The following is a 112,055-nucleotide window of genomic DNA, read 5'->3' on the forward strand; positions in this document are numbered from 1 at the left end:
GGCGTCAGCGTCCGCGCGATCCGGCACTACGACGATCTCGGGCTGCTCGCTTCGCTGCGGGCCGCGAACGGCTACCGGAAGTTCCGGGCCGGCGCCGCGATCCAGGTCCGCCAGATCCAGCGCTTCCTCGCGAGCGGTTTCAATCTCGAGGAGATCCGGCGCTTCCCCGGCTGCATGCTGGTCATCGAGGGCGCCCTGCCCTGCGCGCAGACCTCACCCGCGCAGCGCGAGCGCCTCGCGGCGATCGAAGCCCAGATCGCCGATCTGGAGCGTCGACGCGCACAGTTGCTGCAGATGCTCAGCCATCACGACGGCGACGCGGCCGACGCCGATGCCGCCCACGGCACCCTCCCGTCCACCGCATACGCCCCACCGCCGCGCACGACGACGTAGGCCGCCAGCGCCGCCATCAGCACCGGGTACTCGATGCCGCGGTCGATCCACGGCCAGGTCGGGCCGAGCGCGACGCAGATGCCGATCATCTCCAGCGTGAACGCGAGCGCGACCCAGCGCGTGCAGAAGCCCGCCGCCAGCGCCACCGCGCCCACTGTCTCCAGCAGCATGACGAGGACAGCCAGCTGCGGCGCGAAGGGCAAGCCCATCACCTGATCGATGAGCCGGATCGAGCCCGCCATCGGATCCGCCATCGATCCGTGCGAGGTCCCCAGCGCCTTTGGCAGGCCATGCGTGAACAGGATGGCGCCGAAGGCGACGCGCAGCAGCGCATATGCCGCCGGCTCGAGGCGGGCGGCCGCGGCACGGAGCGGCGACGCTCGCCGTGAGACCTGGGAGGAAACGGGGGCCATCGCAGGGACTTTCGAGTGGGTGGTCGACCGCATTCTTCGGATCCCGGCCCTGGCCGTCGAGGCGTGCCCGCGAGCATGTGAATTCAACGCGCCCCAACAATGCGCGACGGCCCGACCCGCGGTGGATCCGCAGTGGACCCATCGCAGACCCGTCACCAGGGCAACACCTGGATACCGCGTCGCCAGCCCCCTTGCCATCGGACAACCGCTTGTTTCCAACGAAGCGAAGTTTCCAGGGTTTTCCCGCAAGACACGGTGAAAGCGCTTTCAGATAGTCATGCCGGAGAGGCGGCGGCGCGTCGACGAGCGATCGGCGACGGGCCAGCGGCCCCATTGGCTTACTTGATCTCGGGCGTCGACACCCGGTCCCTGGGACCGGGCCCCCTGGAGACGCCGCCCTGTCCTTCGCGCGCGTCTCCTCCATCACCACTGGTTCCGAGGAGATCCCATGACACGCTGGATTCGATCGCTCGCCGCGGTCGCGCTCGCCCTGACGGGTGTCGCGGCGCAGGCACAAAACTGGCAACTCGTCTGGCAGGACGAATTCACCAACGGCATCGGCCCGCAATGGCGGTTCGAGACCGGCACCGGCTCGGGCGGCTGGGGCAACAACGAGCTGCAGTACTACCGGCGCGAGAACGCGACCATCGAGAACGGCCAGCTCGTCATCACCGCCAAGCGCGAGGACTTCGGCGGCATGCGCTACACGTCGGCGCGCATGACCACGCAAGGCCTGGCGCAGTTCAAGTACGGCCGCATCGAGGCGCGCATCAAGGCGCCGTCGAGCTCCGGCATGTGGCCCGCGTTCTGGATGCTGGGCAGCAACATCAACTCGGTCGGCTGGCCCGCGTCGGGCGAGATCGACATCATGGAACACGTGAATGCCGAATCGGACATTTACGGCACCATCCACTGGCAGGGTCCGGACGGCGGCCACGCCTCCTACGGCGGCCACACGGGCAACAACGTCGCGGACTATCACATCTACGCCGTGGAATGGGACGAGAAGGCGATCCGCTGGTTCGTCGACGGCCGTCAGTTCCACGTCGCCGACATCACCAACAGCGTGAACAGCACCGAGGAATTCCATCGCGACTTCTTCCTGCTGCTGAACCTGGCGGTGGGCGGCAACTGGCCGCAATGGAACATCGACGAGAGCAAGCTGCCCGCGAAGATGTACGTGGACTACGTGCGCGTCTACAAGAAGGATGCCGGCACGGCGTTCTCGACGACGCTGCAGGCGGCCAACTTCGCGCTGCAGTCGGGCATGCAGCTGGAGGCATCCACCGAAGGCGGCCAGAACCTCGGCTGGATCGACACCGGCGACTGGGCGGTGTGGAACCTCAACCTGCCGCAGGGCGGCACCTACACGGTCGAGTACCGCGTCGCCAGCCAGAACGGCGGCGGCAGCCTGCAGCTGGAGATGGCCGGCGGCACGCCGGTATACGGCTCGCTCGGCGTGCCCTCGACGGGCGGCTGGCAGAACTGGACGACCATCTCGCACCGCGTGACGCTGCCGGCCGGCCAGCAGCAGATCGCGGTCAAGGCCAACGGTCCGGGCTGGAACCTGCGCTCGGTGAAGATCACGAAGTCGTGATGCCGTGATCTCGTGATCCCCTCTCGGGGCGGATGACGCGAGGCTCCGGGGTCTGGTCCAATCGGCCGGCTCCGGAGCCTTTTCCATTGCTGCCCCCATTCATGTCTCGTTGGTCCTCACTGTCGCCTCGTCGGCGTTTCCAGATCCGGTCGCTGGTCTGGAGCCTGCCGCTGCTTCTCGCCATCTACGGCGCGAGCACCGGATTCGGTCCGTCCAGCGAGATGGTGGGAAAGGCGGTCTATATCGCCGCGCCGCTCGGCCTGCTGCTCGCCATCACGATGCCCCGCGCGGCGGATCGTCCGCCCCTGCGATTCGGACAGATCGTGTTTCTGGTGCTTGTGGGCCCGCCCCTGGCCTATGGGCTGGCGTTCTTCACGGTGGCGTTCGGCGCTGGCCACCTCATCAACGAGGCCACCGGCCGGCCTGAGACGCAACACTTCGTGGTGGTCGACAAGACCGACAGGCGTTGGAAGTTGCTCCCAGGCTGTGGGCTGAAGATCCGCCTCGAGCATCGAGACAGCGGCGAGCGCGTCACGCCTTGCATCTCCGAGGAACTCTGGAATCGCCTGGCGCTGAAACAGGAGGTCCTGCTGCTGGTGCATGCCTCCTGGGCGGGGACTCGCGCGCTGCGCGACGCCTCGCCCGCCGAGGCCGCCTCGTCCGCGGCTCGCTAAGATCGCCGCTCCTCCACGGCCCGGTCGCTTCCCGATGTCCATCGTCCGCCGCGTCTCGCCGCCGCGCGAGAGTCAGCTCGCATCGACCTACGCCGGCGCGAACCTCGCCGACGCCTTCGCCGTCACGCTCGCGGACGACGCGCCCGACGACGCAATGGCGCTGGCCCGCGCGACGCTGGCCGATCCGCCGTGGTGGTTCCGCGCGCTGCTCGCGATCCGCGACGCAGCCGTGAAACCACTCGGTCTGAAGACCTCGGCGGCGATGCGCCACCACCTCGATGACATCGGCGTCGAGCACGTCGACATCTTCCGCGTGCTCTCCGCCACGCGCGAGGAAGCGATCTTCGGCGAGCAGGACCAGCACCTCGACTTCAAGCTGTCGATCCTGATCCGTCGCGTCGAGGGATCACCGCATCGCGAAGCGGTCGCGACGACCGTCGTGAACTGCCACAACCGGCTCGGTCGCTTCTACCTCGCGCTCATCCTGCCCGGACACGTGCTGGTCGTGCGCTCGCATCTGAAGGCGGCGGCACGGCGCTTCGGCGCCTCTCCTCCGAAGCCCTCAGCGCCGCACCGCGGCTGATGGGGTGAGAATCTCCAGTCACTGGACCAGCGGAAGCGGGGACACGATGGACTGGCGATTGAAGGTGGGCCGACAAGCCATCCTCACGCGGCTGCCGTTCGGTCGGCTGCTGCGGGTCACGAAGCGCAGGCTCTTCGGCTACCGGCCCGATCCGGACAACCTCAGCGACACGCTGAAGAACTGGTCGCAGATGCGGGCGGCGCTGTCGCACACGGGCGGTGTGATCGAAGGCGCCACGGTGCTGGAGATCGGCACCGGCTGGTTCCCGACCATCCCCATCCTGCAGTGCCTGCAAGGCGCCGGGCACGTCTACATGTCCGACCTCAACGCCCACCTGGACGATGTCAGCTTCGCCGCGACGCTGGACTTCCTGCGGCGGGTGGATCCCGCGGACCAGCGGCTGCGCGAGATCCGGTCGCGCAAGGACCTGCCGCTCACCTACCTCGCGCCGTTCGACGTGAACGACCTCGCCGACGGAGCGATCGATCTCGTCACCTCGCGGACCGTGCTGGAGCACATCCCGCCGGACGTGCTGGTGCAACTGCTCAAGTCCCTGCGTCCCAAGCTCTCCGCGCGCGGGCGCATGGTGCATCTGGTGGACCACTCCGACCACCTGGAGCACGCGGACAAGTCCATCAGCAAGATCAACTTCCTGACCTGGCCGGAGCGCAAGCACGCGTGGATCAACCGGCTGACGCGTGAAGGCGAGAACCGGCTGCGGCATCACGAATATCCGCCGCTGTTCGCGCTGGCCGGCTACCGCCTGCTCCTCGAGCAGGACAAGATCCATGAACCGACGCGGCAACTGGCGAAGTCGCTGCCGCTGCAGTGGCGCTTCGCGGCGATGACGCCGGAACAGCTGGCGACGATGTCGTCGCTGTATGTGCTGGCGCCTTGAGGGTCAGCGCAGCTCGTGCAGCACGTCGGGGCAACGCTCCTCATTCCCGGCACCGTCCGAGAAGTCGATCGCCTTGAAGCCATGCCGTTCGTAGAAGGCGCGCGCGCCTTCGTTGGCCTGGAAGGTGTAGAGCCGGATGGGACGAGGCAAGCTCGCCAGCGCGTGCGCGAGCAGCCGCTCGCCGATGCCTTGGCCGGTCCATCCCGGCAGGAGGTAGAGCTGCTCGATCCACGCGGCGTCCTCTTCGCGCGAGGTCGCGAGCACGCCGACGATCCGTGCGCCTTCGCAAGCCACGGTCACCTGGCCCGAGGGCACCAACACATCGCGCACCCAGCCTCGAACCTCGGGGGCCGTGTGGGCCATCGGCGCGTACGGCAGGAACGCCTCACGCGAAGCGATCAGGACGTCCGCCACATCGAGTGCGTCCTCGTCGATCGCCGGTCGCAGTTCGACGGTCATGGCGTCATGCCTCCTCAGTTCAGGCGGCAGGCGCCGCCTTCTCCTGATCGCGCCTGCCGGCGGTGAGCCACAGGATCACCGCGAACACCGCGCCGCCGACGCTGGCGAGTCCGAAGAACAGCATCATCGGCTCATAGCCGGCGGGGTTCTGCGCGCTCGCGCCGGCGCGGTCGTTGAGCCAGCCGGCGACGAGGTTGGCGCCGGCGATGCCGGCGTTCTGCGCGACCCACATCAGCCCGAGGGCCGTGCCGAAGCGCGACGGCGACACGAGCTTGCTGGCCAGCGGCCACATCACCGCGGGCACCAGCGAGAAGCTCACGCCGATCAGCGCGGTCGAGATCCACAGGCTGGCCGAGGTCAGCGCCATCATCGCCATCGCGATGGGCAGCAGCACCGCGCCGAAGGCCAGGAACGGCGCGTAGCGGCCGAAGCGGTCGCACAGCCAGCCGAAGGCCGGTGTCGCGAAAACGGCGGCCAGGAACACGTAGCTGTTCATCGCGCCGGCCGAGGCCAGGTCCAGGCCGTGCGCGTGCTGGAAGTACTTGATCGAGAAGGTGCTGCGGAACGCGAGGATCACCGAGTACCAGAGCACGCACAGCGTGAGCAGGTACCAGTAGGCCTTGCCGAAGTGCAGCAGGTCGCGCCACACGAAGGGCTGCGCCTGCTTCTCGATCTCGCCCTTGGCGGAGGCGGCGATGCGGCGGTCCATCGCCCAGTAGGCCAGCCCCGCGGCGAAGGAGGCGGCGGCCATGGCGGCGGCGATCATCAGCGGCGGTTGCCAGCCTTGCGCGTAAGCGGCGGGGAACCAGGTCGGCGACATGTCCGAGGAGAACGACCCGAGACGACCGATCGACAGTGCCAGGCCCATGGAGAGCGCGACCTTGCCGCCGACGAAGTACTGGGCCAGGGCGGCCAGCGTGGCGATGCCGAAGGTCTCGGCGCCGATGCCGAACAGCAGCCGTCCCGCGGCCATGCCGGCGAAGTTGGGGCTGAGGGCCGTGAGCAGCGCGCCGAGGAAACAGACGGCGGCCGTCCAGAGCGTCATGCGCGCGGCGCCGAAGCGGTCCACGAGCACGCCGCCGACGAGGATCAGCACGACGTTGGGCAAGCTGTAGATCGCGTTGAGCAGGCCGATCTGCTGGTCGCTGAAGCCGCGCTGGCTCTGCAGCGCATCGGCGACGGGTCCGATGGAATCGTAGACGTAGTAGTTGCCGTACAGCGACGCGGCGATCAGGGCGCACACCAGCCACGCGGTGGCGCGGCTCGGGGACTTGTCGTTCATGAGGAGGGCCTGGGGAATCCTGGGCGGTCGTGGAGGACCGAAGGGGCGGATTCTGGAGCAAGTCGGGCGGCGGGAGGACCCGCGGCGACTCGTCGTTTCCCCGGATCGCCCTGGGCATGGGCCCTGGAACGTGAAGCCGGCGTTAGGCGCCGATCGGGTACCGTTGTGGTCAGGTGAGAATCATCGCTCGACCGGAACAGCCACGACCACGACGACGGGCCATTGGATGCTGAACGAACTTGAACTCACAGGACGCGCTCGGACCCATGTGACCCAGCACGACGCCCCACGTTTCGCCGCGCAGCCCGAGGCGGTGGAGGCGTTCCTGGCCCTTCGCGAGGCCGCGCATCGCGACGGCATCGACCTGGTGCCCTACAGCAGCTTCCGGGACTCCCGGACGCAACTCCGGATCTGGAATGGCAAGTTCAGCGGCAGCAAGCCGCTGTACGACGAGCAGGGCCGGGCGCGCGACTTCAGCAGGCTCACGCCGCCCGAGATCGTGCGCCACATCTTGAACTGGTCGGCGCTTCCAGGCGCGAGTCGGCATCAATGGGGCACCGAAATCGACGTCTTCGATGGCGCCGCGGTGCCAGCGGACTATGTGCCCAAGCTGCTGCCCGAGGAAGTGACGCCGGGCGGCGTGTTCTTCGAACTGCACCGTTGGCTCGACACGCACATGGGGACGTACGGCTTCGTGCGCCCCTATCGGCGCTTCAACGGCGGCATGTTCCCGGAACCCTGGCACCTGAGCTACCGGCCGCTATCGACGCTGGCGCTGGAGCAGGTCTCCGTGGACCTGCTCACGCGAGTCATCGCGGAGGCAGACATCCTCGGCAAGGACCTGGTGCTGGAGATGCTGCCGGAGATCTATCGGGATCACATCTGCAACGTCGATGTGAGCTGACGCCCTTCGTCGGAACTTCGATCGGGGCGTCCCGGTAACCACCCGTAAGCACCGCTGTCACGACGCGACATTCCGCGACGCAGCCACCCATCGGTGGGGGCTGGGTTCACCCGCATTTGGGATAAGGTCCGGGCCGTTCCTCAGGAGATCCTCATGGCATTCGCGCGTTCCTTCGCCTCCATCGGCCCTTCCCTGCCCCGCGTGGGCGGCGTGATCGCCGCTTGCGTCGCCGTGGCGATGCTCGCCGGCTGCGGCAAGCAGGGCGCGACGCTGGGCGACGGCAGCTCGGAGATCACCGGCTCCGCCGGTCCGGCCGGCGCCAACAAGGCCAACCGCGAGCTGATGAAGTGCGACGCGCCGGTCGCGACGCTGTCGCTGATGGAGAACCCCAACGGCTACACGATCAGCGCGCCCAACGGTCTGCCGAATTCGCCGCTGCCGCTGGTGCGCCTGCTCGCGCAGCAGAGCGGCTGCTTCCGCGTCGTCGATCGCAACTCGGGCCTGAAAGCCACGATCCGGGAACAGGAGTTGAAGGACTCCGGCATCCTGCGCAAGGAAGGCAGCACCGTGCAGAAGGGCAAGGGCTATGAAGCCCAGTACACGCTGATCCCGAGCCTGACCTTCAGCGAGCAGGACGCGGGCCGTCAGGTCGGCGGCATCCTCGGGATGATCCCGGTGCTCAACAAGTTCGTGGGGGCGGCCGAGCACATCAAGCTCAAGGAAGCGCAGGTCGCGCTGCTGCTGACCGACAACGAGACGACCGAGCAGGTGGCAGCTGCGACGGGCTCGGTGCGCGTCACCGACCTCGGCATGGGCGGTCTGGTGCTGGGCAAGCTCGGCGGCGCCGCCGGCGCGGGCTGGGCCAACAGCAATGAAGGCAAGGTCATCGCCGCGGCGTTCCTCGACGCGCACAACCAACTCGTCGTCCAGGCCCGCATGCTGCAGGCCAAGGACCTGCCAGATCCGGTGCCGATGAAGAAGGCCGGGGACGCGAAGAAGGCAGCCGCGGGCGCGTGAGTCGATCGCTGCGGGGGTAAGAAGGCTTCAGTACTTCCACCGCCGCTGGCCCTCACCCCTGCCCTCTCCCGCTTGCTGTATGGACCGAGGACATGGGTGACAGGTGTGCCAGGACATGGGTAACAGGTCAGGTCCAGGTTAGTCAGCCTGGCACAGGTCAATCATGCGTACTTTTTGATGGCAGAAGAAGACATCGAAGCTGCCATCAAGATCCAGGTGAGGTCGTAGGGCTACAGGCTGGCCGATGAGGCCTCTGCCGACGCGGTAGGTGTTGCCTTTGAAGGCGATCCGTCCACCGTATCCGACCCGGCGCACGATGGCGCCATCGCCATATTCGACGGGCCGCAAAGAGCTTGGCATCGAGCGCGGGCTGGCCGCGTAGCGGCTGGCTGGCGTGTCCATGCCCAGCGCTTGATGCGGGCGCTTGGCGTTGTACAGATGCCGCCACTGGATGAAGTGGTGCTGGGCATCGTCCAGGTCCTTGAAGTGCCGACTGGCCAGCAACTCGGCTTTCAGGGTGCGATGGAATCGCTCGTCCTTGCCGTTGGTCTGAGGATGCATCGGTCGGCTGTGGCTCAACCGCACTCCCAAGCGAATCAGCCAGACGCCCAGCTCGGTGAGTGCTCCGCGCGTCGGCGAGCCCCAGGGCGGACCGTTGTCGGCGTTGATGCGCTCAGGCAGCCCATAGCGCTCAAAGGCGCGCTGCAGACCGGCTGCACGGACTCTAGCCGCTCGTTACTCAGCGCTTGCAGCACGATGTTGAAGCGCGAGTGATCGTCCAGCACGGTCAGCGGATGGCAGCGCTCAGTGTCGGTGGCGAAGTGGCCCTTGAAGTCCATCTGCCACAGTGCATTGGGCGTCTCGTGCTCGAAGCGCTGCCATGCCGTCGCGGCCTGGCTTGCTGCCGGGTCGATCAGGCCGTTTCGGCGCAGCACCCAGTTGGCTGTGCTGGCTGCTACGTGCACACCCAGATCGCGCGCCAGCACCTTCGCGATCTTGCGACCGCCCCAAGCAGAACATTCGGCCCGCACTGCAAGCACCTGCGCCTGCAGCTGTTCGGGCGTACGAGTCGGCGAGGTGTGTGGTCGCCGAGATCGATCCTCGAGATCGTCTCGGCTGAGCCACTTGTAGCCTGTCTTGCGGCTGATCCCGCTGCGTCGACATAGCTCGCTGATATTGGCGCCAGGCTGTCGGGCCAGTCGAACAAATTCCTCTCGTTGATCCTTCACGGTGTCTTGGCTCCAGGGCAACTTCGTCCTCCCGCTGACTAGGCGGGAAAAGTGTCACCCATGTCCTGGCACGCCTGTTACCTATGTCCTCGGTCCCATACAGCAAGCGGGAGAGGGAGTAAGAAAGGTGGCGCCATCAGAAGGTCAGCTCGGTGCACTCTCGCTCCCTCTCCCGCTTGCGGGAGAGGGTGGGGGTGAGGGCCAACCCCTGTCGGCAAGTCACCCTACGCTTCAAGTCGGAGCTGCCCAAATGCAGCCGGGACATGGAAGTTCGCCTTCTCGCTGCCCGTCGGATTCCAGGCGCTGAACTGCCGCGACTCCTTGTTCCCCTCGACGCGGAACAGGTTGATCCGCCAGCCGTCGAGCGACTGCGCCCCGCGCGGCATCGGCACGACGAGTTCCGCCGTCCACACGCGGTGGTACTCGTCCACCGACGTGCGCGCCCGGCTCTCGCCGATGAAGCGCTTGCGGCCCTGACCTCTCACCTCCAGGTCCATCGTCAAGCCGTTCGGCGAGACCTCGACCTCGCGGTAGCGGTCCGTGCCCGCGTCCTGCGGCGCCTGCAGGAACACCTCGACGACGTCGCGCTCCCACAGCGGCCAGATGTCCGTCGCGGAGACCTCGCGCTCATACGTCGTCAGCGCGTTGTAGCGGCTGCTGAAGCGCAGGTGCAGCGCGCCGTCCGCATGCAGCAGCTGCACGCGCGTCGACTGCGTCCCGGTCAACGGCCGGCCGCGCCAGTCGTGCGCGAAGAACAGCGCAGGCGCGTCCTCCCACGCCGATGCGAGAGCGAAACCATCGCGCCCGATCAACCGTGACGGCAGCCGCGCGGCCCGCGCCAGCGGACGCTCGATCGCCGACGTCAGCACCGCTTCGATCAGCAGGTTCTCCTTGAAGCTCACCTTCAGCGTCGGCTTCGCCGCGTCGACCGAACCCAGGTCCACGCCGTTCACGTAATCGCGGATCTTCCACACGCCGGGGCCGAGCCCGCGCAGCGTCACCGTGCCGTCGAAGGTCGGCGCGTAGAACGCGTAGTGCATCACCCCGTTCTTCTCCACGACGTGCGTCTCCGGCTTGTCGAACGCGATGTCGTAGAGCTCGCCGCGATAAGCGCCGTCGGACAGGCCCTTCGCGTTGTGCGCGGTGATCCACTTGCGCCAATGCGTCTCGCGCTCCGGCGTCAGCAGGAAGGAGTCCTTCGGCTTCGGATCTTCCGGCCACGTGAACTTCGTCGACACCACCGCGCCGACGCCCACCGAAGACGCGAAGTCCATGCCGCCGGTCGACAGCTCGACATGGTCGCCGGCATACGCCGACCAGCGCCCCATCTGCGCCTTCAGCGCCTTGCCCTTGTGCCGCACCTGCCAGCTCGACAGCGGGTCCGAGGCCGGTGCCTGGTCGATCCACGGCATGTTGTGGAACGCGTAGCTCGTGCCGCAGGGGCAGACCTCGACGACCGCTTCCGGATTCACCGAATGGCAGGCCTCGAACATCACGCGGTAGAAGTCCGCCATGTGCTCGTACGAGTCCTCCGGCTTCTTGTGCTGGTGCCTGGGGTTGAAGCACGGCGCGACGCCGTTCAGATGCTGGCCGTCGACCTTGACGCCGTCGAAGCCCCAGTCCTTGATGATCTTGCGGAACATCGCCGCCGTGCGCTCCTGCGTCCCCTTCGCGCCCGGGCACAGGTAGAGGCAGTTCCACCACGTGATCATCTGCGGCGCGCCGTTCTGGTCGAGCAGCAGCAGATCCGCGTGTTCATGCAGCTCGTCGCTGCCCGGCGCCACCGCCAGCGGCGCGATCCACAGCCGCGCCTTCATGCCGCGCGCATGGATGTCGGCAACCAGCGCCTTCATGTCCTCTTCGCCGCGCGGGAACTTCTTGAGGTCGATGTCGAACCAGTCGCCCGTCTGGCGCTGCCAGCCGTCGTCGAGCACCGCCCACTTCAGACCGAGCTCCTGCGCCTTCGGCAGCGTGGCGCGCACGCGCTCCAGCGAGAAGTCGCGCTCGTAGCCCCACGCGCACCAGACCGCGTCGTGCGCGCTGCGCGGCGGCTCCGGCGCGATCAGGCCTTGCGTGTTCATCAGCCGCCGATAGCGGTCCAGCGGCACGAAGCAATCGCCCTCGTGCACCGCGACGAAGGCCAGTGGCAGCGTCAGCGTCTCACCCGGTGCGAGCGTGCGCGGCTCGTCGCCGCGCAGCGCGATGTCGACCTGCTCGCCAACGGCTTTCACCGGCAGCGAGACCAGGCGCGGCAGCTTGTCCAGATGGCCGACCGCGACACCCAGGTCGCGCCGCCACACGTCCACGAGCGGCGTGCCGCCGCCGTAGTCGGACGAATCCATGCCGAGGAAGTTGCGCTGCTCGAAGCCGCGCTTGACCGGCTGCATCCAGTCGCGCCGGTCCGTGTGCGTGGAGCCCGAATAGGTCCACCACCCGCCCGCATGCCGCGGCGCCGCCAGCAGGCGGTGCGAGGCGACGGTCCAGCCCTGGACCAGCAACGGCTTGTCCGAGCGGTTGATGAAGGCGACCTCGATCAGCGCGACGCCGGGGTGCTCGTCGAGCAGCGTGACCGTCATCGTCTTCTCGACGGCGGCACCTTCGGCCTTGCCGGTGAGGGTCAGGCGTTGTCCCGCGCCGAACGGCGTGGCGCCGCTGCTCGGGACCGCGCTCGTCAGCGCGAAGCGTTCGAGCGTCCGCGACGTGGTCGGCGGCGGTGCGCCAGCCGCTTCCGCGCCGAGCGCCGCGGCCGCAGCACCAGCCGCCACGGGTTTCAGTTCAGCGATGACGATCTGCTCACCCGCGTCGAAGCCGGTCAGCGCCAGCGGACGCGCGCCGCCCAGCCGGACGATCCGGCTGCGCATGCGCTCGTCGAATTGCAGCGAGAGCCGCTCGTCCTGCAGCCGCACGTGGCCACGGCCCAGGTCCGCCGCGCGCGCCGCCGCGGCCGCACCGGGCGATGCGACGGTGGCGGCCAGCGCCAGCTTCGGCGTGATCGTGGCGACCGGAGCCGCCCCCAGCCATTGGAGGAACGCGCGGCGCCCGGTCATTGAGCCGCCTTCCAGGCGGTGGGGTAGCTCCGCTCGGCGTTGAGGTGGTACAGCTTGTCGACGACGTCCTTGGGCAGGCCCAGGCCCTTCACCGGTTTCTTGAGATCAGACACCTTGAACGACTCCTCCGTGTTGAAGTAGCGCCAGTGCATGCGCCACACCGGCTCGACTTCCTTCAGCAGCTCGGCCCCCGATTGTTGCGGCGGTTGCGAGATGTCGGTGCCGTACATCAGACGGTCCTGATACTTGATCATGAAGGCGCGCACCTTCGCGCGGTCCAGCTGGCTCTGGTACTGCAGCTGCCCGATGCGCGCGGCCAGGTCGACCTTGGCCAGCGGGAAGCGGTCCAGGAACGCGGCCAGCTCGTCGACGTTGCGCTCCAGCGAGGCCATGTGCATGCCGACGAACTTCAGCTTCGGATGCGCCGCCACCATGCGGTCGCGCGCGGCCATCTGGTCTTCCCAGCTCGGCATCTCCGGGTGCAGCGCCATGTGGTACTGCGGGTGGTGCGCGAAGTACTCGCGGTCGTTGATGACCGTCATCTTGTCCAGCGGCAGCCAGCAGTTGTGCGGCTCGCCCTGGTGGCCCAGCATCGTGATGCCCTTGTCCTCGAAGTAGGTGAACAGCGGCGTGAAGCGCGCGTCGTCGATCATGACGAGCTGGCCCTGCTTGTCGCGCAGGCTCATGCCGATGTTCTTCCACACCTTCACGCCGACCGCGCCGGCGCGCAGGCCGGCGTCGACGCGCTGTTTCGTCGCGTCGAGCCAGCCCGGTTGATCCGACGTGTCCGACGAGAAACTCACCGCCCAGGCCACGTCCGCCGGACGCGCCTTGCGCAGCTCGATCGCCGCCTGCTGCTGCTCGTCCAGCGGCGGGAAGTCCGGGTAGTCGACGTTGATCGTCAGCACCTTGAAGCCGAGCTTGCGCGCGGCGTCGATGAACGCCGGATCGGCGTTGTGCAGATGCACGTGCGAATCGATCTTGGTGACCTTCGCGAAGTCCGCCATCGTGTAGCGGGCTCCATCGTTGTCCTTGGACTTCGGCGCCGCCAGGACGCCTTGAGAGGCGGCCATCGCGACGGCCGTCAGTGCAGCGCTCAGCAGGGCCGGCAGCGCGGCGCGGACGGGAGTTCTCGTCATGTGGGTCATCGGTTCAACATCAGTGGAAACAGTGGAACCATCAGCAATGGGACCACTGAAAACAGGGGAGGAAGGTCAGTTGCAGCTGTAGCGGTAGGCGTCGTCCAGGTCCAGCGGCAGCACCAGCGTGCGGATCTTCGCGGCGGTCATCTTCGTGCAGAGCTTGTCGCGCGCGCCATTGGTGTTCTTCTTGTACTTGGAGGCGTACTCGGCGTTGAACACGGGCTTGTTCTTGCTCGTGAACACCGAGTAGCCGCCGCACTCGTCGTACTGGTTGCACTGCTCGTTGACGGCCATGTCGAAATACGGCTCCAGCTGCGCCAGCTGGTCGACGTCGTTCTTCAGCGCGATGGCCAGGCCGCGGCCGTGGGCGGCGTTGGCGAGGTACTTGTTGTAGTCGAGCTGCGTCGCGGCCGTCAGCGGGAAGCCCGTCGAGTTGGTGTAGCCGTCGACGTTGTCCGGCTCGACGCCGTCACAGCCCTTGGACACCGCCAGGTCCAGCCGGCTGAGCATCACCGCGCGCACGTTGGCCGAGCGGGTGTCCAGCCACTTCTCGCCGGCCCAGCCGTCCAGCGCCTTGCCCATGTCGGCGGCGTTGAAGCTGCCGAAGTCGGCGCGCCAGTTCTCCGAGCTGCCGGCGGAGAAGTAGCAGACGACCTTGCGGCCCTGCGCCTTCAGCCCGGCGATGGTCTGCGCGGTGGTGTCGAACAGGTCGATGTCGTACACGGCCACGTTGTAGCCGGTGTTGAGCGTGCCCGTCAGCTGCCACTGCCAGGTCGTGTTCACGCCGGGCTTCCACCACGACTGCGCTTGCGCGCCGGTCGCGGCGGTGAGGCCCAGCGTGAGCGCGGCGGCGGTGGCGAGGCCGGTGGCCATCGAACGGATCAGCGATCGTTTCATGAGTTCTCCTGGGATGCGGCCGGCAATGCGGCCTGCTTGTTGTGGAACGCCCAACGTCCTCTCAAGAACATCCCGACTCGAATGCGGCGACCGGATGACGCCGGCTGGATGGCCCAGTCCGGCGTCTCCCGTCTGTCCTGCTTGCTTGTCTTGCCCGTCTGTTTTTCTTCTTCGATCAGCGCAGCGTCAGAACTTGATGCTCGCCCCGAGCGTGAAGGCCCGGCCCCAGCGGTTGTAGCCCTGCGGCAAGGTGATGTTCCCGTCGCCCAGCGTGTACTCCTGCTTGGCGTCGGTCAGGTTGCGGCCCTCGATGGAGACACGCAGCCACTTGTTGACGTCGTACGCGGCCTGCGCGGTCAGCCAGGTGATGGCCTTGGCGCGCTCGTTGAAGCCTGGGCCGATCACGTTGATCGCGGACACGAACTCGTCCGTGTGGTCTGCCGTGGCGCTGATGCTCCACGGGCCCTTCTCGTACAGCAGGCCCAGCGAGGAGGTCGCCGGCGCGATGCCTTCCAGCGGGCGCTTCTCGCCGCCCACCCAGCTGTCGGAACGGTTGCGCGTGTACTGCGCGCGCACGCCGAAGCCGTTGTCCCACAGGTGCTGGAAGCCGATCTCCATGCCGCGGACCTTGGCCTTGTCGCCGTTGATGGGCTTCATCACGTTGAACAGGTGGCCCGGCACGCCGATGTCGACGCCGGTGGTCCAGCTCGTGGTGATCTGGTTCTTGATGTCCTTCTGGAACACCGCGAAGGTCAGCGCCGAGTTGCGCGCGTAGTACCACTCCAGCGAGGCGTCGTACTGCTTGGCGCTGTAGGGCTTCAGATCGGCGTTGCCGCCGAAGACCTGCGTGAAGTCGCCCCAGGCGACGCTGGCCGTCGTGCTGGTAGGCGCGAGCTGCTCGACCGACGGACGGGCCATCGTCTTGGCGGCGCCCAGGCGCAGCTGCAGCTTGTCGGTGAAGTGCCAGACGAAGTTGGCCGAGGGCAGGCCGTAGGTGTACTCGGCGTCCTGGCTGATCTCGGTCGGGTCCGCGTAGTGGGCCGTGTAGTTGAACGGGCCGTTCTCGGTCAGGCCGTCGATCTTGGCGTCCCAGGCCTTGGCCGTGGTCTTGGTCTTCACGAGGCGCACGCCGACGTCCGCGTTCCACTGCTCGCCGGAGAGGTCCGCCTCGACGAAGAAGGAGGTCGTCTTCTCCCGCACGCGGTAGCTCTGCAGCGGGTTCCAGACCGGACCGGCCTTGCTGAAGTCGTAGGTGCCGCCGTCCGGACGCGGCTTGCCGTTGTAGGCCTGCAGCGCCGCCAGGTAGTTGGGCACGTCGAAGCCCAGGAAGGAGCGCGGGAAGCTGCCGCTGACGCCGTTCATGAAGTTGGGCGGTGTCAGGTGCTCGTTGAGCACGTTGCCGCCGAGCTGGCCGACGTTGATCGCGTTGGTGCCGGAGTAGTAGTTCTCGCCCGCGTTGATCGCGTTGTCGACCAGGTCGCGGTTCTTGTCGCGCCGCGTGGCCTGCACGCCGAACTGGATCTGGTCGACGTTGAAGCGGTCCACCGACAGCGTGCCGTTCAGCGTCAGGCCGCGGATCTTGTCGTCGATGTTGTCGCCGCTCAGGCCCAGGTAGTGGGTGTTGAAGTCGCTCGGGCCGAAGGCGCCGCTGGCCAGGCCGGAGATCAGGTCGCGACCGTCGGAGAAGGTCGTCTTGATGTCGGGCACCTGCGAGCCGGTCAGGTTCACTTGCGTCACGTTGGGCTGGTTCATGCGCAGCACCGTGTAGGTGTCCTGCCCGCCCGAGTGGCGCTTGGAGGTCGACTGGTAGATGTCGCCGTTGAACTTCAGCGACTCGGTGGCCTTCCACTCGGTGTTGATGCCGTAGACGGCGCTGTCGACGACGCGGTGCGTGGTCAGGTTGAGCAGCTCCGGATTCAGCATCAGCTCCGGATCCGTGCTGTCCATCGTGAAGCCGGTGACGACGCCGTTCTGGGTCTTGATGTTGGACCAGCGGCCCGGCGAGAACAGCGTGTAGAAGGACTGCTGATAACCGACCTGCGGCGAGTTCAGCCGCGTCTTGATGCCGTCGACGGTGACCTTCAGCGAATCGCTCGGCCGCCATTCGACCTTGCCGGACAGGGCGGTGCGCTTCTTCTGTTCCTGGATGGTGCCGACGCGGAACTGGCCCGGACCGATCAGGCCTTCCTCGTCCTTGTCCAGCACGCCGTTGCCGTTCGGGTCGATGTTGCCGCCCCAGGCGTTGCCGGTCCAGTTGGCGGCCGGATCGGAGATCGGGTTGCGCGTCCAGCCGCCGTCGTTGCCGGCCGTGTCGGTGCGGACCTTGCGGTCGGCGTAGACCACGCCGAACAGCACGCCCAGCTCCTTGCCGAAGGTGTTGCTGTAGGTGGCCGAGATCTTGCCGCCGTTCAGCTTGGACATCGTGTTGCGGTCGCCTTCGACGCGCAGGATGCCGTGCTGGCCGGGCTGGTCGAAGGGGCTGGCCGAACGCAGGTTCACCAGGCCGCCGATCGCGCCTTCCATCACCGAGGCCTGCGCGGACTTCACGACGTCGGCGCCGCTGATGATGTCCGAGGGCAGCACGTCGAAGGCGAAGTCGCGGCCTTCGCCGTCGGTCGCGAGGATGCGGTTGTTGAAGGTCGTGAGCGTGTATTCGGGACCCAGGCCGCGGACGCTGACCTTCTGGCCTTCGCCGCCGGCGGTGCGCGAGATCGACACGCCGGTGATGTGGCTCAGCGAGTCGGCCACGTTGTCGTCGGGGAAGCGGCCCAACTCGGTCGCGCTGATGCTGTCCTGCACGCCCGACGCGCTGCGCTTCAGATTCAACGAGCGTTGCAGGCTGGCGCGGGTGCCGGTGATCTCGACGCGGTCCAGCGTCGTGTCGGCTTCCTTGGCCTTCGCGTCGGCCTTCGATTCAGCGGGCTGGGTGTTGGCAGGCGCCGAGGCGGCCGCGGCCGGCGGCTGGACCTGCGCCTGGGCCAGGCCCACGGCGGTCAAGGCGGCGATCGCGGCGGCAGCGGCAATGGGCCGCGGCGCAAATCCGGCATTCAAGAGGGAGGACAGGGGAGCTCGCATCTCAGGTTCCTTTTGTTGGCTTGTCCGCTGCCAGTCCTGGACCTCGACCGGCTTGGCGCAAGTCTAAGCAGTCTTTCGAATAATTTCGCATATCGTTTTTACCGACGTTTATTCTTTCGAATTGATGACTATCGAAAGAATTCGAGCTACACATTCTGACGAATGCACCGCGACGGCGCCCGTCGTGTCCGGGTTTTCCCGCAAAATGCGCCTGTTCGGGGCCGCGCGCCGTTTCTTCCGTTGTGTTTCCGGTTTGCTTGCCCTATTCTTTCGTTCGAAAGCTTCCGACGATCTCCGACACCGCCGGACCGTCGAGACCCCTCCAAGAAAGAAAGCGATCCATGCAACGACATTGGCTGACCTACGCGCTTGTCACGACCCTGTTCTGGGGTGCGTGGGGCGCGCTGACGGGCTTGTCTTCCGAACGCGGCTTCCCCGACACGCTGGTCTACGTCGTGTGGGCGCTGACCATGATCCCGCCGGCCGTGTTCGTGCTGGCCCGCGCGGGCTGGAAGCTGCAGCGCGACCGGCGCGCCGTGATCCAGGGCCTGACGGTCGGGCTGCTGGGCGCGGGCGGGCAGATGCTGCTGTTCCGCGCGGTCGAGTCCGGCCCCGCCTACCTGATCTTCCCGATCGTGTCGCTGTCGCCAGGCGTGACGATCGCGCTGTCCTTCGGACTGCTGCGCGAGCGTACCGGCAAGCTCGGCGTCGCCGGCATCGTGCTGGCGCTCTTCGCACTGCCGCTGTTCGACTACCAGCCCGGCCAGCAGAGCCAGGCGCTGGGACTGTGGTTCGCGCTGGCCGTCATCGTGATGGCCGCGTGGGGGCTCCAGGCCTTCTTCCTGAAGACGGCCAACAACGCCGCCAGCGCGGAGAGCATCTTCTTCTACATGACCCTCAGCGCGCTGCTGTGCATCCCCGCCGCGCTGTGGATGACGGACTTCTCCAAGCCGATTCCCTGGGGCTGGAACGGCCCCGGCCTGGCCGCCGTGATCCAGGTGCTCAACGCGATAGGCGCGCTCACGCTGGTCTACGCCTTCCGCTACGGCAAGGCGCTGGTCGTCTCGCCGCTGGTCAACGCCGGCGCCCCGCTGCTGACGGCGCTCGCGTCGATGGCGATGAGCGGCGCCGCGCCCGGCGGCTTCAAGCTGGCCGGGGTCGCGCTGGCGCTGCTCGCCGCGCTGCTGCTGGCCCTGCAACCCGAAGGCGACGCCAACAAGACCTGACCCCAAGGTCCGCGCCCGCCCCACCCTCATTCGACAGGAAGGATTCCCCTTGAAGCTCATGCTCGATCTCGTGCGGCGCCACAAGCAGTCGTCGACCTCGTTTTTGAACGGTCCGGGCGTCGGCACGGCCGTTCCGGCCATCGGCATCCCCTCGATGTGCTCGGCCCATCCCGTCGTCATCGCCGCGACGCTGCGCGAGTGCGGTGCGCTCGGCCGCCCCGCGCTGATCGAGGCGACCTCCAACCAGGTCAACCAGGACGGCGGCTACACCGGCATGACGCCGGTCGACTTCCGTCGCTTCGTCGAAGCGATCGCGAAGGCCGAGGGCGTGGACCCCGGCCTGCTGATCCTCGGCGGCGACCACCTCGGCCCGAACGCGTGGCGCAAGCAGCCCGCGGCGCAGGCGATGGCCAAGGCGGAGGTGATGGTGGCGCAGTACGTCGCGGCCGGCTTCCGCAAGATCCACCTCGACTGCTCGATGTCCTGCGCGGACGATCCGGTGCCCTTGTCCGAGGCCGAGATCGCCGCCCGCGCCGTGCGCCTGTGCCTGGCGGCCGAAGCCGCCTGGCGCGACACGCCGGACCGCGGCGAGCCGCCGGTCTACGTCATCGGCACCGAGGTGCCGGTGCCCGGCGGCGCGCACGAGGACCTGGAAGACCTCGCGGTGACGTCGCCGGAAGCCGCGGGCGCGACGCTGTCGTTGCATCGCGACGCCTTCGCGAAGTCCGGTCTCGATGCGGCCTGGGAACGCGTGATCGCGATGGTCGTGCAGCCGGGTGTCGAGTTCGACCACCACAAGGTCATCGACTACCAGCCGGAGAAGGCGCGCGCGCTGAGCGCGTTCATCGAATCGCAGCCCGGCCTGGTCTTCGAAGCCCACTCGACCGATTACCAGACGCCCGAGCGCCTGGCGCAACTCGCGCGTGACCACTTCGCGATCCTGAAGGTCGGCCCCGGCGCGACCTTCGCGCTGCGCGAGACGCTGTGGGCGCTGGCCGCCGTCGAGCGCGAATGGCTGGGCCCGCAGGCCGGCCAGGAGAACCTGGTCGACACGGTGCTCGGCGTGATGCGCGCGGAGCCCGGCCACTGGGCGCCCTACTACCAGGACCCCTCGCGCGTGCAGGTCGACCTGGCCTACAGCCTGAGCGACCGCATCCGCTACTACTGGGCGCATCCCAAGGTGCAGACCGCCTGCGCGGCGCTGCTGGACCGGCTGGAGCATTCGCCGCCGCCGCTGACGCTGCTGAGCCAGTTCCTGCCGCGCCAGTACGACGCGATCCGCGAGGGCCGCCTGCGCAACCGTCCCGCGGAGCTGCTCCGCGACGGCGCCGCGCAGTCGCTGCGCCCCTACCTCGCGGCCTGCGCCGCTTGAACGACAGAACGCCTGAACGTCCGGACGCCTGAACGCGTGATCCCCTGACCGCTTCGACATCCGGCCCTTTCCCATAAAACAAGACCTGTCACGATGAGCCTGCTCAACTTCGAATCCGCCGAACTCGACCGCCGCGGCGCGCCGCACACCGCGCGCGAGATCGCCCAGCAACCCCAGGTCTGGCGCACGGTGCATGCGCTGGTGCAGTCGCAGCGCGCGGCGATCGATGCCTTCCTGCAGCCGCTGCTGGCGCTGCCGGACCTGCGCATCGTGCTGACGGGCGCGGGCAGCTCGGCCTTCATCGGGCAATGCCTGACCCCCGCACTGCTGCAGCAGCTGGGCGCCAGGCCCGGGATCCGCGTCGAGGCCATCGCCACCACCGACATCGTCTCCAACCCCGCGCAGTGCCTGCAGCCGGGCGTGCCGACGCTGCTGGTCTCCTTCGCCCGCTCGGGCAACAGCCCGGAGAGCCTGGCGGCGGTGGAGCTGGCCGACGCGACCGTCGGCGAGTGCCATCACCTCGCGGTCACCTGCGCGGCCGAAGGCACGCTGGCGCGCCGGCTCGGCGATCGCGAGCGCGCCCACGTGCTGCTGCTGCCCGACGAGACCCACGACCGCGCGTTCGCGATGACCTCCAGCTTCACCGGCATGCTGCTGGCCGCGGCCTGGGCCTTCGGCATGGCGCTGCCGTCGGTCGACACGCTCGGCGACGCGGCGCGCCAGCTGCTCGCGACCGAGGCCGCGCGCCTGGACGCGCTGAACGCCCAACCCTTCGAGCGCGTCGTCGTGCTCGGCAGCAACGGCCTGCAGGGCCTGGCGAAGGAAGCCGCGCTGAAGGTGCTGGAGCTGAGCGACGGCCGCCTGGTGGCGCTGGCCGATTCGCCGCTGGGCTTCCGCCACGGTCCGAAGACCATCCTGAACGACCGCACGCTGGTGCTGATCGTGCTGTCCAACGACAGCTACACCCGGCGCTACGACCTGGACCTGCTGCGCGAGCTGCGCCGCCAGGGCCGCGGCCGCATCGTCGCGCTCAGCACCTCGGCGCTGAACGCCGAGGACGCGCTGGCCGCCGACGACGTGCTGCTGGACCTGCCGGTCAACGCGCCCGACCTGGCGCTGGCGCCGGTGGCGCTGGTCTTCGCGCAGTGCCTGGCGCTGCTGGCCTCGCTGAAGCTGGGCATCACGCCGGACAATCCCAGCGCCTCGGGCACCGTGACGCGCGTCGTCAGCGGCGTCATCATCCATCCGCTCGCCACCCCGGCGCCATGAATCGCTCCGTCCTCCGATCTGTCCACTGACCCGCTCATGACTCCTGGCACCCACGACACCGCCGAGCGCCCGATCTTCCTCGGCATCGACGGCGGCGGCACCAAGACCTCCTTCCTGCTGCTGGACGGCGGCGGCCGGCAGTTGGCCCGCCACACGACGACGACCAGCTACTACCTGGAGATCGGCTTCGGCGCGCTGCGCGTGCTACTGCGCGACGGCGTCACCGAGACGCTGAAGCTCGCCGGCGTGGCGCCGGAACAGGTCACGTCCGCCTTCGCCGGGCTCCCGGCCCACGGCGAGGACAGCGCGCTGTCGGCCGACTTCGACAGCCTGCTGGCCGGCGCCCTGCCGCGCGCGGTCATCGGCAACGACATGGTCTGCAGCTGGGCCGGCTCGCTAGGCGGCGACGACGGCATCAGCGTGGTCGCGGGCACCGGCTCGATCGCCTACGGCGAATGGCTGGGCCGCGGCGCGCGCGCCGGCGGCTGGGGCGAGGTCTTCGGCGACGAGGGCTCGGCCTACTGGCTCGCGCGTGAAGGGCTCGCGCTGTTCTCGCGCATGGCCGACGGCCGCGCCGCGCCGGGACCGCTGCTCGGGCTGGTGCGCGAGCACTTCCAGCTGGCGCACGACCTGGACCTCTGCGCGGCGATCAACGGCGACGCGGCGCGCAGCCGCCTCGCGCAGTTCGCGCGGCTCGTGTCCGCGGCGGCCGTCGACGGCGACGCGCAGGCGATCGCTCTGCTGGGCCGCGCCGGCGATGAGCTCGCGGCGCTGGCCGGTGCCATCGCCCGGCAACTGGCGCTGCCCGCGGAGGCGCAGGTCCTGGTCTCCTACACCGGCGGCGTCTTCGAAGCCGGCGCCACGGTGACCGATGCCCTGCGCCGCGCGCTGGCCCGGGACGTGCCGGGCGCGACGCTGATCGCGCCGCGTTTCGGTCCCGAACTCGGCGCGGCGATGTACGCGGCGCGGCTGGCGGGTTTTCGCCTACGGCCGCAAGGCTGATTCAGTCCCTTCCGAACGCAGCCGCCTCGATATCATTCGAAAGTTTTCGACTTCCGGATCGTCATGACCACCTCTCCCTCCTCCATCGCCGAGAAGCCTGACGCCGCGCTGCTGATCGACGAGCGTCGGCGGCTGATCCGCGAGCAGGTGCAGGCGCAGGGCAAGGTCACGGTGGAGGAACTGGCCGAACGCTTCGGCATCTCCGTCGTCACGATCCGCAGCGACCTGAACGCCCTGGCCTCGACCGGCGCGCTGCTGCGCACGCACGGCGGCGCGCTGGCGCATCGCGACACCGAGGAGGTGCCGATCAGCGTCAAGCAGAAGCTGCATCACGAGCAGAAGGTGCGCATCGCCATCGAGGCCGCCAAGCTGATCCGCGACGGCGACACCATCCTGCTCGACTCCGGTTCCACGACGGAAGAGATCGCCAAGCAGATCCGCGGCCTGCGGCTGCAGTCGCTGAACGTCATCACCAACGCGCTGAACATCGCGGTGCTGCTGGCGACGGTGCCGGGCGTCAACGTGATCATGCCGGGCGGGCTGCTGCGGCAGAACTCGTATTCGCTGTCCGGCCCGCAGGCGGTGACGGCGCTGCAGAGCCTCTACGCGGACCGGTTGTTCCTCGGCGTCGACAGCCTTGATCCGGAGATCGGCCTGATGACGCCGCATCTGCTGGAGGCGCAGCTGAACGCGCAGATGATGAAGATCGCGCGTCAGATCGTCGCGGTCGCGGACGCCTCCAAGCTGATGAAGCGCAACCTTTCGGTGATCGCGCCGGTCGAGCAGATCGACATGCTGATCACCGACAAGGAGGCCGACGAGGGGATCGTCGGCGAACTGCGACGCCGGGGCGTCGAGGTGGTGCTGGCTTGATCGGATCAGACCTAGAGGATCTTGTCGGACCCAGAGACGGTAACCTGCACTGTATTCGACTCCCTGAGCATGATCGACATATCGCGCTCTGAGGAGTCCTGGTCAACCTCCTGCCGTTTGACCTCCAGTCGCGGATACCTCTCGGCCAGCATTTCAAGCTGCTGCTGAAGTTGTTCCTGCAACGATCCGAGATCGCTCCATCCGACTGAACAGGCTAACTCCGCGGCCATCATCACGCCCCGGGTCGACGCCACGATGTCTTTCGCCGCATCATTCCCCACGGCCTCGAAATCCAGCACAAACGATTTATCAGCGATGCTCAACGTCCATTCGCGGGGCGGTTGCCAGTCGTCAGGCACCGGCCTCGGGGCGAGCAGATCAAAGTTTTCGATAAACATAAATTCTCCTTCGGAAAGTTGGCATGCGATGCGCCGTCGATATGCCGATCATCAGCACGCGCGACGCACCGGATGGCCTAGTCGGTTTGCGAAGGCATCGGGATCCATCGAGGTGACGGATCGACAGGATGATCAGCGCTTGAGCTGCACGTACGGAGCCTCACGCGACGGCGCATCGCATTGCGCGAGCGGATCGACCGACCAGACGGCCTCGCCTGACGACGCTCAGAGCAGGCTGAACGGCAGCGTCCCCAGATGGTTCAACTGGAACTGGCTGCCGTCGTCCAGCATGAAGCGCTCGATCGCGAATTGGCGCTGCGTGCCGTTCCTGATGGTGACCCGGGTGTCGTACAGGCCGTCCTCTTGCAGGAGCTGGATCACCAGATCGGGCCCTTCCGTCCGCTTGAGCAGCAGATCCGTCCGGATCCCGGGCCCGAAGCGGAGCGTGTCGACATTGCCCTCCGTGTCGTCCCAGTCGTCGATCTGATCCTTCCCGCCGCCGAAGGTCACGACGTACTCGTCGTCGCCCTTGCGGCCGGTCATGACGTTGTCCTTCCGGTCTCCCTCGAACCGGTCGGCGGCGTCGGTGCCGACGACGTTCTCCACGTTGATCAGCCGGTCGATGCCGCGCGTTCCCCAACGGACCTCCCGCTTCGCCAGCGATGCCTGGATGCCGGTCCCTGCCTCGACGAAGGCCGAGTGGTAGTCCACGGTGTCGACGCCGCCGCCGCCGCGGATGTGCTTGTTGTCCGGGCAAGGGTCGCCGGAGCCTCCATGCGCCACCGTGATCATGTCGTCGCCGGCGCCCGCGGAGACCCGATCGCGACCGGTGCCGGTGTAGATCCTGTCGTCCTCGCCGGTGCCTTTTGTGATGTCGTCGCCCGGCGTCCCGACAATGACGCGCGACGATCGCGGCGCGCCGGTCTGGCGTTCATCTCGAGTCGTCACCGCGCTTGCGGCGAGCCCGCCGCTCGCATCTTGCGGGGGCAGCTCGAGGCGATCCCTGCTCACGAGTTCAGACAGGCGGCGCCAGGGCGCCAGGTCGTTCACGACGTCGACGAAGGCGCCGTTGCGGTACTGGATCTTGTCGAGGCGCCATGCCCCTTGGCGGTCCCCGTACCAGTCTTTCAGTCGCAGGTGGTGAGCGTGCTCCGGCACCCGGATCAGGAGATCGTCGCACGCGCGGTCGAACCGCAGTTGATCGACGGTGTAGACCTTGCCGGCCGTCTCCTGGTAGATCCTCAGCGTGCGCAGGTCGGGATGGGGGTAGAAGACCCAATCCCCGAGCCGCGGGTCCCAGAGGTATCCCCGTGTCCGATTCGCCTCGCCGGCAGGCGTGTTGCGGACCTTGCTCATTGACTGTTCCTTTGCGATCGGAACCGCGGCGCGAGCACGCCACGGCGCGCATGCCGACGCCACCCGCAGCGCATCCGCGAGCGGTCGTCCCATGCAACCGCTTGGTCAACGCCGGCGGGGTTGGCGCTCGCCAGATCAGCGCTTGAACTGCGCGCAGGGATCCTCGCGCGACGGCGCGGGCGTGCGCTCGACGCGGTCGTAGCCGCCGGCGGCCGTCGCGCTGCCCGGCTCCAGATAGGCGATGGCGTCGATGTCCGACGCCGGCACGCCGGCCGCCTGCAGATAGACCGGCACGGCGACATCGCGGCGCACGTGGCCGTTCCCCGCGATCAGCACGACGCGCTTCGCGCCGGACGCCCGCGCGTCGAGCATGGCCTGCGCCATCGCGGCGTCGCGCGCGCGTTGCGCCTGGACCATGCCCGGCAGCATGGCCTCCGGCATCGCGCCGCAGTGGCCGTCCTGGATGTCCTGGCGCAGCGTGTCCTGTTGCGCCGCGTTCCACACGGCGCGTTCGCGCAACGCGAGCAGGTCGGCGGGCCAGGCGGCGTCGCCTTCGCGGACGATCCTGCGGATCCGGTCGCGGTCGATGTTGCCGCCGCGGACTTCTGCCCCCGACTGCAGCGCGGCCTCGAACAGCGGCTGATGCAGCGGCCAGCGCCAGCCCTTGCGGTCGAACTTCGCGGCGTCGACGACGGCGTTCACGTCGCCCGGCGCGGCCTTGCGCGCCGTCGCGACGGCGGCATCCTCGCTGCGCGAGAACTGCTCGAAGACGACCACCGTCTTCGGTTCCTGCGCGATCAGCCGACGCAGTTGCTCCGCGCGGGCGCGGTGGTGTTCGGGGTTGTCGTGCAGCTCGCCGAGCAGGACGAATTCGGGCTCGGCATTGGTGGACGCCGCCATAGTCGGCGTCGTGTCCGTCGTGTCCGTCGTGGGCGCCGTGGGCGTCGCGCAGGCGGCGAGCAGGAGCGGAAGAAGCGCCAGGGCGGCGCCGCGGGAGGCGATGTTCATGGAAGCGGTCCTGGAGGCAGGGGGATGCGAACAGGCCTGGCGACGGCGCCGCGAACCGCTGGAAACGGCGGTGGCGGCGCTGGCTGGGTCGGACATGCATTGTCGGGCATCCGCCCCGCCATCCGCCCGGAGCCGGGCAGGATCAGAGGGGCGCTTGCACCTGCACCTGCATGCTCGAATAGAGGGCCATGGCAGCCATCGCCAACTGCGCGGCGACGTTCGATGCCGTCTCGCGGATCTCGTCGTTGGGCGCCTCATACTCTGTCACAAGCGCCGCGATGAGCTGCGCGATCTGCTCGGCAGACATCGTTGCCTTCAGCGCGGCGTTGTCGAATTCGACCAGACCTTCATCGGTCTCGAAGACCGAGGTCCGCTGTGCCAGAAGGTCATTCGCGTATTTCAATCCGGACTGCAGCGATGCGCCTGCAGCAGTGGACGTCGTGTTCTCCAGCGTCGTCTGCGATGCAATCGTCATGACAAGTTCTCCTTCAGAAGTGAGGCACGTCGCGCGTGCCGAGTACGGAACGCATCGGCCACGCGCCGCGGCGCGACGCGCGGTACCGATGCCGCGCCGTAGTCCTCTTCCGAAGGAGATCGGATCGCCGGTCCGGCGAGCGCCGGTCAGCGGATGGACGTCATCGATCGCATCGCCTTGACCGCGCCCTCGCCCATGGACGCGCCGAAGCGTTTGGCGATGCGTTCGGCCACGTTGTCGCGCGGCGTGTAGTCGACGACGTCCTCGGCCTTCACCACCTCGCGGGCGACGTAGTCCAGCGTGCCCGTGCCGTCGGCCAGGCCGAGCTGGATGGCCTGCTCGCCGTTCCAGAACAGGCCGGAGAACATCTCCGGCGTTTCCTTGAGCCGCGTGCCGCGACCCTCGCGCACCACCGCGATGAACTGCTGGTGGATCTGGTCCAGCATCGCCTGCGCGTACGCCTGCTGCTTCGGGGTCACCGGCGAGAACGGATCCAGCATCCCCTTGTTCTCGCCCGCCGTCATCAGGCGGCGCTCGACGCCGACCTTCTTCATCACCTCGGTGAAGCCGAAGCCGTCCATCAGCACGCCGATCGAGCCCACCACCGACGCCTTGTCGACGTAGATCTCGTCCGCGCCCGCGGCGATGTAGTACGCGCCGGAGGCGCAGATCTCCTCGACGACCGCGTAGACCTTCTTCTTGTGCAGCGCCTTCAGGCGCTTGAGCTCGTCGTTGACGATGCCCGACTGCACCGGGCTGCCGCCCGGCGAGTTGATGCGCAGCACCACCGCCTGCGAACCCGGATCCTCGAACGCGGCCTTCAGCGCGGCGTTGATGAGCTCGGCGCTGGCCTCGGTGTCGGGCGCGATCTCGCCGCGCACCTCGACGAGCGCCGTGTGCGGCCCGGTCGTCGCGCCGCCGTGGTGCCTGGTCGCGAACATCGACCAGATGAACAGCAGCAGCACCGACACCCAGATCAGCCGGAAGAAGGTCTTCCAGCGCCGGTCGCTGCGGCGGTCGCGCAGGTAGTCGTGGGCGAACTGCTCGATCACGTGTTCGTAGCGGCCGGGCACGGCTGCGGCGGGCGTGGCCGATGCGGGCTGCGCCGCCGCAGCGGGCGCCGCGGCCTTCAGGATGTCCTCGGGCCGCGCCGTCGCGTCGGGGATCGGGCGGGGCAGATCACTGCCGCCGCTGGAGTCGTCGTTGGGGTTCATTCAATCCTCGAAAACGGGTCGCGTGTCGCGCGATGGATACCAATAGACCTGGCCGTCGCGTTCGCGCACGTCGAGCTTGGTCAGGCCGAAACGGCCACACATGCCGGTCACGCAGCGCCCGTCCCGCGGGTGGTACACGGCGCCGTGGATGCTGCAGATGATGTATTCCTTCTTGCTGTCCAGGAACTCGCCTTCCTGCCAGTCCATCTCGGTCGGCACATGGGCGCAGCGGTTCAGGTAGCCGACGACCTCGCCGTCGAAGCGCAGCGCGAAGGCCGAGGCCGGCTGGCGGAACTGCAGCACGTCGAAGGTGTGCGCGCGACCGCGTTCCTCCAGCTCGGAGGAGGCGCACAGCGGCACCGGGGGCAGGTCTTGCTCGGGCGTCATTCGGAAGGAGTCCGGGAAGCAGGAAGGAGAGGAAGGCGATCGGGAAGTGATCGGGAGGCGGTCGTCGCGCGGTCAGGCGTTGGCCAGCAGCCACTCGTGCAGCGTCGGCACGTCGTGCGCGACCAGCAGCGGCTCGAAGCCGCGCAGCGATTCGTGTTCATGCGCGCCGTAGGTCACCGCCACCGCCGGGCAGCCGGCATTGCGCGCCAGCTGCAGGTCGTGCGTCGTGTCGCCGATCATCAGCGTGCGCTCCGGCTCGGCGCCGAACTCGCGCATCAACTCCAGCAGCATCTGCGGATCGGGCTTGCCGGCGGTCTCGTCCGCGGTGCGGGTGCCGTCGAACAGCGTCTTCATGTCCACCGCGGCCAGCGCCTCGTCCAGGCCGCGGCGGCTCTTGCCGGTCGCGACCGCCAGCCAGTGGTGACGCGCCTTCAGGTCGCGCAGCAGTTCCGGCACGCCGTCGAACAGGGTCACCTCGTGCGCCGACGCAAAGTAGTGATGGCGGTAGCGCTGGCCGAGCTCCGGATACCGCGACGGGTCCAGGCCCGGCAGCGCGTACTGCAGCGCCTCGATCAGGCCCATGCCGATGACATAGGCGGCGAGCTCGCGCGACGGCGGCTCCAGGCCGAGGTCCGCGGCCGCCGACTGCATGCAACGCACGATCAGCGCGGTGGAGTCGAACAGGGTGCCGTCCCAGTCGAACACGATGAGGTCGAAGCGTTGAGGCATGGTGATCCGGAGGAGGTCGTCGGGGCGGGTCGTCAGGGCGAGGGGCGACGCAGCGCGGCCAGGAGTTTCTCGCACTCGGGGGGCAACGGCGCCTCCAGGGTCAAGGTCTCGCCCGTGGCCGGGTGCACCACGCGCAACAGGCGCGCGTGCAGGAACATGCGGTCGAAGCGCAAGGCCCCGCGCGCGATCTGGCGGTTGGCCTCGAAGTCGCCGTACTTGGGATCCCCGACGATCGCGTGGCCCTCATGAGCCAGGTGGACCCGGATCTGGTGCGTCCGGCCGGTCTTGATGGTGACGTCGAGCAGGCTGTAGCCCGCACAGACTTCGACGACCTTCACCAGACTGATCGACCGCTTGGCCTGGTCCGCCTGCGGATCCTTGGGATCGGGCACCGCCCTCACCCAGCGCTCGCCGTCGCTGCCGACGAACTTCAGCAGCGGAACGTCGACGACCTTCTTGCTCTTCGTCCAGGTGCCGCTCACCAGCGCCGCGTAGGTCTTGCCGGTCTCGCGGTCCCGCAACTGGTCCTGCAGATGCGTCAGCGCGCTGCGCTTCTTGGCGATCATCAGGAGGCCGGAGGTTTCCTTGTCCAGCCGGTGCACCAGCTCCAGGAACTTCGCCTGCGGGCGTGCGCGGCGCAACTGCTCGATCACGCCGAAGCTCACGCCCGAGCCGCCGTGCACCGCCACGCCGGCGGGCTTGTCGACGACGATCAGGTGCTCGTCCTCGAAGACGATGGGGAACTCGCGCGCGGGAATGGCGGCGGTCTGTTCGGCGGGTTTCTCCGCCAGACGCACCGGCGGCACGCGCACCACGTCGCCCACGGCCAGCCGGGAGTCGGCGCTGCAGCGGCCCTTGTTGATGCGCACCTCGCCGGACCGGATGATCCGGTAGACCAGCGTCTTGGGCGCGCCCTTGAGTTCGCGGATCAGGAAGTTGTCCAGCCGTTGTCCGGCGGAGCCCTCGTCGACGGTCAGTTGACGGACCTGCGCCGGCATGACCGGTGCGGCCGGCGCTGCGGGCGGCGCGACGGGTGAAGATGTGGCCGGCTTGACCGGTGCCGTCCCGGGTGTCGACCGGGCTTTGGGGGGCGCGGGGGCCCTCGTGGCACTGCGGGCAGTCCCTGGGGCGGCCTTGCGGGCTTTAGCCCCTATAATGCTGCTTGCCACGTTTCCGTTCTAAGTATTTGATTTTTCTCATTTTACTCGGACGTGCGCGTTCGAGGTCGACGAGAACGTGGCAGTGAGCAGCGATTGTGAGTAGGCTGCTCATCACTTTTGGTGATGCAACGTCAGGTCATCGTTGTCGGGCCCGCTTCCCAAAGCGAGCGGGCAGGTACCGAGGCCGGACGGCAGAGCAACATCGTCAGAACCATGCCCACGCGGCCGGTCGCATTCCAGGATGTCGGCAGACGGCGCGGGCAGTACAACAAGGTTTCACGACGACAGAAGACGGGCCGCAAGGCCCAGGCGCTGACGTCAGCACCCAGGCTCCGATTCCGGATGTTTTCTTCGGTCCATTCCACCCCCCGCCGCCTGCGAGCGCGTGTTGGCTTCGTCCACACGCCAGGCTCCGGCCGTGGTCGGGTCGCGCCTCAGTCGGCGCGTTTGAGGACCAAGACAGCCGACCCGGGGCCCGCGGCGCACGCGCCAACGCTGCATCGCTGAACGGTCGAACGAGCCGTTCAATTTGCAGTCCAGGGCGATCCTTTCATTGGTTCTTTCGCGTTACTCGTGCATCGGTCGAATCGCCCGCCGGTGAACCTCCGGCGGCGGTTCTGAAGTACGCGCGTCAGCGGCAATGCCCTGGCGTGGAGGAGAACTGATGAAACGCATGCTGATCAACGCGACGCAGCAGGAAGAGCGTCGCCTGGCCATCGTCGATGGACAGAAGCTGTTGGACTTCGAGACCGAGATCGAAGGCCGCGAACAGCGCAAGGGCAACATCTACAAGGCGGTCGTGACGCGCGTCGAGCCGTCGCTGGAGGCCTGCTTCGTCGACTACGGCGAGGACCGCCACGGCTTCCTGCCGTTCAAGGAAATCTCGCGCACCTACTTCCGCGAAGGCGCCGACGTGCGCTCCGCCAAGATCCAGGACGTGATCAAGGAAGGCCAGGAGCTGCTGGTCCAGGTCGAGAAGGAAGAGCGCGGCAACAAGGGCGCCGCCCTGACGACCTTCGTGTCGCTGGCCGGCCGCTACCTGGTGCTGATGCCCAACAACCCGCGCGGCGGCGGCGTTTCGCGCCGCATCGAGGGAGAGGACCGGGAAGAGCTGAAGGACGCGCTCGACCAGCTCGAGTACCCCAAGGGCATGTCGCTGATCGCCCGCACCGCCGGCATCGGCCGTTCCGCCGCCGAGCTGCAGTGGGACCTGAACTACATGCTCAAGCTCTGGACCGCCATCGACGAAGCGTCGGGCGGCAAGGGCGCCTTCCTGATCTATCAGGAGTCGTCGCTGGTGATCCGCGCGATCCGCGACTACTTCACCGCCGACATCGGCGAGATCCTGATCGACACGGACGACATCTTCGAACAGGCCCACCAGTTCATGTCGCACGTGATGCCGGAGACGGCACACAAGGTCAAGCGCTACCGCGACGACGCGCCGCTGTTCAGCCGCTTCCAGATCGAGCACCAGATCGAGACGGCCTTCAGCCGCACGGTGAACCTGCCCTCGGGCGGCGCCATCGTGATCGACCACACCGAGGCGCTGGTCTCGGTGGACGTGAACTCGGCGCGCGCCACCCGCGGCGGCGACATCGAGGAAACCGCCACCCGCACCAACCTGGAAGCCGCCGACGAGATCGCGCGCCAGATGCGTCTGCGGGACCTGGGCGGCCTGATCGTCGTGGACTTCATCGACATGGAGGAGTCCAAGAACCGCCGCGAGGTCGAACAGCGCCTGCGCGACGCGCTGCGCCAGGACCGGGCCCGCGTGCAGTTCAGCTCGATCAGCAAGTTCGGCCTGCTGGAACTGAGCCGCCAGCGCCTGCGCCCGGCGCTGAGCGAAGGCAGCCACATCACCTGCCCGCGCTGCAACGGCACCGGCCACATCCGCGACACGGAGTCCTCCGCGCTGCAGATCCTGCGCATGGTCCAGGAAGAGTCCATGAAGGACAACACCGCCGCCGTGCACGTGCAGGTGCCGGTGGAAGTGACCTCGTTCCTGCTGAACGAGAAGCGCACCGAGATCACCAAGATCGAGCTCAAGCAGCGCGTGACCGTGCTGCTGGTGCCCAACCGTCACCTGGACACGCCGAACTACAAGCTCGAGCGCCTGCGCCACGACGATCCCCGCCTGGAGAACCTGCAGGCGAGCTACACGATGATCGAGGAGCAGCAGGAAGAGGAAAGCATCACCCGCCGCGGCGCCGAGAAGAAGAACAAGCAGGAGCCGCTGATCAAGGGCATCCTGCCGGAGCAGCCGGCCCCGATGCCGGTCGCTGCCGCGCCCAAGGCCGTCGAGCCGGTGGCCGCCGCCCCCGTGGCGGCACCGCCCGCGCCGGCTGCGCCCGTGGCCGCCGGTGGTGGCTTCTTCGGCTGGATCAAGAGCCTGTTCGGCGGCGAGCCTGCGCCCGCACCGGCACCGGCCCCCGCGGCCAAGTCGGCCGAGCCCGCGAAGAAGGAACGTGGCGAGCGCGGTGAACGCAGCGACCGTGGCGAACGCGGTGGTGATCGCGGCCGTGGCGGCGATCGCAACCGCCGTGGCGAACGCGGCGAGCGTGGTGAACGCGCCGGCGGTGAACGCGGCGAGCGCGGTGAACAGAAGGCCCGCGACGGCAAGCCGCGCGGTGAAGGCAAGCCGCAGCAGGAAGGTCGCGCCGAGCGTCCGGAACGCGGCGACCGCGCGGAGCGCGGTGAGCGTGCCGAACGCGGTGGCGAGCGCGCCGAACGTGGCGAGCGCGGTGATCGCGGCGGTGAACGTGGCGAGCGTGGCGGTGACCGTCCGCGCCGCAACGAGCGCGCCGACAAGCCGGAACAGGCCGTCGAAGGCGCACCGCGTCAGGAACGCACCGACCGCGGTGATCGTCCTGAACGGGGTGAGCGCGGTGATCGGGGCGAGCGCGGCGAAGGCCGCCGCCGCCGCGAGGAACGCCCGGCCGATGGTTCGCAGGAGCAACTGGCCGCGCTGGCCGGCACCGAAGCCGCGAACGTCGAATCGCCGATCGCCTTCGCCGACACGCAACCGCTGGAGAACCCGCTGGGTGAAGCCGGCGACGAGCGTCAAGGCCGTCGTCGTCGTCGTCGCGGCAACCGCGACCGCGGTGAAGGCGTCGAGGGGGGTGAGCAGGTCGAAGGCACGCTGGTCGAAGGCCAGGCCCAGTCCGGCGACACCTCGTTCACTGAAGGTGCCGGATCCGCTGCCGCTGCGGTGGTCGACGGTGACGCCCCGGCTGGTGAAGAAGGCGCGGAAGGCAACGCGGATGGCCAAGGCCGCCGTCGTGGCCGTGGTCGCGACCGTCATCGCCGTGAGCGCCGCGAAGGCGAAGGCGCACCGGCTGACGGCGTGACTGCCGAAGGCGACGTTGCCGCCACGCCGGCCGTCGCCGCGCTGGACGGCATCGTGCTGGATGCCGGCGCTGCCCCGCGTCAGCTGGAACTGGGCGACGAGCCGAAGCAGGCCCCGGTGCAAGCGCCGGTGGCGGCTGCCGCTCCGACGCCGGCTCCGGTCCAGGCGCCGGCCCCTGTGGCTGCTGCTCCGGTGCAGGCTCCGGCTCCCGTTGCTGCTCCGGCCGCACCGGTGGCCCCGGTCGCCCGCTTCGAACTGCCGATGACCGAGCTCAGCGCTGTCGCCGAAGGCGCCGGTCTGGTCTGGGTCAACAGCGATGCCGACAAGATTGCCGCCGCCAAGGCCGCGATCGCTGCCGAGCCGGCCGCTGCGCCGCTGGGCCGCGAACCCGCGCCGGTGGTGGTGGTCGAAGAGGGCCCGCTGGTCCTGGTCGAGACCCGCAAGGACCTCAACCAGATCAAGCTGCCGTTCGAAGCCTGATTCGAAGCTTGATGACGGCATGAACTCCCTCTCCCGCTTGCGGGAGAGGGCAGGGGTGAGGGCCAGCGACCGCTGAAGTACGCCACCCCATGAAGGCCACCCGAGCCCGAACACCACAGCCGCCGAGACACCCCTCGGCGGCTTTCCTTTTGGGGCGTCACGAGCGCCCCGAGACATGACGGAGACAGACCCGTGAACACGTCCACCATCGCTGCCCAGCCGGGCGACGCGGCCGGCGCCAAGGCCGCGCCCAAGATGCCGCCGCAGATCCCGTACATCATCGCCAACGAGGGCTGCGAGCGCTTCAGCTTCTACGGGATGCGCAACATCCTGACGGTGTTCCTGATGACCAGCCTGCTGCTGGCGATCCCGGAGCCGTTGCGCAAGGGCGAGGCCAAGGAGGTGTTCCACACCTTCGTCATCGGCGTCTACTTCTTCCCGCTGCTGGGCGGGTGGCTGTCGGACCGTTTCTTCGGCAAGTACAACACCATCTTCTGGCTGAGCCTGGTGTACTGCGCCGGCCATGCCTGCCTGGCGATCTTCGAGAACAACCTGCGCGGGTTCTACTTCGGCCTGTTCCTGATCGCGCTGGGCTCGGGCGGCATCAAGCCGCTGGTGAGTTCCTTCATCGGCGACCAGTTCGACAAGAGCAACCGCACGCTGGCGCAGAAGGTCTTCGACGCCTTCTACTGGATCATCAACTTCGGCTCGTTCTTCGCGTCGCTGCTGATGCCGATCTTCCTGGACAAGCTGGGCGCGAGCATCGCCTTCGGCATCCCGGGCGCGCTGATGTTCCTCGCGACGGTGATCTTCTGGAGCGGCCGCCGCAAGTACACGCACGTGCCGGCCGGCGAGTCGCACCGCGACCCGCACGGCTTCCTGAAGGTCGTGCGCACGGCGCTGCTGTCGCAGGCGCCCGGCCAGGGCCGCGGTGGCTTGATCGTCGCCGGCCTGGGCGTGGTGCTCGCGATCGGCGCGCTGGTGCTGACGCCCAACCTCGGCTTCGTGATCGCGTTCTGCTCGGCGCTGGTGCTGGTGATGGGCTTCGGTGGCGTCGGCGCCTGGATGCAGCTGGAACGCGCCCGCGCGGTGCATCCGGCCGAAGCCGTCGAAGGCGTGCGCACAGTGCTGCGCCTGCTGGTGCTCTTCGCGCTGGTCACGCCGTTCTGGTCCCTGTTCGACCAGAAGGCGTCGACCTGGGTGCTGCAGGCCGACCAGATGGCCAAGCCCGAGTGGTTCAAGTCCTCGATGATGCAGGCGCTGAACCCGGCGCTGGTCATGATCCTGATCCCGTTCAACAACCTGGTGCTGTACCCGCTGCTGTCGAAGCTGGGCCTGAAGGTCACCGCGCTGCGCCGCATGGGCGCGGGCATCGCGTTCGCGGGCCTGGCGTGGATCGTGGTCGGCGGCCTGCAGCTGTGGATCGACGGCGGCCACGCGGTCGACATCACCTGGCAGGTGCTGCCCTACGCGCTGCTGACGCTGGGCGAGGTGCTGGTGTCGGCGACCGGCCTGGAGTTCGCCTACAGTCAGGCGCCGCTGGCGATGAAGGGCGTGATCACGAGCTTCTGGAACCTGTCGGTGACGATCGGCAACCTGTGGGTGCTGCTGGCCAACTCCAGCGTCAAGGGCGCGGCGGTGACGGCCTACATCCAGTCCACGGGGACCAGCGTCACGGCCTTCCAGATGTTCTTCTTCGCCGGCTTCGCGCTGCTCGCGGCGCTGCTCTTCGCGCTCTATGCGCGCGGGTACCGGATGCAGGACAACTACCGGGGCTGAGGCCCCTCGTCTCAAACAGACTCAAGCAGATTCAGGGAGACACACGCATGGCACGAATCCTTTCACTGGTCGCCGCGCTGGCGGTGCAGGCCGCGGTGGCGGTGCCCGCCGCGATGGCGCAGGACAGCGTCAAGCTCAACATGGTGCCGCTGCCGTCGACGCGGCAGCAGGTCGACATCGCCATGGACATGAAGATGAACATGTCCATGCAGCTGCCGCCCAACGCGACCGAGCAGCAGCAGGCGCAGATGGCGCAGATGAAGGCCACGATGCCCATCACCATGAAGATGGGCATGCGCCAGGACCTGTCGACGACGGCGAAGGCCGCCGACGGCGCCTACACGCTCAACGCCGAGATCACGCCGCTCAAGAGCGAGATGCGCGACGGCACGGGCCAGACGCGGCCGGTGCCGCCGCAGGGGACGATGCGTTTCAGCGCGCAGCTGAAGGACGACCAGTTCGAGAAGATCGATCTGCAGTTGTCCAACGCCGGGCAGGCGCAGGCGCTGAGCAAGGAAGTGCAGGAGAAGATCTTCAACCAGAGCTTCGACTGGATGCGCAAGTTCAACGGCAAGTCGCTGAAGGTGGGCGAGACGATCGAGATGCCGATCGACATGAACCTGCCGATGACCGGGGCCAAGACCGGCAAGCTGCTGGGCCGATACACGCTGACCTCGGTGAACAAGGGCATCGCGTCGTTCGACGTGGACGTTCGGATGGACATGAGCTTCGCCGCGCCGGCGCAGCCGGCCTCGGGCGCGTCGGCGCCGGCGGGCCCGGTCGAGGGCGTGATGAGCGGCTCGGGCCGCGGCAAGATGGACCTGCGGCTCGCGGATCGCCTGATGGTGCGCAGCACGATGGCGATGACGATGGGCGTGGACATGGCCGGCCCGCAGGGCAACAAGATGCGCATGGACATGGAGATGGCCATGACCAGCACCGGCAAGGCGCTGCCTCCCGGAGCGAAGAAGCCGGCCGCGCCGGCGAAGGCCGCGACGAAGGGCTGATCACCCGCTTGCGCCGTCGGATCGGACGATCCGTCGGCACCATGAAGAAGACCGCCCGAGGGCGGTCTTCTTTCTTGTCGAGTCAGTGCGCAAAGAGTCTGACCAGAGAAATCGAGCAGAACCCAAGGCTGACGATGGCCATGAACAGGACGAAGTAGTCCTTCCAGCGCTCGTCCGTCCGTCGCCACCTTTCTTCGGAAATTGCGGTCTGGATCTCGACGGCAATCGCGCCGGCTTCAATCTCGCTCAAACCGGCACGGACCAGTCGTTTGGATATTCCTTCAACCATGAATCAGCTCCTTGGGAGTACTTGGATCACCGGACAAATCTATGTCCAACCCGAACGGTGATCACTGACCCATCGATGCGTTCTTGTCCTCGACTTTGCGACAGCGAGACACGCGGAATAGAGGGGCTCAACGCCTGCGGGTTTCGCGCATGCCACGCATCGTCGGAATGACGTCGCGCATCACTTGCAGGAACGCGCGCAGTCGCGCGGGCTGAAGACGCCGCGAGGGGTAGACGAGTGAGATCGGCAGCGGACTCGCGCACCACTCGGGCAGGACACGGACCAGACGTCCCTCGGCCATGTCATCGAAGACGGCCCATTGCGACACCAGGGCGAAGCCCAATCCCCGACGGGCCGACTCGATGAGCGCGAAGAGGCTGTCCGTGCCCAGGCGCGGGCGGAACGCGATGTGCATCCGTTCCTCGCCGTCCGCGGCGCGCAGGTCCACGCCGTCGCGATAGAACGCCAGCAGCGCCAGCCACGGCTGCGCGCCGAGCACCGCGGCGATCTCCTCCGGCGGCTTCTTGCCCAGGCCCTTCGGCAGCTTCTTCGCGAGCTGCGGCGTGGCGACCAGCACGCGGGGGATCTCGGCCAGCTGCGTCGCGATCAGGTTGGGCTGGCTGATCTCGCCGACCAGCAGCGAGCAGTCGACGTTCTCGCGGCTGAAGTCCGGCAACTGGTCCTGCAGCATCCACTCCACCGACACACGCGGGTGCTTGCAGAGGAAGGCCGCGAGCGGCTCGATCAGTTGGCTCTGCCCGAAGGCATGGGGAACGCGCAGGCGCAGCGTGCCGGAGAGGTCCTCGCCGCCTTCGAGCTCCTCCGCCAGGGACTGCCAGCCATCGATCAGGTCCTGCGCCTGCGCGGCGCAGCGCTCCCCCTCCTCGGTCAGGCGCAGCCCGCGCGTGGAGCGCTCGACCAGTCGCGCGCCCAGCAGCGATTCCAGCATCTGCACGCGGCGGCTGACTGTCGGTTGCGTGGTCGCGAGCTGGAGCGCGGCGGCGGAGAAGCTGCCGGCCTCCGCCACGCGGAGGAAGGTCTGCAGCAGCGCGAGGCGGTCCTGGCCGCTGTCCCGGTTGGCGTCGTTCATGACCCGCTTTATACGCCGTGCGTATGGGCGCTGTGCAAGCCGGACCGGTTCCCGCGACAGCCCTGGACAAGAAGAATGCGGGTCATTCGGCGCTCAAGCGCCCCCTGCTCCACCCTCTTCTCCTTCACGCCATCTTGAACCATCCTCCGGGAGCCGCGATGTCCAGCCTTCCCATGCCATCCAACGCCGCCACCGCCGCGCCGCGCGATGCCACCACACCGTCCGCACCGTTGATCGTGCTGCTGGCGGCGTCGGCGGGTCTCGGCGCCGCGTCGCTGTATTACAGCCAACCGATCCTGGCCCCGCTGGCCGAGGACCTGCACGCCTCGACGGCCGGCATCGGCGCGGTGCCGATGCTGACGCAGCTCGGCTACGCGGCCGGCATCCTGCTGCTGACGCCGCTGGGCGACCGCTTCGACCGCCGCAAGGTGATCCTCACCAAGTTCGTGCTGCTGATCGCCACGCTGCTGCTGTGTGCGTTCGCGCCGGGCTTCGCGCCCTTCCTCGTGGCCAGCGCCGTGCTGGGCCTGACGGCCACGCTGGCGCAGGACGTCGTGCCGATGGCCGCGACCTTGAGCCCCGCCGAGCACCGCGGCCGAATCGTCGGCCAGGTGATGACCGGGCTGCTGCTCGGCATCCTGCTGTCGCGCGTGATGAGCGGCGTGATCGCGCAGGCGTTCGGATGGCGCTGGGTCTACGGCCTGGCGGCGACGGCGCTGACGATCACGGGGCTGGCCAGCTGGCGCTGGCTGCCGTCGTCACCGCCGGCAATGCGCACGACGTATGGCGCGCTGCTGCGCTCGCTTGGCGGGCTGTGGAAGACGCTGCCGACGCTGCGTCGCGCCGCGATCGCGCAGGCGCTGCTGGCGGTGGCGTTCAGCGCCTTCTGGTCGACCCTCGCAGTGATGCTGCACGAGCGCTTCGGGCTTGGCAGCGCGGTATCGGGCGCATTCGGCCTGGCGGGTGCTGCGGGCGCGCTCGCCGCGCCGCTGGCAGGTCGTTTCGCTGACAGGCGCGGCCCCGGTGTGGTGACCAAGCTCGGCTCGCTCCTCGTGGCGCTGTCCTTCGCGGTGATGTCGGTAACGGCATGGCTGGACCGCGGTGCGGCCATCGTCGTGCTGGTGGTGCTCGCCATCGTCTTCGACTTCGGCGTGCAGGCCGCGCTGGTCGCGCACCAGACGATCGTCTACAGCCTGGACCCCGCGGCGCGCAGCCGCCTCAACGCGCTGCTGTTCACGGGCATGTTCATCGGCATGGCGACCGGCGCCGCGTTGGGCAGCGTGCTGCTGACCCACTGGGGCTGGATCGGCGTGACGGGACTGGCGACGGTGGCGAGCGCCGCGGCGCTGGTGGTGCGGCTCGGCGCCGACGAGTGACGCGGGAAGACTCGGGCGAGTCAGGTAAGTTCAGTCGCCCCGCCTCTGGAAGCTCATGGTGGGAAGGACAGTCGGCGGGGACGCGCAGTATCGCGAGCTTCCCGCTTCAGACGCCGTGCCGCTTGAAAAGGCCGGGGTAGTCGAGCACGAGCAGGTCGTCATCCACCGGCAGATCGGCGGTGAAGCCGGAGCCGTCCAGCGACTCGAAGCGATAGCGCCGATCGTCGAGTCGCGTATAGGCCTGCGCCTGCGCGCGCACGGTCAGCGTGGTGCCGTCGACCCAGGCCATGCGGAACTCGCGTCGTTCACCGATGGCCAACGAGACGCGTCGGATCGGAAAGCTGTTGGTGAACGGCGTGGGCCAGATGTCGATGTCCAGGCATCCGTCGAGATCAGCAAGTGCCCGGCCCTCGCCGTCCTGCCAGTGGCCACCGCCATCGGTCTTCAGCTGCATCGAGCGAATCGAGGCGCCCTCGCCATCGATGAGCGATAACGCCGCTTCGCGCAATCGCCAACGCTCATCCCAGTCGAGACGATAGGCGAGTCGAAACGACCCAGCTTCCTCGTCGATGGCGATCACGACGCCGTCGGCGTGTCCGTCGGAGAGCCGCATGTGCTCGATGCCCACGCCGGGTTGCGCGGCATTCCACAGCGGGATCCAGCAGACGGTGCGAGGCAGAGGCATGACGGGCTCCTTGATTGCTACTTCGCCCACGCCGGCTTGCGCGTCGTCGCGCAGAAGCGCTTCGCCTCGTCCTTGCCCATGGGCTCCACCTGCGGGTCCAGTGGCTGAAGCACTGCCATCACGGCGGGATCGCCGCGGTACTTCTTCTTCAACGCGGCCAGGCGCGCATCAGTGCCGGGACAGCTCTGGCACATGCCCCACTCGATGTCCCGTTGGCGCTCCGCATCGCCTTCCCCCGGCTCGCCGAGCCAGTGCGTGCAGGCCCCGTGTCGTTCGACGAGCGCCGTCACCTCCACCGGGAACGCCGAGGGGGCGGCCGAAGCGGTCAGCGACAACAACGCGACGAGGCACGCCATCGCGCCGCGTCCGACGAGCCGCTGGAACGAAGAATCGCCGGAGACTTTCAAGCGCCCTCCGACGGCGACGGCTCCGCCTCATGACACACCACGCACAGCTTGTTCCCATCCGGATCGCGGAAGTAGGCGCCGTAGTAGTTCGGATGGTATTGGGGCCGCAGGCCGGGCGCGCCTTCGCAGGTCCCGCCGTGGGCGATTGCCGCGGCATGGACCTCGTCGACCATCGCACGCGAGGCCGCCATGAACGCGGTCATCTGGCCGTTGCCGAAACAGGCCTCGCCTTCGAGCGGGCGTCCGATCAGGAACAGCGGTCGCACGGTCTGCGCGGACTGCCAGCCCGCCCGCGGATAAGCCGGATCGACGAAGCGCTGCGGCTGCTTCAGCGCCGCCATCACCGGCGTGTAGAACGCCAGCGCCCGGTCGAAGTCGGTGATGCCGACGAAGAGGTGAGAGAACATCGCTGCGCCTCCTTCACTGCGTCCGGCCGCGCCAGCCGATCAGGCTGACGCCCAGCGCGACGAAGCACGCGCCGAAGGTCCGGTTCATGATCTTCACGCGCGACGGCGCCGCGAGGCCGCGCCGCAGCGCCCGCGCGAGCAGCACATAGAACGCGTGCGCCAGCACCGCGCAGGAGGAGAAGGTCACCGTCAGCACGACGAAGTCGCGCAGCGCCGACTCCGGGTGGTTCATGAACTGCGGGAACAGGGCGGTGAAGAACAGGATCGCTTTCGGATTCGTCAGCGCGACCATGATGCCGCGCAGGAACAGCGCCCGGCGCGACAGGCCGGCCACCTCCGCGGCGGCCGCATCGCCCGTGGCCATGGCCATCCGCGCGCCTTGACGCCATTGCTTGATGCCCAGCCAGATCAGGTAGCAGGCGCCGAGCAGCTTCACGACCAGGAAGGCCTGCGCCGAGGTGCTCAGCAGCACGCCCAGTCCCGCCGTCGTCGCCGCGGACACGGCCAGCAGCCCGATCGCATTGCCCAGCGAGCCGACCATCGCACGTCGGGGCCCGACGCTGAGCGAGTTCGAGATCGCCATCAGCACCGCCGGCCCCGGCGTGAACGTGACGAACAGCGCCACACTGACAAAGCCCAACCAGCTGGTCACATCCACACCGATCTCCCTAGCGCACGACACAGAAGGGACCGATGTTAGCGGTCGCGGCTTCAGGGCTAGGATCGTCCGATCGATCACCCCTGCCCGGGAGTCCCCATGCGATCCGTCTTCCACCTGGCCTACCACGTGCGCGACCTCGACGACGCCCGCGCCTTCTACGGCGGCGTGCTCGGCTGCGAGGAGGGCCGCAGCACCGACACCTGGGTCGACTTCGACTTCTTCGGCCACCAGATCTCGCTGCACCTCGGCGAGCCGTTCAGGACGGGCAACACCGGGAAGGTCGGCGACCACATGGTCCCGATGCCGCACCTCGGCGTGATCCTCGCGATGCCGGACTGGCGCGCGCTCGCGGACCGGCTGGAGACGCACGGCATCGAGTTCGTGCTCAAGCCCAGCATCCGCTTCGCCGGCCAGCCCGGCGAGCAGGCGACGATGTTCTTCCTCGACCCCTCGGGCAATCCGATCGAGGTCAAGGGCTTCGCATCCACGGACGGGATTTTCGCGACCTGAACGGTTCCGATGACTGACCGCTCGAGAACGCGCGCACCGGACGACCCTCGATGAACGAGGCCGTCGCCATCGGACCCCTGGTGCTGCCTTGGGCGTTCCTGCACCTGTGCGTGGCGGTGGCCGCGTCGCTGGTGATCGCCACCTTCCTCGCGCGCAGGCGCGGGCAGGACGCGGGACCGCTGCTGTGGCGCAGCCTCTGGGTCGCCATCGTGTTCGCGCGGCTCGGTTTCCTCTACCAGTACAAGGAGCTGTACGTCGAGCACCCGCTCAGCATCCTCAACCTGCGCGACGGTGGCTGGTCGCCCGAGATCGGCATCATCGCGATGTGGATGTATGCGACCTTCCAGCTGCGGAACGTGCCGGCGATGCGGCTCTCGGCGAGCGTACCGCTGGCGCTGGGCACGGCGATCGTGATCGCGGGGCAGATCCAGCTCGCCATGCGGCCTGCGACCGAACCGCTGCCGACACTGAGCTTCCAGCAATTGAACGGCGACGCCATCGATCTCGCCGCGCTGCGCGGGAGGCCCGTGCTGATCAACCTGTGGGCGACCTGGTGCGGACCCTGCATCCGCGAGATGCCGATGCTCGCGCAGGCGCAGCGCGACCGACCCGACGTGCGCTTCGTCTTCATCAACCAGGGCGAGGACGCGGCCCACGTCGCGAAGTGGCTGGGCCAGCAACGCCTGACCCTGAGCAACGTCGCCATCGACGAACGTCGTCAGGCCAGCGCGGTGTTCAAGCAGGTGGGATATCCCACCACCCTGCTCTTCGACGCATCGGGGAAGCTCGTCGGCAAGCGCACCGGAGAACTGTCGCAGCCGGCGTTGGAAGCGATGTTGAGGCAGCTGCGATGACGCCGACCGGCACAGATCGATCCGACGCGCGTGTCGTTCTCACAGACGCAAGCCGAGCCAGATGACCGTCTTCGTCGATGCGGCCACGACCGGCGTCAGCAACTTGACCCACAACGAGCCTTCTCCGAGTTCATCGGCGAAGGCATCGCAATGCTCCCGCTCCTCGGCCACGATCGCGCCGATGGCACTGACAGCCGCTTCATCGTTGCCTTGCAGACACGCGACCTGGGCGTCGAGATGCGTCAGCACGACCCGCTCGACGGCGACCGTCGTCGCCGCGATCGCCCGGCGGCCGAGCAGACCGGTCACGAGACCTAGGACGACGCCGCCGAGAGCACACGGCCAGTAGCTGCGGCAGCGCGGTCGTCCTCGTCGCTGCAGCTCGCCCCAGAAGATCGCCCGGTGACCCTCTTCATGCGCCTTGAAATCGCGCAACGCGGGGAGCATCGAGCGTGCCGTGACACGCGCCATCAGGATCTGCCCCGCGTAGATGTGCACGGCGCCGTGCTCCCCCGCATGGTTGACCTTCAGGAAGCGATCGCCGAGCGTTTCGCCGTCGCGCAAGGAGACAACAGTGAGATCCATCCGGCGAGTGTCGCGCACGCCCGGTGACGCCGTCATGCGCGGTTTCTCCAGGGTCTGGTGGATTCGACCCGCCGCGTAACATCCGGCGAGTCCCTGCCCGCTCACGCCCCATGACCGCCTTCACCACCGCCGCCTTCGACGATCCCAAGCCGGGTCTGGCCGCCCTGGTCGACGCCGGTCTCGACCAGCACAACGAGGCCTTCGGCGATCACGGCGCCTTCGACGGTCAGCATGGCCTGTCGAGCGCCGCCTACGACGCCGGCGGCCGCGTGATCGGCGGCGCGGTCGGGCGCACGCTGGGGCGCTGCTGCGAGCTCAAGCAGCTCTGGGTCGATGCGGCGCATCGCGGTGCCGGCGTCGGTGGCGCCGTCGTCCGCGCCTTCGAGCAGCGCGCGATCGGGCGCGGCTGCGACACCTTCTACCTCAGCACCTTCAGCTTCCAGGCCCGCCCGTTCTATGAGCGCCTCGGCTACGCGGTGCAACTGGAGATCCCAGGCCACGGCGTGGCGGGCTCCAAGTTCTTCATGGTGAAGAAGCTGCCCGGCTGATCGCGGCTGCGCGGCGCCACATCAGCAGGGACGGGCACGCGGGCCGGCGGGCACGCACCTTGCCGCCATCCCGGCATGAACACCCCTACCCGCACCGTCCATCTCTACCTCTTCGAAGGCTTCGCCGACTGGGAGGCCGCCTATGCGGTCGCGGGCATCAACACGCCCGAATTCCAGAAGACGCCCGGCGACTGGCAGGTGAAGACCGTCGCCGCCGCCGGCGCCAATTTGACGCGCTCGATGGGCGGCCTGTCGGTGATGCCCGACATCCGCCTGTCGACGCTGTTCCCCGACGACAGCGAGCTGCTGATCCTCCCCGGCGGCGCCGGCTGGGACAAGGGCGAGCACATGGAAGCCGCGAAGAAGGCCCAGGAGTTCCTCGACGCCGGCAAGCGGGTCGCCGCGATCTGCGGCGCGACGGCGGGCCTCGCGCGGCTCGGCGTGCTCGACGACCGGCAGCACACGAGCAATGCCTTGTCCTATCTGAAGGGCGTCGAGGAATACGCCGGCAGCGACCGCTACGTCGACGAGCCCGTCGTGTCGGACCGCGGCCTGCTCACCGCGGGCGGCATGTCGGCGCTGGACTTCGCGCGCGCGATCTTCGAGACGCTCGACATCTACGAGCCCGACACGCTCGAGGCCTGGTACCAGCTCAACAAGACCGGCAAGTCGGCGTACTTCGCGAAGATGGCGCAGGCGGCCGAAGGGCGCTGAGGCGGCTCAGGCGGCTCAAGCGCCTCAAGCGCCTTTGGCCGCCGTCACGATGCCCTGCCCCGCCGCCCACGCACCGATGTCATCGCGGCGGATCGCCGCGGCCATCAGGCCCGGGAAGGCGTCCGGCGTGCACGCGAAGGACGGCACGCCCAGTGCCGCCAGCTTGGCCGCGAGCGGGCGGTCGTAGGCCGGCGCGCCCTCGTCGCTGAGCGCGAGCAAGGCCACGCATTGCACGCCGCTCTCGACCAGGGACGCCGCGCGGCGCAGCAGCTGCGGCTCGACGCCGCCCTCGTACAGATCGGAGATCAGCACGAAGATCGTGTTGCGCGGCTCGCGGATCAGCGATTGGCAATACGCCACCGCGCCGTTGATGTCAGTCCCGCCGCCCAGCTGGACGCCGAACAGCAGATCGACCGGATCGTCGAGCTGCTCGGTCATGTCGACGACCGCCGTGTCGAAGACGACCAGCTTCGTGCTCACCGCCGGCAGCGATGCGAGCACCGCGCCGAAGATGCTCGAGTAGACGACCGAGTTCGCCATCGACCCGCTCTGGTCGATGCACAGCACCACCTCGCGCTGCGGACGCCGCGCCTTGCGACCGTAGCCGTGCAGCGTCTCCGGGATCACCGTGCGCAGTTCCGGCTGCCAGTGCCGCAGGTTGGCGCGTATCGTCCGGTGCCAGTCGATCTCCGACAGCCGAGGCCGGCGGTTTCGCTGGCTGCGGTCGAGCGCGCCGGTCACCGCCGCGCGCATCGGTTCCTCGAGCCGCTTCATCAACTCGTCGACGACCTGACGCACGACGCGGCGCGCGGTGTCCTTCGTTCCCGCCGGGATCACCCGCGACAGGGCCATGAGGTTCGCGACCAGGTGCACGTCCGGCTGCACGCCTTGCAGCATCTCGGGCTGCAGCAGCATGTCGCGCAGATTCAACCGTTCCAGCGCGTCCTTCTGCATCACCTGCACGACGGAACTCGGGAAGTACTTCCGGATGTCGCCCAGCCAGCGCGCCACGCGCGGCGCCGAGTTGCCGCGACCGCCGCGGCGGTCGTCGCCCAGGCCGCCGCCGTCGCCGTACAGCGCGCTCAGCGCCTGGTCCATCTCCATCGCATCGCCGCCCAAGGCGCCGCAGCTCTCCTCGGCTTCGCCGCCTAGCACCAGGCGCCAGCGGCGCAGGCGATCCGCATCGCTCGTACTCATGCGTCCACTCCCAGCATCAGTCGCAGCAACGGCAGCGGGAGCGCCGCGCGCGCTTCGTCCCATTCCGCCGAGGCCGTCACGGCGCCCGCACCGCCGCCCTTGCGCGCCGCGCGCTGACCGAGGTCGCGCCGCTCGCCCGCGTCGAAGTGCGCGAAGGTGCGCCGCACCAGCGGCAGCACGCGGATGAAGTGCTCGTCGTCGAGGCCGCTCAGCCACGCGTCGACCAGCGGCCAGACGCCGTCGTGATGCAGCAGCACGACGGCATTGCGGTTGAGGAAGCCGTCCAGCCACGCCGCCGCCCTGGCCGGCTCCGCCGCGCGCGACAGCTGCAGCGAGATCGCCGTGCCCGCGTCGTCCGCCGTGATCAGGCCGTCGTCCAGCAGCAGCCGCGTGCACAGGCCGCGCAGCAGCGCGTGCGCGCCCTCGCGGCCGGCCAGTTGCGCGACGGCGGCGCGCCATTGCGTCGAGGGCTCGGACTGGCGGCCCGGATCGCGCAGCCGCACCGCCGCCTGCGCGCCGAGGAGCCGGTCGCGGACCTGCTCCGACGCGGCCTCGTCCAGCGAATCGCCCATCAGCGGCAGGCTGATCGCCGCGCGCGTCACGAGGCCGTCGAAGACATCGCCCACCATCGCCGCGTCGGTCTGCCTCACGTTGCCGTAGCGGAAGACGTTGGCCAGCGGCGGCAACGCGCCCAGCAGCTGGTCGGCGTCGCCCGTGATCGCGGCGTGGTCCTGCAGCGCGCGCGAGGCGATCGTCACCGCGTCCGGCAGGTCGGCGAGCAGCACGCGATCGACGAGTTCCGCCAGCGCGGCCAAGGTCGCCGATTGTCCGCAGCGCTCGGCCACGGCGGTCGTCGCGGCGTGCGCGACCGACTGGCCCCAGCGGCTCGCCTCGATCAGGCGCAGCGCGAACTCCGGCTGCCATTGCAGCGTCCAGATCTCATGGAAAGTCCCGCGCGAGGACTTGCCCGTGCGCGCGATCTCGCCCCACGGCAGGTCGATCAGTCGCAGTCGATGCAGCAGATGGCTGCGCGCCAGATCGTTGGGCTGGCGCAGGTCGAGGTCCAGCGTCTTCTGCGTCGCCTCGGGCTTCATGCGCAGCGACTTCTGCAGCTGTTCCAGATCGCGCTGCAGCGGCACCGTGGGCACGTCGGCCGGCACGCTCCCCAGTTGATCGCCGATGACCAGTTCATCGCGGATGAAGCCGAGCACGGCGTCGTCGCCCAGCGTCATGACCGTGCGCGTCGCCTCGTGCAGTTCGTCCAGGCCCGGCGCAGGCCGCTGCCGCAGCGCGGCCAGCGTGTCGGCGAGCCGGGCCGCCTCGATCAGATGGGCGGAGGAGCAGTCGAGGTCGCGTTCGCGCATCAGCCGCGCGACGCGGGCGAGCCAGCCGATCGCGCGAGGACGGCGCTCACCGTCCGGGCCTTCCTGGCCGCTCAGCCACAGGTGCTCGTACCAGCCGGGCGAGTGGATGCCGGCGCCATAGCCGCTCGCGCGCGCGAGGTGCCGGTAGGTCCACGGCACCCAGGTGCTCGTGACCTTGAGCTTGGGGAGGCCCTTGAGCAGCGCCTGGTCGGCCTTCGCGGTGACTTCGGCCCGCAGGCCTCCCAGGTGCCAGGCGCCGCAGACGACGGCGATGCGCTCGAAGCCCTCCTTGCGCGCCGCGCGGATGCACTGGCGCATGTGGGCCTCGCGCATCGCCTCGCGGCGGGCGCGCGGCGTCCGGGGATCGAGGGTCTCGTCGTCGCCGGACTCGGCGCGCAGCGTCGTCATCGCCTCCGAGATCGCGGCGAACAGGTCTTCGCCGTCGCCCCGCTCCTCGACCATGTGGTTCCACCAGGTCTCGCCATCGGCGTAGCCGGCCGCGCGCGCGAGCCAGTCCAGCGGATCGCCGCGACGCGCCGAGCGCCCGGCCGACTCATCCGTGGAATCAGGCTCCGTCGATTCCGGTGTGGATTCCGGCGTCGGTTCCGGCGTCGGTTCCGCGGTCGGCTGCGTAGCCTCTTCTTCCCTCGCCTTCTCCAACGCAAGCGAGATACCGACCGGCAGATCGATGAAGCGGACCGGCACGCCGGCGAGTCCTGCCCAACGCAAGGCCTGCCACTCCGGCGAGAAGCTCGCGAACGGGTGGTAGACCGCGCGGCCCGATTCCTCCACGCCGTGCGTCAGCAGCGCGACCGGCGGCGCCATCGCGGGATCGAGCACGGCGGCGACGAGGCCATCCGCCTCGGGCGGACCCTCGATCAGCACGCAGTCGGGCTTCAGCGCCTCGAACGCGGCCAGCAGGCTGCGCGCGCAGCCCGGGCCGTGGTGCCGCACGCCGAAGTAATGGACCGGATCGCTCATGGCCGCTCGTGAAGAGTCAGGGGCTCGGGATTGAGGAAGGGAAGCGATGGCTCAGGACTGCTCGCGGCAGGCGCGGTAGAGGTCCTTCCACTCGGTGCGTTCCTTGACGACCGTCTCGAGGTATTCGTTCCAGACGACCTGGTCCTGCACGGGGTCCTTGACGATCGCGCCGAGCAGGCCGGACGCCACGTCGCGCGGGCGCAGCACGCCGTCGCCGAAGTGCCCGGCCAGCGCCATGCCGCTGTTGATCACGGAGATCGCCTCCGCCGTCGACAGCGTGCCGCTGGGCGACTTCAGCTGCGTCTTGCCGTCCTCGGTCTTGCCGTTGCGCAGCTCGCGGAAGATCTGGACGATGCGGCGCACTTCCTTGAGCGCCGGCGGTTCGGCGGGCAGCTGCAGCGCGACGCCCAGTTCGGCCACGCGCTTGACGACGATGGACACCTCGGCGTCCTCGCTCGCCGGCACGGGCAGCACGACCGTGTTGAAGCGGCGCTTGAGCGCGGCGGACAACTCGTTGACGCCCTTGTCGCGGTTGTTGGCCGTGGCGATCACGCTGAAGCCGCGCGTGGCCTGCACCTCCGCGCCGAGCTCGGGCACGGGCAGGGTCTTCTCCGACAGCACGGTGATCAGGCAGTCCTGCACGTCGGCGGGGATGCGCGTCAGTTCCTCGATGCGCGCGATCTTGCCGTCGCGCATCGCCTTCATCATCGGACTGGGCACCAGCGCCGCCTCGCTCGGACCGTTGGCCAGCAGCTGCGCGTAGTTCCAGCCGTAGCGCAGCTGCTCCTCGCCGGTCCCGGCGGTGCCCTGGATCAGCAGGGTCGAATCACCGCTGACCGCCGCCGACAGGTGTTCCGACACCCACGACTTCGCGGTGCCCGGCACGCCGTAGAGCAGCAGCGCGCGATCGGTCGCGAGCGTGGCGACCGCGATCTCCATCAGCCGCTCGTCGCCGATGTACTTGGCGCTGACCTCGAAGCCGTTCTCCAGCGTCCCGCCCATCAGGTAGCGCAGGACGGCCCACGGCGACATCGCCCAGTTCTCCGGACGCGTGCGCGTGTCCTGGCGCTTCAGCTCGGCGAGCTCCTCGGCGAACTGGTGCTCGGCGTGGCGGCGCAGCAGCTGCGAGGCTGCGGAGGTCTCGGTGGAGGTCGTCATGAGGTCCTCGGGATCGGATCGGGTGAAAGGGCGAGCAGGACGCGGCGCAGCGCGGCCGTCTGCGCGACGGCCTGCAGTTGCTCCGCGTGGGCGGCGGTCTCGTCGGCGGCACGGATGTCGGCCAGCGACGCATAGGCGGGAAGGCTGTCGGCATGCACGACCGCGCCGAAGTCGACCAGCATCGCGCGGACGGCGTAGTCGTCCTTCAGCGTGCCGGCACGGGCGCGCGTCAGCAGTTGCCCGGTCAGCGCCTGCGAGAGATCGGTGCCGAGCGTCTCACCGCCGCTCGCCGCCGCGATGAGCGCCGACAGCGGCAAGGAACCCTTCTGCAGATGTCGAAGCCAGTGACGTTCGCGACGGGCTTGCGGCAGCCAGTTGAGCGCCTGCGCGGCCTGATGCATCTGCTGCGGCACGTTCGCCTGCGCCGGGCTGGTGCCGGACGCCTGCAAGGCGCCGAGGAAGGCTTCGCACCATTCGATCTCTCGCGTGGCGGCCAGCGCATCGAACCAGCCGCGCATCAGCGCCTCGGCCCAGTCCGTCCTGGCGGCCCAGCCGAGCAGCTCGGCGGGCGTCATCGAGGTCGTCGTGGTCCACCAGCCCAGCGGGACCTGGCGCACCAGTTGATAGAGCCACCAGGCGCGCTCACCGAGCTTCTCGGAGGGCGGTCGGGCGACGACGATCTGATCGGACGACCAGTCGGCGGCCGCGGCCTCCGGCGCATCGATCACCCAGTGCTGACGCAGCAGCGCGCGCTCGCGGCGCAGCAGCGGCGAGAGCCGCTCGATAGCGCGGCGCGGATGCGCGGCGTCGGGTAGACGCAGCAGCAGGTCGAGCGCCACGTCGCGCACCTCGCGGCTGCGGTCGGCGCGCAATCGATCGAGCAGCGCCTCGTCGTCCATGCCGAGGCTGATCGCCAGTTGCGCCACCAGGTCGGCGCGCTCCTTGGCGGAGAGTTCCGTCAGCGCGGCCTCGAGGCGGCGGCGGCCCGCGGCGGCATCGGCACTTCGCTCGCGCGCCAGGAAGGCGCGTCGCTGCTCCAGCGTGCCGTCGGTCCACTGAGCCTCGCCGGGGGCGTCACCGCCGGCACCGGCGGCGTAATGCCAATCCTCGCGCTGCCGCGCCAGCCACAGCCCGCGCTCGCCGAGCACCGGCAGCAAAGGGGCACGCAGCGCGACCGACCGTCGTCCGACGTCGAGCGCCAGCGGCAGCAGCATCTCGGGCAGGCGCAGGCCAGCCGCGGCCAGGTCCACGAACGCCTGCTGCTGAAGGCGCCCCGGCGCTTCGGTGAGGGTCCAGCGCAGCAGCCTGTGCAGTGAGCCGGCAGCGCCGTCGATCCCTTCGATACCGTCGATGCGTTCGGGCACGACGGTCAGACGATCGTCTGCGGCGGCCTCCGGCAGCGGCGCATTCCATGCGCGGTCCTGAGTGCCGGCCGCCTCACACGGTGCGATCACGGCCATCGTGCGCAAGACCTGACCCGCCGCGCCGCCAGTTGCGCCCGTTGCACCCGTCGCACCCGTTGCACCTGCAGTCTGCGCGACCTGCGCGACGAGCTTGCCGATCTCGCCCGGCCATTCGGGCAACGGTCCCGGCTGTCGATCCGTGCCCACCATCGCGACGGGCAGCAGCGGTGTCCAGGCGCTCATGCGGCACTCCTCGACCAGACGGGGTTGGCGGTTCCCGACCGCCACGCGGTCAGCGGACGCAGGCCGCGGCCGTCCCACTCGCCCATCACCGCCAGCGGACGACCACCGGCCACGGCCATGAGCGACCACCAGTCCGCATCACCGACCTGCAGCGGCACGGCGCGGCCGTCGGCAGTGAGATGCGGGCCGGCCTCGGAAGCGACCGGTGTCGCGTTCGAGAGCACGACGGGATGCAGCAGCGCAAAGGGATTGGCGGCCACGCGCTGGGCGACGCGCTGCCATTCGTCCTCCCAGGGAGCCTGCCAGGGGTCAGAGCCCCCGAGCTGCACGTTGCTGACCGTGCCTTCAGGTTCGGGCGGCGGAGAGGATTCGGCGATCAACGCTCGCAACGGCGCGTTGCCAGGATGGAAGGCGAGCGTCAGATCGGCGGCGATGCCGGGCACCCACATGCCCTCGAAACCGCGACCGCCGTGCGTGTGATCGAGCAGCCACGCGCGCCGGCCCGAGCGGGCGCCGTGCAGCCAGACGCGGCGCTCGTTCAGGCGCGCGTCGCGCTCTTCGACGATCACGCCGAGCACGGTCCAGCGATCGGTCAGGCGTTCGCCGGTGGCGAGTACCTCCGCCTGGTCGAGCGGCCAGCCGCAGACGGTGCGCAGGTCGGCCTGGACGGGCTCGGGCAGCACCTCGCGACGGGCGATGCCTTCGCAGGCGAGCTGCAGCAATCCGAGGCGCGACAGCGTCCGTTCAGGCCAGTCGGCGCCGACGCGCCAGCCTTCCGCGGCGGCGACGATGCGCTGGCCGAGACCGGGCGCTTGCGCGTCCACCATGCGCGCCGCCATCGTGCGCCAGCCGCGGATCGCCGCATCGTCGAGCCCGCCGAGGCCGCGACCGATCTGATCGCCCAGCCAGCGCTGCAATTCGGAAGACGCGTCCTCGATGCGACGCCAGCGTTGCGACTCGCGCTTGAGCGCGGTGTCGGGATCGGCAAGCGCCGATGCGGCCTGCGCGGGATCGACGCCGTCGGCGATCTGGGCGGCGCGTTCAGCGGCGCGCTCGACGGCCTGCTGGTCGCGCTCCTCCTTCTTCTGCGCCCGCTCGCCGCGGGAGGCGATCCATTCGGCGACCCAGGCGGGCGCCTCGGCGGCGGTGAAGCGGGAGGCATCCTGCGCCCGCAGCATCAGCAGCGCGAGACCATGCTTGCAGGGGAACTTGCGACTGGGGCAGGAGCAGCGGAATGCGGGGCCGTTGAGATCGACCTGCGTCTGATACGGCTTGGAGCCGCTGCCCTGGCACTCGCCCCAGACGGCGACCTCATCGGCGCCGAGCAACGGCCATTTGGCCGGCGAGGTCAGTCCCCGCGCGGCCTTCGCCGATGCCTCGTCCGGCGCCAGCGCCAGCACGCCCTCCATGGTCAGCGACATGCTGGCCCGCTCCCTGTCGAATCGTTGTGGGTGAGTTTGGAGGCGAGTCTATCTGGAGCTGATGACTGCCTCAGTCGTCGAAACAAGGAGACGCAATGCGGCGCACTGCGGCATGGCCGCCTTGGCTCAAGGCTGCGTCTTGAACGCCTCAAGCTGCTTGATTCGCAATTGCGCGTGATCGCGCATGCAGCCGAGGTACTGGAGATTGCGGATCGAGCCCTCGGACCACAGGTCGAGCACCGCCTTGCAATCGGCCTCGCGGAACTTCACCCAGAGGCGCTGCGCGGCGACGAGGCTGTCCTTCGGCTTCGCGGGCTTGGCGCCGCCGACCTTCGCCGGCGTCGCCGCCAGCACGCGGCGATAGACCTCGTTGAGCTGCTTCTCGACCTGCTGCTGCTCCTGCGCGGCGCAGTCGTTCATGTCGACGGTGCTGACGGCGTTGGCGCAGTCCAGCGCATGCGCAGACGACGCGGCGCTCATCACCAGCGCTGCGAAGGCAAGTCGGCGCACGATGGCGCGATCGAAACGGGAAACGTTGCTCGTCATGGATGTTCCTCATCGTCAGAGAGAAGCGCGGCCCGGAGGGCGGCGTGCATTCGACCAGAATGCCACGTCGCCGCGCCCCTCGGATCAGGGGGCGCTCCTATCGGCCTTAGGGATGTCGCTCGCATGGCTCGTGGCTAGGCTCTCAGTCTTTCCCGAGGCGGCCGTCCGGCCGGATGCATCGCGATCGGGAACACTCCGGAGGAGCCCGCCATGGCCAAGACCGACAAGCCCGCAAAGCCCGACAAGGCAACCAAGACCGTCAAAGTGAAGAAGACCGACAAGGCCCCCGACACGACCAACATCAGCGTCGTCCCCATCGCGCCTCAAGGGAAGGTCTGCAAGCCCTTCCTGCTGGAGGTGATGGTCTTCAGCCCCGAGTCGGGCTTCAAGTTCAAGGTCATCGTCGAGCGCTCCTGCACGCCCACCGCCGACCCGATCTGGAAGCTGGTCTTCGACCTGTACAAGATCGTCGACGACAAGGAAGTGCAGATCGTCCACGTGTCCTACACCGCCGGCACGCCCGTGGAGAGCCAGGCCGTGGCCGTCATGGCGCGCGAGGGCGTCAAGCCGGACCAGGCCACCGTCCTCGTCCAGGAAGTGCATCCCGCCGCCCGCGCCGTCGCCGGCAAGACCACGCCCCCGACGGACGAGCAGAAGGCCGCCCTGCACGGCGCCATGGCCGACGTGCTCAAGATCGAGTTCTGAGCACCGTCATGCGACGGCGGCTCTTCCGGCCAGCGTGTCGGCCAGCGTGTCGGCCGGCGTGTGGTCCGCGATGCCGGCCGCGATGTCGGCCACGGCGTGCGCTGCTGGACGGCGTGCTCGCGCTGGTCGCGTCGGCGGGCGTGGCGCCGCTCGCCTGGGGCGCCGACCCGCCGCCCGTGTCGATCGAGTTCGACGGGCCGCCAGGCGCGTCGAGTCGTCTCGCCGCGCAGGGCGCGATGCCGCGGCAGGCGGTGCCGGATCTGCGCGTCCGCTACGTGCGCATCAAGAGCCGCTGGGCCGACGCGGCGACCCTGCCGATCGCCGCTTGCGATGTGCTGACGAACGACAGGATCTCGGCGGCGATGAACGCGCTCCGGCAGCAGATCGGCGAGAGCCCCGCCGCGACCGGCGTGCTCGGCCGCCAGGGCCGCGCGGAGGTGCTTTTCATCGGCGTCGAATACGACCTGTCTACCGGCCGCGGCGATGAATGCCCGGGTGGAGGCGCGACTGCCGGCGTCACGCTGGAGCCGTACCACGTGCGGGTCGACCTCGCGCGCCTGGGCGACAACGTGCTGCCGATCCCGCGCGCCGGCACGGCCTCGCTGTACGACCACGTGCCCGCCGTCTTGCGCCGCTTCGATCCTCAGGTCGGCGCCGGCTATGACGAGGCCTTCGGCCCCACCGTCACCGCCGCGGTGCGGATGCCGCTGCCGTTGTCGGACGCGGCCGACTCGCCGATGGGCCTGAGCCTGCGTCACGAGCAGTCGACCCGCAGCGCCTTCCATCGCAGCGAGGGCCGCCTGGAATATCGTCATCAGCCCGTCCGACGCGATGGCCAGGACGTCCTTCAGGAACTCCGCGTCTTCGCCAACGCGATCGACCGGCGCGAGCCGGTGCTTGGCGGCGAGCTGCAACGCAGCGCGGGAGAAGCGGGACTGGGCGCCACGATGAAACCGGCGATCGGCGTGCGGGTGGCCCTCGATGGCTCCTGGCAGGCGGGACGGGATGAAACCACGCTCGCGAACGGCGTCGACCACCGCGCCGACACGCGCCGCCTGACCGCGCGCGTGCTCACCGAGTGGATGGTCCCGCGCGCCGAGGGCGTGCTCCGCGCCGGCGTCTGGGCCGAACGCGTGCGGCCCGACGGCGTCGCCCCGCTCGCGCGCTGGTCGGCGCGGCTCGGGTATGCGCGCGAGTTCTCGCTGGGCAGCGGACCGACCTGGGGGCTGGAGGTGATGGCGGGCGCCGGCCGCGTGTCCGATCGCGCCCCGGCCGCCGAGCGTTTCTACGGCGGTGGCGCGAAGGGGCAGTTCCTGTACGACGGGCTCGGCAGCGCCGCGCTGAGCCGGGCACCGGACGGGCCGCTGCTGCGTAGCGCGGGGCAAGGACAGGCGGGCCTGCCCGGTCAGCGCGGCGGCACGCGGTACTGGCACCTCAACGCGCAGCTGGCCTTCCCGATCAAGGCGTGGTCCTCACCCTTGATCCCGGACGAACGCGTGGACCTGGGCGACACGGACAGCAGCGGCCAGCCCATGCCGCCCATCCCGCTGAAGACCTTGCTCGGCAATCAGCTCGACGTGAGCGGTCCCTCGATGCTGGTCGCGACACTGGTCGCGCAAGGCAAGTCGAACGAGGAGGCGACACGCGAAGCGGACGCGGCCTTCGACGAGGTCCGCCCCGCAGCGCACTTCATCATCGACAAGGCCAGCCTCCATGCCGTGCGTCCGTTGCTGCTGATGGACGTCGCCGGTCTGTCCGACGGGGCGGGCCAGTTCAGCGCGCGATGGGTTGCCGTCGGCGTGGGCGTCGGCGTGACCGTCGTGACGGCGCGGCTGGAAGGCGGCGTGATGCACACGGTCAGCGGCCCGGCCATCCAGGGCGGCCGCAACGCGGCCTTCCTCCGGATGGTGTTCCAGAACCTGTTCTGAGCGGCCGCTTCAGGGCAGGCGCGCCAGCGCTTCCAGATAGCGTGGCGCCAGCATCAGCTCGTCCCAGGTCAGCGGCGCCGATTGCGGCACCAGCGCGGCGCGGCGGGCCTCGCTGTCGATGGCGGGCGTCCACGTCCCCTTCGCCTGCGCGTCGGCCAACCCGTCGAGCAGTTCGTCGATCGCGCGACCGCCCTCCTCCAGGCTCTGGTTGCACAGCAGCACCAGGTCGCAGCCGGCGCCCAGCGCAGCCAGCGCCGCTTCGGTGTAGCCCACCGGACGGCCTTCGATCACGCGCGCTGCGGCCATGCCGAGATCGTCGCTGAACACCGCGCCGGCGAAGCCGAGGCGGTCGCGCAGGATGTCCTGCAGCCAGCGCTGGCTGAAGCCCGCCGGCCGGCTGTCCACCTTGCGGTAGATCACGTGCGCCGGCATCACCGCCGACAGGCTCAGGCTCAGCCATTCGAACGGACGGACGTCCTCCGCCAGGATGGCCTTCAGCGAGCGCGTGTCCACCGGCACGCCCACGTGCGAATCGACGCTCACGGCACCGTGTCCCGGGAAGTGCTTGCCGCAGCTCCCCATGCCCGCCAGTGCCAGGCCTTGCATCAGGCTCTGCGCCAGCAGGCTGACCACGCGCGGGTCGCTGTGGAAGCTGCGCGATCCGATCACCGGGCTGATCGACTGCCGGCCCTCGTCCTGGTGGTCCAGGTCCAGCACCGGCGCGAAGCTCATGTCGACGCCGCAGGCCCGCAGTTCCAGCGCGAGCACCAGGCCCGTCGCCGTCGCCGCCTGGATCGCCCGCATCGCGTCGTCCATCCACAGCTCGCCGAGCGCGCGCATCGCCGGCAGCGCCGTGAAGCCGTCCGTGCGGAAGCGCTGCACGCGGCCGCCTTCCTGATCGACCGCGATCAGCAGATCGGGCCGGATGGACTTGGCCTCGGCGCACAGCGAGGTCAGCTGCGCGCGGTTCTCGAAGTGGCGCGCGAACAGGATCATCCCGCCCGTCAGCGGATGCGCCAGCCGGCGGCGGTCGTCCGCCGTCAGCGTCGTGCCGGCGATGTCCAGGATCACGGGCGAATGCAGGTGCTCGGTCATTGAGGGTGTCTCTTTCATTTTCAATCGCGGGTCTCGACGACGACGAACGCCGTCGCATAGTCGGTCTCGTCGCTCACGCTGACATGCGCGCTCAAGCCCTTGGCCTCGAACCACTCGGCCAGCGCGCCGTGCAGCTGGATGCCCGGCTTGCCGCTGCGCGCCTTGACGATCTCGCACGCGCGCCACGTCATCGGCATCCGCATGCCCATGCCGATCGCCTTCGAGAAGGCCTCCTTGGCCGAGAAGCGCGTCGCCAGGTAGGCGATGCCGCGGGCCTCGACCTTGGCGTAGCGCTCGTGGAAGACCGCGATCTCGTGCGGACCCAGCACCTTCTCGGCGAAGCGCACGCCGCGCCGTTGGAAGGTCTCCCGGATGCGCCGGATGTCGCAGACGTCCGTGCCGATGCCGTAGATCATCGCGACCCTTTCATGCGCAGCGCGTGCGCGCTTCGTGCCCGGTCTGTGGGCGTAAGGTGCGGAAGTGCAATCAGACGTATGCGCGCTGGATGCAGCGCTGGTAGTCGCGCACCGCCTCGGCGTAGCCGAGCTCCAGCGCATCCGCGATCAGCGCGTGGCCGATCGAGACCTCCAGCACGCCCGGCACCTCGCGCAGGAAGCGCGTGAGGTTGTCGCGGTTCAGGTCATGGCCGGCGTTGATGCCCAGCCCCTGCGCCAGCGCCGCGCGCGCCGTGGCCGCGAAGGCCGCGACCACCTCGGCCTCGCGAGGCGTGCCGAAGGCGCTCGCCCAGGTCTCGGTATAGAGCTCGATGCGGTCCGCGCCCACCGCGGCCACGTGCGCCATCGCCTCCGGCAGCGGGTCCATGAACAGGCTCACCCGCACGCCCAGCGACTTGCACTCCGCGATCATCGGACGCAGGCGTTCGGCATCGGCCGGCAGGTTCCAGCCGTGGTCCGAGGTGAACTGGTCTTCGCCGTCCGGGACGAAGGTCGCCTGATGCGGCCGCGTCTCGCGGATGAAGTCCATCAGGTTCTGCGTCGGGTTGCCCTCGATGTTGTACTCGGCCTGCGGCCAGGCCTTCATCAGCGCGGCGAGTTCGCGCACGTCGTCGGCGCGGATGTGGCGCGCGTCGGGCCGCGGGTGCACGGTGATGCCCTGCGCGCCGGCCTCCAGGCACAGCTGCGCCGCGCGCGTCACGCTGGGGATGCCCAGGTGCCGGGTGTTGCGCAGCAGCGCGACCTTGTTGACGTTGACCGAGAGCGCGCATCGCGCGTCGTGGCGGCCGGATTCGGGAGCGATCAGCGGATTCATGTGAGCAGCTTCTGGACGTCGAGCAGCACTTGCCGAGTCCGCAATGGACGATGCCCCAGATGATAGTGAAGCAACGCGCGCGCCAGCGGCTTCAGCGCCGGACCCGCGAGTTCGCAGGCCTGCTGCAGCGCCGCCTGGCTGCCGTGCAGCAGCGCCGCCTGGAGCTGGATGAAGGCCTGGCCCGTGAGGCCCGTGAGTCCGGTGATGCCGGTCTGGGGCGGCGCGTCGTGCACCGGGACCACCACGCCGGATTCCGGCGCGAGCAGGTAGAGCCGGTCCGGATCGAGCGGCGCCTGCGTCGTCGACAGCACGCTCAGGTCGGGCAGCAGGCCGCAGATCGACAGCATCTTCAGTTCGAAGGCGCGCAGCGCGGCGTGGGCGTCGTCCACCGAACGCAGTTGCGGCAGCAGCGCCGCGTAGGCATCGAAGAGCTCCGGCTGCGCATCCTGGCGCGGCAGGAACTTCAGCAGCAGCTCGTTGACGTAGTAGCCGCTGAACAGTGCGGCGCCGCTGGGCAGGGTCTGTCCGCCCACCCACTCCGCGCCGCGCAGCGACTGCACCTCGGCCGCGCCGTCCTCGTTCATCTTCGACGGCTTGGACAGCGTCACCTGCAGGCGCAGGAAGGGCAGCAGCACCGATCGCAGCTGCGAATACGGCCGCTTCGCGCCTTTCGCAACCACCGCCAGCCGGCCGTGCTCGCGGCTGAAGAGGTCCAGCACGAGGCTGGTCTCGCTCCAGTCGTAGTGGTGCAAAACAAAAGCCGCCTGCGTCGCGGGCGGCTTCGGGGCGCGTGTGGCCATGGCCTGGTGTCGGGCGATGTCTGCGGATGTCTTCAGCGACCGCGGGCGCGGATCACTCGTAGCCGTAGCTTCTCAGATGCTCTTCGGAGTCGGCCCAGCCGGACCGCACCTTCACCCAGAGCTCCAGGAACACGCGCGCGTCCCAGAGCTTCTCGAGTTCCTGACGGGTCTCGGAGCCGATGCGCTTCAGGCGCTCGCCGCCCTGGCCGATGATCATGCCCTTCTGCGCGTCGCGCTCGACCACGATGGTCGCGGCGATCCGGCGCAGGTTGCCCTCCTCCTCCCAGCGATCGATGATCACCGTGGCTTCGTAGGGCAGCTCGTCGCCGGTCAGCCGGAAGAGCTTCTCGCGGATCATCTCCGCGGCCATGAACTTCTCGCTGCGGTCGGTCAGCGCGTCTTCCTCGTAGAACCATTCCTGGTTCGGGAGGTAGGGCTTCAGGATCTGGAACAGACGCTGCACGTCCGAATCCTTCTTCGCCGACAGCGGCACGAACTCGCTGAAGTTGCGGCGCTCCTGCATGCTCTTGAGCCAGGGCATCATTTCGGCGCGGCGCGTCACCGCGTCCAGCTTGTTGGCGATCAGCACCACCGGCTTGTCCTTGGGCAGCAGCGACAGCACCTTCGCGTCGTCCAGGCCGAAGCGGCCCGCCTCGACGACGAACAGCACCAGGTCCACGTCCGCCAGCACGCCCTGGACCGTGCGGTTCAGGTTGCGGTTCAGCGCGCTGCTGTGCTTGGTCTGGAAGCCCGGGGTGTCGACGAAGACGAACTGCGCCTCGTCGACCGTGCGCACGCCGGTGATACGGTGACGCGTGGTCTGCGCCTTCTTCGAGGTGATCGACACCTTCTGCCCGACCAGCGCGTTCAGCAGCGTCGACTTGCCGACGTTGGGCCGGCCGACGATCGCGATCAGGCCGCAGCGCAGGTCGCCCTCGTACGGCATCGCACCGATGCCGCCCTGGACCTGGGGCAGGTCCTCGCCATCACCGTCCTCGTCCTCGTCGAGTTCATCGCCCACCTCACCCTCTTCGCCCTCCTCACCCTCTTCGTGGGCGAGCGCGTCGGCGTCCTGGTCCAGCGGAGAGTCGGCGGCGTGTGGCGTGGCGTCGTGCGGGGTGGCGGGGTCGTGCGGGGCGTTCAGATCGGGATCCTCGGAAACAGGGGAAAGGGACGGGGAAAGGGACGGGGAAAGGGAAGATTCGGAAAGCGAATCGGACGAGGCCGCCGGTGTCGGCGTCCTCGGGGGTGTCGGTGCGTTCATCGCGGGCTCCGCGTCAGTCGCGCAGGCCGGTGCCGGGTCGATCGCCGGCGAGCAGTTCGTCCAGCACCTGCCGGGCTGCCTCCTGCTCCGCAATCCGGCGCGAGCGGCCTTCGCCGCGGCGCGACAGCGTCAGCGAGGCCACTTCGCATTCGACGGTGAAAGTCTGCGCGTGGGCCTGGCCCCGCGTCTCGGCGATGCGGTAGGACGGCACCGGGAGCTTGCGCGCCTGGAGCCACTCCTGCAGCGCGGTCTTCGAATCCTTGGCCCACTGTTCGATGCCGCTCGCGGCGATCGTCTCGCCCAGCAGCCCGCGCACGATGTCGCGCGCGGCCTCGTAGCCGCCGTCCATGAACGCGGCGCCGATCACAGCCTCCAGCGCGTCCGCCAGGATAGACGGCCGCTGGCCGCCGCCGCCGCGGGCCTCGCCCTCGCTCATGCGCAGCGCCTCGGGCATCTGCAGGACCAGGGCGAGCCGGTGCAGGCTGTCCTCGCGCACCAGGTGCGCGCGGATGCGGGTGAGGTCGCCTTCGTCGGAACCGGCGAAGCGGTCGAACAGCAGCGCCGACACCGTCAGGTTGAGCACCGCGTCGCCCAGGAACTCCAGCCGCTCGTTGTGCTGCTGGCCGAAGCTGCGGTGCGTCAGCGCGCGCTGCAGCAGCCCCGGCTGCTTGAAGCGGTAGCCGAGTCGTTGCTGGAGGGCGTCAAGCGCTTGCGGTGTCATGGACGGGCGTCAGGGTGGAAGGAGACCGTGCGGTCGTCGGCGGGGGTCGTCGGTGGGGTCGTCAGCGGGATTCGCCCTTGTACTTGATCACCAGGAACACCGGGTTGAACAGGGGCACTTCCTTGTCGTAGGCGAAGCTGATCTTCACCTTGTCGTCGACCTTGGTGATGATCAGGTCCTTGGGCTCGATGCTGACGATCGAATACTCGATCTGCTTGGTGCGCTCGAACGCGTCGCGCGCCGCCGGCACGGTCGACGGACCGTCCTTGGCGATCTTGTCGATCGCGCGCTGGATGGTGTAGTACTCCATCACGGTCGGCACCACGCGCAGCACGATCACCGATCCGCCGCCGATGATCACCGCCCAGAACAGCAGGCCCAGCAGGCTGATGCCCCGTTGAATCTTCCGTGCCCTCATCACGTATCGCTCCGATGGTTGTCGTTGGAACAGGGTAGTCGATCGTCGGCCGGCAATCCGTGAATCGGTGTGTCAGCCGGTGAGTCGACCTGTCTTACTGAATGCTGCCGATGCGCTTCAGGCTGCCGAAATTCATCCAGACCACGAAGGCGCGGCCCACGATGTTCTCATCCGGCACGAATCCCCAGAAGCGCGAATCCATCGAGTTGTCGCGGTTGTCGCCCATCATGAAGTAGTGGCCGGCCGGCACCTTGCAGGTCACGCCTTCCAGCGTGTACTTGCAGTTCTCGCTGTACGGGAAGTCGTACTGCTTCCTGATGTTGCCCTGCGACTGCGCGTCCACCAGGATCTGGTGCTCGACCGCGCCCAGCTTCTCGGTGAAGCGCGGGCGGAAGCGCATCGAGTTCGGATCCTCGTCGAAGAACTCGCCCTGCGAGACCGTCTCCACCAGCTTGCCGTTCACGTACAGCTTCTGGTTCAGGTAGGCGATCTCGTCGCCGGGCAGGCCGACCGCGCGCTTGATGTAGTCGACGCTGGGCGTCTGCGGATAGCGGAACACGACCACGTCGCCGCGCTTCACGTCGTTGTTGCTGATGATCTTCTTGTTGATCACCGGCAGCCGTACGCCGTAGTGGAACTTGTTGACCAGGATCAGGTCGCCGATCAGCAGCGTCGGCACCATCGAGCCGGACGGGATCTTGAACGGCTCGAACATGAACGAGCGCAGCAGGAAGACGATCAGGATCACCGGGAACAGGCCGGCGGTCCAGTCCAGCCACCAGGGCTGGCGCAGGATCTCCTCGCGGGCGCCTTCGACGTCGCCGTCCACGCGCTGGATGCCCTGCGCGGCCAGCGAGGCGCGGCGCTGTTCGTCGTTCCTGGCCAGCCGCTCGGCGGCGCGTTCACGCGAAGGCTGGAAGTGGAAGCGCTCGGCCAGCCAGTAGGCCAGCGTCACCGTGGTCAGGATCAGCAGCAGCAGGGAGAAATTGCCGTTCCAGTAGCCCTGGTACCAGCCGCCCAGGTAGGCGATCAGGGTCACGTACAGCAACCCGGTCAGTGCGCTCATGGCTTTCATGCGGAGACTTATTCTTCGACTTGGAGGATGGCCAGGAAGGCTTCTTGCGGCACCTCCACCGAACCGATTTGCTTCATGCGCTTCTTGCCGGCCTTCTGCTTCTCCAGCAGCTTGCGCTTGCGGCTGATGTCGCCGCCGTAGCATTTTGCCAGCACGTTCTTGCGCAAGGCCTTGATGTTCTCGCGCGAGATGATGTTGGCGCCGATGGCCGCCTGGATGGCCACGTCGTACATCTGACGCGGGATGATCTCGCGCATCTTGGCCGCCACCTGGCGGCCGCGGTACTGCGACTGCGCCCGGTGCACGATCAGCGACAGCGCATCGATGCGGTCGCCGTTGATCAGCATGTCGACCTTGACGACGTCGGAGGCGCGGTATTCCTTGAACTCGTAGTCCATCGAGGCGTAGCCGCGCGAGACCGACTTCAGCTTGTCGAAGAAGTCCAGCACGATCTCCGCCAGCGGGATCTCGTAGGTCAGCATGACCTGACGGCCGTGGTAGGCCATGTTCAGCTGCACGCCGCGCTTCTGGTTGGCCAGCGTCATCACCGCGCCGACGTACTCCTGCGGCATGTACAGGTGGACCGTCACGATCGGTTCGCGGATCTCGGCGATCTTGCTCTGCTCCGGCATCTTCGAGGGGTTCTCCACCTCGATGACTTCGCCGTCGCCCAGCAGCACCTCGTACACCACGCTGGGCGCGGTCGTGATCAGGTCCTGGTCGAACTCGCGCTCCAGGCGCTCCTGCACGATCTCCATGTGCAGCAGGCCGAGGAAGCCGCAGCGGAAGCCGAAGCCCAGCGCCTGCGAGACTTCCGGTTCGAAGCGCAGCGACGCGTCGTTCAGCTTGAGCTTCTCCAGCGCGTCGCGCAGCTGGTCGTACTCGCTGGCTTCGGTCGGGTACAGGCCCGCGAAGACCTGCGGCTGGATCTCCTTGAAGCCGGGCAGCGCCTCGGTGGCCGGGCCCAGGTTGTTCGGGAGCTTCTTTTCCAGCGTGATGGTGTCGCCCACCTTGGCCGCGGACAGCTCCTTGATGCCGGCGATGATGAAACCCACCTCGCCCGCGTTGAGCTGGTCGCGCTTCTCCGACTTGGGCGTGAACACGCCCAGGTGCTCGGCCGGATAGATGGCGTTGGTGGCCATCATGCGGATGCGTTCGTTCTTCTTCAGCGTGCCGTCCACGACCCGGACCAGCATCACGACGCCGACGTAGTTGTCGAACCAGGAGTCGATGATCATCGCGCGCAGCGGCGCCTCGACGGTGCCCTGCGGCGGCGGCATGCGGCTGATGACGGCCTCGAGGATCTCGTCGATGCCCATGCCGGTCTTGGCCGAGCACGGGATCGCGTCGGTGGCGTCGATGCCGATGACTTCCTCGATCTCCGTCTTCGCGCCTTCCGGGTTCGCCGACGGCAGGTCCATCTTGTTCAGCACGGGGACGACTTCGACGCCGAGCTCCAGCGCGGTGTAGCAGTTGGCCACCGTCTGTGCCTCGACGCCCTGGCTGGCGTCGACCACCAGCAGCGCGCCTTCGCACGCCGACAGCGACCGGCTCACCTCATAGGAGAAGTCCACGTGTCCCGGCGTGTCGATCAGGTTCAGGTTGTAGACCTGCCCGTCCGCCGCCTTGTATTGCAGCGCGGCGGTCTGCGCCTTGATCGTGATGCCGCGCTCGCGCTCGATGTCCATCGAGTCCAGCACCTGCGCTTCCATCTCCCGGTCCGACAGCCCGCCGCAGCGTTGGATGATCCGGTCGGCCAACGTGCTCTTGCCGTGATCGATGTGGGCAATGATGGAGAAATTGCGGATGTGGTTCATGGACTCGGACGGAGACCGCGCGGTTCGTCCGCCACATCTCAGCGGCGCTCGAGCGGAGCACGCTGATGCATGCTGAACATGCTGGGACGGTCGGTCGAGGCGGTGATGCAGGGCCCTTCGCAGGGCCTGAACGGGACATAAAAAAAAGGCACGTCTAAACGGTGACGCGCCTTCCAACAAAACGTATGGCAACTGCTTGTTGGGCTTTCATTGTAGCCAAAAGCCCCGCCCTGGAAACCGCATGGATGCGAGCTTCTCGCGCGTTGCCCTTCGCCAACAGCAATTTTGTGCACAGGTTATCCACAAAACTTGAGGACATCCTGTGGATCGCTGAGCCCATCAAAATGATGCCTTCCGATTCACCGTCGGAACAGCGACAAAGCTGCCCGAACGCGGCGTGATTGTAGCGGAGCGGGGCACCAATACCCTGCCTTGGTCACATCCGTTAGCAAGCACCAACCGACGTGGAGTTGTGCACCGAATCACCAACCACCGGCCAGATTTTCCGCATTGCGGAAAGTCCCATGCCGGCGGTGGGTGACGGGAACCGCTTCAGCCCTTGCCCGGCTTCAGCACGACGTAGGTCGCGACCTCGCCCCGGCGCACCAGCATCTGGAGCGATTTGCCCTTCTCGAGCTTCGCCAGCGCGGCCTGGAACTGCTTGACCGTCTTCACCTCGGCGTTGTTGGCCGAGAGGATCACGTCACCGGTCTTCAGGCCGGCACGGGAGGCCGGACCATCGACGGTGTCGATGCGCAGGCCGCCGTCGACCTTGAGTTCCTTGCGCTGCGCGTCGGTCAGTTCGCTGACGGTCAGGCCCCAGGCCGAAGCACCGGTCGCGGCCGGCGCCTCCGCTTCCGGCGTTGCCGCGGCGCGGTCGTCCGGCAGCGCGTCGAGCGTCGCGGTCAGGTCCTTGTAGCCGCCACGGCGGAACACCTGCAAGGGCACCTTGGTGCCCGGCTTGGTCGCCGCGGCCAGACGACGCAGGTCGACCGCCTTCTCCACGGTCTTGCCGTCGAACTTCGTGATCACATCACCGAGCTGGAGGCCGGCCTTCTCGCCGGGGCCCGCCGCCGTGATGCGACTGATCAGCGCGCCTTGCGGCTTGCCCAGGCCGATGGCCTCGGCGACTTCCTTGCTGACGTCGTCCGGATAGACCCCCAGCATGCCGCGCGTCACACGGCCGCCGGCGCGCAGCTGGTCGGCCACGCGCATCGCCTCGTCGATCGGGATCGCGAACGAGATACCCATGAAGCCGCCCGACTGGCTGTAGATCTGAGAGTTGATGCCCACCACCTCGCCGCGCAGGTTCAGCAGCGGACCGCCGGAGTTGCCCGGGTTGATCGCGACGTCGGTCTGGATCAGCGGCAGCAGGTCGCCGGTGTCGCGCGCCTTGGCGCTCACGATGCCGGCCGTCACCGTGTTGTCGAAGCCGAAGGGCGAGCCGATGGCCATCACCCATTCGCCGACCTTGAGCCGGCTCACGTCGCCCATGCGCAGCATCGGCAGGTTGTTCGCCTCGATCTTGAGGACCGCCACATCCGTGCGGCGGTCCAGGCCGACCACCTTGGCCTTGAACTCGCGCTTGTCGGTCAGCGTGACCGTCACCTCGTCGGCATCGTCGACGACGTGCGCGTTGGTCATGACGAAACCGTCCGCGCCGATCACGAAACCGGAACCCAGTCCGCGACGCTGCGGTGCGTCCTCGTCGTCATCGTCGTCGGGGGTCGGCGCGGGTGCGGGCGCCGCGCCCGGAGGCGTACGGCGCTGCTGCGGCACAGGGATGCCGAAGCGGCGCAGCAGCTCGCGCATCTGCTCGTCGATCTGCGCGTTGGCGACCTTGACCTTCTCCGACGTCCGGATGTTGACGACGGCCGGACCGGCCTGTTCGACCAGGGCGCTGAAATCGGGGAGTGCACGCGCCAGCTCAGGTGCGGCGACGGGGACCGAGCCGACGACAGGCGCGGCGGCCGTGGCGGGCGCCGCGGGCTTCGTGGCGGCCTGTGCGGCCGCGCCCAGCGAAGCGCTCAGCAAGGTGGCTCCGGCGAGCGCCAGGGCAAGACGTCGAAGGGAACAGGTGCGATCGAAATTGAGCATGAACACTCGCAGGTGGCGATGCAAAAACGGAAGGCCCACATCATGCCCGGAATTCAGAAACGACATGGTGTCAGCCTGCAGCGAGAAAGAGGTGGAGCCGCAGCGGCGCCCATTGCACTTTGTGCGCGTCTCGCGAGAGAGCGATCCAGCGCTCGGGCGGCGTGGGACCGCGAACGCCGTCCGCATCGGTCACGGCATTGAGCCGCAATAGCATCCATTGTTCGAGGTCGATGACGACGTCCGGCGAAATGGCAAGCGGCTCTCCCGCACGCTGCCACCACCACTGCGCGCCGTCCCATCGCAGCACGCCGACGGCGGACGCGCGGACAGGCAGCGCCGCCCCCGCCAGCGTCGCGAGCAGAAGACCGAGCCAGGGACCGATGCCATCGGCGACACCGGCATGCAGCAGTGCGGCGATGAGCGCCGCGGCCACGCCGCCGCCAAGCGCCGCGCGTTGAACGCGCACCCAGCGTGGATCGTCCACCAATGAAAAACGCCGGGCAGTGGCCCGGCGTGATGTCGATCGGGCCGGCGTCATGGGTCGCCGTCCTTCTCGTTCTCGTGCTTGAGGTGCTTGAGACGCTTGACGCGATCAGCAGCCCAGGCGATCAGATCCGCTTGAAGATCAGCGTCCCGTTCGTGCCGCCGAAACCGAAGTTGTTCTTCGCGGCGTACTCGATCGGCATCTTCCGCGCCTCGTTGGCGCAGTAGTCCAGGTCGCACTCGGGATCCTGGTTGAAGAGGTTGATCGTCGGCGGCGCGATCTGGTCATGCAGCGACATGACGGTGAAGACGGACTCGATGCCGCCCGCGCCGCCCAGCAGGTGGCCGGTCATCGACTTGGTCGACGACACCACCAGGCCGTCCTTCGCATGCGCGCCGAAGGCCTGCTTGATCGCGTTGGTCTCGTTCGCATCGCCCAGGGGCGTGGACGTGCCGTGCGCGTTCATGTACTGGATCTGGTCCGCGTTCAGCCCGGCGTTGCGCAGCGCGTTGCGCATCGAGCGCGTCGGGCCGTCCACGTCGGGCGCGGTCATGTGATACGCGTCCGCGCTCATGCCGAAGCCGATCAGCTCCGCATAGATCTTGGCGCCGCGCTTCTTGGCGTGTTCGTACTCTTCGAGCACCAGCACGCCGGCGCCCTCGCCCAGCACGAAGCCGTCGCGGTCCTTGTCCCAGGGACGGGACGCGGTCTTGGGGTCGTCGTTGCGGGTGGACAGCGCGCGGGCCGCGGCGAAGCCGCCGACGCCCAGCGGCGATACGGTCGATTCCGATCCGCCGGCGATCATGACGTCGGCGTCGCCCGCCTCGATCATGCGACCGGCGGTTCCGATGCTGTGCAGGCCGGTGGTGCACGCCGTCACGATGGCCAGGTTCGGCCCCTTGAAGCCGCACTTGATCGAGACGTGGCCCGAGATCATGTTGATGATCGAGGCCGGCACGAAGAACGGGCTGACGCGACGCGGGCCGCGATTGGTCAGTTCCGCGTGGGTTTCTTCGATCATCGGCAGGCCGCCGATGCCCGAACCGACGAGCACGCCGATGCGCTCCGCCAGTTCCGGGTCGAGCGCGTCGCCGGTGGGCAGCCCCGCATCGCGGACCGCCTGCAGCGAAGCCGCCAGCCCGTAATGGATGAAGGTATCCATGTGGCGGGCTTCCTTCGCGGGGATGTACTCATCCACCTTGAAGTCCTTGACCTCTCCCGCGAAATGGCAGGCGAGGATCGAGGCATCGAAACGGGTGATGGTGTCGATGCCGGACTTGCCAGCCACGATGTTGGCCCAGCCTTCCTCGACCGTGTTACCCACGGGCGAGATCAGGCCGAGTCCGGTGACGACGACGCGACGACGGCTCATGCTGCTTGCTTACGCCTTCTGGTGCTTGACCGCGTAATCGATGGCCAGCTGCACGGTGGTGATCTTCTCGGCCTCTTCGTCCGGGATCTCGATGCCGAACTCGTCTTCGAGGGCCATCACCAGTTCCACGGTGTCCAGAGAATCAGCGCCCAGATCGGCGACGAAGGCCTTTTCATTGGTCACATCGGCTTCGGGCACGCCGAGTTGCTCGGCGATGATTTTCTTGACACGTGCTTCGATATCGCTCATGACTCCTCCAGGAGGGGGTGGTTTGCTAGAACAACCCGGGATTCTAAGGCCTTAGAGTGGCGCCCCTAGTCGGACCTCCCGAGGCGCGCCTTCCACGATGGATACGGCGCGCGCTCGCACTCTATCAGCCCTACACCGGCCGGGTGAATCCGGTGGGTGGGCCGCCCGCGCCGGGTGCGCGGGACGGGGTCCACCTCAATTCATGTACATGCCGCCGTTGACGTGCAGTTCCACGCCCGTGATGTAGCCGGCTTCCGGGGAAGCCAGGAACGCCACGGCATGGGCGATCTCGGCCGGATCGCCCAGGCGGCCGGCCGGGATCTGGGCCAGCAGCGCGGTCTTCTGCGCCTCGGGCAGCACCTCGGTCATGTCGGTCGCGATGAACCCGGGGGCGACGCAGTTGACGGTGACCGAGCGGCTGCCGAGCTCACGGGCCAGGGCACGCGTCATGCCCGCGACGCCGGCCTTGGCGGCCGCGTAGTTGGCCTGGCCGGCGTTGCCGGAGGCGCCCACCACCGAGGTGATGTTGATGATGCGGCCGTAGCGCTGCTTCATCATCGGGCGCATGACGGCGCGGCTGGCGCGGAACACGGCCTTCAGGTTGGTGTCGAGGACGGCGTCCCAGTCCTCGTCCTTCATGCGCATGGACAGCATGTCCTTCGTGATGCCGGCGTTGTTGACCAGCACCTGGATGCCGCCGTCCTGAGCGACGATCGCGTCGATCAGCGCGTTGACGGCCGCGCCGTCGTTGACGTTCAGGACCGCGCCGCGGCCGCCGTGCGGCGCGAGCGCCTCGGTGATCGCCTGCGCGCCGGACTCGCTGGTCGCGGTGCCGACCACGACGAAGCCCTTCTGGGCCAGCGTCAGCGCGATCGCGCGGCCGATGCCGCGGCTGGCGCCGGTCACCAGCGCGACGTGCTTGTTATCGGGCTTGTTGTCGGACATGGGAAACCTCGGGAGGGATTCGGAAGGAAGAGGATGTGGCTCAGGCCAGCAGCGCCTTGGCTTCGGCCAGCGAGGCCGGGTCCAGCACGGTCGCGCTGACCAGGTCCGCGTCGATGCGCTTGGCCATGCCGGCGAGCACCTTGCCGGGGCCGCACTCGATCAGCGTGTCCAGGCCGCGCGCCTTGAGCGCCAGCACGACTTCGACCCAGCGCACCGGGCCGAAGGCCTGGCGGAACAGCGCGTCGCGCAGCGCCTGGGCGTCGTCGGTCACGGCGACGTCGATGTTGTTGATCACGGGGAAGGCGGCGCGCTGGAACGACACGGCGGCGAGCTTCTCGCGCAGTCGCTCGGCGGCCGGCTTCATCAGGCTGGAATGGAACGGCGCCGACACCGGCAGCGGCAGCGCGCGCTTCGCGCCGGCCGCCTTGAGGGCTTCATTGGCCTTCTCGACGCCCGCCTTCGAGCCGGCGATCACGGTCTGCTTCGGGTCGTTGAAATTGACGGCCTCGACGACCTCGCCGGATTCGGCGGCGATCTTCTGGCAGACCTCGCGGACCACCGCGGCGTCCAGGCCCAGGATGGCGGACATGGCGCCGGTGCCGACCGGCACGGCCTCCTGCATGGCCTGCGCGCGGAAGCGCACCAGCGGCAGCGCATCCGCCAGGCTCAGCGCGCCCGCGGCGACCAGCGCCGTGTACTCGCCCAGCGAGTGGCCGGCAGCGGCCGCCGGGACCAGCCCGGTCTCCGCGATCCATGCGCGGTAGGCGGCGATGCCGGCGGTCAGCATCACCGGCTGGGTGTTGGTCGTCAGATCCAGCTGTTCTTTCGGACCGTTCTTGATCAACGCGCCGATGTCCTCGCCCAGCGCGGCCGAAGCTTCCGCCAGGGTGCGGACCACCTCCGGATGATCGCCCCAGGCGTCCAGCATGCCGACCGACTGCGAGCCCTGGCCGGGGAAGACGATTGCGAAGTTCTTGCTCATGGTTCGAGTCCGGGACTATCTGTGAGGAGGGAGAAGCGCGCGTGACAGCGGCGCGGCACCCGGGGTGCCGCTGCGGTCCACGCGGGTCCGGCCACCAGGATCGGGCGCCGGAACAGCATCGGAAATCAGAAATCCAGCAGCACCGCGCCCCAGGTGAAGCCGCCGCCGACCCCTTCCAGCATCACCGTGTCGCCGCGCTTGATCTTGCCGGCGCGGACCGCGACGTCGAAGGCCAGCGGGATCGATGCCGCGGAGGTGTTGCCGTGCTCGTCGACGGTCGCGATCAGCTTGTCCAGCGGCATCTTCAGCTTCTTGGCCGTGCCCTGCATGATCCGGATGTTGGCCTGGTGCGGGATCAGCCAGTCGATGTCGGACTCGTGGCGGCCGGCCTTCTCGAGGACCGAGCGCGCGACCTTCTCCAGCACGCCCACGGCCAGCTTGAAGACCGCCTGGCCGTCCATCTTCAGCAGCGGATGGCCGAGGATCTCGCCGCCGGACACGGTGCCCGGCGTGCAGAGGATGTCGACATGGCGACCGTCGGCATGCAGTTCGCTGGCGAGGATGCCGGGCTCGTCGCTGGCACCGACCACCACGGCGCCGGCGCCGTCGCCGAACAGCACGCAGGTCGTGCGGTCCTTGAAGTCGAGGATGCGCGAGAACACCTCGGCGCCGACCACCAGCGCCTTGGTCGCGGCACCGGTCTTGATCATCGAATCGGCGACCGTCAACGCGTACACGAAGCCCGAGCACACGGCCTGCACGTCGAAGGCGGCGCAGCCGTGGATGCCGAGCTTCTGCTGCAGCAGGCAGGCGGTCGAGGGGAACACCATGTCCGGCGTGGACGTGGCGACGATGATCAGGTCGATCTCGTCGGCGCGAACGCCGGCGGATTCGAGCGCGGCGAGCGAGGCGGGCAGGGCCAGGTCGCTGGAGGTGACGTGAGGGTCGGCGAAGTGGCGGGCGTGGATGCCCGTGCGCTCGACGATCCAGTCATGGGAAGTTTCGATCCCGTCGCGGGCCAGGCGTTCCGCCAGGGCCGAATTGGTGACGCGGTTCGCGGGCAGGTAGCTGCCCGTACCGAGGATGCGGGCGTGGCGCGTGGAAGCAGTGGTCATGCAGCGTGGGCGGCGGTGGCCGCCGTGTCTCCTGCATCGCCGCCCTCCTCATTGGCAGGCGTGGGAAGCGCCTGCAGCGTTGCGACGATGCGATCGTGAACCCGGTCTAGAAGCCGGTTGCGGGCCGCATCATACGCCCGGTTCAATGCCTGCTCGAAAGCGAAGGCATCGGCCGAACCGTGGCTCTTGAAGACCAGGCCGCGCAGGCCCAGCAGCGCCGCGCCGTTGAAGCGGCGGTGGTCGACGCGGTCCTTGAAACGCTGCAGCACCGGCATCGCCAGCAGCGCGATCGCCTTGGTCCACCAGCTGCGGGTGAACTCCGCCCGGATGAAGCTGGAGATCATGCTGGCCAGCCCTTCGGCCGTCTTCAGCGCCACGTTGCCGACGAAGCCGTCGCAGACGACGATGTCCGTGGTGCCCTTGAAGATGTCGTTGCCCTCCACATTGCCGTGGAAGTTCAACTGGTCGTGCGAGGCGGCCTCGCGCAGCAGTTCGCCCGCGCGCTTGATCGTCTCGTTGCCCTTGATCATTTCCTCGCCGATGTTCAGCAGGCCGACCGTGGGGTTCTCCTTGCCGTCCACCGCCGACACCAGCGCGCTGCCCATGACGGCGAACTGCAGCAGGTGCTCCGGGCCGCAATCGACATTGGCGCCGAGGTCCAGCACCGTCGTGAAGCCGCCGATCTGGTTGGGCATCACGGTGGCGATGGCGGGACGGTCGATGCCCTCGAGCGTCTTCAGCAGGTACTTGGCAACCGCCATCAGCGCGCCGGTGTTGCCGGCCGAGACGCAGGCATGCGCCTGCGCGGGCGTGCCGTCCTTGGCCGGCTTGAGCTGCGAGAGCGCCACCCGCATCGACGAATCCTTCTTGCGCCGCAGGGCGACCTCGATGGGATCGTCCATGCTGACGACCTCGCTGGCCGCGACGATGCGCGTGCGCGGCCAGGATTCAGCCGCCTTGAGCGCGTCGGGCAGACCCACCAGCACGAGCTCCACCTGCGGATGCGCGGCGAGGAAAGCCTGGCAAGCCGGCAGGGTGACGGCGGGGCCGTGATCGCCGCCCATGCAGTCCACCGACAGGCGGAGCGGCTCGGCGGAGGGCGATGAGCGGGTGGCGGGAATTGCGGTCATCGAAACCTGAGAAGAACACCGGTCGAAGGTGCGACTGTAGCGACCCCGCAAGAAGCGTGCGCGACAAGGGAAGGCTTCCGGAGGAAGGGGAACCCCCTCCGCGGGAAGGATCGGAAATGCAAAAGCCCGGCGACGCGTGATGCGGAACCGGGCTTTTTCAATCGGTGAGACCAGGCGGGGGCCCGTGGGAGCCCTCCGGACCGGCTGATCGAATCGATCAGGCGGCGTCGCCCTTGGTCTTCAGCACCTTGCGGCCACGATAGAAGCCGTTGGGGCTGATGTGGTGGCGCAGATGCACTTCACCGGTGGTCGGCTCGATCGCGGTGCCCGGGGTGACCAGGGCGTTGTGCGAACGGTGCATGCCGCGCTTGGAAGGGGACTTCTTGTTTTGCTGAACGGCCATGATGGATTCTCCTAAAGGCTTCGGCTGGCTGGTGATTCGAGGTTGCTCGGGCTCTCGAGAGAACTCGAGCTGTGCCGCGGATCCATCCGGGAGGATGCGATGCTCCGCTACCGACGCCTCGGTCCCGGTACCGCTCGTCCGTTTGATCGCAGGACCGTGTGGACGAACTTCTATCCGGGAAAGCCGGAAACTATAGCACAGCACCCGCCGGACTCGCAAATCCGGTGAACCGGAAAGCGTCGTGGCCGCGCCCTCAGGCCTTGCCGCCGGAGCCCTTCTTCAGCGCCGCCAGTGCCGCAAACGGATTGGGCCGCTCTTCCGCCGGCGCCTCGTCCTCGTCGACGTTCGCGTGCGGCAGCGGCTCCGGGCACACGTCGTGACGCGGCACGACGGGCAGGGTCAGCAGCAGCTCGTCCTCGATCAGCTCGCGCAGATCCAGGTGGCGCGGCAGCGCCAGGACGTCGTCGTCCGAGTCCATGTCCATCTCGGCGGCCATGTCCTCGTCCTTGACGAAGCGGAACCAGCGCGACACCGCCAGATCCTCGCGCACCGGCTGCAGACAGCGCTGGCAGGTCACCGCGACCTGCGCCTCGGCGGTCAGCTCGAGCCACGCCTGCGGCTCGCCGCCCTTGGGCGTGCGCAGCTCGCCCTGGGTGGACCAGGACACGGGCGGCCATTGGGCCGGATCGGACTCGGGCGCGGCGGCCTCGGCCAGGCGCGTCAGGCTGGTGGCGGGCCACTCGCCAGCCAACGTGCCGCCCTCACGGGCGAAGAAGCCGACATCGAGTTTCAATGGATCGAACGAACGCGGTTTCATGGGGCGCAAGTGTACGAGCCGCCTCCGCCCCGATGGGAGAATCCACCCCCATGACCGATGCGTCCGGGGCCTCGCGCCCGCTCATCCTAGGCTCCACCTCCCGCTACCGGCGCGAGTTGCTGGAGCGCCTGCGGCTGCCGTTCGAGACGGCCGCGCCGGACGTGGACGAAACCCCGCAGCCGGGCGAAACGCCTGAAGCGCTCGCCCGCCGCCTGGCCCTGGCCAAGGCCCGGGCGGTGGCGGCGCGTTTCCCGCAGGCGCTGGTGATCGGCTCGGACCAGGTCGCAGACCTCGACGGCCAGCCGATCGGAAAGCCAGGCACCCATGAGCGGGCCGTCGAACAGCTGCGCGCGATGCGGGGTCGCACCGTCGTGTTCCAGACGGCGCTGGCGGTGGTCTGCGAGGCGACCGGCTTCACCGCGCAAGACCTGGCCCCGGTGCGCGTCCGCTTCCGCGACCTGAGCGATGCCGAGATCGAGCGTTACCTCCGCGCCGAGCAACCCTATGACTGCGCCGGCAGCGCCAAGGCCGAAGGCCTGGGCATCGCGCTGCTGGACGCGATCGACTCCGACGATCCGACGGCGCTGATCGGCCTGCCGTTGATCCGCACCGCAGCGCTGCTGCGTCGCGGCGGGCTGGACGTGCTGAGCCGACTCGCCTGAATCCGCCCCCTGACTTCGCCCATTTCGAGAACAACAATGACCCGCGGCCGCCTCTACCTCGTCCCCAACACCCTCGACTTCGGCATGAACGGCCAGGAGGTCGACCTGCGCGAGGTCTTGCCCGACGCCGTGCTCGCACGCGCCGCCTCGATCACGCATTGGGCGGCCGAGAACGCCAAGACCACGCGCGCCTTCCTCAAGCGTGTGGGGGCCATCCATCCGCTGGCGGTGCCGCTGCAGGAACAGCACATCGAGGAGCTTCCGCGCCCGCCCAAGGGCCGCGGTCCCGCGGCCGGCGCCGCCACGGCGTCGTCGAGTGAAGAGAAGCTCTGGCTGGCGCTGCTGGAGCCGGCGATGAGCGGTCACGACATCGGCCTGATCTCCGAGGCGGGCATGCCTGCCATCGCGGATCCGGGTGCGAAGCTGGTCGCCGCGGCCCATGCGGCGAAGGTGCAGGTCGTGCCGCTGACCGGGCCGAGCTCGCTGCTGCTGGCGCTCGCCGCGAGCGGACTGAACGGCCAGAGCTTCGCCTTCGTCGGTTATCTGCCGCTGGAAGCGGCCGAGCGCACCGCGCGCATCAAGGCGCTGGACGCCTTCTCGGCCCGCGAGCAGCAGACCCAGCTCATGATCGAGACGCCGTATCGCAACAGCGCGCTGCTGCAGGCGCTGCTGGCGGGACTGAGGCCGGGCTCGCTGCTGTCGGTCAGTTGTGGCTTGAGCCTGAAGGACGCGTGGTCGCATACGGCCACGGTCGAGCAATGGCGTCAGGCGCCGAAGACGCTGCCGGACAAGGTGCCGGCGGTGTTCGCGATCCTCGGCGTTCGCTGATCAACGTTCGCCGACCGGGTCTCGCCCGATCGGGACTCGCGGATCAGGATTCGCGGATCAGGATTCGCTGTCCGCCGTGACCGGAGGCGGCTTGGCGCCGAACAGCGCCGCCACCCTCTTCTTCGGCTTGATGTTGGACGACAGGGCGCCGCGCGGCCCGTTGGACGGACCCTTTTCCCAGGCCGCCACATCGGAGCCCTGGGTGGCCTCGTAAGGCTTGTCGAACAGCGGGTCGTAGGCCTGGCGCGGTGCGCGCGCCGGTGCATGCGAATGCGAGCCATGCGAACTGTAGGCTTCGTCCCGACGGTCTTCGCGCTCGCGGCGGAAGTCGCGACGCTCGCCGCCGCCCTCGCCTTGCGGCGCACGGTCGGTGCGCTCGCCCCGGTCCGGGCGCTCGCCGCGAGGGGCGCGGTCGCCGCGATCGCCGTCAGGACGACGGCGTTCACCCTCAAGCTCGATCGGCTCTAGGTCGAGCTTGCGCTTGATCAGCTTCTCGATCTCGCCGACCAGACGCGCATCGCCCTTGGTCACCAGCGTGAAGGCCAGGCCCGACGCGCCCGCGCGGCCGGTACGGCCGATGCGGTGCACATAGTCCTCGGCATTGAACGGCACGTCGAAGTTGAAGACGGCCGGCAGGTCGGCGATGTCCAGGCCGCGCGCGGCCACGTCGGTCGCGACCAGCAGGTCCACCTCGCCGCGCTTGAACGCTTCCAGCGACTTCAGGCGTTCGTCCTGGGACTTGTCCCCGTGCAGGGCGGCGGTCCTCAGACCGTCGCGCTCGAAGGTGCGGGCCAGGCGCGCCGCGCCGAGCTTGGAATTCACGAACACGATCGCCTGACGGATCTCGCGCTGGCGCAGCAGCTGCTTGACCGCGGCGCGCTTGTCGTCGTCGTCGACGCTGAAGAAGCGCTGCTCGACGGTCGAGGCCGTCGCGTTCGGACGGGCGACCTCCACCAGCTCCGGCTCCTGCAGGTAGCTCTGCGCCAGACGCTTGATCTCGGGCGAGAACGTCGCCGAGAACAGCAGCGTCTGCCGCGTCTTGGGCAGGTAGCTCAGGATGCGCTGCAGGTCGGGCAGGAAACCGATGTCCAGCATCCGGTCCGCTTCGTCGAGCACGACGTACTCGACGTGGTTCAGCACGGCGTTCTTGGCCTCGATGTGGTCGAGCAGACGGCCGGGCGTGGCGATCAGGACTTCAACCCCGGCCTTCAGCTGCAGCGTCTGCGGCTTCATGTCGATGCCGCCGAAGACGCAGGCCACGCGCAGGTTGGTGTGCTTGGCGTAGGCCTTGACGTTGTTGGCGACCTGGTCGGCGAGTTCGCGGGTCGGGGCCAGCACCAGCGCGCGCACCGGGTGGCGGGCGGGAGACATCGAGGCGTTCTCGTGCTTGAGCATGCGCTGCAGCAGCGGGATCGAGAACGCGGCGGTCTTGCCGGTGCCGGTCTGCGCGGCGCCCATCACATCGCGGCCGGCGAGGACGATCGGGATCGCCTTGGCCTGGATGGGCGTCATCGTCGCGTAGCCCTGATCGGACACGGCGCGCAGCAGCTTGGGATCCAGCGGCAGCGTGTCGAAAAGAGGGTTTGGCGTCGGGGTGGTGTCGGTCATGGGCGCGGATTATCCTCCAAGCCCTGGAAAGCCCCGGGAAACCACCGATCCGCGCACGCGGACCGTTGTGGGATCACTGCGACTAGCGATCGGTGAGCTTGCGCTGGTCGCCGCGGAAGACCATCCACTTCGGCGTCCGGAACCGCACGATGCGCCAGTACAGCGCGACGTACGCGATCCCGAACAGCACCATGCACCCGCCGATCATCGGCGTCGAATCCCAGAACAGCAGCGCCGGCGCCAGCGACGAGAGGCACAGCGTCCAGAGGTAGGGCGCCGTCATCGAATTGCGTCGCGTCATCAGGCGGGCGTCGCGTGCGCCGATCGCCCAGCGCATCAGGCGGCGGTAGATCAGCGAGTGCAGGTGGATGCCGTCCGGATCGCCCGGGCTGGTGTTGCGCAGGAAGCGGCGCCGGTAGATGGAGAAGACGGTCTCGAACACCGGATAGATGCACACCATCAGCGCGAACAGCGGCGACACCTGCGGATGGCGGTGGATCAGCAGGATGGCGATCTCCGCCAGATAGAAGCCCATGAAATACGCGCCGCCGTCGCCCAGGAAGATCAGGCCGGCGGGGTAGTTCCAGACGAAGAAGCCGAGGATGGCGCCGACGCCCGCGAGCGCCCAGAGCGCGAGTTCGGTGTCGCCGACCTGGTAGGCCACATACGCCAGCGTGAGCAGCATCAGGCTGACGCACATCGAGGACAGGCCGTTGAAGCCGTCGATGATGTTGACCGAGTTGGCCACGCCGGCGACGACGAAGATCGTGATGATCACCGCGCCGACGGTGGTCCCGACGATGAGGTCGAGGCCCGGGATGTCGGTGCGCGTGATCATGGCCTGCAGCAGCCAGCAGCCCAGCCCGGCGGAGATCGCGGTGGCGATCAGGCGCTCGCGCGGCGAGACCTTCTTGGTGAAGTCCTCGATCAGGCCGGCGGCGAAGGCGGGCAGGCCGCTGAGCAGCAGCAGCAGGCCGGTCCTGGCCTGCGGATGCTTCAGGAGGAACGCCAGCGCCACCATGCCGGCCAAGCCCACGAAGATGCCGAGGCCGCCGATGCGCGGCACGGGCCGCGCATGGAACTTCTGCGGACCGGACAGATCGTGGTCCGCGGACAGATGGCCGTGCACCGTCGACGAGTGCACCACGTAGAGCGTGATCGCCGCCGCCAGCGCGAACGGGATGAGCAAATACAACATGGGCGGCAGTGTAACGATGGGCTTCAGGCCCGAGGCGGTTTTGGCGCCACAGCGCTGCCATAGAATGCGCCGCTGGTCGCTCCGACGCCCTGGTCATCAGGCCCGCCGAGGGCGGCCTCGTTCATCTGAGACGAGATCACGCATGGAACTTCGCGCCCAACGCGCCCTTTCGCCGGTGTCCACGACTCGCGCGCGCCATTCCCTCCACAGGCCCGTGCTGGCGGCGCTCGTGGCCTGCCTGATGGGGACCTCCGCGTTCGCGCAGGTCATGACGAACGGGGGCCAGACCTCGTCGGACCAGGGCAACGATCTGTCCGGACCGGTCCGGCTGAATCCGGCGAATCGCAACGCGCAGGACACGAGCCAGCAGCAACAGCAGCAGGCGCCGCAGAGCCGCGCGCCGAAGTACGTGCCCGGCGAATTCGAGATCTACGTCAACAAGCTGCTGGGCATCGACCTGACCGATCCCATGACGCTGGACCAGTTGCGCCGGTCCGAATCCGGCCTCGCCGACACCTCCACCGTCGCGCAGTCGCAGATGGGCGGAGCCGGCCGGACCGCCAACGTCTCGACCGACAACATCGTCCGCCGGCTGGGCGCCGACCTGATGCTCGACGACCGTTCCTCCCGCGGTCAGCTCTCCGAGATCGACGGCCCGCGCCAGGCGCCGGCGGACTACCTGATCGGCATCGGCGACGAGATCCAGGTCACCGCCTGGGGCTCCATCGACGCCGACCTGCGCCTGACCGTGGACCGTGCCGGCCGCGTCACGATCCCGCGCGTCGGCCCCGTGCTGGTGGCGGGGGTGCGCTACGGCGACCTCAATGAAGTCATCCGGGCGCGTGTCGCACAGACGTTCAAGAACTTCCAGGTCAGCACCTCGCTGGGCAAGCTGCGCACGATCCGCATCTACGTCACCGGCTTCACCGCCAAGCCCGGCGCCTACACGGTGAGCAGCCTGGCCACGATCGTCAACGGCCTGATCCGCGCCGGCGGCCCCTCCGCGGCCGGCAGCTTCCGCCAGATCGAGCTGCGCCGCAACGGCCAGGTCGTCGCCAACTTCGACGCCTATGACCTGCTGCTCAAGGGCGACAAGGCCAGCGATCGTGCATTGCAGGCCGAGGATGTGATCCACATCGGCCCGATCGGCCCGCAGGTGGCCGTGCTCGGCAGCGTGAACCGGCCGTCGATCGTCGAGCTCAAGCCCGGCGAGACGGTGGACGATGTCCTCGCGATGTCCGGCGGTTTCAGCGCCGTGGCGGACCGCTCGCGCGTGTCGATCGAACAGTTGAGCGACCGCAACGACCGCCGCGTGCGCGAACTGCAACTGCCGGCACAGCTGAAGACGGCGGCCAGCAACGGCGACGTGGTCCGCGTGTTCAGCAGCGTCAACGCGGCGCTGCCGCTGGGCAAGCAGTACAAGCGCGTGACGGTGGAAGGCGAAGTCGCCCGCCCCGGCGAATACGTGCTGCCGCCGACGAGCACCTTGCAGGACGCGATCGCTGCGGCCGGCGGTCTGACGCCGCAGGCGTACGTCTTCGGCACCGACTTCTCGCGCGACAGCGTGCGCCAGTCGCAGCAGGAGAACTACGACCGCGCGCTGCGCGACCTGGAGACGGAGTTCACCAAGAACAGCAGCACGCAGCGCGCGACGACGGCCGATGAAGCGGCGGGCAATGCCCAACGCGCCGCCGGCACCGAACGCCTGGTGGCGCGCCTGCGCGCCGTGCGTCCCACCGGCCGCGTGGTGCTGCAGCTCGAACCCGACGCGCAACGCCTGCCCGTCCTGACCGTGGAGGACGGCGACCGGTTGATGGTGCCGGCCAAGCCGACGACGGTGGGCGTGTTCGGCAGCGTGTTCAACGCGGGCAGCTTCCTGCTGCAGAGCAGCGCGACCGTCGACGACGTGATGAAGCTCGCCGGCGGCCCGACCCGCGGCGCGGATGCGCGCGGCGCCTTCGTGATCCGCGCGAACGGCACGGTCGTGAGCGCACGCCAGCAGAACAGCGGCTGGTTCGGCGGCACCAGCCTCGCCGGCCTTCAAGCCTTGCCGGGCGACACGGTCTTCGTGCCTGAAGAGATGAACAAGTCGACGTTCATCCAGGACGCGAAGGACTGGACGCAGATCCTGGCCAACTTCGGCCTGGGCATCGCGGCGCTGCAGACGATCAAGAACTGACCCCATGACGCAGACGACCTTCCAGGGCACGACGCCGGGCGCGACCGCGCCCGCCGCGGACATCAACCTGATCGACCTGTCGCGCGAGCTCGTGCGCCACTGGCGCCGTCTGATCCTCGTGCCGATCGCGGCCGGGGCACTGGCGCTGGGCGCGACCTACCTGATGGCGCCTCAATTCACCGCCCGCACCACCTTCCTGCCGCCCCAGGGCGGCAGCGGCGGGCTGAGCGCGGCGCTGAGCTCGTCGCTCGGTTCGCTGGCCAGCCTTGCCGGCGGCGGCGGTGGCGGCGCCGCCAAGGGTTCCGGCGACATGTACGTGTCGCTGATGCAGAGCCAGACGGTCGCCGACAAGCTGCTCGACCGGTTCAAGCTGCAGGAGCTCTACAAGACGAACTTCCGCTTCGAGTCGCGCGACGTGCTCAAGTCCCGCTCGCGGATCTCCTTCAACAAGAAGGACGGCCTGATCACCGTCGAGGTGGACGACGGCGACCCGCAACGCGCGGCGAAGATGGCCAACCAGTACGTCGATGAGCTGCGCACGATGACGGCCTCGATGTCGCTGACCGAGGCGCAACGCAAGCGCGCCTTCTTCGAACAGCAGCTCGAACGCACCAAGCTGCGCCTGACCGAAGCCCAGACCGCGCTGCAGGCCACCGGCTTCAGCCAGGGCGCGTTGCGCGCCGAGCCCAAGGCCGCCGCCGAGGAGTACGCCCGCATCAAGGCCGAACTGACGGCGACCGAGGTCCGCCTGAACAGCATGCGCAGCGTGCTGGCCGACCGGTCGCCGGAGCTGGCGCCGCTGACGGCCGCCGCCGGCGCCCTGCGCGCGCAACTGCGGGCGCTGGAGCAGAAGACCGATGTCGCCCAAGGCCCGGACTACGTGAGCAAGTACCGCGAGTTCAAGTACCAGGAAGCGCTCTTCGACCAGATCGCCCGTCAGTTCGAGGCGGCACGGCTGGAGGAAAGCCTCGAGGACAACAGCATCCAGGTCGTGGACCAGGCGCTGGTGCCCGAATGGAAGAGCAAGCCCAAGCGCGCGTCGATCGCGGTGGCGGTCGCCCTGATCGTCGCCCTGCTGCTGGCCGTGCACGTCGCGGGCCGGCATCTGTGGAGATCTGCGACGCCTCGATGAAGGGGATCCCCGGGAAGAGTCCGGGGAGAGTCCGGGGAGAGCGGGGAGCCAGCCGATCTCTCCTGATCGACGGGCAGGCCGGAACCCGTTCAATCGCTGAACGGGCGTGCTAGACTACTCGTTCAACTTCTGAACGCATGTCCGCCCAACCCGCCCCCACGCCCGAAGCGGCGAGCGATCCCAGCACCGACGACGCACGCCTGATGGTGCTGCGCGCGCTGGAGCAGGATCCGCACATCTCGCAGCGCAGCCTGTCCAAGCAGCTCGGCATCAGCCTGGGCAAGACGCATTACCTGCTGCAGGCGCTGCTGAACAAGGGGCTGGTGAAGATGCGCAATTTCGAGCGCAGCGACCACAAGCTCGCGTACAGCTACCTGCTGACGCCGGTGGGCCTGTTGGAGAAGGCGCGCATGACCAAGGAATTCCTCCAGCGCAAGGAAGCGGAGTTCGAAACCCTGCGCCGCACGATCGATGCGCTGCATGACGAACTCCGGCGCAGCCCGCCGGCCGACGCCGGCGCGCCCCCCTCCCCGACCTCGAAGTCCTGATTGAAAGCAACACCACAATGAAGCGTGTCCTCGTGACCGGCGCCGACGGTTTCATCGGCTCCCACCTTGTCGAACTGCTGGTTCGGGAAGGCCTGGAGGTCAAGGCCCTGAGCCAGTACAACTCCTTCAACTACTGGGGCTGGCTGGACGACATCGACTGCGCCAAGGACGTGGAGATCGTCAGCGGCGACGTCCGCGACCCGCACTTCTGCCGCAAGGTCACGCAGGGCCAGGACGCGGTGTTCCACCTCGCGGCGCTGATCGCGATCCCCTACTCGTACGTGGCGCCGGACAGCTACGTCGACACCAACGTCAAGGGCACGCTCAACATCTGCCAGGCGGCGCTGGACAACGGCGTGCAGCGCGTGATCCACACCTCGACGAGCGAGGTCTACGGCACCGCGCGCTACGTGCCCATCGACGAGAAGCATCCGCTGCAGGCGCAGTCGCCATACAGCGCGTCCAAGATCGGCGCGGACGCGATGGCGATGAGCTACTTCAACGCGTTCAACCTGCCGCTGACGATCGCGCGCCCGTTCAACACCTACGGCCCGCGCCAGTCGGCGCGCGCGGTGATCCCGACGATCATCACGCAGATCGCCTCGGGCATGAAGCAGATCAAGCTCGGCGACACGACCCCCACGCGCGACTTCAACTACGTCGCCGACACCTGCCGCGGCTTCCTCGAACTGGCGCGCTGCGAGCAGGCGATCGGCGAGACCGTCAACATCGGCTCCAACTACGAGATCTCGGTCGGCGACACGCTGAACCTGATCAAGGAGCTGATGGGCAGCGACGTCGAGTTCATCACCGACGACCAGCGCATCCGCCCGGAGAAGTCCGAGGTCTTCCGCCTGTGGTGCGACAACGCGCGCATCCGCGGCCTGACCGGCTTCGAGCCGCGCCACGACATCCGCGACGGCCTGCGCCGCACCATCGAGTGGATGACGCAGCCGGCCAACCTGGCGAAGTACAAGGCCCACATCTACAACGTCTGAGGACCGCCGCGATGTTCGACCGCCTCGTCAGTTTCGTCCGCGAGCAATACGCCACCAACGAGTTCATCCCGCTGCACGCGCCCGTGTTCCGCGGTCGCGAGCGCGAGCTGCTGGTGGACACCATCGACTCGACCTTCGTCTCCAGCGTCGGCGCCTATGTCGACCGCTTCGAGAAGGACACGGCCGCCTTCACCGGCAGCCCGCGCGCGGTCGCGGTGATGAACGGCACGGCGGCGCTGCACATCGCGCTGGTGCTGGCGGGCGTCGAACGCGACGACCTGGTGGTGACGCAGTCGCTGACCTTCGTGGCGACCTGCAACGCGATCGCCTACTGCGGCGCGGAGCCGCTGTTCATCGACGTCGACCGCCACACGCTGGGCCTGTCGCCCGGCGCGCTGGACGCGTGGCTCGAGGAGCACGCGCTGATCGACGACGACGGCGTCTGCCGCACGCGCGACGGCGGGCGCCGCATCCGCGCCTGCCTGCCGATGCACACCTTCGGCCATCCGGTCGACCTGGACGCGCTGGTCGCGGTCTGCGACCGCTGGCATCTGGTGCTGGTCGAGGACGCGGCGGAATCGCTGGGCAGCTACTACAAGGGCCGGCACACCGGCAACTTCGGCCGCATCGGCGTGCTGAGCTTCAACGGCAACAAGATCATGACCACCGGCGGCGGCGGCATGGTGCTGGCGGACGAGACCATCGGCAAGCGCGCCAAGCACCTGACCACGACGGCCAAGATCCCGCACCCGTACGAGTTCTTCCACGACGAGGTCGGCTACAACTACCGCATGCCCAACCTGAACGCGGCGCTGGGCTGCGCGCAGCTGGAGCAGCTCCCGGCCTTCCTGGCGTCCAAGCGCGCGCTGGCCGAGCGCTACATCGCGTTCTTCGCCGGCACGGACCTGCAGCCCATCGTCGAGCCGGAACACTGCCGCTCGAACTACTGGCTCAACGGCGTCGTCTGCGAGGGCCCCGCGCAGCGCGAGGCGCTGCTCAAGGCGACGAACGACGCCGGCGTGATGACGCGTCCGATCTGGGCGCTGATGAACCGCCTGCCCCTGTACGCGAAGTCCCCGCGGGGTCCGCTGGACAACGCGGAATGGCTGGAGGCGCGGGTGGTGAACCTGCCCAGCAGCGTGACGCCGGAAGCGGCATGACGCCGCACGCACGCCCCGTTCCCGGGCCGACCCACTCCTCTACCTTCCTTTGCGCATGAACATCACCAGCGTCACCAGCAAAGCCGATCTCCTGCAGCATCGGGAATCGATCGAACGGCTCTTCTTCGCGAGTTTCGGCCAACGGTCGCTGGGCGAGATTTGGGACTGGGCCTATCAGCGCAACCCGAATGGCGAACCCATCGTCACGCTCTGCTACGAGGACGAGGCGCTGGTGGGCCATTACGCGATCGTGCCCATGCCGCTGTCCAACGGCGAGGTGCGCAAGAACAGCTACATCTCGATGACCACAATGGTGGCCGAATCCCACCGCAAGTTCGGTCTCTTCACCCAGCTGGCGGAGCAGAACTACGCGGTGGCCGCGGACCTCGGTGTGGACTTCGTGTTCGGATTCCCGAACGCCCAATCGACACCGGGCTTCCGCAAGCGTCTGAATTGGCAGCTTCCAGAATCGGACTACGTCGCCACCGTCGACAAGGCGGCGCTGCTGGCGCTGGCCGGGACCGGCCAGTTGGACAAGGCAGGCCGGCTCGGCCTCGACCTCACCCAGCCCGCGCTGCGCGAGTGGCGGCTGTCCCGCCCCGGCGCGAGCTACACCTTCGAGAACGGCCTGGCCTACAAGCGCCACGGCGATGCGCTGGACCTGCTCTGGTGGGAACATCCGGATCAGTTCGTCCACCTGCCGGAAGATGCCGGGATCAACCTGCTGGTCGACGCCAGCACCGGCCTCGAGCCGAACCGCCAGTTCGACTACCAGTTCGGCGGCATCGGCCTGCGCAGCGCCTTCGACCCGGCCGCCATCCATCGCGAGATGGCCCTCTCCGACCTGTTCTGAGCGGAACGATGAAGCGCATCCTCGGCCTCACCTCCATCCGGTCGGATTACGACCTGATGAGCGGTGTCTATCGGGCGCTGCATGACGACCCCGAGGTCGATCTGCGGCTGCTGGTGTCGGGCGCCCACCTGTCCCCCCAGTTCGGCCGCACGGTCGACCTGATCGTCGCCGACGGATTCACGCTGCTGGGCGACGTGGAAAGCCTCATCAGCGGCGACAGCAAGTCCTCGCGCCTGAAGACCGCCGCGAACCTGCTCAACGGCGCGATCGACCTGATCCGGGCCTACGCGCCCGACCTGATGATCTTCGCGGGCGACCGCGAGGACGTGCTGGTGGCGGCCACCATCGGCGCCTTCCTGGACATCCCGACGGTGCATTTCTTCGGCGGCGATCATGCGTCCGACGGCCACGTCGACAATCCGGTCCGCCACGCGACCTCGAAGCTGTCCACGGCGCATTTCGTCAGCATCGATGAGCATCGCCAACGCTTGCTGAACCTCGGTGAGAGCGACCGCCGGATCTCGGTCATCGGCAGCGTCGCGCTCGACAAGTTCGCATCGGAACCGTTGCTGGACAAGGACGCCGTCCTGCAGGGGATGTCGGCCGGGTCGCACGCGTCGGACCATCCGCTGGCGGTGCTGATCTTCCACCCGGTGGACCAGGAGCGCGCCACGGCGCCGTCCTTCGTCCGCGACGCGGTCCACGCCATGATCGAGCGCGGTTATCACGTCATGGTGGGAGCGCCCAATCCGGACCCCGGCAACAACGACCTCGTGGCGGCGCTGCGCGAGCTGGGCCGGCTGGATCAGGTCACCTATTACGGCAACACCTCGCGCGCGAATTTCGTCAATCTCATGCGCCACGCGTCGCTGATGATCGGCAACTCCTCGGCCGGCCTGCTCGAGGCCGCGAGCGTTCGACTGCCCGTCATCAACATCGGCGAACGCCAGCGCGGTCGCACCTGCGGCGCCAACGTGCTGTTCTGCGACGGCGACCGCGACGCGATCTCATCGGCGCTGGACACGGTGCGCGGCGACGCCTTCACCGCCGGCCTGCCGGGTCTCGTCAATCCGTACGGCGATGGCCGAAGCGCCGTGAAGGCGGCCGAGCTGCTCAAGTCGACCGACTTCCGCGCCCTGATCAAGAAGACCGAGGACCCGCTTCATGCACGCCAGTGATCCCCAGACCGTATTGGTCGTCGCGCCGCATCCGGATGATGAAACCCTGGGCTGCGGCGGCACCGTGCTGCGGCATGTCCAACGCGGCGATCGCGTGCATTGGGTGATCGTCACGGCGGTCAAGACCTCGCACGGTTTCAGTGAAGAGCGGGTGCGCTCGCGCGATGCCGAGATCGACGCGGTGGCACGGGCCTACGGTTTCGCCGGCGTTCATCGCCTCGACTTTCCCACGATGACGCTGGACACGGTGCCCAAGGGCGACCTCGTCGGTGCGCTGGGCCGCGTCGTGAAGGAGACCTCCGCGCAGATTCTCTACGTGCCTTATCGCAACGACGCCCATACCGACCATGCGGCGGTGTTCGACGCCGCGGCGGCCTGCGCCAAGACCTTCCGCTATCCGTCGGTGAGGTCGGTGCGCGCCTATGAAACCCTGTCGGAGACCGAATTCGGCATCCGTCCGGATGATCCGGGCTTCCGCCCCAACCTCTTCATCGACATCGCGGACCAGTTGGACAAGAAGCTCGAGATCATGGGCATCTTCGCCAGCGAGCTGGGACCGTTCCCGTTCCCGCGCAGCGAGGTCGCGCTGCGCGCGCTGGCGCAACTGCGCGGCAGCCAGAGCGGCGTCATGGCGGCCGAGGCCTTCATGCTGCTGAAGGAAATCCAATGAGCGACAGATCCGTCTACGTCATCGCGGAAGCGGGCGTGAACCACAACGGCAGCCTGGCCCTGGCCCGGCAACTGGTGAGCGCCGCCGCAGCGGCCGGCGCGGACGCCGTCAAGTTCCAGACCTTCGACGCGAAGAAGCTGGCCCGCGCCAGCGCGCCCAAGGCGGATTACCAGCGCCAGACGACGGACCAGGCCGAGAGCCAGCTCGACATGCTGAGCAAACTGGAACTCCCGCGCGAGTGGCACGCCGAGCTGAAGGCGCACGCGAAGGCCGAAGGCATCGAATTCCTGTCCACCGCCTTCGACATCGACAGCCTGGACTTCCTCGCCGGTCTGGACATGCCCTTCTTCAAGGTGCCCTCCGGCGAACTGACCAACGGTCCGCTGCTCTGGCGCTTCGCACGGCTGCGCAAGCCGCTCGTCGTGTCGACCGGCATGGCCACGCTGTCGGAGGTCGAGCAGGCGCTGGCCGTGATCGCGCATGCCTTCAACGCGGAGAGCGAGCCCGCCGACCTCGACGAGGTCTGGGAAGGCTGGACCCGCCCCGAATGGCGACGTTCCCTCCAGGGCCGCGTGACGGTGCTGCACTGCACCTCCCAATACCCGACCCCGATGGGCGAGGTGAACCTGCTGGCCATGGACACGCTGGCCCAGGCCTTCGGCCTCCCCGTCGGCTATTCGGACCACACCGAGGGCATCCTGATCCCCGTGGCTGCGGTGGCGCGCGGTGCCGTGCTGGTGGAGAAGCACTTCACCCTCGATCGCTCGATGCCCGGGCCGGATCACCGCGCCTCGCTCGAACCTGGCGAACTGACCCAGATGGTGCGCGACATCCGCGCCCTGGCCGTCGCACTCGGCGAGGGGGCCAAGAGTCCGCAGCCCAGCGAATGGAAGACGCGCAAGGCCGCGCGGCAGCAGGTCGTGCTGGCGCGAGCGGTGGAACGCGGCCAGGTGCTGACGCGCGCCGATCTGGCGACGGCCCGCAGCGGCGCCGGTCTGCCGGCGGCCACGCTGTGGCAACTGGTCGGCCAGCCGGCCAATCGCGACTACGCGCAAGGCGACCTCTACCAGCCATGACGCGCGCCAAGGACCTTCCGCTGGTGTTGATCGGTGCGGGCGGCCACGCCAAGGTCGTGCTGTCGCTCGCGCGCGCGCTGGGTCGCGACGTCATCGGCGTCTGCGATCCCGCGCTGGCGCGCGACGGCGCGACCGCGTGGCGTGGCGTTCCGGTGCTCGGCGACGACGAGGCGCTGTCCGCCCTCGACATCGACCGCGTCGGCCTGCTCAACGGCATCGGACAGGTGTCGCACAACAAGGTGCGCCGGACCCTCCACGAGCGATGGACGTCCAAGGGTTTCCGCTTCGTGGCGCTGGCTCATCCCGGCGCCGTGATCGATCCGACGGCGACGCTGGGAGATGGCGCGCAGGTCATGGCCGGGGCGATCGTGCAGGCCGATGCCACGATCGGCGCAAGCACCATCGTCAACACGGGTGTCCGTGTCGATCATGACTGCCGCATCGGCGACCACGTCCACCTTGCGCCCGGTGCCGTGCTGTGCGGGGGCGTCGAGGTCGGGGCCGGCAGTTTCCTCGGTGCCGCGTGCGTCGTGCTGCAGCAGGTGGCGATCGGCGAAGGCGCGATCGTCAGCGCCGGCGCGGTGCTGGCGCGGCCGCTGGCGGCCGGTTCGCTGCATGCGCCGCATCGTCGGCGTCCGGCCCGCGCGCCCGATCCGTCCATGCCAGGAGACGCGGCATGAGTTCGATCGTCACCGACGCCGTCGTGACCCCGTCGAGCGCGGGCACGCCCCTGTCGCCGGGCCGGCTCGCGGCCCCGGCGCGTTTCGAGTCGCTGGACTGGCTGCGCGGCCTGCTGGCGCTCTCGATCATGCTGTACCACCTGAACCTCTGGGAGCTGGTGCAGCCGGACGCCTCGACGGCGCTGGGCCGGCTCGGCGTCTACGGCGTGTCGATGTTCTTCGTGCTCAGCGGTCTCAGCATCGCGATCGCCTACCACCGCTTCCTCCAGGGGCCGGGCAGCACGCCACGGTTCCTGGTCCGCCGGATCTTCCGGATCTGGCCGCTGTTCTGGATCGCCGTCCTGTCGGTGACCGCCATGAACGTCGCCAGCCGCGAGCCGGTCAGCCTCAAGCTCATCGCGCTCAATCTCACGACCCTGTTCGGCTTCATCAGTCCGTCGTCCTACATGACCACGGGCGCCTGGTCGATCGGCAACGAGATGGTCTATTACGCGCTGACGCCGCTGCTGCTGCTCGCCTACCGGCGTTCGCGCGCATGGGGCAACGGCGTGGTGCTGGCTTGCGCGGGCGTGGCGCTGGTGTTCTCGCAGGCGCTGCTGGATCCCGCGGTCCCGCTGTCCCGCCAGTGGGCGACCTACATCAATCCGTTCAACAACCTGTTCCTCTACGCCGCCGGGATCGCCTTGTATTTCAACGCCGGACAGGCCCGACGCCTCGTCACCAGCGCGCTGCTGCTGATCGCGGGCGTGGCCGTCTTCACCGTGTACCCGGTGAGCGGCGACACCGTGAACATCGTCACCGGCCTGAACCGGTGGGTGTTCAGCGCGGCGAGCATCGGCATCGTCCTCGCGGTGTACGGCACCTCGTTGCGGCTGCCGGCCTGGGTCGGCACACCGCTCGTGCACCTGGGTCTCGCGACCTATGGCGTCTATCTGCTGCATCCGGTGATCTGGCGAGCGCTGCATCTGCTGGCGCCGGATCTCGTGGCCTCGTGGGCCGGCTGGGGCATGCTGGCGGCGGTCTCCGCGCTGACGATCGTCGTCTCGCTGCTCATTTATCACCGCATCGAACATCCGATGGTCCTGCTCGGCAAGCGGCTCACCCCCGCCCGACCGTCGTCCGAACCGCCCCGGCCGTGAACCGGCCGTCGAACTTCAAGCTGTTGTCGTCATGAGCACCTGGTCCTCCGTTCTCATCGCCCCTGAGGTCTCCCTGCAGGACGCCATCGCCGCACTCGACCGCGGCGGGCTGCAGATCGCCGTCGTCGTCGATGAGCAGCGCCGCATCCTGGGCACCGTCACCGACGGCGACGTGCGTCGCGCGCTGATCCGCCAGGTCGGCCTGGACGCGCCGATCGCCGAGGTGATGGCGCGCCAGCCGCGCACCGCCCCGGCCGGCTCGACCAAGGAGCGCGTGCTGCAGCTGATGGAGCGCCACCAGGTCTCGCAGATCCCGCTGGTGGACGCCGAAGGCCGCGTCGTAGGCATCGAGACCCTGCACGGCCTGCTGCACGGCAAGCGCCGCGACAACGCGGTGTTCCTGATGGCTGGCGGCTTCGGCACCCGGCTGCAGCCGCTCACCGACAACTGCCCCAAGCCGCTGCTCAACGTGGGCGACAAGCCCATCCTCGAGATCATCATCGAGAACTTCGTGCGCGCCGGGTTCCACCGCTTCTTCATCTCGACGCATTACCTGCCCGAGATGATCCGCGACCACATCGGCGACGGCAGCCGCTGGGACATCGAGGTCCAGTACGTGCACGAGGACGAACCGCTGGGCACCGGCGGCGCGCTGGGGCTGCTGCCGCGCGACGCGATCCGCGAGCCGATGTTCATGATGAACGGCGACCTGCTGACCAACCTCGACTTCAACAAGCTGCTCGACTTCCACGAGAGCCACGACGGCATCGCCACGATGTGCGTGCGCGAGCACGAGCACCGCGTGCCCTACGGCGTGATCGAGGGCGACGGCCAGCGCATCATCTCGATGGTCGAGAAGCCGGCCTACCGCTACTTCATCAACGCCGGCATCTACGTGCTGTCGCCCGCGGTGCTCGACGACGTCGCGCGCGGCCAGCGCATCGACATGCCGACGCTGCTGCAGCAGCAGATGGCCCAGGGCCAGCCGGTCAACATGTTCCCCGTCCACGAGTACTGGCTGGACATCGGCCGCATGGAAGACTTCCAGCGCGCCCAGTACGACGTCGCGGGGCTGTTCCATGGCTGATCCCGTGGTCGGCACGCCGCGCCTGCTCGCGCTCGTCCCCGCCCGCGGGGGCAGCAAGCGGCTGCCGCGCAAGAACGTGCTGCCGCTCGGCGGCCGGCCGCTGATCCGCTGGTCCATCGACGCGGCGCGCGACAGCGGCGTCTGCGTCGACGTGCTGGTCAGCACCGACGACGAGGAGATCGCGCAGACGGCCCGCGCCGCCGGCGCGATGGTCCCCTGGCTGCGCCCGGCCGAGCTGGCCACCGACACCGCCGGCAGCGCCGGCGTCATCGCGCACGCGCTGGCCTGGTACGAGCAGACGCACGGCGCCGTCGACGCGGTGCTGCTGCTGCAGCCGACCAGCCCCTTCCGGAGCGCCGCGGCGATCCGCGGCGCGGTCAACGCCTACGCGGACCAGCCCGGTCCGACGCGCCATCCGGTCGTCAGCGTCAGCCCCGCCGCGTCGCACCCCGCCTGGACCTTCGCCTGGCAGGACGGCGAGCTGCGTCCCAGCCTCGGCTGGGAGCCGCTGGCGCTGCGCTCGCAAGACCTGACCCCGGCCTACGCGCTCAACGGCGCGCTCTACGTGATCCCGGCCGAGGACGCCCGCACCGCCCGCCCCATCGTGCGGCCCGGCGTCCTGCCTTTCGTGATGACCGACGCTCGCGAGAGCCTGGACATCGACACCGCCGACGACTGGGCGCTGGCTTCGCACTGGGCCAACGCGCCCGGCGCCCGCTGAACCCGCCCGTCCCTCGTCCCCTTCCCACGCCTTTCATCGAACGCGCAGCCATGAACCAAAAAGTCGCTCTCATCACCGGCATCACCGGCCAGGACGGTGCCTACCTCGCGGAATTCCTGCTGGACAAGGGCTACGTCGTCCACGGCGTGCGCCGCCGCGCCTCGCTGTTCAACACCGACCGCATCGACCACCTGTACCAGGACCCGCACCTGCCCGACACGCGGCTGTTCCTGCACTACGGCGACATGACGGACTCGTCCAGCCTGGTGCGCATCATCCAGCAGGTCCAGCCCGACGAGATCTACAACCTGGCGGCGCAGTCCCATGTGCACGTGAGCTTCGAGGAGCCCGAGTACACCGCCAATTCGGACGCCATCGGCCCGCTGCGCATCCTGGAGGCGATCCGCCTGCTGGGCCTGCAGAAGAAGACCCGCTTCTACCAGGCCAGCACGTCCGAGATGTACGGCCAGGTGCAGGAGATCCCGCAGAAGGAGACCACGCCCTTCTACCCGCGCAGCCCGTACGGCGTGGCCAAGCTCTACGGCTACTGGATCACGGTGAACTACCGCGAGTCCTACGGCATGTTCGCGTGCAACGGCATCCTCTTCAACCACGAGTCCCCGCTGCGCGGCGAGACCTTCGTGACGCGCAAGATCACGCGCGCGCTGGCCCGCATCAAGCTGGGCCTGCAGAACTGCCTGTACCTGGGCAACATGGACTCGCTGCGCGACTGGGGCCATGCGAAGGACTACGTCGAGGCGCAGTGGCTGATGCTCCAGCAGGACACGCCCGAGGACTACGTCATCGCCACCGGCGTGCAGTACAGCGTGCGCGACTTCGTGAACGCCGCCGCCAAAGAGCTGGAGATGCCGCTGCGCTGGGAAGGCAGCGGCGTCGACGAGAAGGCCTGGCTGGTCGACGCGGACGGCGCCGAGCGTGTCGTCGTCGCGGTGGATCCGCGCTACTTCCGTCCGGCCGAGGTCGAGACGCTGCTGGGCGACCCCAGCAAGGCGAAGAAGCAGCTCGGCTGGGCGCCGAAGATCAGCTTCGAGGAACTGGTTCGCGAGATGACGCGCGAGGACCTGATCAGCGCGCAACGCGACGAGCTGGTCAAGGGCCACGGCTACAAGGCGCTGAACGCGCACGAGTGACCGGCCCGGCATGACACGACACGACTACGCCTGAACCTGGGACCCCGGACATGTCTGACAAGGACACGGCGCGCCTGCAGATGCGCTCGGTCATCGCGTTCTTCAGCGGCAACCTGGGCGCGACCGTGCTCACGCTGCTGGCCACGCTGATGGTCACGCGCTGGACGCCGCCGCACCAGCTCGGCCTGTGGAACCTGATGACGGTGTTCATCAGCTACGCGTCGGCGCTGCAGCTCGGCGTGTTCAACGCGATGAACCGCCAGATCCCGTTCCTGCGCGGCAGCGGCGACACTGTCAAGGCGGAGCTGGCCGGGCAGGTCGGACTGGCCTGGTGCCTGGGCCTGACCGGCCTGACGCTGATGCTGGGACTGGTCGGCATCGCGTACTTCGCCGTGGCCGGGACGCGGGATCAGATGCTCACGGCCACGGCGTTCGTGGTGGTCCTGGCGTCGTCCTGGTCGCTGCAGTTCCTGACCGTGGGCTACAGCACGGCCGGCGCCTTCGGACCGCTGGCGCGCAGGACCACGCTGATCGCCATCGCCGGGCTGCCGCTGGCCCTGCTCGCGCAGCTGCTGGGCTACGCCGGTCTGCTGCTGCGCGCGGCGCTGGTCGCGGTGATCAGCAGCTCGGCGCTGCACTATCAGCGCCCGCTGAAAGTCCGTCCGAAGTGGGACGGCGCGATGTTCCGGCAGCTCGTGCGCATCGGCCTGCCCATCTGGCTGCTGGGGCAGCTCGGCGCGCTGTTCATGACGCTGGACCGGCTCGTGCTGGCCGACTCGCCGCAGCTGCTGGGCTATTACGCCATCGCCGCCCAGTTCGCCGCGCTGGCCGTGATGGTGCCGACGGCCTTCAACTCCGTGCTCTATCCGCAGATGTCGCGCAGCTACGGGGAACACCGGTCGGCGATGGCGCTGTGGCGCCAGGCCTTGCGGGCGAGCCTCGGGATGTTCGCCGCCGGCATGGCCTTCGCGGGGATCTGCTGGCTGACCATCCCGACCTTCGTCACGATGCTGCTGCCCGCCTACGCCCCCGCCATCGAGGCCGCCCGCTGGACGGCGTTGGCTGCCGCCGCGATGACCTTCTCCGCCTTCGGCAACGTGCTGAACGTGCTCGGCCGGCAGGACGTGTACCTGGTGAGCAGCGCCGTGGGCGGCGCCACCTTCTTCGCGACCTGGAAGGGCCTGTCGGCGACCGCGGACGTGTCGCCGCTCGTCGCCGCCGCGCAGTCGATGCTGCTGGCCACCTTCGTCACTTCCGTGTGCGCCATGCTCCTGTGCCGCCTGCTGTGCGCGCGGCTCGACCGGCGGCCCCCCACCCCCTTGACCCCCGTCGGATCCGCATGAAGAAGCGCCTGCTGACCGTCCAGGGCCCGCTGCAGTATCTGGCGGGACTCATCGCCTATACCCACGGCATTCCGGAGGGCGAACGCTGGGACGATTCCGAGAACGTCCTGCTGCTCTACGACTTCCTCGCCTCCCCGGAGATCGAGGACGACATGGCCGCCGCCGTGCGTCAGCTGAGCGACGGACGCGCCTGGTCGCGCGTCGTGGTCATCCGGCAGGCGGACATGGACGCGCTGGCGCGCGGCCGCCATTCCCGCAATGTCCGCTATCTCCGCGAGCGCCTGGGCAGCGACCACTTCGACGAGATCTACCTTGCCCGGGATCAGATCGGCCTGGGCAGCCCGATCCTGCTGGACGCCTACAGCGGCGCCTGCAAGCGCGCCTACGGGGACTCGCTCGGGCTGGTCGGCCAACGCGCCGACAGCAGCGTCTTCCGCGACCCGGCGCGCTCGCCCTGGATCGCCCGCGCCCGCGCGCTGGCCAAGCGGCTGCTGCTGGGAGCGCCCCGCAGGATCGCCTTCGACGAGGCGGTGCTGACCTTGCCGATGGACCTGTCCGGCCGGTTCTTCCAACGCGTGCCCCTGGTGGTGCCGCCGCGCGAGCATGTCGTCGCCTGCGTCGAGGATCTGGCCGCCAGCCTGCAGCCCCTGGACGCCTACTGCGCGCAGCTGTGCGGACAAGGCACGCCGCTGGGCGACCGCCTGTACCTGCTGAGCAATCTGGCGGCATCGGGCCTGTCGACGCCGGCGCAGGAGATCGACTTCTACGTCGAGGTGATCGCCACGAGTTCCCCGCCCGGCTCGACGGCCTATGTCAAGCCGCACCCGCGCAGCACCTACGAGTCCCTGAAGGCGATCGAGCGCCGGCTCCGCGACCATTGCCGGCTGGTCGTCATCGACGACGAGCGCTTCGCCCGCATGCCCATCGAACTGTGGCTCCGCCTGATCCGGCACTGCGTCGTGGTGCCGATGTTCTCGACGAGCGCCATCAATCTGAAGTACCTCTACGACAAGGCGGTGGACATGCCGCTCGACGAGCAGCGTCTGCAGCGCTACGTCAAGCCCGAGCGGATCGGCTACATGCGCGACAGCGACCGTCTGATCCGCGAGTGCATCGACAACCTGGACCGCTGGGACCGGCGCTCCGCCCTCTGGTCGGCGCCGGCGCCGGCCTCGACCTGACCCCTGCCCGGACCCATGCCTTCGTCTTCGCCCTCGTCTTCGTCATGCTGAACGACCCTTCCCCCTCCGCACCCGCGCGTTGCGTCCTGATCACGGGCGGCCTGGGCTTTCTCGGGCAAGCCGTCGCCCGATGCTTCCGGGCGGCCGGCTACCGGGTCGTGGGGATCGGCCATGGCGCGGCGGATGCCGCCGAGGTCACGGCATCCGGATACCACCGCTGGATGTCCGGCAGCGTGACGACGGACGCCCTGGCCCGGCTCGCGCAACTCGGCGAGCGGCCCGACGTCGTCGTCCACTGCGCCAGCAACGGCTCGGTGCCGTACTCGCTGGAACAGCCGCTGGACGCTTACGAGCGCACCGTCGGCAGCACGATGGTGCTGCTGGAGCATCTGCGCCGGCACGCGCCGACGGCCGTGGTGCTCTACCCGTCGAGCGCGGCGGTCTACGGCGCGACGCCCGACCGCCCGCTGCACGAGACGGACGCGCCGAACCCCGTGTCGCCCTACGGCTTCCACAAGCAGATGGTGGAGACGCTGCTCGCGGCGCATGCCGCCTGCTTCAGTCAACCGGCGGTGGCGGTGCGCTTCTTCTCGATCTACGGACCCGGCCTGCGCAAGCAGTTGCTGTGGGACGCCTCCGCCCGGCTGCTGTCGGGCGAATCGCCGCAGACCTTCTTCGGCACGGGCGACGAGACGCGGGACTGGATCCATGTCGAGGACGCCGCGGCGCTGATGCTGCACCTGGCCGAGCGCGCCGCCGAACGCGCCACGATGGCGCCGGCCGCCGACGTCCGGCTCGAGATCGTCAACGGCGCCAGCGGCGAGCGGGTGACCGTGCGCGACGTGCTGGGGCGGCTCGCCCGCGCGCTGGGCAGCACCACGGAGATCCGCTTCAACGGCACCGTGCGCGCCGGCGATCCGCGCTTCTATCACGCCGCCACCACGCGGATGCACGCCACCGGCTGGCGGCCGACGATCGCGCTGGCCGACGGCCTCGCGGCCTACGCCGGCTGGGTCCGAACGGCACGCAGCACCACCGCCTGAGCACCGCACCAGCCCCCATGACCGTCACTCCACCGTCTTCGACGCCCGTGTCCGCCTCCTCCGAAAAACCGCTCCACGTCGGCTTCTGGTTCGACTTCGGGCTGGCCTATGCGGGCGGCCTGAACTACTTCCGCAACCTGCTCCATGCCGTGCACGCCGCGCGGCCCGAGCAGGTCCGCGTCACGCTGTTCATCGGCAAGGATCTCCCGGCCAAGCTGCTGGCGGAGTTCCAGGGCGTCGCCGAGGTCGTCCAGCTGGACATCCTCACCCGCGGCACCGTGCCCTGGTTCTTCCACCGGCTGGCCTACCGCGGGCTGCGCTCGCAGGTCTTCGTCGAACGCGAGCTGCGTCGCCACGGCGTGGACGTCGTGTCGCATCCGTCGATGGTCGAACGCCTGAGCCCGCGCTTCCGGCTGATCTCCTGGATCCCGGACTTCCAGTACCTGCACCTGCCGCACCTCTTCCCGGGGCTGGACGTCGAACGCCGCAGCGCCGACCTGCGCGCGCTGCACCGTCACAGCGACGCGGTGGTCGTCAGCAGCCAGGACGCGCACAAGGACTTCGCCCAGGTGATGGGCGAGCCCCGGCCGGCCCGCACCCACGTGCTGCCTTTCGTCTCGCAGTTGCACCTCGGCGCCACCAGTCCCGAGGCGACGCGTGCACTGCTGGACAAGCACGGACTGCCGGAGCGTTTCTTCTTCCTGCCCAACCAGTTCTGGGCCCACAAGAACCACCGCGCCGCGTTCGAGGCGGTCGCCCAGCTCAAGCGCGAAGGCCTGGACGTCACGCTGGTGTGCACCGGCTGGATCAAGGACCCGAACGGCAACACGCTGGCCGACGACGCGCTGCGCGTGCGCGAGGACCAAGGCCTGCAACAGCACGTCCGGCTGCTGGGCAGCATCGACTACGCCGACGTGCAGGGCCTGATGCGCGCCAGCGTCGCGGTGGTCAATCCGTCCTTCTTCGAGGGCTGGAGCAGCAGCGTCGAGGAGTCCAAGTCCATGGGCAAGCCGCTGATCGCCTCGGACCTCGCCGTGCACCGCGAACAGGCCCATCCGCAGGCCGTCTATTTCGACCCGAAAGACCCGTCCGCGCTGGCCGCGCTGCTGCGCCAAGCCTGGGCGGCACTGCCTGGCGGCGTCGACGATGCCGCCGAGGCAACCGCTAGAATCGCGCTCCACCGCCGGACCGTCGAGTTCGGCCAGCGATACCTGCAAATCCTGAGGGCCGTGGTCGAGGCACCGCGCCCCTCCCGCACCGCCCCCCGCACCACCTCCCGCTGACCGTTCCCCCATGTCTTCCGACCTTGGCTTCGTCGTCCTCAACTACGTCAACCACGACGAGACGGTGCGCTGCGTCGACAGCATCCTCGCCCTGCCCGGCGAGGCGCCGGTCGTCGTGGTGGACAACGCCTCGCCGAACGGCGCGTTCGACGTGCTGGCGCGCCATTTCGCCGGTCATCCGCGCGTGACGGTGCTGCAGTCGGGGCGCAACGGGGGCTACTCGTCCGGCAACAACGTGGGCATCCGCGCGCTGCGCGAGCGGGGCATCCTCAACGTCGTCATCGCCACCAGCGACACCCGGGTCGAGTCGCCAGACCTGATCGAACGTTGCCTGGCCGCGCGCGACGCCGGCATTGCGGTCGTCGGCCCCTACGTGCGCGGCGACGAACCGGGCTCGGACAACCCCATGCTGCCGCGCCTGACGCTGCAATACATCGCCGCCATCCACCTCGGCAAGCTGTGGACGGCGCTGAAGGGGATCGCCCTGCGGACCGTGGTCAAGCCGCGCCCCACGCGCATGCCGGACGCCGCCGATGCCCTCCCGGTCGACGACAACGGCGGGACAGGCGGACTGACCGACGTCTACATGGTCCACGGCTGCTTCCTGTTCCTGTCGGAACACTACCTGCGGGCCTTCGGCGAACTCGACGAAGACATCTTCATGTACGGCGAAGAGGACCTGATCGCCTTCAACTGCGTCCGCCGCCGCCTGCGCGTGGTCTACGACCCGCGCATGGTGATCTACCACGGCGATGCCAAGAGCACGAGCCCGGGCGAGTTCCGCCTGCGCGCGGTCGCGGCGTCGATGGCCACGCTGCGACGCAAGATGCGCGTCGGGACGCTGATCCATGCCTACCTCCGTTCTCACTGAGCTGCCGCAGCCGGCGCAGACGCCGGCCCATCGGCTCAAGCGCCTGCTGCTGCTGGCCGCCTGCGGTTCGCTGGGCTTCTACCCGCTGCTGGAACAGTTCATCGCGCCGGTGCTGGTGCTGTCGTTCGCGCTGGCGGCGCTGGTGGCCGGCGCGGGCCTGGTGCATCGCCGGCTGCGCTTGCCGTCCACCTTCGTGTCCGGCATCTGGGCGGCGCTGCTGATCGTCTACGTCGGCTGGTCCTGCGTGGCCGTCGTGCACGGCAACGTCAGTCAGTACATCGTCACGGATTCCGCCGGCTTCCTGCTCTACATCGGCGTGCTGCCGGTGCTCTACCTGCTGATCCTGCAGAACGACCTGCAACGCTCGTTCTTCCGGCTCATCGACCAGCTGTCGATCGCGATCGCGCTGCTCAGCGTCACGCTGGCGGTGGGTTTCTTCGTGCTCTTCGGCGCGGTCGAGACGGACTCCCTGCTGCTCGTGAACGCCTTCCTGAAGGGCCTCGGCCTGTCGTGGAAGGTCGACAGCAATTCGGGCGCGCTGGGTCTGTACACCAACATCGCCCACCTGATGATGCTGGGCCTGGCGCTGTCGCTGTACCGCTTTTCGCAGACGCAGCGCCGGCGCGAGCTGCTGCTGTCGCTGCTGTACGTGGTCGCGCTCCTGCTCGACGGCCGCCGCGCGCTGGTGATCGCCACCGCGCTGCAGCTGCTCATCGTCGCGCCACGGCTGCTGAAGGTCCTCCCGCCGCGGCCGCGTCTGCGGCTGGTGCTGGGCTCGCTGCTGATCCTCGTCCTGACGGTAGGCGCCAACCTGGACTGGATCCAGGAGCGGTTCGAGTTCTCCGACAACGACATCTCGTCCGCGGAACGGTATGCCCAGATCCCGGCGCTGCTGGACAAGATCGCCGAGAACCCGGTGCTCGGCGGCGGCTTCGGCACGGTCGCCGCCTACATCCGCAGCGACGAACGTCCGTTCAGCTACGAGGTCGACTTCCTGGCGACGCTGATGAAGCTGGGGCTGGTCGGCGGAGCGCTGTACTTCGGCAGCTACCTGTTCGGCGTGATGCAGGCGCGCCGCATCCGCGACCCGCTCGGCCTGTTCCTGATGTCGGCGGGTTTCCCGTTCTTCTTCTACATGGGCACGAACGGCAACCAGGCGATGTCCACCGACAGCGCGGTGTTCCACATCTACCTGTTCCTGCTCATCGCCATCGCCGTCGAGCAGCGACGCGCGCCGTCCTCCCTGCCCGCGCCCACGACCGATCCCGTCGCGCCCACCTTGCCCGATGCTGCGCGACAGCCACCGCTCGCGCCGACCTGAGCCGCCCGCCTTCATGCAGACCGTCCTGATCTTCGTCCCCAACTACTTCCCCGGCTACATGTCGGGTGGCATCGCGCGCACCGTGCTCAACACGGTCGAATGGCTGGGCGACGAGTTCTCGTTCCTGATCGTCACCCGCGACCGGGACCTCGGCTCGGACGTCCCCTATGCCGACGTCCCGCGCGGCGAGTGGGTCACGATGGGCCGCTCGCGCGTGCGCTACCTCGCGCCCGAGGAGCTCGGCCTGTCCGCGCTGGCGGATCTGGTCAACGGCACGCCGCACGACATCCTGCACCTCAACAGCTTCTTCGACCCGGTCTTCACCATCAAGCTGCTGCTGCTGATGCGACTGGGCCGGATCCGTCCGGCACGCGTCGTGATGTCGCCGCGGGGCGAGTTCGTCGAAGGCCCCTTGCGCATCAAGTATCCGAAGAAGAAGCTCTACATCGAGCTCTCGCGCCTGGCCGGCTTCTACGGCGGCGGCATGCGGTGGCACGCCTCCAGCCCGCACGAGGCGCAAGGCATCGTGGACGCGATGCGGCTGCCCGCGGACCGCGTGCGCTCGGCCATCGACCTGCCGATCCGCGACGCCGCCGCGCTTGCGCCTCAGGCGCCGCCGCAGGAGCGGTTGCGCGTCGTGTTCCTGTCGCGGCTGACGCGCGAGAAGAACCTCGACGGCGCGCTGCGCATCCTGCAGCACGTCCGCCGTCCGATGGACTTCGACATCATCGGCCCGCAGGAGGACCCGGCGTACTGGGCGGAATGCGCGGCGCTGCTCAAGCAACTGCCCGCGAACGTCCAGGCCCGTTACCTCGGCCCGGTCGCGCCGGAGGAAGTCTTCCAGCGCCTGGCCGGCTACGACGTGTTCCTGTTCCCGTCCCACGGCGAGAACTACGGTCATGTCATCGCTGAATCGATCGCCGTCGGCACCCGCGTGCTGATCAGCCAGAACACGCCCTGGCGCGGACTCGCGGCCGACGGCGTGGGCTGGGACCTCGACCTCGCCGACACCGGCGCGTTCGCGACCGTGCTGGACGAGCTCGCCGACCAGTCGCCCGACGTCCGCGCGGCGGTGCGGCCGGCGGTCCGGCAGGCCGCCGCCGATCGCCTGTCCGACCCCGTCGCGCTCGAACACAACCGCCACCTCTACTCGACCATCTGAATCTCTCCAGGGACTGTCCGCCGTGTCACAACAGAACTACCGCATCTGCGCCAACTGCATCATGGACACCAGCGACGCAGGCATCACCTTCGATGCCCGCGGCTGGTGCGACTACTGCAACAACTACCACGACAACATCCTGCCGAACTGGCACACGGACGAGCGCGGCCAGGCCGAGATCGACACCATGGTCGCCCGGATCCGCAAGGACGGCGAGGGCCGCGAGTACGACTCGCTGCTGGGCATCAGCGGCGGCGTGGACAGCTCCTACCTGGCCTACCTGGCCAAGGAGAAATTCGGGCTGCGGCCGCTGATCTTCCACGTCGACGCGGGCTGGAACTCGCAGCAGGCGGTGCACAACATCGAGCGCATCGTCGAAGGCCTGGGCCTGCACCTGCACACCGAGGTGATCAACTGGCAGGAGATGAAGGACCTGCAGCTGGCCTACTTCAAGGCCCAGGTCCCGCACCTGGACACGCCGCAGGACCACGCCTTCTTCGCCTCGCTGTACAACTTCGCGGCCAAGCACAAGATCAAGTACATCCTCAACGGCGGCAACTACTCGACCGAATGCGTGCGCGAGCCGCTCGAGTGGGCGTATCACGCGTCCGACCTGGTGCAGCTCAAGGACATCCACGGCAAGTTCGGCACACGTCCGCTGAAGACCTTCCCGCTGTCCGACATCTTCACGTACAAGCTCTACTACCGCTACATCAAGGGGGTGCAGGTCTGGCGCCCGCTGAACTGCGTGCCGTACATCAAGGACCAGGCCATGCAGCTGCTGATCGACAAGTTCGGTTGGCAGAAGTACGCGCACAAGCATTACGAGTCGCGCTTCACCCGTTTCTACGAAGGCTACTGGCAGCCCACCAAGTTCGGCTACGACAAGCGCCGCGCGCATTTCTCCAGCCTCATCCTGACCAACCAGATGTCGCGCGACGAGGCGCTGGAGAAGATCGCCAAGCCGGCCTACGACGAGGCGACGATCGCCCAGGACTTCGAGTACATCGCCACCAAGCTCGACATCTCGGTCGAGGAGCTGCGCGCCCTGCACGACGGTCCGAACAAGAGCTGGCGCGACTACAAGTCCCGCCAGGGCCTGATCGACCTCGGCACCAAGGTCATGCGCGCCGTCGGCGTCCAGCGGGCGATCATCCGATGATCAAGATCATCGACTACGGGCTGGGGAACATCCTGGCCTTCCAGAACATGTACAAGCGGCTCAACGTCCCGGTGGGCCTGGCGAAGACGGTGGACGACCTGGCGGGCGCGACGCGCCTGATCCTGCCGGGCGTCGGCGCCTTCGACCATGCGATGGAAGAGCTCGACCGCTCGGGCATGCGCCAGCGCCTGGACGAGATGGTCCTGGGCGAGAAGATGCCGGTGCTGGGCATCTGCGTGGGCATGCAGATGCTGGCCGACCGCAGCGACGAGGGCACCCAGGCCGGCCTGGGCTGGATCCCCGGCGAGGTCAAGGGCTTCAAGGGCTTGAACCAGCCCGACCTGCTGCTGCCGCACATGGGCTGGAACGACGTCCACCCGGCCGCCGGCCACCGCCTGTTCAATGAACTGACGACCGACGCGCGCTTCTACTTCCTGCACTCGTTCTACTTCGACTGCGCGGATCCGGCCCATGTCGCCGCGGTTTCGAGCTACGGCAAGGAATTCAGCTGCGCCGTCAGCGCCGGCCACATCCACGGCGTCCAGTTCCACCCGGAGAAGAGCCACCATTTCGGCGCCCAGCTCCTGAAAAACTTCTCGGAGCTCTGACATGCTGCGTCCCCGCATCATCCCCTGCCTGCTGGTCCACGACGACGGCCTGGTCAAGACCGTCAAGTTCAAGGACGCCAAGTACGTCGGCGACCCGATCAACGCGGTCAAGATCTTCAACGAGAAGGAAGCGGACGAACTCATCGTCCTGGACATCGACGCCACCGTGCAGGGCCGCGAGCCCAACTTCCGCCTGATCGCGCAGTTCGCGGCCGAGTGCCGCATGCCGCTGTGCTACGGCGGCGGCGTGCGCACCGTCGAGCAGGCCAAGCGCATCATCGGCCTGGGCGTCGAGAAGGTCGCGCTGAGCGCCGCCGCGGTCGAGGACCCGACGCTGATCTCGCGCATCGCCGCCGAGGTCGGCAGCCAGAGCGTGGTCGTCGTGCTGGACGTCAAGACCAGCCTCTTCGGCAAGCAGGAGGTCTGGACACACAACGGCCGCAAGAACAGCGGCAAGTCCCCGGTCGACCTCGCCAAGGAAGCCGAGCGTCTGGGCGCCGGCGAGGTGGTCGTCAACTCGATCGACCGCGACGGCCAGATGAAGGGCTACGACCTGGCCCTGGCGCGCAAGATCCGCGAGGCCACCCGGCTGCCGATGTCGGTGCTGGGCGGCGCCGGTTCGCTGCAGGACATCGGCGCGCTGATCAAGGACTGCGGCGTCGTCGGCGCCTCGGCCGGCAGCTTCTTCGTGTTCAAAGGCCAGTACCGCGCGGTGCTGATCAGCTATCCGTCGCCGGAGCAGAAGGACGAGCTGCTGCGCGCGTCGCTGCCGGCTGCCGCGGCACGCGCATGAAGGTGCTGATCCTCAGCCAGCATTTCTGGCCTGAGACCTTCCGCATCAACGAGGTGGCGGAGTCGCTGATCGCGGCCGGCTGCGAGGTGACCGTGCTCACCGGTCAGCCCAACTATCCCGAGGGCCGCGTCTTCGACGGCTACCGGGCCGCGAGCCTGGCCGCCGAGACGCACCCGTCGGGTTACCGCATCCACCGCGTGCCCTTGTGTCCGCGCGGCGCGGGCGGCGCGAAGCGGCTGGTCGCGAACTACCTCTCCTTCCTGGCCTCGGCGGCCGTCCTGGGGCCGTGGTCGCTGCGCGGCCGGTCCTTCGACGTCGTCTTCGTCTACGGCACCTCGCCCATCCTGCAGGCCATCGCCGGCATCGTGCTCAAGCGCGTCAAGCGCGCCAAGCTGGTGACCTGGGTGCAGGACCTGTGGCCGCAGAGCCTGGAGGTCACCGGCTTCGTCCGCAACCCGAGGCTGCTGGGCGCCGTCGCGACGGTGGTGCGCTGGATCTACCGCCGCAACGACCTGCTGCTGGTGCAGTCCCACGCGTTCGAACCGCCGGTCCGCGCGATGGCGGGCGCCACGCCCGTCGAGTACCACCCGAATCCGGGCGAGCTGGCCTTCAGCGCGCCGGCCGGCGACGTCCCCCCCGCGCTGACACTGCCGGAAGGCTTCAACGTCGTCTTCGCCGGCAACTTCGGCACGGTGCAGGCGCTGGACACGGTCGTCGAGGCCGCCGCTCTCCTGGCGCAGCGCGCGCCGGACATCCGCCTCGTGATGGTCGGCAGCGGCGGCCGCGGTCCCTGGCTGGAAGCCGAGGTCGCGCGCCGCGGCCTGGACAACGTGATGCTGGCCGGCCGCTTCCCGCCGCAGGCCATGCCGGGCATCCTCGACCAGGCCGCCGCGGTGCTGGTGAGCCTGAACCGCGGCGAGATCCTGTCGCAGACGGTACCGAGCAAGGTGCAGGCCTATCTGGCTGCCGGCCGGCCCGTCATCGCCTCGCTCGACGGAGAAGGCGCCCGCGTCGTCGAGGAGGCCGGCGCCGGCATCGCGGTGCCGGCCGAGGACGCCGCCGCGCTGGCCGAAGGCATACTCCGGATCCATGCCATGGCGCCCGAGGCGCGCCGCGCGCTGGGCGAGTCCGGCCGCCGGTACTACGAGCAGCATTTCGCGCCGGAAGCGCTCGCCGCCAAGCTGGCCGCCCGCTTCCGGCAGCTGGCGACCGGGTCGCGCGGCGACCGGTCGTTCACCGACGCACAAGACAAGCAATCGACATGACCTCTCCCCTCCACGTCCTGGTGATCGGCGCCTCCGGCATGCTCGGCAATGCCGTGCTGCGCGTGTTCGCCGAGAGCGACGGCTACCGCGCCTTCGGCTCGGCGCGTTCGGGCGCGCTGCTGCGCAAGCTGCCGACCGCCCTGCATCCGCACATCGTCACCGGCGTCGACGTCGACAATCCCGACAGCCTGGCCCGCCTGTTCGCGACCGTGCGTCCGGACGTCGTCATCAACTGCGTCGGCCTGATCAAGCAGCTGGCCGAGGCGGACGACCCGCTCGCCGCGATCCCGATCAACGCCCTGCTGCCGCACCGGCTGGCGCGGCTGTGCGACGTCGCCGGCGCGCGCCTGATCCACATGAGCACCGACTGCGTCTTCTCCGGCAGGACCGGCGGCTACCGCGAGAGCGACACGCCCGACGCCACCGACCTCTACGGCCGCAGCAAGCTGATGGGCGAGGTGGACTACCCCAACGCCGTCACGCTGCGCACGTCCATCATCGGCCACGAGCTCGACAGCGCGAACGGCCTGGTGGGCTGGTTCCTGTCGCAGAGCGGCACCGTCAAGGGCTTCACCCGCGCGGTCTTCTCCGGGCTGCCGACGGTGGAACTGGCCCGCGTGATCCGCGACCACGTGCTGCCGCAGCCCGCGCTGCGCGGCCTGTACCACGTGTCGGCCGCGCCCATCGACAAGCACGCGCTGCTGACCCTCGTCGCGCAGGCCTACGGCCGCGACACCGTCATCACGCCGGACGATCGCCTCGTGATCGATCGTTCGCTCGACTCCTCCCGCTTCCGCGAGGCCACCGGCTACCAGCCGCCGGCCTGGCCCGAACTCGTGCAGCGCATGCGCGCGTTCGGCTGACAACCGCTTCCACCGACAGCATCCACCGACAGCCTCCACCGACCGCTTCCACCGACGACACGGTTCCGATCATGTTCAAAGACAAGACCCTCCTCATCACCGGCGGCACCGGCAGCTTCGGCAACGCCGTGCTGCAGCGCTTCCTGCACTCCGACTTCGCGGAGATCCGCATCTTCTCGCGCGACGAGAAGAAGCAGGAAGACATGCGCATCGCGCTGAAGAACGACAAGGTGAAGTTCTACATCGGCGACGTGCGCGACTACGACGCGGTCCACGACGCGCTGCGGGGCGTCGACTACGTCTTCCACGCGGCGGCGCTCAAGCAGGTGCCGTCCTGCGAGTTCTATCCGATGGAAGCGGTGCGCACCAACATCGTCGGCGCCGAGAACGTCATCCGCGCCGCGATCGCCAACGAGGTGAGCCGCTGCGTCGTGCTGAGCACCGACAAGGCCGTCTACCCGATCAACGCCATGGGCATGTCCAAGGCGATGATGGAGAAGGTCATGGTCGCCAAGTCGCGCCTGTGCGACCCCGGCAAGACGGTGCTGAGCGCCACGCGCTACGGCAACGTGATGGCCTCGCGCGGATCGGTGATCCCGCTGTTCCTGGACCAGCTGCGCGCCGGCAAGGCGCTGACGGTGACCGATCCGGCGATGACGCGTTTCCTGATGTCGCTGGAAGAGTCGGTGGACCTGGTGCTGTACGCGTTCGAGCACGCCCGGCCCGGCGACATCTTCGTGCAGAAGGCGCCGGCCTCGACCGTGGGCGACCTGGCGCAGGCGCTGCGTGAGCTGCTGAAGTCGCAGAGCGAGGTCAAGGTCATCGGCACCCGCCACGGCGAGAAGCTGTACGAATCGCTGGTCTCGCGCGAGGAGATGGCCCGCGCCGAGGACCTGGGCGGCTACTACCGCATCCCGGCCGACTCGCGCGACCTGAACTACGACAAGTACTTCGTGCAGGGCGAGACCGAGATCTCGCGCATCGAGGACTACACCTCCCACAACACGCACCGCCTGGACGTGGCGCAGGTCAAGGAAGTGCTGATGAAGCTCGACATCGTGCAGGAGGCCGTCCGTGCTTAAGGTGATGACCGTCGTCGGCACGCGGCCGGAGATCATCCGGCTGTCGCGCACCATCGACAAGCTGGACCGCTTCTGCGAGCACGTGCTGGTGCACACCGGTCAGAACTACGACTACGAGCTCAACGAGGTCTTCTTCAGCGACCTCGGCATCCGCAAGCCCGACCACTTCCTGGAAGCCGCCGGCGGCAGCGCGGCCGAGACGATCGCGCAGGTCATCATGAACGTCGACAAGGTGATCGAGCAGACGCGCCCCGACGCGCTGCTGATCCTGGGCGACACCAACAGCTGCCTGGCCGCCATCGCCGCGAAACGCCGCAAGGTGCCCATCTTCCACATGGAGGCCGGCAACCGCTGCTTCGACTTCCGCGTGCCGGAGGAGATCAACCGCCGCATCGTCGACCACACCTCCGACATCAACCTGACCTACAGCCAGATCGCGCGCGACTACCTGCTGCGCGAGAACCTGCCGCCCGACCAGGTCATCTGCACCGGCAGCCCGATGCGCGAGGTGATCGAGCATTACCGCGACGGCATCGAGTCCTCCGACGTGCTGACGCGCCAGGGCCTGGAGGCCGGCAAGTACTTCGTGGTCAGTTCGCATCGCGAGGAGAACGTCGACTCGGCGGAGAACCTGCAGCGCCTGCTGGCCGTGCTGAACATGCTGGCCGAGCGCTACGACGAGCCGGTGATCGTCTCCACGCACCCGCGCACCCGCAAGCGGCTGGAGCAGCTCGGCGACGCCGTGCAGGTGCATCCGCGGGTGCAGTTCATGAAGCCCTTCGGCTTCCTGGACTACATCCACCTGCAGACCCGCGCGCGCGCGGTGCTGTCGGACAGCGGCACGATCACCGAGGAATCGTCGATCCTGAACTTCCCCGCGCTGAACCTGCGCGAGGTGCACGAGCGCCCCGAAGGCGTCGAGGAAGCGGCCGTCATGATGGTCGGACTGGACGTCGAGCGCGTGCAGGACGGCCTGCGCGTGCTCGAGGGCCAGCCCCGCGGCGACGAGCGCCTGCTGCGCCTGGTCGACGACTACGCGCCGGCCAACGTCTCGGACAAGGTGCTGCGCATCATCATCAGCTACACCGACTTCGTGAACCGCAAGGTCTGGAAGAAGACGCGGAGCTGAATCCGCGCCGGCCCCGGCACGCTCCGGAATGGCCCGGGGGGATGCCGATCAGAGGCTGAGGCTCAGGGCCGGCCGCTGTAGCTCAGCGGCAGCCGCGCGAGCAGGCCGCGCGCCTCGGCGCCCTCGCGCCGGGGCTGCCCGGCGGCCAGCGCCGCCAGCAATTCCTGCACGGCGGCGTCGCCCGCCACCTGGTCGCCCAGCCGCGCGATGCGCAGCGCGGCGATCCGCGTCGGCAGCGTCGTGTCCTCGTCGCCCAGCAGCTCCTCGTAGAGCTTCTCTCCGGGCCGCAGGCCGGAGAACTCGATCCGGATCTCGCGCAGGTCCTTCCCGCTCATCCGGATCATGGTCCGCGCCAGGTCGACGATCTTCACCGGCTCGCCCATGTCGAGCACGAACACCTGTCCCGACTCCCCGATGGCGCCTGCCTGGACGACCAGTCGCGCGGCTTCCGGAATCGTCATGAAGTAGCGCGTGATCTCCGGATGCGTGACCGTCACCGGCCCGCCCCGGGCGATCTGCTCCTTGAACTTCGGGATCACGCTCCCGCTGGAGCCGAGCACGTTCCCGAACCGCACCGCCATGAACTTCGTCGCATGCCCCTGCCCGGCCATGTGGCTGATGATCAGCTCCGCCGCGCGCTTGGTGGCGCCCATCACGTTGGTCGGGTTCACCGCCTTGTCCGTCGAGATCAGCACGAAGCGCTCGGCGCCGGCTTCGGCCGCCGCCACGCACGCGTGATACGTGCCCAGCGTGTTGTTCCTCAGCGCCGCCCACGCGTTCTCGTCCTCCATCAGCGGCACATGCTTGTAGGCCGCCGCGTGGAAGACGATCTGCGGCCGGTACTTGCCGAAGGTGAAGCGCAGGTGCTCCAGGTCCTTCACGTCGCCGACCAGGCGGACCAGCGGGATGCGCGGGAACTTCTCCGACAGCTCCTGCTCGATCCCGTACAGCGCGAATTCACTCAGCTCGTACAGCACGATCCTCGACGGACCATAACGCGCCACCTGCCGGCACAGCTCCGATCCGATCGAGCCGCCCGCGCCGGTGATCAGCACCGTCTTGCCGCCTATGCACTCGCTGATGCCGCCCTCGTCCAGCTCAACCGGCTCGCGGCCCAGCAGGTCCTCGGGCTCGATGTCGCGCACCTGGTTCACCGCGCGTCCGGCCAGCAGTTCCTGGCTGCTCGGCACCGTCAGCACGGCCAGGCCGGTCTTGCCCGCGAGGTCCAGCGCCCGGCGCCGCTGCACCGTCGTCGCCGCCGGCATCGCCACGATCACGTGCGTGATGCCGTGCATGTCCGACAGCCGCGTCGCGTCCTCCAGCGTGCCGATCACCGGCACGCCCGCGACGCGCGCACCGCGTTTCTCCGGCGCGTCGTCCAGGTAGCCCACGACCACCCAGCCCTGCTGGTGCTGGATCCCGGCCACGAGCAGCCGCCCGGCATCGCCCGCGCCCATCACGAGTGCGCGACGCTGCTCCAGCGCGCTGCCGCTGATGCGGCTGCGCATGTGCTCGTAGAGCATGCGGTAGCCCATGCGGATCATCGCCAGCACCATCAGCGTGAACACCGGATGCAGCGCCAGCACCGCGCGGGGCACCTTGGTCAGTTGCGCCATCAGCACCGCCACCGCGGCGATCAGGCCCGCGGTCACGCACACCGCCGCCAGCCGCTTGACCTCGCCGAAGCCGCTGAAGCGCCACATCCCCTTGGGCACCTGGAACAGCTTCAGCAGCCCGCCGTACAGCACCACGATGCCCAGCATCACCCAGTGGTCGTAATCGGGCCGGGCCTCGAACCAGCGCTCGAACCCCAGGCGGAACAGGTAGGTCGCCTGCCACGCGAGCGCCACCGCCACCATGTCCAGCGCGAGCGCCAGGGCCTCCCGGTAGGGGCGGATCCGCGTGAGGAAGGCATCCAGGGACAACCAGTTCATCGTGTGCTTTTCTCTCAGTCCCTGATCGCGCCCAGCGTCGCCAGGATCAGCCGGATGTCGCCGCCCAGGCTGGCGTTGCGCACGTAGTCCGCCGCCAGCCGCAGCTTCATCGGCATGACCACCTCGACGTACTCGCGCTCGGGATCCTCGGCCTGCGCCAGCAGCTCGCTCTCGTTGCGGAAGCTCAGCGAGGCCGGATCGGTGATGCCCGGCCGCACCGACAGCACCAGCGCGCGCAGCTCCGCCGGATACAGCGCCACGTAGCGCGGCACCTCGGGCCGCGGCCCGACGAGGCTCATCGCGCCGCGCAGCACGTCCCACAGCTGCGGCAGCTCGTCGACCTTGCTCGCGCGCAGCCAGCGGCCGCTGCGCGTGATGCGCGCGTCGTCGCCGATGGTGATCTGCGGACCGAGCGCCGGCGCGTCGACGCGCATGGTGCGGAACTTGTGGATGCGGAAGGTCCGCCCGAAGCGCCCCACCCGCTCCTGCCGGAACATCACCGGCCCGCGCGAGTCCATCTTGACCCACGCCGCCACGACCAGCAGCAGCGGGCTCAGCAGCAGCAGGCCGAGGCCGGCGCAGAGAATGTCGAAAAGTCGCTTGGCCATCGGCCGTCCCGTTCCCGCCGTGCCGTGCTCAGAAGCCCAGACTGCGGCGCACCGCGACGATCACGCGCTCGACCTGCTCGTCGGTCATCGCCGTGTACAGCGGGATGGTCACCGTGCGCTCGTAGGCCTTCTGCGATTCGGGGAACATCGCCGGCGTCAGCCCGTAGAGTTCCTGCCAGTACGGATGCTGGTGCAGCGGCACGTAGTGCACGCTGCAGCCGATGCCCTGCTCGAACATGCGTTCGATGAACAGGTCGCGCGACACGTCCGTCGCGTCGGACAGGCGCAGCACGAACAGGTGCCAGCTGTGGACGTCCTCGTTGGGCGCCTTGGGCGGCAGGATCAGCGGCAGGTCCGCGAGCGCCTCGAAGTAGCGCGCGGCGATCTGCTCGCGCCGTTTCTGGAAGCCCGGCAGCCGCTTGAGCTGGTGCAGCCCCAGCGCCGCGGCGATGTCGGTCAGGTTGTACTTGAAGCCGGGGGCGACGATCTCGTAGTACCAGCTCGGCACCTTCGCGGTGAAGCGGTCGAACGCGTCGCGGTTGATGCCGTGCAGCCGCATCACGCGGGCGCGCTTGGCCAGCTCCGGATCGCGGGTGACCAGCATGCCGCCCTCGCCCGTCGTCATCGTCTTGTTGGCGTAGAAGCTGAACACCGTGGCGTTGCTGCCCATCGTGCCGATCAGCTCCTTCTCCAGCGTGGTGGGCAGCGCGTGCGCGGCGTCCTCGACCACCTTCAGCCCGTGCTTGCGCGCGATGTCCAGCAGCGTGAGCATGTCCACCGCCAGGCCGGCGTAATGCACCGGGATGATCGCCTTCGTGCGCGGCGTGATCGCGGCCTCGATCTGGTCGATCGCGATGTTCATCGTCGCCGGATCGATGTCGACCAGCTTCACGTCCGCGCCGAGGTAGCGCACCACCTCGGCCGTCGCGGTGAAGGTGTGCGTCGTCGTGATGACCTCGTCGCCGGGGCCGATGCCCAGGGCTTCCAACGCCAGGTGCAGGCCGGCGGTCGCGGAGTTGACGGCGATGCACTCGATCTGCGGCTCGGCCAGGAATTCGGCGAAGGCCTGCTCGAAGCGCCGCGCCTTCGGGCCGGTCGTGATCCAGCCGCTCCTGAGCGTGTCGACGACCTCGGCGATCTCCTCGTCGCCCAGCTCGGGCAGCGCGAACGGGAGGAAGGGCAGCTTGGGCTCGGCCGTCTGCCCAGCCGTCTGCTCAGGGTTCGGCACGGCATTCGGACCGGCCTTCAGATCGTTGATGTTCATGATGTCTTGGTGATCAACGCCAGCACGTGGCTGCGCAGGAAGGGGATCGTGTTGAGGACGCGGTAGGCGCCGGGGTGCAGGCGGCAGACGGCCCGCGCGATCGGCGGGGCCAGCGTGACGCGGCGCACCGCCATCCGGCCCTCGGGGAACAGAGCGCGCACGCGTTTCAGCGGCACGCCCCGGACGTCGGGATTGCGGGGATTGTCGACGATGAAGTCGTACCAGAGCACCGCCCCGCCCGGCTTCACCCAGCGCCACATCGCGTCGGCGAGCCGGCGCTGCAGGCCGTCGTCCAGGATGGAGGAGAACACCGTCGACTGCAGCACCAGGTCCTGGCTGCCGGCCTCGACGTCCGCCTGCGAGGCGTCGCCCGCCAGCAGGCGCACCTGCTGCGGCAGCGCGGCGCGCGCGGCCTCCAGCCGTTCGGGCAGCAGCTCGATGCCGGTGAGGTGCTGC

The 112,055-nt window shown here is 68.6% G+C and carries 105 protein-coding genes and 1 pseudogene (2 of these 106 cut by a window edge); 52 read left to right on the forward strand and 54 right to left on the reverse strand.

The window, feature by feature from the left end:
* Positions 1-393, forward strand: partial view of a MerR family DNA-binding transcriptional regulator gene (locus ABE85_RS17165; protein WP_067277234.1) — the 3' portion only. Its footprint begins 93 nt before the window's first position; the window shows 393 of its 486 coding nt (coding positions 94-486); the start codon falls outside the window, past its left edge; it ends in the stop codon at positions 391-393.
* Here the strand turns inward: ABE85_RS17165 and ABE85_RS17170 are convergent.
* Positions 306-806 carry a DoxX family protein gene (locus ABE85_RS17170; RefSeq protein WP_067277237.1) on the reverse strand — a complete coding sequence of 167 codons (501 nt, stop codon included), beginning with the start codon at positions 804-806 and terminating at the stop codon, positions 306-308. The two genes, ABE85_RS17165 and ABE85_RS17170, sit on opposite strands and share 88 nt — an antisense overlap.
* 448 nt (positions 807-1,254) lie before the next feature.
* Between ABE85_RS17170 and ABE85_RS17175 the strand changes: the two genes are divergently transcribed.
* From ABE85_RS17175 to ABE85_RS17190, 4 genes are all read left to right on the forward strand, one after another.
* On the forward strand, positions 1,255-2,403 hold the full coding sequence (locus ABE85_RS17175; RefSeq protein ID WP_067277240.1) for a carbohydrate-binding protein: 1,149 nt from the start codon (positions 1,255-1,257) through the stop codon (positions 2,401-2,403).
* 101 nt (positions 2,404-2,504) lie between these two features.
* Entirely contained in the window at positions 2,505-3,077 is a 573-nt protein-coding gene (locus tag ABE85_RS17180) for a hypothetical protein (RefSeq protein WP_067277244.1), read from the forward strand.
* Positions 3,078-3,111: 34 nt separating this feature from the next.
* Positions 3,112-3,660: a DUF2867 domain-containing protein gene (locus ABE85_RS17185; protein ID WP_067277247.1), complete on the forward strand. Its 549-nt coding sequence runs from the start codon at positions 3,112-3,114 to the stop codon at positions 3,658-3,660.
* A 46-nt stretch (positions 3,661-3,706) separates the two neighbouring features.
* Positions 3,707-4,558, forward strand: coding sequence for a class I SAM-dependent methyltransferase (locus tag ABE85_RS17190; RefSeq protein ID WP_067277250.1), 852 nt, complete (start codon positions 3,707-3,709; stop codon positions 4,556-4,558).
* A 3-nt stretch (positions 4,559-4,561) separates the two neighbouring features.
* Here the strand turns inward: ABE85_RS17190 and ABE85_RS17195 are convergent, their stop codons facing one another.
* Positions 4,562-5,017, reverse strand: coding sequence for a GNAT family N-acetyltransferase (locus ABE85_RS17195; protein WP_067277254.1), 456 nt, complete (start codon positions 5,015-5,017; stop codon positions 4,562-4,564).
* A 19-nt stretch (positions 5,018-5,036) separates the two neighbouring features.
* Entirely contained in the window at positions 5,037-6,299 is a 1,263-nt protein-coding gene (locus tag ABE85_RS17200) for an MFS transporter (RefSeq protein WP_067277262.1), read from the reverse strand.
* A gap of 268 nt (positions 6,300-6,567) precedes the next feature.
* Between ABE85_RS17200 and ABE85_RS17205 the strand changes: the two genes are divergently transcribed.
* Together ABE85_RS17205 and ABE85_RS17210 are read left to right on the forward strand one after the other, a co-directional pair.
* On the forward strand, positions 6,568-7,203 hold the full coding sequence (locus tag ABE85_RS17205) for a M15 family metallopeptidase (protein ID WP_231993112.1): 636 nt from the start codon (positions 6,568-6,570) through the stop codon (positions 7,201-7,203).
* A 237-nt stretch (positions 7,204-7,440) separates the two neighbouring features.
* Positions 7,441-8,220 carry a CsgG/HfaB family protein gene (locus ABE85_RS17210; protein ID WP_231993321.1) on the forward strand — a complete coding sequence of 260 codons (780 nt, stop codon included), beginning with the start codon at positions 7,441-7,443 and terminating at the stop codon, positions 8,218-8,220.
* A 138-nt stretch (positions 8,221-8,358) separates the two neighbouring features.
* Here ABE85_RS17210 and ABE85_RS17215 read toward each other — a convergent pair.
* The 5 genes and pseudogenes from ABE85_RS17215 to ABE85_RS17235 form a co-directional block, all read right to left on the reverse strand.
* Positions 8,359-9,470 (reverse strand): annotated as a pseudogene (locus tag ABE85_RS17215) (IS481 family transposase).
* 203 nt (positions 9,471-9,673) lie between these two features.
* Entirely contained in the window at positions 9,674-12,496 is a 2,823-nt protein-coding gene (locus ABE85_RS17220; protein ID WP_067277271.1) for an alpha-galactosidase, read from the reverse strand.
* Entirely contained in the window at positions 12,493-13,635 is a 1,143-nt protein-coding gene (locus ABE85_RS17225) for an amidohydrolase family protein (protein WP_067277274.1), read from the reverse strand. The genes ABE85_RS17220 and ABE85_RS17225 overlap by 4 nt, the downstream gene beginning before the upstream one ends.
* 75 nt (positions 13,636-13,710) lie before the next feature.
* Positions 13,711-14,535 (reverse strand): endo alpha-1,4 polygalactosaminidase, encoded by an 825-nt coding sequence (locus tag ABE85_RS17230; RefSeq protein WP_157522553.1) that lies wholly within the window; start codon positions 14,533-14,535, stop codon positions 13,711-13,713.
* A 186-nt stretch (positions 14,536-14,721) separates the two neighbouring features.
* Positions 14,722-17,610: a TonB-dependent receptor gene (locus ABE85_RS17235; RefSeq protein ID WP_082938699.1), complete on the reverse strand. Its 2,889-nt coding sequence runs from the start codon at positions 17,608-17,610 to the stop codon at positions 14,722-14,724.
* Positions 17,611-17,951: 341 nt separating this feature from the next.
* On the opposite strand from ABE85_RS17235, the gene ABE85_RS17240 reads away from it, so the two are divergent.
* The 5 genes from ABE85_RS17240 (at position 17,952) to ABE85_RS17260 (ending at position 23,352) form a co-directional block, all read left to right on the forward strand.
* Entirely contained in the window at positions 17,952-18,836 is an 885-nt protein-coding gene (locus ABE85_RS17240) for a DMT family transporter (protein WP_067277276.1), read from the forward strand.
* Positions 18,837-18,894: 58 nt separating this feature from the next.
* On the forward strand, positions 18,895-20,208 hold the full coding sequence (locus ABE85_RS17245; protein ID WP_067282966.1) for a D-tagatose-bisphosphate aldolase, class II, non-catalytic subunit: 1,314 nt from the start codon (positions 18,895-18,897) through the stop codon (positions 20,206-20,208).
* A gap of 93 nt (positions 20,209-20,301) precedes the next feature.
* Positions 20,302-21,477 (forward strand): SIS domain-containing protein, encoded by a 1,176-nt coding sequence (locus ABE85_RS17250; RefSeq protein ID WP_067277282.1) that lies wholly within the window; start codon positions 20,302-20,304, stop codon positions 21,475-21,477.
* Between the two features lie 36 nt (positions 21,478-21,513).
* Complete coding sequence (locus tag ABE85_RS17255; RefSeq protein ID WP_082938700.1) at positions 21,514-22,479, forward strand: N-acetylglucosamine kinase; 966 nt, start codon at positions 21,514-21,516, stop codon at positions 22,477-22,479.
* A gap of 63 nt (positions 22,480-22,542) precedes the next feature.
* A complete protein-coding gene (locus ABE85_RS17260) occupies positions 22,543-23,352 on the forward strand; it encodes a DeoR/GlpR family DNA-binding transcription regulator (RefSeq protein ID WP_067277285.1) in 810 nt (269 codons plus the stop codon).
* An 11-nt stretch (positions 23,353-23,363) separates the two neighbouring features.
* Here the strand turns inward: ABE85_RS17260 and ABE85_RS17265 are convergent, their stop codons facing one another.
* The 8 genes from ABE85_RS17265 to ABE85_RS17300 all read right to left on the reverse strand — a co-directional run bounded on the left by ABE85_RS17265 (position 23,364) and on the right by ABE85_RS17300 (position 29,917).
* Positions 23,364-23,750: a hypothetical protein gene (locus ABE85_RS17265; RefSeq protein ID WP_067277288.1), complete on the reverse strand. Its 387-nt coding sequence runs from the start codon at positions 23,748-23,750 to the stop codon at positions 23,364-23,366.
* A 225-nt stretch (positions 23,751-23,975) separates the two neighbouring features.
* Positions 23,976-25,106, reverse strand: coding sequence for a hypothetical protein (locus ABE85_RS17270; RefSeq protein ID WP_067277290.1), 1,131 nt, complete (start codon positions 25,104-25,106; stop codon positions 23,976-23,978).
* Positions 25,107-25,241: 135 nt separating this feature from the next.
* On the reverse strand, positions 25,242-26,114 hold the full coding sequence (locus ABE85_RS17275) for a ChaN family lipoprotein (protein WP_067277292.1): 873 nt from the start codon (positions 26,112-26,114) through the stop codon (positions 25,242-25,244).
* 142 nt (positions 26,115-26,256) lie between these two features.
* Complete coding sequence (locus ABE85_RS27670) at positions 26,257-26,589, reverse strand: hypothetical protein (RefSeq protein WP_067277294.1); 333 nt, start codon at positions 26,587-26,589, stop codon at positions 26,257-26,259.
* A gap of 146 nt (positions 26,590-26,735) precedes the next feature.
* Complete coding sequence (locus tag ABE85_RS17285; RefSeq protein WP_082938702.1) at positions 26,736-27,803, reverse strand: S49 family peptidase; 1,068 nt, start codon at positions 27,801-27,803, stop codon at positions 26,736-26,738.
* Positions 27,804-28,190 carry a Rieske 2Fe-2S domain-containing protein gene (locus ABE85_RS17290; RefSeq protein WP_067277296.1) on the reverse strand — a complete coding sequence of 129 codons (387 nt, stop codon included), beginning with the start codon at positions 28,188-28,190 and terminating at the stop codon, positions 27,804-27,806.
* Positions 28,191-28,262: 72 nt separating this feature from the next.
* The gene (locus tag ABE85_RS17295; RefSeq protein ID WP_067277299.1) at positions 28,263-28,919 is read right to left on the reverse strand and encodes an HAD family hydrolase; all 657 of its coding nucleotides are present in this window, start codon (positions 28,917-28,919) and stop codon (positions 28,263-28,265) included.
* A gap of 32 nt (positions 28,920-28,951) precedes the next feature.
* Entirely contained in the window at positions 28,952-29,917 is a 966-nt protein-coding gene (locus ABE85_RS17300; protein WP_067277305.1) for an RluA family pseudouridine synthase, read from the reverse strand.
* Positions 29,918-30,743: 826 nt separating this feature from the next.
* On the opposite strand from ABE85_RS17300, the gene ABE85_RS17305 reads away from it, so the two are divergent.
* The 3 genes from ABE85_RS17305 to ABE85_RS17315 all read left to right on the forward strand — a co-directional run bounded on the left by ABE85_RS17305 (position 30,744) and on the right by ABE85_RS17315 (position 36,694).
* Positions 30,744-33,908, forward strand: a complete 3,165-nt coding sequence (locus ABE85_RS17305; RefSeq protein WP_067277307.1) for an Rne/Rng family ribonuclease — start codon at positions 30,744-30,746, stop codon at positions 33,906-33,908.
* Between the two features lie 255 nt (positions 33,909-34,163).
* A complete protein-coding gene (locus ABE85_RS17310) occupies positions 34,164-35,687 on the forward strand; it encodes an oligopeptide:H+ symporter (RefSeq protein ID WP_067282975.1) in 1,524 nt (507 codons plus the stop codon).
* 47 nt (positions 35,688-35,734) lie between these two features.
* Positions 35,735-36,694: a hypothetical protein gene (locus tag ABE85_RS17315; RefSeq protein ID WP_067277309.1), complete on the forward strand. Its 960-nt coding sequence runs from the start codon at positions 35,735-35,737 to the stop codon at positions 36,692-36,694.
* An 82-nt stretch (positions 36,695-36,776) separates the two neighbouring features.
* Here ABE85_RS17315 and ABE85_RS17320 read toward each other — a convergent pair whose 3' ends face one another.
* Complete coding sequence (locus tag ABE85_RS17320; RefSeq protein ID WP_067277311.1) at positions 36,777-36,983, reverse strand: hypothetical protein; 207 nt, start codon at positions 36,981-36,983, stop codon at positions 36,777-36,779.
* Positions 36,984-37,110: 127 nt separating this feature from the next.
* Positions 37,111-38,073 carry a LysR family transcriptional regulator gene (locus ABE85_RS17325; RefSeq protein ID WP_067277314.1) on the reverse strand — a complete coding sequence of 321 codons (963 nt, stop codon included), beginning with the start codon at positions 38,071-38,073 and terminating at the stop codon, positions 37,111-37,113.
* Between the two features lie 158 nt (positions 38,074-38,231).
* Between ABE85_RS17325 and ABE85_RS17330 the strand changes: the two genes are divergently transcribed.
* On the forward strand, positions 38,232-39,449 hold the full coding sequence (locus tag ABE85_RS17330) for an MFS transporter (RefSeq protein WP_067277317.1): 1,218 nt from the start codon (positions 38,232-38,234) through the stop codon (positions 39,447-39,449).
* 106 nt (positions 39,450-39,555) lie between these two features.
* Here ABE85_RS17330 and ABE85_RS17335 read toward each other — a convergent pair whose 3' ends face one another.
* From ABE85_RS17335 to ABE85_RS17350, 4 genes are read right to left on the reverse strand one after another with little or no spacing between them, the layout of a single operon-like run.
* Positions 39,556-40,134: a putative glycolipid-binding domain-containing protein gene (locus tag ABE85_RS17335; RefSeq protein ID WP_082938703.1), complete on the reverse strand. Its 579-nt coding sequence runs from the start codon at positions 40,132-40,134 to the stop codon at positions 39,556-39,558.
* 17 nt (positions 40,135-40,151) lie between these two features.
* Positions 40,152-40,541, reverse strand: coding sequence for a hypothetical protein (locus ABE85_RS17340; RefSeq protein ID WP_067277321.1), 390 nt, complete (start codon positions 40,539-40,541; stop codon positions 40,152-40,154).
* Positions 40,538-40,948: a VOC family protein gene (locus ABE85_RS17345; protein WP_067277324.1), complete on the reverse strand. Its 411-nt coding sequence runs from the start codon at positions 40,946-40,948 to the stop codon at positions 40,538-40,540. The genes ABE85_RS17340 and ABE85_RS17345 overlap by 4 nt, the downstream gene beginning before the upstream one ends.
* A gap of 13 nt (positions 40,949-40,961) precedes the next feature.
* Positions 40,962-41,606: a LysE family translocator gene (locus ABE85_RS17350; RefSeq protein WP_067277327.1), complete on the reverse strand. Its 645-nt coding sequence runs from the start codon at positions 41,604-41,606 to the stop codon at positions 40,962-40,964.
* 99 nt (positions 41,607-41,705) lie between these two features.
* On the opposite strand from ABE85_RS17350, the gene ABE85_RS17355 reads away from it, so the two are divergent.
* Both ABE85_RS17355 and ABE85_RS17360 read left to right on the forward strand, forming a co-directional pair.
* Positions 41,706-42,119 carry a VOC family protein gene (locus tag ABE85_RS17355; RefSeq protein WP_067277329.1) on the forward strand — a complete coding sequence of 138 codons (414 nt, stop codon included), beginning with the start codon at positions 41,706-41,708 and terminating at the stop codon, positions 42,117-42,119.
* A gap of 50 nt (positions 42,120-42,169) precedes the next feature.
* Positions 42,170-42,973 carry a TlpA disulfide reductase family protein gene (locus tag ABE85_RS17360; RefSeq protein ID WP_067277333.1) on the forward strand — a complete coding sequence of 268 codons (804 nt, stop codon included), beginning with the start codon at positions 42,170-42,172 and terminating at the stop codon, positions 42,971-42,973.
* Between the two features lie 39 nt (positions 42,974-43,012).
* On the opposite strand, the gene ABE85_RS17365 is transcribed toward ABE85_RS17360, so the two are convergent.
* Positions 43,013-43,663: a demethoxyubiquinone hydroxylase family protein gene (locus ABE85_RS17365; protein ID WP_231993113.1), complete on the reverse strand. Its 651-nt coding sequence runs from the start codon at positions 43,661-43,663 to the stop codon at positions 43,013-43,015.
* Between the two features lie 5 nt (positions 43,664-43,668).
* Here ABE85_RS17365 and ABE85_RS17370 point away from each other — a divergent pair, with 5 nt between their 5' ends.
* The gene (locus ABE85_RS17370) at positions 43,669-44,106 is read left to right on the forward strand and encodes a GNAT family N-acetyltransferase (protein WP_067277336.1); all 438 of its coding nucleotides are present in this window, start codon (positions 43,669-43,671) and stop codon (positions 44,104-44,106) included.
* Between the two features lie 75 nt (positions 44,107-44,181).
* Positions 44,182-44,820, forward strand: coding sequence for a DJ-1/PfpI family protein (locus ABE85_RS17375; protein WP_067277341.1), 639 nt, complete (start codon positions 44,182-44,184; stop codon positions 44,818-44,820).
* 24 nt (positions 44,821-44,844) lie between these two features.
* Here ABE85_RS17375 and ABE85_RS17380 read toward each other — a convergent pair whose 3' ends face one another.
* The 6 genes from ABE85_RS17380 to ABE85_RS17405 all read right to left on the reverse strand — a co-directional run bounded on the left by ABE85_RS17380 (position 44,845) and on the right by ABE85_RS17405 (position 53,133).
* Positions 44,845-46,017 (reverse strand): VWA domain-containing protein, encoded by a 1,173-nt coding sequence (locus tag ABE85_RS17380; RefSeq protein WP_157522562.1) that lies wholly within the window; start codon positions 46,015-46,017, stop codon positions 44,845-44,847.
* Positions 46,014-48,362, reverse strand: coding sequence for a DUF5682 family protein (locus tag ABE85_RS17385; protein WP_067277348.1), 2,349 nt, complete (start codon positions 48,360-48,362; stop codon positions 46,014-46,016). The genes ABE85_RS17380 and ABE85_RS17385 overlap by 4 nt, the downstream gene beginning before the upstream one ends.
* A gap of 51 nt (positions 48,363-48,413) precedes the next feature.
* Positions 48,414-49,520 carry an AAA family ATPase gene (locus ABE85_RS17390; protein WP_067277351.1) on the reverse strand — a complete coding sequence of 369 codons (1,107 nt, stop codon included), beginning with the start codon at positions 49,518-49,520 and terminating at the stop codon, positions 48,414-48,416.
* Positions 49,517-51,166: a DUF5691 domain-containing protein gene (locus ABE85_RS17395; protein WP_067277353.1), complete on the reverse strand. Its 1,650-nt coding sequence runs from the start codon at positions 51,164-51,166 to the stop codon at positions 49,517-49,519. Before ABE85_RS17395 ends, ABE85_RS17390 begins: the two co-directional genes overlap by 4 nt.
* Positions 51,163-52,587 (reverse strand): SWIM zinc finger family protein, encoded by a 1,425-nt coding sequence (locus ABE85_RS17400; RefSeq protein WP_067277357.1) that lies wholly within the window; start codon positions 52,585-52,587, stop codon positions 51,163-51,165. The genes ABE85_RS17395 and ABE85_RS17400 overlap by 4 nt, the downstream gene beginning before the upstream one ends.
* 126 nt (positions 52,588-52,713) lie before the next feature.
* On the reverse strand, positions 52,714-53,133 hold the full coding sequence (locus tag ABE85_RS17405; RefSeq protein WP_082938704.1) for a lysozyme inhibitor LprI family protein: 420 nt from the start codon (positions 53,131-53,133) through the stop codon (positions 52,714-52,716).
* 210 nt (positions 53,134-53,343) lie between these two features.
* Between ABE85_RS17405 and ABE85_RS17410 the strand changes: the two genes are divergently transcribed.
* Together ABE85_RS17410 and ABE85_RS17415 are read left to right on the forward strand one after the other, a co-directional pair.
* On the forward strand, positions 53,344-53,838 hold the full coding sequence (locus tag ABE85_RS17410) for a hypothetical protein (RefSeq protein ID WP_067277359.1): 495 nt from the start codon (positions 53,344-53,346) through the stop codon (positions 53,836-53,838).
* Between the two features lie 113 nt (positions 53,839-53,951).
* Complete coding sequence (locus ABE85_RS17415; RefSeq protein WP_067277361.1) at positions 53,952-55,766, forward strand: hypothetical protein; 1,815 nt, start codon at positions 53,952-53,954, stop codon at positions 55,764-55,766.
* A 9-nt stretch (positions 55,767-55,775) separates the two neighbouring features.
* Here the strand turns inward: ABE85_RS17415 and nagZ are convergent, their stop codons facing one another.
* The 19 genes from nagZ to ABE85_RS17510 form a co-directional block, all read right to left on the reverse strand.
* A complete protein-coding gene (gene nagZ / locus ABE85_RS17420; RefSeq protein ID WP_067277365.1) occupies positions 55,776-56,861 on the reverse strand; it encodes a beta-N-acetylhexosaminidase in 1,086 nt (361 codons plus the stop codon).
* 20 nt (positions 56,862-56,881) lie between these two features.
* Positions 56,882-57,277, reverse strand: coding sequence for a holo-ACP synthase (acpS, locus tag ABE85_RS17425; protein WP_067277368.1), 396 nt, complete (start codon positions 57,275-57,277; stop codon positions 56,882-56,884).
* A 70-nt stretch (positions 57,278-57,347) separates the two neighbouring features.
* Positions 57,348-58,130 (reverse strand): pyridoxine 5'-phosphate synthase, encoded by a 783-nt coding sequence (locus ABE85_RS17430; RefSeq protein WP_067277370.1) that lies wholly within the window; start codon positions 58,128-58,130, stop codon positions 57,348-57,350.
* Positions 58,127-58,930, reverse strand: coding sequence for a DNA repair protein RecO (recO, locus tag ABE85_RS17435; RefSeq protein ID WP_067277373.1), 804 nt, complete (start codon positions 58,928-58,930; stop codon positions 58,127-58,129). Before recO ends, ABE85_RS17430 begins: the two co-directional genes overlap by 4 nt.
* Before the next feature lie 52 nt (positions 58,931-58,982).
* Positions 58,983-59,876, reverse strand: a complete 894-nt coding sequence (gene era / locus ABE85_RS17440) for a GTPase Era (RefSeq protein ID WP_231993322.1) — start codon at positions 59,874-59,876, stop codon at positions 58,983-58,985.
* A 331-nt stretch (positions 59,877-60,207) separates the two neighbouring features.
* Positions 60,208-60,915: a ribonuclease III gene (rnc, locus tag ABE85_RS17445; protein WP_067277379.1), complete on the reverse strand. Its 708-nt coding sequence runs from the start codon at positions 60,913-60,915 to the stop codon at positions 60,208-60,210.
* 61 nt (positions 60,916-60,976) lie between these two features.
* Positions 60,977-61,333, reverse strand: a complete 357-nt coding sequence (locus tag ABE85_RS17450; RefSeq protein ID WP_067277382.1) for a DUF4845 domain-containing protein — start codon at positions 61,331-61,333, stop codon at positions 60,977-60,979.
* Between the two features lie 94 nt (positions 61,334-61,427).
* On the reverse strand, positions 61,428-62,399 hold the full coding sequence (gene lepB, locus ABE85_RS17455; protein ID WP_197507043.1) for a signal peptidase I: 972 nt from the start codon (positions 62,397-62,399) through the stop codon (positions 61,428-61,430).
* Positions 62,400-62,416: 17 nt separating this feature from the next.
* Complete coding sequence (lepA, locus tag ABE85_RS17460; RefSeq protein ID WP_067277388.1) at positions 62,417-64,225, reverse strand: translation elongation factor 4; 1,809 nt, start codon at positions 64,223-64,225, stop codon at positions 62,417-62,419.
* A gap of 552 nt (positions 64,226-64,777) precedes the next feature.
* On the reverse strand, positions 64,778-66,322 hold the full coding sequence (locus tag ABE85_RS17465; protein WP_082939059.1) for a DegQ family serine endoprotease: 1,545 nt from the start codon (positions 66,320-66,322) through the stop codon (positions 64,778-64,780).
* A gap of 70 nt (positions 66,323-66,392) precedes the next feature.
* Positions 66,393-66,860 carry a hypothetical protein gene (locus ABE85_RS17470; protein WP_157522565.1) on the reverse strand — a complete coding sequence of 156 codons (468 nt, stop codon included), beginning with the start codon at positions 66,858-66,860 and terminating at the stop codon, positions 66,393-66,395.
* 70 nt (positions 66,861-66,930) lie between these two features.
* Complete coding sequence (fabF, locus tag ABE85_RS17475) at positions 66,931-68,178, reverse strand: beta-ketoacyl-ACP synthase II (protein WP_067277393.1); 1,248 nt, start codon at positions 68,176-68,178, stop codon at positions 66,931-66,933.
* A 9-nt stretch (positions 68,179-68,187) separates the two neighbouring features.
* On the reverse strand, positions 68,188-68,427 hold the full coding sequence (gene acpP / locus ABE85_RS17480; RefSeq protein ID WP_058936430.1) for an acyl carrier protein: 240 nt from the start codon (positions 68,425-68,427) through the stop codon (positions 68,188-68,190).
* 195 nt (positions 68,428-68,622) lie between these two features.
* Positions 68,623-69,372 carry a 3-oxoacyl-ACP reductase FabG gene (gene fabG, locus ABE85_RS17485; RefSeq protein ID WP_067277396.1) on the reverse strand — a complete coding sequence of 250 codons (750 nt, stop codon included), beginning with the start codon at positions 69,370-69,372 and terminating at the stop codon, positions 68,623-68,625.
* A 40-nt stretch (positions 69,373-69,412) separates the two neighbouring features.
* Entirely contained in the window at positions 69,413-70,354 is a 942-nt protein-coding gene (gene fabD / locus ABE85_RS17490) for an ACP S-malonyltransferase (protein WP_067277399.1), read from the reverse strand.
* A 125-nt stretch (positions 70,355-70,479) separates the two neighbouring features.
* Positions 70,480-71,469, reverse strand: coding sequence for a beta-ketoacyl-ACP synthase III (locus ABE85_RS17495; protein ID WP_067277403.1), 990 nt, complete (start codon positions 71,467-71,469; stop codon positions 70,480-70,482).
* On the reverse strand, positions 71,466-72,599 hold the full coding sequence (gene plsX, locus ABE85_RS17500; protein ID WP_067277407.1) for a phosphate acyltransferase PlsX: 1,134 nt from the start codon (positions 72,597-72,599) through the stop codon (positions 71,466-71,468). Before plsX ends, ABE85_RS17495 begins: the two co-directional genes overlap by 4 nt.
* Positions 72,600-72,816: 217 nt before the next feature.
* Complete coding sequence (gene rpmF / locus ABE85_RS17505) at positions 72,817-73,002, reverse strand: 50S ribosomal protein L32 (RefSeq protein ID WP_067277410.1); 186 nt, start codon at positions 73,000-73,002, stop codon at positions 72,817-72,819.
* 253 nt (positions 73,003-73,255) lie between these two features.
* Positions 73,256-73,819, reverse strand: a complete 564-nt coding sequence (locus ABE85_RS17510; protein ID WP_067277414.1) for a DUF177 domain-containing protein — start codon at positions 73,817-73,819, stop codon at positions 73,256-73,258.
* A gap of 50 nt (positions 73,820-73,869) precedes the next feature.
* On the opposite strand from ABE85_RS17510, the gene ABE85_RS17515 reads away from it, so the two are divergent.
* Both ABE85_RS17515 and ABE85_RS17520 read left to right on the forward strand, forming a co-directional pair.
* Entirely contained in the window at positions 73,870-74,481 is a 612-nt protein-coding gene (locus tag ABE85_RS17515) for a Maf family nucleotide pyrophosphatase (RefSeq protein ID WP_157522568.1), read from the forward strand.
* 36 nt (positions 74,482-74,517) lie between these two features.
* Entirely contained in the window at positions 74,518-75,309 is a 792-nt protein-coding gene (locus ABE85_RS17520; RefSeq protein WP_067277420.1) for an SAM-dependent methyltransferase, read from the forward strand.
* Positions 75,310-75,366: 57 nt separating this feature from the next.
* Here ABE85_RS17520 and ABE85_RS17525 read toward each other — a convergent pair whose 3' ends face one another.
* Positions 75,367-76,917 (reverse strand): DEAD/DEAH box helicase, encoded by a 1,551-nt coding sequence (locus ABE85_RS17525; RefSeq protein WP_067277423.1) that lies wholly within the window; start codon positions 76,915-76,917, stop codon positions 75,367-75,369.
* Positions 76,918-76,999: 82 nt separating this feature from the next.
* Positions 77,000-78,115 (reverse strand): glycosyltransferase, encoded by a 1,116-nt coding sequence (locus ABE85_RS17530; protein ID WP_067277429.1) that lies wholly within the window; start codon positions 78,113-78,115, stop codon positions 77,000-77,002.
* A gap of 142 nt (positions 78,116-78,257) precedes the next feature.
* Between ABE85_RS17530 and ABE85_RS17535 the strand changes: the two genes are divergently transcribed.
* The 28 genes from ABE85_RS17535 to wecB all read left to right on the forward strand — a co-directional run bounded on the left by ABE85_RS17535 (position 78,258) and on the right by wecB (position 107,793).
* Entirely contained in the window at positions 78,258-80,294 is a 2,037-nt protein-coding gene (locus ABE85_RS17535; RefSeq protein WP_197507044.1) for an SLBB domain-containing protein, read from the forward strand.
* Positions 80,295-80,298: 4 nt separating this feature from the next.
* The gene (locus tag ABE85_RS17540) at positions 80,299-81,426 is read left to right on the forward strand and encodes a Wzz/FepE/Etk N-terminal domain-containing protein (RefSeq protein ID WP_082938707.1); all 1,128 of its coding nucleotides are present in this window, start codon (positions 80,299-80,301) and stop codon (positions 81,424-81,426) included.
* 137 nt (positions 81,427-81,563) lie between these two features.
* Entirely contained in the window at positions 81,564-81,974 is a 411-nt protein-coding gene (locus ABE85_RS17545; RefSeq protein WP_067277435.1) for a MarR family EPS-associated transcriptional regulator, read from the forward strand.
* 17 nt (positions 81,975-81,991) lie between these two features.
* Entirely contained in the window at positions 81,992-82,972 is a 981-nt protein-coding gene (locus ABE85_RS17550; RefSeq protein WP_067277438.1) for an NAD-dependent 4,6-dehydratase LegB, read from the forward strand.
* Positions 82,973-82,983: 11 nt separating this feature from the next.
* Entirely contained in the window at positions 82,984-84,132 is a 1,149-nt protein-coding gene (locus ABE85_RS17555) for a LegC family aminotransferase (protein WP_067277442.1), read from the forward strand.
* A 55-nt stretch (positions 84,133-84,187) separates the two neighbouring features.
* Positions 84,188-84,985 (forward strand): GNAT family N-acetyltransferase, encoded by a 798-nt coding sequence (locus tag ABE85_RS17560; RefSeq protein ID WP_067277445.1) that lies wholly within the window; start codon positions 84,188-84,190, stop codon positions 84,983-84,985.
* 8 nt (positions 84,986-84,993) lie between these two features.
* Complete coding sequence (gene neuC, locus ABE85_RS17565; RefSeq protein ID WP_067277450.1) at positions 84,994-86,163, forward strand: UDP-N-acetylglucosamine 2-epimerase; 1,170 nt, start codon at positions 84,994-84,996, stop codon at positions 86,161-86,163.
* The gene (locus tag ABE85_RS17570; protein WP_067277454.1) at positions 86,150-86,833 is read left to right on the forward strand and encodes a PIG-L deacetylase family protein; all 684 of its coding nucleotides are present in this window, start codon (positions 86,150-86,152) and stop codon (positions 86,831-86,833) included. The genes neuC and ABE85_RS17570 overlap by 14 nt, the downstream gene beginning before the upstream one ends.
* Positions 86,830-87,909 (forward strand): N-acetylneuraminate synthase, encoded by a 1,080-nt coding sequence (gene neuB / locus ABE85_RS17575; RefSeq protein WP_067277457.1) that lies wholly within the window; start codon positions 86,830-86,832, stop codon positions 87,907-87,909. Before ABE85_RS17570 ends, neuB begins: the two co-directional genes overlap by 4 nt.
* Positions 87,906-88,589, forward strand: coding sequence for an acetyltransferase (locus ABE85_RS17580; RefSeq protein ID WP_067277460.1), 684 nt, complete (start codon positions 87,906-87,908; stop codon positions 88,587-88,589). The genes neuB and ABE85_RS17580 overlap by 4 nt, the downstream gene beginning before the upstream one ends.
* Entirely contained in the window at positions 88,586-89,728 is a 1,143-nt protein-coding gene (locus tag ABE85_RS17585; RefSeq protein WP_082938708.1) for an acyltransferase, read from the forward strand. The genes ABE85_RS17580 and ABE85_RS17585 overlap by 4 nt, the downstream gene beginning before the upstream one ends.
* Before the next feature lie 31 nt (positions 89,729-89,759).
* Complete coding sequence (locus tag ABE85_RS17590) at positions 89,760-90,815, forward strand: nucleotidyltransferase family protein (protein ID WP_067277462.1); 1,056 nt, start codon at positions 89,760-89,762, stop codon at positions 90,813-90,815.
* A complete protein-coding gene (locus tag ABE85_RS17595) occupies positions 90,808-91,536 on the forward strand; it encodes a cytidylyltransferase domain-containing protein (RefSeq protein WP_067277469.1) in 729 nt (242 codons plus the stop codon). The genes ABE85_RS17590 and ABE85_RS17595 overlap by 8 nt, the downstream gene beginning before the upstream one ends.
* Before the next feature lie 50 nt (positions 91,537-91,586).
* Positions 91,587-92,687: a GDP-mannose 4,6-dehydratase gene (gene gmd / locus ABE85_RS17600; RefSeq protein ID WP_067277471.1), complete on the forward strand. Its 1,101-nt coding sequence runs from the start codon at positions 91,587-91,589 to the stop codon at positions 92,685-92,687.
* Between the two features lie 50 nt (positions 92,688-92,737).
* Positions 92,738-94,030 carry a lipopolysaccharide biosynthesis protein gene (locus tag ABE85_RS17605; RefSeq protein ID WP_067277473.1) on the forward strand — a complete coding sequence of 431 codons (1,293 nt, stop codon included), beginning with the start codon at positions 92,738-92,740 and terminating at the stop codon, positions 94,028-94,030.
* The gene (locus tag ABE85_RS17610) at positions 94,027-95,211 is read left to right on the forward strand and encodes a polysialyltransferase family glycosyltransferase (RefSeq protein WP_067277475.1); all 1,185 of its coding nucleotides are present in this window, start codon (positions 94,027-94,029) and stop codon (positions 95,209-95,211) included. Before ABE85_RS17605 ends, ABE85_RS17610 begins: the two co-directional genes overlap by 4 nt.
* Entirely contained in the window at positions 95,139-96,254 is a 1,116-nt protein-coding gene (locus tag ABE85_RS17615) for an NAD(P)-dependent oxidoreductase (protein ID WP_082938709.1), read from the forward strand. The genes ABE85_RS17610 and ABE85_RS17615 overlap by 73 nt, the downstream gene beginning before the upstream one ends.
* 17 nt (positions 96,255-96,271) lie before the next feature.
* Positions 96,272-97,537: a glycosyltransferase family 1 protein gene (locus tag ABE85_RS17620; RefSeq protein ID WP_082938710.1), complete on the forward strand. Its 1,266-nt coding sequence runs from the start codon at positions 96,272-96,274 to the stop codon at positions 97,535-97,537.
* A 10-nt stretch (positions 97,538-97,547) separates the two neighbouring features.
* Positions 97,548-98,408 carry a glycosyltransferase gene (locus tag ABE85_RS17625; protein ID WP_067277479.1) on the forward strand — a complete coding sequence of 287 codons (861 nt, stop codon included), beginning with the start codon at positions 97,548-97,550 and terminating at the stop codon, positions 98,406-98,408.
* Positions 98,386-99,729, forward strand: coding sequence for an O-antigen ligase (locus ABE85_RS17630; protein ID WP_067277481.1), 1,344 nt, complete (start codon positions 98,386-98,388; stop codon positions 99,727-99,729). Before ABE85_RS17625 ends, ABE85_RS17630 begins: the two co-directional genes overlap by 23 nt.
* A 13-nt stretch (positions 99,730-99,742) precedes the next feature.
* Complete coding sequence (locus ABE85_RS17635; RefSeq protein WP_197507045.1) at positions 99,743-100,891, forward strand: glycosyltransferase family 4 protein; 1,149 nt, start codon at positions 99,743-99,745, stop codon at positions 100,889-100,891.
* A gap of 22 nt (positions 100,892-100,913) precedes the next feature.
* The gene (locus tag ABE85_RS17640) at positions 100,914-102,053 is read left to right on the forward strand and encodes an N-acetyl sugar amidotransferase (protein WP_082938711.1); all 1,140 of its coding nucleotides are present in this window, start codon (positions 100,914-100,916) and stop codon (positions 102,051-102,053) included.
* Positions 102,050-102,661 (forward strand): imidazole glycerol phosphate synthase subunit HisH, encoded by a 612-nt coding sequence (gene hisH / locus ABE85_RS17645; RefSeq protein WP_067277487.1) that lies wholly within the window; start codon positions 102,050-102,052, stop codon positions 102,659-102,661. The genes ABE85_RS17640 and hisH overlap by 4 nt, the downstream gene beginning before the upstream one ends.
* Position 102,662: 1 nt before the next feature.
* Positions 102,663-103,454, forward strand: coding sequence for an AglZ/HisF2 family acetamidino modification protein (locus ABE85_RS17650; RefSeq protein WP_067277490.1), 792 nt, complete (start codon positions 102,663-102,665; stop codon positions 103,452-103,454).
* Positions 103,451-104,719 (forward strand): glycosyltransferase family 4 protein, encoded by a 1,269-nt coding sequence (locus ABE85_RS17655; protein WP_067277494.1) that lies wholly within the window; start codon positions 103,451-103,453, stop codon positions 104,717-104,719. The genes ABE85_RS17650 and ABE85_RS17655 overlap by 4 nt, the downstream gene beginning before the upstream one ends.
* Entirely contained in the window at positions 104,716-105,582 is an 867-nt protein-coding gene (locus ABE85_RS17660) for an SDR family oxidoreductase (RefSeq protein ID WP_067277496.1), read from the forward strand. Before ABE85_RS17655 ends, ABE85_RS17660 begins: the two co-directional genes overlap by 4 nt.
* Before the next feature lie 71 nt (positions 105,583-105,653).
* Positions 105,654-106,664 carry a polysaccharide biosynthesis protein gene (locus ABE85_RS17665; RefSeq protein WP_067277499.1) on the forward strand — a complete coding sequence of 337 codons (1,011 nt, stop codon included), beginning with the start codon at positions 105,654-105,656 and terminating at the stop codon, positions 106,662-106,664.
* A gap of 4 nt (positions 106,665-106,668) precedes the next feature.
* A complete protein-coding gene (gene wecB / locus ABE85_RS17670) occupies positions 106,669-107,793 on the forward strand; it encodes a non-hydrolyzing UDP-N-acetylglucosamine 2-epimerase (protein WP_067277501.1) in 1,125 nt (374 codons plus the stop codon).
* 62 nt (positions 107,794-107,855) lie between these two features.
* Here wecB and ABE85_RS17675 read toward each other — a convergent pair whose 3' ends face one another.
* The 4 genes in view from ABE85_RS17675 to ABE85_RS17690 are tightly spaced (at most 28 nt apart) and all read right to left on the reverse strand, a layout consistent with a single transcriptional unit that may run on beyond the window.
* On the reverse strand, positions 107,856-109,727 hold the full coding sequence (locus ABE85_RS17675) for a nucleoside-diphosphate sugar epimerase/dehydratase (RefSeq protein WP_082938712.1): 1,872 nt from the start codon (positions 109,725-109,727) through the stop codon (positions 107,856-107,858).
* Positions 109,728-109,741: 14 nt separating this feature from the next.
* Positions 109,742-110,335 carry a sugar transferase gene (locus ABE85_RS17680; RefSeq protein ID WP_067277503.1) on the reverse strand — a complete coding sequence of 198 codons (594 nt, stop codon included), beginning with the start codon at positions 110,333-110,335 and terminating at the stop codon, positions 109,742-109,744.
* 28 nt (positions 110,336-110,363) lie between these two features.
* Complete coding sequence (locus tag ABE85_RS17685; protein ID WP_082938713.1) at positions 110,364-111,599, reverse strand: DegT/DnrJ/EryC1/StrS aminotransferase family protein; 1,236 nt, start codon at positions 111,597-111,599, stop codon at positions 110,364-110,366.
* On the reverse strand, positions 111,596-112,055 hold the 3' portion of the coding sequence (locus tag ABE85_RS17690) for a class I SAM-dependent methyltransferase (RefSeq protein WP_067277506.1). The gene runs 266 nt beyond the window's last position; only the last 460 of its 726 coding nucleotides appear in the window; its start codon lies off the right edge, out of view; the stop codon is at positions 111,596-111,598. Before ABE85_RS17690 ends, ABE85_RS17685 begins: the two co-directional genes overlap by 4 nt.

This window comes from Mitsuaria sp. 7 (genome assembly GCF_001653795.1).
Classification (GTDB): domain Bacteria; phylum Pseudomonadota; class Gammaproteobacteria; order Burkholderiales; family Burkholderiaceae_C; genus Roseateles.

Bases quoted from the DNA above. Each gene is read 5' to 3' on its own strand.
- hisH (WP_067277487.1), top strand. From the start codon at position 102,050: ATGATCAAGATCATCGACTACGGGCTGGGGAACATCCTGGCCTTCCAG.
- ABE85_RS17190 (WP_067277250.1), top strand. From the start codon at position 3,707: ATGGACTGGCGATTGAAGGTGGGCCGACAAGCCATCCTCACGCGGCTG.
- fabG (WP_067277396.1), bottom strand. From the start codon at position 69,372: ATGTCCGACAACAAGCCCGATAACAAGCACGTCGCGCTGGTGACCGGC.
- ABE85_RS17265 (WP_067277288.1), bottom strand. From the start codon at position 23,750: ATGTTTATCGAAAACTTTGATCTGCTCGCCCCGAGGCCGGTGCCTGAC.
- ABE85_RS17685 (WP_082938713.1), bottom strand. From the start codon at position 111,599: ATGAACATCAACGATCTGAAGGCCGGTCCGAATGCCGTGCCGAACCCT.
- ABE85_RS17355 (WP_067277329.1), top strand. From the start codon at position 41,706: ATGCGATCCGTCTTCCACCTGGCCTACCACGTGCGCGACCTCGACGAC.
- ABE85_RS27670 (WP_067277294.1), bottom strand. From the start codon at position 26,589: ATGACGATTGCATCGCAGACGACGCTGGAGAACACGACGTCCACTGCT.
- ABE85_RS17510 (WP_067277414.1), bottom strand. From the start codon at position 73,819: ATGAAACCGCGTTCGTTCGATCCATTGAAACTCGATGTCGGCTTCTTC.
- ABE85_RS17410 (WP_067277359.1), top strand. From the start codon at position 53,344: ATGGCCAAGACCGACAAGCCCGCAAAGCCCGACAAGGCAACCAAGACC.
- ABE85_RS17390 (WP_067277351.1), bottom strand. From the start codon at position 49,520: ATGACGACCTCCACCGAGACCTCCGCAGCCTCGCAGCTGCTGCGCCGC.
- ABE85_RS17535 (WP_197507044.1), top strand. From the start codon at position 78,258: ATGGAACTTCGCGCCCAACGCGCCCTTTCGCCGGTGTCCACGACTCGC.
- ABE85_RS17525 (WP_067277423.1), bottom strand. From the start codon at position 76,917: ATGACCGACACCACCCCGACGCCAAACCCTCTTTTCGACACGCTGCCG.
- ABE85_RS17650 (WP_067277490.1), top strand. From the start codon at position 102,663: ATGCTGCGTCCCCGCATCATCCCCTGCCTGCTGGTCCACGACGACGGC.
- ABE85_RS17185 (WP_067277247.1), top strand. From the start codon at position 3,112: ATGTCCATCGTCCGCCGCGTCTCGCCGCCGCGCGAGAGTCAGCTCGCA.
- ABE85_RS17675 (WP_082938712.1), bottom strand. From the start codon at position 109,727: ATGAACTGGTTGTCCCTGGATGCCTTCCTCACGCGGATCCGCCCCTAC.
- ABE85_RS17170 (WP_067277237.1), bottom strand. From the start codon at position 806: ATGGCCCCCGTTTCCTCCCAGGTCTCACGGCGAGCGTCGCCGCTCCGT.
- ABE85_RS17465 (WP_082939059.1), bottom strand. From the start codon at position 66,322: ATGCTCAATTTCGATCGCACCTGTTCCCTTCGACGTCTTGCCCTGGCG.
- ABE85_RS17570 (WP_067277454.1), top strand. From the start codon at position 86,150: ATGCACGCCAGTGATCCCCAGACCGTATTGGTCGTCGCGCCGCATCCG.
- ABE85_RS17630 (WP_067277481.1), top strand. From the start codon at position 98,386: ATGCCTACCTCCGTTCTCACTGAGCTGCCGCAGCCGGCGCAGACGCCG.
- ABE85_RS17610 (WP_067277475.1), top strand. From the start codon at position 94,027: ATGAAGAAGCGCCTGCTGACCGTCCAGGGCCCGCTGCAGTATCTGGCG.
- ABE85_RS17270 (WP_067277290.1), bottom strand. From the start codon at position 25,106: ATGAGCAAGGTCCGCAACACGCCTGCCGGCGAGGCGAATCGGACACGG.
- ABE85_RS17180 (WP_067277244.1), top strand. From the start codon at position 2,505: ATGTCTCGTTGGTCCTCACTGTCGCCTCGTCGGCGTTTCCAGATCCGG.
- ABE85_RS17210 (WP_231993321.1), top strand. From the start codon at position 7,441: ATGCTCGCCGGCTGCGGCAAGCAGGGCGCGACGCTGGGCGACGGCAGC.
- ABE85_RS17335 (WP_082938703.1), bottom strand. From the start codon at position 40,134: ATGCCTCTGCCTCGCACCGTCTGCTGGATCCCGCTGTGGAATGCCGCG.
- rpmF (WP_067277410.1), bottom strand. From the start codon at position 73,002: ATGGCCGTTCAGCAAAACAAGAAGTCCCCTTCCAAGCGCGGCATGCAC.
- ABE85_RS17580 (WP_067277460.1), top strand. From the start codon at position 87,906: ATGACGCGCGCCAAGGACCTTCCGCTGGTGTTGATCGGTGCGGGCGGC.
- ABE85_RS17315 (WP_067277309.1), top strand. From the start codon at position 35,735: ATGGCACGAATCCTTTCACTGGTCGCCGCGCTGGCGGTGCAGGCCGCG.
- ABE85_RS17595 (WP_067277469.1), top strand. From the start codon at position 90,808: ATGGCTGATCCCGTGGTCGGCACGCCGCGCCTGCTCGCGCTCGTCCCC.
- ABE85_RS17520 (WP_067277420.1), top strand. From the start codon at position 74,518: ATGACCCGCGGCCGCCTCTACCTCGTCCCCAACACCCTCGACTTCGGC.
- ABE85_RS17300 (WP_067277305.1), bottom strand. From the start codon at position 29,917: ATGCCGGCGCAGGTCCGTCAACTGACCGTCGACGAGGGCTCCGCCGGA.
- acpS (WP_067277368.1), bottom strand. From the start codon at position 57,277: ATGATCTACGGCATCGGCACGGACGTCTGCGACATCCGGCGCATCCGG.
- ABE85_RS17665 (WP_067277499.1), top strand. From the start codon at position 105,654: ATGTTCAAAGACAAGACCCTCCTCATCACCGGCGGCACCGGCAGCTTC.
- ABE85_RS17400 (WP_067277357.1), bottom strand. From the start codon at position 52,587: ATGTCGCTGACCATGGAGGGCGTGCTGGCGCTGGCGCCGGACGAGGCA.
- ABE85_RS17620 (WP_082938710.1), top strand. From the start codon at position 96,272: ATGACCGTCACTCCACCGTCTTCGACGCCCGTGTCCGCCTCCTCCGAA.
- ABE85_RS17655 (WP_067277494.1), top strand. From the start codon at position 103,451: ATGAAGGTGCTGATCCTCAGCCAGCATTTCTGGCCTGAGACCTTCCGC.
- ABE85_RS17495 (WP_067277403.1), bottom strand. From the start codon at position 71,469: ATGACCACTGCTTCCACGCGCCACGCCCGCATCCTCGGTACGGGCAGC.
- ABE85_RS17325 (WP_067277314.1), bottom strand. From the start codon at position 38,073: ATGAACGACGCCAACCGGGACAGCGGCCAGGACCGCCTCGCGCTGCTG.
- ABE85_RS17540 (WP_082938707.1), top strand. From the start codon at position 80,299: ATGACGCAGACGACCTTCCAGGGCACGACGCCGGGCGCGACCGCGCCC.
- ABE85_RS17545 (WP_067277435.1), top strand. From the start codon at position 81,564: ATGTCCGCCCAACCCGCCCCCACGCCCGAAGCGGCGAGCGATCCCAGC.
- ABE85_RS17370 (WP_067277336.1), top strand. From the start codon at position 43,669: ATGACCGCCTTCACCACCGCCGCCTTCGACGATCCCAAGCCGGGTCTG.
- recO (WP_067277373.1), bottom strand. From the start codon at position 58,930: ATGGCCACACGCGCCCCGAAGCCGCCCGCGACGCAGGCGGCTTTTGTT.
- ABE85_RS17550 (WP_067277438.1), top strand. From the start codon at position 81,992: ATGAAGCGTGTCCTCGTGACCGGCGCCGACGGTTTCATCGGCTCCCAC.
- ABE85_RS17450 (WP_067277382.1), bottom strand. From the start codon at position 61,333: ATGAGGGCACGGAAGATTCAACGGGGCATCAGCCTGCTGGGCCTGCTG.
- plsX (WP_067277407.1), bottom strand. From the start codon at position 72,599: ATGACCGCAATTCCCGCCACCCGCTCATCGCCCTCCGCCGAGCCGCTC.
- ABE85_RS17305 (WP_067277307.1), top strand. From the start codon at position 30,744: ATGAAACGCATGCTGATCAACGCGACGCAGCAGGAAGAGCGTCGCCTG.
- ABE85_RS17555 (WP_067277442.1), top strand. From the start codon at position 82,984: ATGTTCGACCGCCTCGTCAGTTTCGTCCGCGAGCAATACGCCACCAAC.
- ABE85_RS17230 (WP_157522553.1), bottom strand. From the start codon at position 14,535: ATGAAACGATCGCTGATCCGTTCGATGGCCACCGGCCTCGCCACCGCC.
- ABE85_RS17225 (WP_067277274.1), bottom strand. From the start codon at position 13,635: ATGACGAGAACTCCCGTCCGCGCCGCGCTGCCGGCCCTGCTGAGCGCT.
- ABE85_RS17470 (WP_157522565.1), bottom strand. From the start codon at position 66,860: ATGACGCCGGCCCGATCGACATCACGCCGGGCCACTGCCCGGCGTTTT.
- ABE85_RS17245 (WP_067282966.1), top strand. From the start codon at position 18,895: ATGCTCGATCTCGTGCGGCGCCACAAGCAGTCGTCGACCTCGTTTTTG.
- ABE85_RS17590 (WP_067277462.1), top strand. From the start codon at position 89,760: ATGAGCACCTGGTCCTCCGTTCTCATCGCCCCTGAGGTCTCCCTGCAG.
- ABE85_RS17625 (WP_067277479.1), top strand. From the start codon at position 97,548: ATGTCTTCCGACCTTGGCTTCGTCGTCCTCAACTACGTCAACCACGAC.
- ABE85_RS17195 (WP_067277254.1), bottom strand. From the start codon at position 5,017: ATGACCGTCGAACTGCGACCGGCGATCGACGAGGACGCACTCGATGTG.
- gmd (WP_067277471.1), top strand. From the start codon at position 91,587: ATGAACCAAAAAGTCGCTCTCATCACCGGCATCACCGGCCAGGACGGT.
- ABE85_RS17635 (WP_197507045.1), top strand. From the start codon at position 99,743: ATGCAGACCGTCCTGATCTTCGTCCCCAACTACTTCCCCGGCTACATG.
- ABE85_RS17660 (WP_067277496.1), top strand. From the start codon at position 104,716: ATGACCTCTCCCCTCCACGTCCTGGTGATCGGCGCCTCCGGCATGCTC.
- ABE85_RS17680 (WP_067277503.1), bottom strand. From the start codon at position 110,335: ATGGCCAAGCGACTTTTCGACATTCTCTGCGCCGGCCTCGGCCTGCTG.
- ABE85_RS17360 (WP_067277333.1), top strand. From the start codon at position 42,170: ATGAACGAGGCCGTCGCCATCGGACCCCTGGTGCTGCCTTGGGCGTTC.
- ABE85_RS17220 (WP_067277271.1), bottom strand. From the start codon at position 12,496: ATGACCGGGCGCCGCGCGTTCCTCCAATGGCTGGGGGCGGCTCCGGTC.
- ABE85_RS17250 (WP_067277282.1), top strand. From the start codon at position 20,302: ATGAGCCTGCTCAACTTCGAATCCGCCGAACTCGACCGCCGCGGCGCG.
- ABE85_RS17560 (WP_067277445.1), top strand. From the start codon at position 84,188: ATGAACATCACCAGCGTCACCAGCAAAGCCGATCTCCTGCAGCATCGG.
- ABE85_RS17175 (WP_067277240.1), top strand. From the start codon at position 1,255: ATGACACGCTGGATTCGATCGCTCGCCGCGGTCGCGCTCGCCCTGACG.
- ABE85_RS17330 (WP_067277317.1), top strand. From the start codon at position 38,232: ATGTCCAGCCTTCCCATGCCATCCAACGCCGCCACCGCCGCGCCGCGC.
- lepB (WP_197507043.1), bottom strand. From the start codon at position 62,399: ATGAGCGCACTGACCGGGTTGCTGTACGTGACCCTGATCGCCTACCTG.
- ABE85_RS17530 (WP_067277429.1), bottom strand. From the start codon at position 78,115: ATGTTGTATTTGCTCATCCCGTTCGCGCTGGCGGCGGCGATCACGCTC.
- ABE85_RS17255 (WP_082938700.1), top strand. From the start codon at position 21,514: ATGACTCCTGGCACCCACGACACCGCCGAGCGCCCGATCTTCCTCGGC.
- ABE85_RS17345 (WP_067277324.1), bottom strand. From the start codon at position 40,948: ATGTTCTCTCACCTCTTCGTCGGCATCACCGACTTCGACCGGGCGCTG.
- ABE85_RS17430 (WP_067277370.1), bottom strand. From the start codon at position 58,130: ATGAATCCGCTGATCGCTCCCGAATCCGGCCGCCACGACGCGCGATGC.
- ABE85_RS17405 (WP_082938704.1), bottom strand. From the start codon at position 53,133: ATGACGAGCAACGTTTCCCGTTTCGATCGCGCCATCGTGCGCCGACTT.
- ABE85_RS17380 (WP_157522562.1), bottom strand. From the start codon at position 46,017: ATGAGTACGAGCGATGCGGATCGCCTGCGCCGCTGGCGCCTGGTGCTA.
- wecB (WP_067277501.1), top strand. From the start codon at position 106,669: ATGACCGTCGTCGGCACGCGGCCGGAGATCATCCGGCTGTCGCGCACC.
- acpP (WP_058936430.1), bottom strand. From the start codon at position 68,427: ATGAGCGATATCGAAGCACGTGTCAAGAAAATCATCGCCGAGCAACTC.
- ABE85_RS17320 (WP_067277311.1), bottom strand. From the start codon at position 36,983: ATGGTTGAAGGAATATCCAAACGACTGGTCCGTGCCGGTTTGAGCGAG.
- fabD (WP_067277399.1), bottom strand. From the start codon at position 70,354: ATGAGCAAGAACTTCGCAATCGTCTTCCCCGGCCAGGGCTCGCAGTCG.
- ABE85_RS17285 (WP_082938702.1), bottom strand. From the start codon at position 27,803: ATGAACCCCAACGACGACTCCAGCGGCGGCAGTGATCTGCCCCGCCCG.
- ABE85_RS17200 (WP_067277262.1), bottom strand. From the start codon at position 6,299: ATGAACGACAAGTCCCCGAGCCGCGCCACCGCGTGGCTGGTGTGCGCC.
- rnc (WP_067277379.1), bottom strand. From the start codon at position 60,915: ATGACACCGCAAGCGCTTGACGCCCTCCAGCAACGACTCGGCTACCGC.
- era (WP_231993322.1), bottom strand. From the start codon at position 59,876: ATGCCGTACGAGGGCGACCTGCGCTGCGGCCTGATCGCGATCGTCGGC.
- neuC (WP_067277450.1), top strand. From the start codon at position 84,994: ATGAAGCGCATCCTCGGCCTCACCTCCATCCGGTCGGATTACGACCTG.
- ABE85_RS17605 (WP_067277473.1), top strand. From the start codon at position 92,738: ATGTCTGACAAGGACACGGCGCGCCTGCAGATGCGCTCGGTCATCGCG.
- ABE85_RS17235 (WP_082938699.1), bottom strand. From the start codon at position 17,610: ATGCGAGCTCCCCTGTCCTCCCTCTTGAATGCCGGATTTGCGCCGCGG.
- ABE85_RS17385 (WP_067277348.1), bottom strand. From the start codon at position 48,362: ATGAGCGATCCGGTCCATTACTTCGGCGTGCGGCACCACGGCCCGGGC.
- lepA (WP_067277388.1), bottom strand. From the start codon at position 64,225: ATGAACCACATCCGCAATTTCTCCATCATTGCCCACATCGATCACGGC.
- ABE85_RS17310 (WP_067282975.1), top strand. From the start codon at position 34,164: ATGCCGCCGCAGATCCCGTACATCATCGCCAACGAGGGCTGCGAGCGC.
- ABE85_RS17515 (WP_157522568.1), top strand. From the start codon at position 73,870: ATGACCGATGCGTCCGGGGCCTCGCGCCCGCTCATCCTAGGCTCCACC.
- nagZ (WP_067277365.1), bottom strand. From the start codon at position 56,861: ATGACCGAGCACCTGCATTCGCCCGTGATCCTGGACATCGCCGGCACG.
- ABE85_RS17375 (WP_067277341.1), top strand. From the start codon at position 44,182: ATGAACACCCCTACCCGCACCGTCCATCTCTACCTCTTCGAAGGCTTC.
- ABE85_RS17260 (WP_067277285.1), top strand. From the start codon at position 22,543: ATGACCACCTCTCCCTCCTCCATCGCCGAGAAGCCTGACGCCGCGCTG.
- neuB (WP_067277457.1), top strand. From the start codon at position 86,830: ATGAGCGACAGATCCGTCTACGTCATCGCGGAAGCGGGCGTGAACCAC.
- ABE85_RS17295 (WP_067277299.1), bottom strand. From the start codon at position 28,919: ATGCCTCAACGCTTCGACCTCATCGTGTTCGACTGGGACGGCACCCTG.
- ABE85_RS17395 (WP_067277353.1), bottom strand. From the start codon at position 51,166: ATGAGCGCCTGGACACCGCTGCTGCCCGTCGCGATGGTGGGCACGGAT.
- ABE85_RS17240 (WP_067277276.1), top strand. From the start codon at position 17,952: ATGCAACGACATTGGCTGACCTACGCGCTTGTCACGACCCTGTTCTGG.
- ABE85_RS17275 (WP_067277292.1), bottom strand. From the start codon at position 26,114: ATGAACATCGCCTCCCGCGGCGCCGCCCTGGCGCTTCTTCCGCTCCTG.
- ABE85_RS17585 (WP_082938708.1), top strand. From the start codon at position 88,586: ATGAGTTCGATCGTCACCGACGCCGTCGTGACCCCGTCGAGCGCGGGC.
- fabF (WP_067277393.1), bottom strand. From the start codon at position 68,178: ATGAGCCGTCGTCGCGTCGTCGTCACCGGACTCGGCCTGATCTCGCCC.
- ABE85_RS17290 (WP_067277296.1), bottom strand. From the start codon at position 28,190: ATGACGCCCGAGCAAGACCTGCCCCCGGTGCCGCTGTGCGCCTCCTCC.